This window comes from Pseudomonas sp. N-1-13, assembly GCF_057787095.1.
The window spans coordinates 819,324-933,192 of sequence record NZ_JBYNRI010000001.1 but is presented as its reverse complement, the minus strand read 5'-3'; the positions used below and the strand labels follow the sequence as shown (position 1 = coordinate 933,192).

The following is a 113,869-nucleotide window of genomic DNA, read 5'->3' as shown; positions in this document are numbered from 1 at the left end:
TGATCTGATCAAAGCCGCCGAAGCCTCCAACAAGGCTCAGTAATGGGTTGGCCGGTGCTGCCGCCCTGGCAGCGCCGGCCGGTCGTCCCCCCTGCAGGAGATGTCATCCATGAACGCCCTTCGGCGCATCTGGGAACACTTCGAGGAAGGCTTCATTGCCTTTCTTCTGGCCGCCATGACGCTGGTTACTTTCGTCTATGTGGTGCTCAACAACCTCTACACCGTTTTTTACAGCCTCGGTGACAACTGGCCAGCCGCCAGTGAGCCGGCGTTCGCCATTGGTGACAGCATCATGGGCATGGCCCAGGCCATGACCTGGAGCAGCTCGCTGACCAAGGCCCTGTTTGGCTGGCTGATCTTTTTCGGGTTGTCCTACGGCGTGCGCACGGCCGGGCATATCGGCGTGGATGCGCTGGTGAAACTGGCGAGCAAACCGGTACAACGCTTTATCGGCGTGATCGCTTGCCTGTGCTGCCTGACTTACGCCGGGCTGCTGGCCGTCGCCAGTTACGAGTGGATCAATACCCTGATGATCGCGCAGATCGGCGCAGAGGACCTGGGCCACTTCGGCATCATGCAATGGCACATCGGCCTGATCGTGCCGGTGGGTTTTGCGTTGGTGTTTATCCGTTTCGCGGAAATTCTCGTGCGCATCCTGATGAATCGTCAGACCGGCCTGGGCCTGGCCGATGAAGCGGCCGAAGCCATCAAATTGACTGAACACGAGGAAGACAAGCCATGACCATTGCCTTCCTGTTCGTGGCGCTGTTCGTGCTGATGTTTATCGGCGTGCCCATCGCCATTTCGTTGGGGCTGGCCGGTTCGCTGACCATCATTTTCTTCAGCCCGGACTCAGTGCGCTCCCTGGCGATCAAGCTGTTCGAAACCTCTGAGCACTACACACTGCTGGCGATTCCGTTCTTCCTGCTGGCCGGTGCGTTCATGACCACCGGTGGCGTGGCGCGACGTCTGATCGACTTTGCCAACGCCTGCGTCGGGCATATCCGTGGCGGTCTGGCGATTGCGGCGGTACTGGCGTGCATGCTGTTTGCCGCGTTGTCGGGTTCAAGCCCTGCGACGGTGGCGGCGGTCGGTTCCATCGCCATTGCCGGTATGGTGCGCTCGGGTTATCCACAGGCGTTCGGCGCCGGCATCGTCTGCAACGCCGGCACCTTGGGCATCCTGATTCCGCCGTCGATCGTGATGGTGGTGTACGCCGCCGCGACCGAAACCTCGGTGGGCAAGCTGTTCATGGCCGGGGTGATCCCGGGCCTGCTGCTGGGTTTATCGTTGATGGTGGCGATCTATATCGTCGCTGTGAAGAAAAACCTGCCGGCCCTGCCTCGGGCAACGTTGCGCGAATGGCTGTCCACGGCGCGCAAGGCCCTCTGGGGTCTGCTGCTGATGGTGATCATCCTCGGCGGGATTTATTCCGGGATGTTCACACCCACCGAAGCGGCTGCGGTGGCGGCGGTGTATTCGGCCTTCATCGCACTGTTCGTCTACAAGGACCTCACGTTCCGTGAGACGCCCAAAGTGCTGCTCGAATCGGCCAAGCTGAGCATCATGCTGATGTTCATCATTGCCAACGCCATGCTCTTCGCCCATGTGCTGACCACCGAGCAACTGCCGCAGCAAATCACCGCTTGGGTGATCGATGCCGGGCTGACGCCGGTGACCTTCCTGCTGGTGGTGAACATCGTGCTGTTGATTGCCGGTGCGTTCATGGAGCCTTCGGCGATCATCCTGATCCTGGCGCCGATCCTGTTCCCTATCGCCATGCAACTGGGCATCGACCCAATCCACCTGGGCATCATCATGGTGGTGAACCTGGAGATCGGCCTGATCACGCCTCCGGTGGGGCTGAACCTGTTCGTCACCTCGGCGGTGACCGGCATGTCGCTGCCCGCCACCATCCGCGCAGCTATGCCATGGCTGATGATCCTGCTGGCGTTCCTGATGCTGATTACCTATGTGCCATGGATCTCGCTGGCCTTGCCGAACTGGTTGGGGATGAGCTAGCCCCGACTCAAGACAGGCGCAGCGGCGAGGGCATTTGTTCCCTCGCCACTGCGCTGTCGGGCTAAGCCTGCGTGTCGCACCGTCGACCAATAAAAGGGAAGCCTCACCATGCTAAAACCTCTTTGCAAAGCGCTCGTCTGTACCTTGAGTTTCAGCCTGCTGGGCTCAGCCATGGCGGCTGAACCGATCGTGATCAAGTTTTCCCATGTCGTGGCCGAGCAAACGCCCAAGGGCCAGGGCGCGTTGATGTTCAAGAAACTGGCGGATGAACGATTGCCAGGCCGGGTGAAGGTCGAGGTGTATCCCAACTCCACGTTGTTTGGCGATGACAAGGAGATGGAAGCGCTGCTGCTGGGTGACGTGCAGATCATTGCGCGCTCGCTGGCCAAGTTCGATCAGTACACCCGATCCGTGCAGTTGTTCGACTTGCCGTTTCTGTTCAACGACATTGCCGCGGTGGACCGCTTCCAGCAGAGCCCGGAAGGCCAGAAACTGCTCAAGTCCATGGAAAGCAAGAACGTCACTGGCCTGGCCTATTGGCACAACGGCATGAAGCAGTTGTCGGCCAACAAACCACTGCGTGTACCCGAGGATGCCCGTGGCTTGAAGTTCCGGGTGCAGAGTTCGGCCGTGCTGGAAGAACAATTCAAGGCCGTGAGCGCCATCCCCCAACCGATGATTTTCTCTGTGGTGTACCAGGGCCTGCGCACCGGTTTGGTCAACGGCACGGAGAACACCTACTCAAACTTCTACAACCAGAAACAGCATCAAGTGCAGAAGTACATCACCGAATCCAACCACGGCATTCTCGACTACATGCTGATCGCCTCGTCCGACTTCTGGAACGGCCTGCCGCCGGATATCCGCACCGAACTGGACAAGATCGTGGTCGAGGCCACCGCCTATGCAAACAGTGAGGCGGACCGACTGAACCAGCAGGACAAGCAGTTCATCCTCGACGCCGGGACCACCGAGATCATCAGCCTCACCCCCCAGCAGCGCAACGCCTGGCGCGAGAAGATGAAACCGGTGTGGGCAAAGTTTGAAAAAGAGATTGGGCCGGATTTGATTAAAGCCGCTGAAGCTTCCAATCAGGCGCAGTGAGGCAGCAAAGCCCAGTGCAGCCTGTGGCGAGGGAGCTTGCTCCCTCGCCACAAGAGCTGGAGCACGTCGCCTTTTCACCGAGTCCCAGTTCTCCAGCGCATTGCGTTATGATCCCCGCCTCCATCGGAGCCAGAGCTTTACCCGCGAATGTTGCCGTCCTCATCTGACATCTCCCCTGCCCTGCCCCCTGTCCTGGTCGGCCCGCTGCTGCGGCGACTGGAGCCCACACGGCTGGTGATGTGGCTGGTGGGTACACGCCCCCTCACGTTGACGCTGCGTGTGGACGGTGTGGGCGATCTCACCCTGGATGCCCCGCGCTGCACCGTAGTGCCGGTGGGGCAGCAGGCTTTTGTGCACCTGATCGATGTACGACTCGACACCGCCCTGCCCCAGGACGTGGTGATTGACTACGACCTGCTGGTGGACGGCGCGCCCATTGCCGAATGGGCGCCCCATCTGTTGTATGGCCAGGCGCAGTGCCCGAACTTCGTCCTGCATTCGCGTATCGATCAACTGGTCCATGGTTCCTGCCGCAAACCCCACTATCCGACCCACGACGGCTTGCTCTGCGTCGACCGGCTGTTGGCGCAAGCCCCACAGCAGCGTCCGGCGTTGTTGATGATGAGCGGCGATCAGGTCTATGCCGATGACGTCGCCGGGCCCATGCTGCGGGCGATTCATGCGTTGATCGAGCGGCTGGGGCTGTTCGAGGAATGCCTGGACGGCGCGGTGGTTGAAGACAGCGCCAAGCTCTATGAACACCCGGCCAGCTACTACCACCGCGCCGATTTATTACCGGCGCTGGAAAGCAATGAAACCCTGCGCGAGCGTTTTTTCGGCGGGGCCCGCAAGCCGATATTCACCAGCAGCAGCGCCGACAATCATCTGGTGACCTTCGCTGAAGTGATGGCGATGTATTTGCTGGTGTGGTCACCCGTGCCGTGGACCCTGATCGACCCGCAACCGCCGGAACTGACCGCCGAGCGGCGCCAGCGCTATGCGCTGGAACAGCAGCGCATCGAGGGTTTCAAGACCGGTCTTGGGGGCGCGGCGCGGGTGTTTGCACACCTGTCGTGCCTGATGATTTTCGACGATCACGACATCACCGATGACTGGAATCTATCCGCGCAGTGGGAAGAAACGGCCTACGGCCACCCGTTCTCCAAGCGCATCATCGGCAACGCACTGATCGCCTACATGCTCTGCCAGGGCTGGGGCAACAACCCCGACGCGTTTGATGAGGTGATCCAGCAAACCCTGGCCCTGAGCGACACCGCCCGGGACCGCTACCTGGACAGCGGCCCACAGGACAAACTGATCGACACGCTGCTGGGTTTCCAGCAATGGCACTACGTGTTGCCGACCACCCCGGCCCTGGTGGTGCTCGACACCCGCACCCGCCGCTGGCGCAGCGAGCGCAACCTCAAGCAGCCTTCGGGACTGCTCGATTGGGAAGCCCTGAGCGAACTTCAGCAGGAACTGCTGGATCATCCCTCGGCGATTATCGTTTCACCGGCGCCGATCTTCGGTGTGAAGCTGATCGAAACCGTGCAACGGGTGTTCAGTTGGTGCGGTTATCCGCTGCTGGTGGACGCGGAAAACTGGATGGCCCATCGCGGCGCGGCGCAAGTGATCCTGAACATTTTCCGGCACTCGCGCACGCCCGGTAATTACGTGGTGCTGTCCGGGGATGTGCATTATTCCTTCGTCTATGAGGTGCTGATCCCACACCGTAAGGGCGGCCCGCGCATCTGGCAGATCACCAGCAGCGGCATCAAGAATGAGTTCCCGCCGGCGCTGCTGGAATGGTTCGATCGCCTGAACCGTTGGCTCTACTCTCCCCGCTCGCCCCTGAACTGGTTCACCAAGCGCCGCAGCATGCGCATCATTCCTCACACCCCCGAACACGCCGAGGCGGGAGAGCGGTTGTGGAACTCGGCGGGGATCGGGCAGGTGTTCTTCAATGAACAGGGGCAGCCGACGCAGATATTCCAGCACAACGCCAACGGCCAACCGCCGACGCGCATGCTGGCGCCGCAAGAGCCTTCGGCCTGAACCGAGTGAGTCCTATGTGGGAGCGAGCCTGCTCGCGATAGCGCAGGCCCATCCAACATCCTTGCAAGCTGACCTTCCGCTATCGCGAGCAGGCTCGCTCCCACAAGGGATTTGCAGTGTTATGGGCTTGCGGCCAAATGAAATAACTCAAAACACCAACTGCAGCGTCTGCTGACCTTCCAGGCTCAGCAGGAACTGTTTGGCCGCAAGGCCGCCCGCAAAGCCGGTAAGGCTGCCAGAGGTGCCGATGACGCGGTGGCAGGGGGCGATGATGGAGATGGGGTTGCGGCCGTTGGCGGCACCTACCGCCCGCACCGCCGTGGGCTGGCCGATCTGGATGGCGATGTCGCGGTAGCTGCGGGTTTCACCGAACGGAATGGTCAGCAGCGCCTGCCAGACCCGGACCTGAAAGTCGGTGCCGGCAAAGTCCAGCGCCAGGTCGAAACGGCGGCGCTGGCCGGCGAAATACTCCATGAGCTGGTGCTCGGTTTCCTTGAGGACCGGATGCTGGCTGTCCTCTTCCAAAGGCCCCAGGCGCACGCGGTTGAGACGCTCGTTTTCCCAGAGGATGGCCGCCAGTTTTGTATCCCGGGCGACGAGGATCAGTTGGCCCACGGGGGATGGGATGGTTTTGTACAGGGGTAACATCAAGCATTCCTTATCGCTGGCCAACTGCTTGGCACAAGTAACCAGTCCTAGCCCAACAACCCCAGCACCTTCGCCCGCGCCACGGCCTGGGTGCGGCGCTCCACGCCGAGTTTGCTGTTGATGTGGCTGGCGTGGGTCTTGACCGTGTGCAGTGAGATGAACAACTGCTCGCTGATTTCCTGGTTCGAACAGCCCTGGGCAATCAATTGCAGCACCGCCCGCTCGCGACTGCTGAGGGTTTCAACGGGGGCCGGTGAATCGGCAGCCACCGTCGACGGCAAGCGCTCAAGCAGGTTCTGGCGCAAGGGACTGAGGGGTGCGCGCAACAATTGCTCGCGCAGCCACTCCCGATGTTCGCCCAGCAACCATTCGAACGGCTGCAGCACACCGCCAGCGGCGGCTTCGAGGGCTTGGGCCAGGGTACTGCGGGCTTCGGGTTCGCGGCCGACGCTCAGCAGCAAGGCGACCTTCTGGTTGAGCGCCATCACACTGAGCATCTGCCGGCCGGTTTGCTGGCCGTGTTCAAGCAAGGCATTGAGCCGTCCTTCGGCCAACATGGGCTGGCCGCGGATGGACTCCAGCACCGCCTGTTGCAATTCGACGTGCAGCGGCAGTTGCGGGTGGAATTCCGGCGGCGCGGCGGCCCGCTCACCGGTGTAGGTCTGCCCCAGCCGCGCCAGCCAGGCTTCGGCCAGGTCCGTACGCCCCTGGGCCAGCCAGAGTTCGCATTTGACCAGGGTGATCATCGCCAGGTAATAAATCGGCGGAACGTCCCAGATATGCATCAGGCGCTCGGCTTCGGCCAGTTCGGCAAAGGCCCGGGCGAATTCACGAGCGTGGCCTTCAACCCGCGCGATCACGCAGTGGCCGATCAACACGCTGATGTCGCGGCACGCCCGCGCTTCGGTAAGACCGGCCTGCAACCGCGCCAAGCCGGCCTGGGGCTGCATGCGCAAGGTCAGCAGGAACCCTTCGTACAGAATCAATCGCGCCCGCACGGCATACAGCCGTTGCGGCGAGAGTGCGTGCAGGCGTTGCAGGCCCTGGCGCACTTCATCGAGCGCCCGCAGGATCTCCCCTCGCGCTTGCAACACCCGGGCGCGGTCGTAATGGGCCAGGGCCTCGAACAACGGGTTACCGACGCGCTGCGCCAGCTCCAGGGAGTCACGGTTCAAGGCCCGGGCGCGCCACAGGTCACCGTCGGCAATCGCCAGGTTCGACAGCGTGGACAGGCACATCAGACGTTGGCCATAGCGCTTTTGCGGCAGGCTCTCCAGGGCTTCGGTGCAGTAACGCACAGTGGCCTCGCGATCCCCACGGCCACGGGCAATGATTCCGCTCAGGGCCAGCCATTGGGCAAGCATGGATTTTTGCGCAGTGGCCGAAGGCGCCGGCAGGAACCGGCTCAGGTGGGCGGCCAGTTCTTCAGCGGCGTCCAACTGGCAGGCCAGCCCCAGCGCCCAGCTGTACAGCACGATCAAGCGCGGCGTGCTGATGAGCAGGCTGTCGGGCAAGTCCATTTTCCAGCGCAGCAACATGCCGACGTTCTGCTCGGCCAGCAATTGCTCCTCCGAGAGGTTCTGCACCAGGTTCGCCGCCACATCCAGGTGCCCGGCCCGCAGCGCCTGTTCCACGGCCTCGTCGATCAGGCCCTGGGCATTGAACCAGCGGCAGGCCCGCAGGTGCAGGGTCGCAGCCGGCACCATGGCCGGAGCACTGGGACGGCTGCGCAGCAAATCGGAAAACAGATGGTGGTAACGGTACCAGTGGCCATGCTCGTCCAGCGGCACCAGGAACACCTGGTGCGCCGCCAGATACTCCAGGATTTCGGCGCTGTCATGGGCTTCGCGCACGGCATCACACAGTTCGCTGCAGAAACGTTCCTGGGACGCGGTGTCGTAGAGAAACGCCTGCACTTCGGCGGGCAGACAGTCGATGACTTCCTCAAGCAGGTAATCGCGAATCAGCCCTTCGCCGCCATACAGAGCCTGGGGCATCCGGCCCTCAGTCCCGGCCTCGGAAGCGGCCAGCAACCAGAAACGCAGCCCGGCCACCCAGCCTTCGCTGCGCTGGATCAGGCTCTCCAGGGCTTCCCCGCGCAACGAACTGCTGTGGTGCTGCAGCAGGGTCAGGGCTTCTTCATGGGTCAGACGCAAGTCCTGCTCGTTCAGTTCGAGCAATTGGCGTGACAGACGCAGGCGCGCCAGATGCCAGTCCGGGCGCTGCCGACTGGTGACCAGCACCAGCAAACCTTCGGGCAGGTGATTAAGGAAAAATTGCAGGCAACGGTCCAGCACCGGGCTTTGGGCCAGGTGGTAGTCGTCGAGCACCAGCAGCAAGGGTGTATCCGGCGACAGATGCGCGGACAGTTCATCCAGCAGGCCGTCGAGCCATTCTTCGAAGGCGAAAGGTTGGTGGCGCTGGCGCATTTTCAGCAGCCCCAACGCCCGACCTCCCAACTGCGGGAAGAACGCCTGGAGCCCTTCGAGCAGCCGTTCCAGAAAGCGTCCCGGGTCGTTGTCCCGGGCACTGAGCCCCAGCCAGAGGCTTTGCCAATAGGCCGGCAGGCTCTGGCAGAACTCCACCGCCAGTGAGCTTTTGCCGAACCCCGCCGGTGCGCTCACCAACAGCAACCGCCCTCCAAGCCCCGCACTCAAGCGCTCGCACAACCGCGGCCGCACGACATGGCCGTCAGGCAAGGGCGGGCGGTAGAAGCGCCCGTCCTGGACCGCGACGGCGGTGCGGGCAGAACCCGGGAGTGAAGACAGATCAGTCATGGCCGGCTCTTGTTGAAATGCGGGTGGCGGCGTTGCAGATGTCCGCAGACTAGCGGTAAACGAGGAGGTATTGAAGGGAGTTGCTACAAATGGCTACAAAAAGGCTACAAGCCGACCGATTCGAAAAACTCAGGCAGCCACCGCTCTTGTCGCGGGGGAGTTTTGATCATTCCCACGCAGGAGCGAGGGAACGCTAGAGCTTTTTGGGGCTGCTTCGCAGCCCAGCGGGGATAAATCCCCTCGCCACAGGGGGTTTGTGTTGGGCAAAAAAACGCCCCGAACCAGTCGGGGCGTTTTTTCGAGGATGCGGCCTCGGGTGAAGCTGTTTAGCGGATACCCTCCTGGCGCAATGCGTTGGGAGTGAACTCGGCGGTGCTGGCGGTGAAGCCGAAGTCGTAGGCCGATTTCTCTTCGTTCTTCATGCCCAGCGCCAGATAGCGGCCGGACTGCAGGTCGTAGAGGGTTTCCAGGGCGTACCACGGCACTTGCTTGTCGTAGTAGTTCTCGGCATGGGCCTCGGCAACGCGCCACAGTTGGCCACGACCGTCGTAATGGTCGATCACCGCGGCTTGCCAGGTGTCTTCGTCGATGTAGAAGTCACGCTTGGCGTAGATGTGGCGTTGGCCTTCCTTCAGGGTCGCGGTCACATGCCAGACCCGACGCAGCTCGTAGCGAGCCAGGTCCTGGTTGATATGGCCGGCCTTGATGATGTCGGCGTACTTGAGCTGAGGCGAATCGATCTTGTAGCTGTTGGAGGCAATGTACAGTTCTTTCTTGCCCACCAGTTTCCAGTCGTAGCGATCCGGCGCACCGTTGTACATGTCCAGGTTGTCGGAGGTACGCAGGCCGTCGGCAGCGGTGCCCGGGCCGTCATAGGAGACCTGTGGCGCACGGCGCACACGGCGCTGGCCGGCGTTGTAGACCCACGCAGAACGCGGTTCCTTCACCTGGTCGAGGGTTTCGTGCACCAGCAGTACACCACCGGCCAGACGCGCCGGCGCGGTGACTTGCTGCTTGAAGTAGAACAGGATGTTGCCAGGGTTGGCCGGATCGAAATCCTTCATCTTGTCGCGGAACACGAACTGGTCCCTGAAGTACACCAGGCTGTAGGAGCCGTTGGGCTGCGGCGTGGCCTGGGTCACCAGGCGGGTCACGCTGCCGCCGCGATAGCGAGTGATGTGGTTCCAGATCACTTCCACACCGCTCTGGGGAATCGGGAACGGCACAGCCGTCTCGAAGTTCTCCAGACCGTTACCGCCGGACACCAGCTTGGTGTTCACCGCGTTTTTCTTGATGGAGGCATACACGTCATCCGGCACGGTGGCGCCGCGATGGGATGGGTAGACCGGCATCTTGAAGGATTCCGGGTAACGCTTGAACATCGCGTACTGGCCCGGCGCGAGCTTGTCTTTGTACTGGTCGACGTTCTGCGCAGTGATGGTGAACAGCGGCTTTTCACTGGCGTACGGGTCGGAAAGGAAACCCTTGCTGTCCACGCTGCCGGCGTTCTTGGCCATGGGTTTCCAGGCCGGGATCGAACCGTCGGCATTGCCGGCCATTTCGGCGCCCATCGGCGTCAGGCTTTTGCCCAGTTTGTCGGCCTCGGCGGCAGGCACAGCCGCCATGACGCTGGCGGCCAGCAGGGATAGCCCCAAAACACCGACCTGCAACAGACTCTTTGTTATTTTCATAGTGTGTCGTCCTGAAATACTGTGCTTAGAAGGTCACGCCGACGCTGAGCGCCAGGAAATCGCGATCGTCCACGGTGCTGAAGTCGCCACCAAAGAAGTTGGTGTAGGCCAGGCTCGCGTTGTAGGTGTTCTGGTACTCGGCATCCAGTCCGAGGCTGACAGCTTTGCGGCCTTCTTCAAAGTTGGCGCCCGGGCCTGGCGAGTAGCCTTTGACGTCATGGGACCAGGCCACGTTGGGCTTGAGGTTCACACCGGCGAACACGTCCGGGTATTCCCAGATGGCGCGGGCACGGTAGCCCCAGGAAGTGGAGGTGGTGAAGCCGTCGTTGTTGCAGTTGCTGTTCACATCGGCACTGGTCTGGCCACCACCGGCCGCAGTCGAGCCATTGAGCAGGTTACAGAAACCGTTGGGCAGTTCGCCCGGACCAAACACCGGGTCACGGCCGTAACGAGCGTCGGACCTGCTTTCCAGGCCGCCCACGTAGGTCACGCCGACTTCGCCCACCAGGGTCAGACGGCTGGCGCCCATGACCTGATCCAGGAAGTGGGTGAACGTGGTCTGGAACTGAGTGATTTCCTTACGGTTATAGCCATGCAGGTCCTGACCCGGCGAGCCAGGGAGGATCGAAGCATTGCCAAGACCGGGAAGCGGGGTCACACCGGCGAAAAGAATGTCCGTGGTGCTCAGTTGCACCGGGGCGTTCGGACGGTAGCTCAGTTCACCGCTCCACGCCGTACCGGTAGGCAAGGTGGTGGAGAAACTCAAACCGTAGAGACGGATATCTTCAGGGTACTCGATGAAATAGTTCGAGTTACCCGCCACCAGCAGAGGCGACAGCGCGGCGAACGCAGGCGGCAGTCCTGCTGCCAGGTCAAAGACGGACTGTGGAGCACCGGTGGCACTGAAAATCGGCGCACGGCTGTGGTAGTTCATGAAGTAGGCACCAAACTCGGTGTCCAGCGGCTCGAACATGTACTTGAACGACACGCCCCACTGGCCACTGTCACGAGCATCACGATCCGGACCGCGACGCACCAGCACGCCTTCTTCGTTGACGTTGACGCCAAGCGCCTCCGCTGGGCCCAGGGCGGCCGCCGGGAGCGTAGAGCGTTTGTTCAGCACTCGCAGGTTGTCGGTGCAACCATCGGCAACCACGTCCGGCTGCGAGAAGAACGTACCGCAGTTGTCCACCACGGTCTGGTCCCACTCCAACTGGTAGAACGCCTCGGCCGACAGGTTGTCGGTCAGGCTCTGGGACACATAGAACATGTTGACCGGAATCAGGCCTTCCTTGACCTCGGCACCAGGACGACGGAACGCCGACACGTCGACCGGGTTGATCGAGTTGATCCCGCCCTGGATGAAGGTACTTTCACCCCAGCTGACCACCTGTTTACCCAGACGAACCGAACCCGGCTGATCGCCAATGGCGTAGTTGTGGTAGATGAAGGCATCGAGGATCTGCCCGCCGGAAGACTGGGCGCCTTCCTTGCGGTTAGTGTCGCTGATGTCCTTGTACAGGCGATGTTCGTCCTTGAGTTCGAAGTCGTACCAGTACTTGCCGCGCACAAACACGCCGGTATCGCCGTACTTGAGTTCCAGATCGTGGATACCCTTGAAGATCTTCGAAAAGGTTTCCCCGCGCTTGAAGTTCAGGTGACCGTCGTCGGAGGTCTGGGACAGGCCCTTGCCGCCGTTGTTGACGCCGATCAGGTCCCTGTTGGCCTTGGCCGTGGACCAGCTTGCGCCGACCGACAGGGACGAGTCGAACTGGCCCTCGATTTCACCGATGTTGAAACTGACGCCGAATGCTGGCCCGGCGAGCGAAGAGGCGAGACTGACCGCCAGAGGCAGTTTTGCCCGGCGCCAGAACGTGTTTGCTGAGGTCATCGACGCTACTCCATGTGCTTTTATTTTTATGGCAGTCAGTATTTTCCAAGAACACTTTCAACGGCTGGGAATGGCAACGTTCCACCCCGTTCAAAGTCGCATCGCCCGTTTAGTGCGTGCGCCCCGTTCTTGAAAATCCTTAAACGGACTATAGCCAGCAGGTAGTACGGCTTGATCCCTCTAAAGTGTGATTTGCAGCCCGCGACCACTCTGGAACAGTCCTTTCGCCAGGCCGACAGATGTCGGCACGGCAAGGATGGCTGAAATTTTCGGTTTGACAAGGCAAGCGCTTGCTTGGTGGGGCTGCCGTGCCCTTTCGGGCACGGCAAAAACGTTTAAAGCGTCGACAGGAAGGTGCTGTTATTGCTCTGCCATTCGGTGACGTCGATGCGGATACGCTTCTTGTCGAGCTTGCCGACGCTGGTCTTGGGAATTTCCGTAACAAGGGCGATCTGGCTCGGGATCGCCCACTTGCTCAGGTGCCCCAATTCGACGAACGGCTTGAGATGTTCCTTGAGCTCGCGAGCCCCGATCTGATGCCCTTCGCGGATGACCAGCAAGGCAAATGGGCGCTCGCCCCACTGCGGATCGGGAATCCCCACCACTGCTACTTCGCGTACCGCCACGTGACGGCTGATGAGGTCTTCCAGGTCCAGGGACGAGATCCATTCACCGCCAGTCTTGATCACGTCCTTGATGCGGTCGCGAATATCGATCACGCCCATGCTGTCCAGCGTGGCGACATCGCCGGTGTGCAGCCAGCCGCCGGCCCAGAGCTCGGCGCCCTTCTGCGGCTCGTTGAAATAACCCTCGGTGAGCCACGGTGCGCGCAGCACCAGCTCGCCCTGGGTCTCGCCGTCAGCGGGCAGGAAATGCCCCTCGGCGTCGACAATCGCCGCTTCCACCAATGGCCCTGGTACGCCGGCCTTGATCCGGTAGGTGATGCGTTCGTCTTCGCTGCCGGCCATCAATTCGTCGTTGAGGTGGGCGCAGGACACCAGCGGGCCGGTTTCCGACATGCCATAGGCGGCGGTGAGCTGGATGCCCCTGGCCTTGGCCGCTTCATACAGGCTGCGGTTCAGGGCGCTGCCGCCGATGACGATTTTCCAGCCAGCGAAATCGGTGTCCTGGGCGCCCTTGGCATTGAGGACCATTTGCAGAATGGTCGGCACGCAGTGGGAAAAGGTGACTTTCTCCTTGCGCCACAACTGGACCAGGAATTCGGGGTCATAACGGCCGGGGTAGACCTGCTTGAGCCCGAGCATGGTCGCCACGTACGGCAGGCCCCAGGCATGGACATGGAACATCGGCGTAATCGGCATGTACACGTCGTTGGTGCCCAGCAACCGCACACTGTCGATGGCGCCCATGATGGTCGACACGCCCATGGTGTGCAGCACCAGTTGCCGATGGGTGAAATACACGCCCTTGGGGTTGCCGGTGGTGCCGGTAGTATAGAACGTGGTGGCGACCGAGTTTTCGTCGAAGTCCTGGAAATCGTAGGCGGGGCTGGCGGCGGCGAGCAGTTGTTCGTATTCGCCCACCAGGTTCGGCAGGTCGGCGGTTTTTTCAGGCAGGTCGGTCAGCAGGAGGGTTTTTTCTACGGTCGTCAGGTGTCCGGCAATCGCCTGGTACAAACCGACGAACTCGCTGTTGACCAGCACGAAGCGGTCTTCAGCGTGATTCATGGTGTAGAGGATCTGTTCCGGTGACAGGCGCACGTTGATGGTGTGGATCACCGCGCCGATCATCGGGATCGCAAACATGCATTCCAGGTAGCGATGGCTGTCCCAGTCCATCACCGCCACGGTATCACCGGCCTTGACCCCGGCCTCGGTCAGCACATTGGCCAGCCGCGCGACGCGTTCGATCAGGGTCGGATAGCTGTAGCGCAACTGGTCGCGGTAAATGATCTCGCGGGTTTTCTCGTAACGCGCACCGGACATCAGCAGCCGCTTGATCAGCAGCGGGTATTGATAAGCGCCTTCGGCTGGAGGAATAACGCGAGTCTGCAACATAAGAGTCCCTTTTCTGACTGCACGGTCTTGGCTGGAAGTGAGCACTGTAGAGCGCCGGTACGCGGATCAAATCAGCCAAAGGAATGATTTGATCCGCCCGCAAATACTAGCCTTGAGCCACTTAAGCGCACGTTTTGCACGCATTATGTTGGTTAAACCTTGTCAGAGCTGGATCCAGCAGCGAGCATAGGTGTCAACGTTGTTACAAAAGCCTGTAGGGAAGTACTCTCGCAGGCTCACCCGATACCACCCGCCTTTTGCAGAGAACAATGAGCACCGACCTGACTTCTTCCCCGGCCATCGCGCCACAGAGTGAGCCGCTCGTGTCGATCGTGGCCCCTTGCTACAACGCCGAGAAATACCTGGAAGAAGCGATCCACAGCATCTTTGCCCAGGATTATCCGAACGTTGAGGTCATCGTGGTCGATGACGGTTCCACCGACAATAGCCTCGCCATGCTCCGGCAGTTGCAACAGACCTACAACTTCCAGCTGTACTCCCAGGAAAATCAGGGTGTCAGCGCGGCGCTCAATCACGGGCTGAAATACGCCAAGGGCGTTTACATCTCGACCCCGGACCTTGACGACATCATGTTGCCCCACTCGGTCGGGCTCCGTGCCCGATACCTGGACGAGCATCCGCAGGTCGGTTGTGTCGGCGCGCTGATCATCTACATGGACAGCGAAGGCCACACCATCAAGGCGCAACAACGCGACCACATCCAGGTGCATACCTTCGACGACCTTCTACGCAGCGCTGCGGTAATCGGCGCGCCAACAGCGCTGTATCGCATGAGCGCACTTCGCGACGCCGGGTTTTATGATCCGCTGCTGCGGGTCCAGGATTTCCAGATCACTTTGCGGATCGCCCACAAGGGTTATGAAATTCATGAATTGCCGGTTTGTGTGACGCGCTATCGACGCCACCCCAATAACCTGTCGAGAAAGTACCGGTTGATGCTCAAGGCCGACCTGCAGGCTATCGAGCCCTATCGGGCCCACCCCGCCTACGGTGCGGCTCGTACGGTGCTGGTCCACAAAGCGCTGAAGTACGCGGTGGTCGAAGACCGCAAAGAAGCCTGGCGGCTGCTGCGCAGCATCCCGTGGCGCCACCTGAACGCAACCAGCCTGAAACGCTTCAAGCGACTGGTCTTGCGACGCCCGACAGCGAGGGCGCGACCTTGAATTTTTTGAAAAAGCTCAAAGAGCGCAAAGTACGCAAGCATCTCAAGCGCCTGGAGAAACTCGAGAGAGCGCCGGAAAAAATCCGTTTGCGCTATCCGAAATACCAGATTGGGGTGGGCACGTATGGCATTCCCGAAGTCATGGAGTTCGGCGACGACACGATCCTCAAAGTCGGGTCTTATACGTCGATCGCTCAAGGCGTGAAAATCCTGCTGGGTGGCGGGCATCGCACCGACTGGGTCAGCACCTTTCCGTTCCCGCTGATGATCGAACAGGCCCAGGGTATCGCCGGCTGCAACCCGACCAAGGGCGATGTGGTGATTGGCAGCGACTGCTGGATCTGCGCCGAAGCGATGATTCTGTCCGGTGTGACCATTGGTCATGGCGCCGTGGTCGCAGCCGGCGCCGTGGTGACGCGCGATGTCGAGCCATACGCCATCGTCGGCGGCAACCCATGCAGATTCATTCGCTGGCGCTTTGAGGAACCGGTGCGTCAAGCCTTGCTTGAGTCATCCTGGTGGGACTGGCCGATGGAAGAGGTCAAAGCGGTGTCGCCACTGCTGTGCAGTGACAACATCGACGCCTTTCTGGAGTACGTTCGTCAACGCCACTGACCGTCCCCTCCCTGGTGTGGGGACGATCAGAAGTAGGATCAAACGATCAACGCATCTCGGTAAACGCCAATTTGACGCCAATGGCAACGAGTACCGCGCCCATGGTCCGGTCGAACCAGTGGCCCATGCGGGCAAACCCGGCGCGCACGCGCTGCTGGCTGAACAGCATGGCCACCAAACAGAACCACACTGCCGTCGCCGCCGCCAGGTAAACGCCGTAACCGGCCTGGATTGCCAGGGGGGTATGAGGGTTGATGACCACGGTGAACAGCGACAGAAAAAACAGCGTCGCCTTGGGGTTCAGGCCGTTGGTGACGAAGCCCGAGGTGAACGCGCCACGGGCGGTACGTTCGCCGGCCTCTTTGTGCAGGTTGTCCGCCGTCGGCTTGACCGGTTGCGCCCGCAGCGCCTTGAAGCCGATGTATAGCAGGTAGGCGGCAGCGGCCCATTTCAGCGCGTTGAACAGCACGATCGATTGCGACACGATCAGGCCAATGCCCAGCAGCGAATACCCCACATGCAGGAAAATCGCCGTGCCCACGCCCAGCGCAGTCCAGGTTCCGGCGCGGCGACCATGGGTCACGCTCTCGCGCACCACCACGGCAAAATCCGGCCCGGGGCTGGCCACGGCCAACAGGTGGATCAGGGCGACGGTGAGGAATTCGGTGAGGTACATGGGGACTCCTTGGCTAGCTCAATCTCAAGACAAACATCAACTGTGAGTGAGGGGCTGTGTGGGAGCAAAGCTTGCTCCCACACACATCTGATAGGCTCGCCACATTACGCCTTCGATTCCTGCGATAAAAGGTACAGCTGATGACGAACAACGGCCGCGCAGTTTTCCTCGATCACCCGTCCCTGGACCTGGGCGATCTGGACCTGGGACCACTGCGCAACTGCTTCAGTGAACTGCAACTGTTCGCCCGCACGAGCCGGGATGAAGTGAGCGAGCGGCTCAAGGGCGCCACGGTGGCGATCACCAACAAGGTCGTGATCGATGCGACCGCCATGGCCGCCAACCCCGAGCTGAAGCTGATCCTGATCAGCGCCACCGGCACCAATAACGTCGACCTGGACGCCGCGCGCCAACACGGCATCACAGTGTGCAACTGTCAGGGCTACGGCACGCCGTCGGTGGCCCAGCACACGATCATGCTGCTCTTGAATCTGGCGACGCGCCTGGGTGATTACCAAAAAGCAGTCGGCGCAGGTCGGTGGCAGCAGGCTTCGCAGTTTTGCCTGCTGGACTATCCCATTGTCGAACTGGAAGGCAAAACCCTCGGGCTGTTGGGTCATGGTGAACTGGGCAGCGCCGTCGGACGACTGGCCGAGGCCTTTGGCATGCGCGTGCTGTTGGGGCAGATCCCCGGACGCCCTGCCCGCCCCGACCGCTTGCCTCTGGATCAACTGTTGCCGCAGATCGATGCCCTGACCTTGCACTGTCCTCTCAACGAACACACGCGCAACTTCATCGGTGCCCGGCAACTGGCGCAGCTCAAACCCGGCGCCTTTGTGCTCAACACCGCCCGCGGCGGCCTGATCGACGAACAGGCCCTGGCCGATGCCTTGCGCAGCGGCCATTTGGGCGGCGCGGCCACCGATGTGCTGAGCGTGGAGCCACCGACCCAGGGCAATCCGCTGCTGGCCGCCGACATTCCGCGGTTGATCGTCACGCCCCATAACGCCTGGGGCAGCCGCGAGGCGCGGCAACGGATCGTTGGCCAACTGACGGAAAACGCCCAAGGTTTTTTCAGCGGTACAGCGCGGCGAGTCGTCAGTTGATAAACTGCCGCACTTTTTTTCAAGGAGCAGACCATGGATCCGCGCAGTGAAGTACTGCTTCGTCAGGCCGAGTTATTTCAGGGTTCGGTCCTGCTGGCCGGCCTGCCCGCCGACGATCTGCTCGGTCGCTTGCCCCAAGCCCATGGCTGGTGCTGGCACGCCGGTGATCAGGCCGCGCTGGATGCCCGTTTCCCCGAGCGCAGCGACTTTGGCGTGAACGTGCCGGCCCGTGAGTTCGAGACCGCCGTGGTGTTCCTGCCCAAGGCCAAGGACCTGACCGACTACATCCTCAACGCCGTGGCCTCGCGCCTGGCCGGTCGCGAGGTGTATCTGGTGGGGGAAAAGCGCAGCGGCATCGAAGGCGCGTCCAAGCAGCTCAATGCCTTCGGCAAGCCGCGCAAGCTCGACAGCGCGCGCCATTGTCAGCTTTGGCAGGTCACCGTGGCCGACGTCCCCGAGGCCAAGCCTTTGGAAAGCCTGGCCCAGACCTACGAGCTGCCCCTGGCCGAAGGCGCGCTGAAGGTCATCAGCCTGCCGGGGGTGTTCAGCCACGGTCGCCTGGATCGCGGCAGTGCGCTGTTGCTGGAACACCTGGATAAACTGCCCAGCGGCCACCTGCTGGACTTCGGTTGTGGCGCCGGGGTGCTGGGGGCAGTGGTCAAGCGTCGCTATCCGCACAACACCGTCACGCTGCTGGACGTGGATGCGTTCGCCGCCGCCAGCAGCCGCCTGACCCTGGCCGCCAATGGTCTGGAGGCCGAGGTGCTGACCGGCGACGGTATCGACGCCGCGCCCATGGGATTAAGTGCGATTCTGAGCAACCCGCCGTTCCATGTCGGCGTGCACACCGACTATCACGCCACGGAAAATCTGCTGCGAAAAGCAGCGAAACATCTGAAAAACGGCGGCGAACTGCGCTTGGTGGCGAACAGTTTCCTCAAGTATCAGCCGCTGATCGAAGAGCATCTGGGCGTGTGCGCGATCAAGGCCGAAGGCCAGGGTTTTCGCATCTACCGGGCCAAGCGCGGCTGAAGCAAATTTAAGAAACAGCACTTGCCCAATCGGATTTGCCTAGGCAGAATCCGCTCCGTCCTAGGGGAGTAGTCTCCCGCGAGCGCCATGCTCGCCCGGCATACGTCAACATACTTGGTCAGCAGACCATGGCGTATGCGGCCCAAGCGTCCACGCAGATGGTCGCTGGGTTTGACAAGACCTATGACACGCACACCTTACCCGGGGCGGGAAGGCTGTACGTGTCATAGCCGTGTCGACCCGCCCCTCTAGGAATCACCTGATGCTGGACTCTTTCCTCGTACCTACCGCTATCGTTGCGCTGGCCGAAATCGGCGACAAGACGCAACTGCTCGCGCTTATTCTCGCGGCTCGCTTTCGCAAACCCTGGCCTATCATTGCCGGCATCGTTGCCGCGACCTTGGCCAACCATGCGGCAGCCGGCGCGGTGGGAGCCTGGGTCGGTAGTATTTTCTCGGACGCGGTCCTGCACTGGATCCTGGCGGTGAGCTTTGCCGCCACGGCGCTGTGGACGTTGGTGCCGGACAAACTGGACGATGACGAAGCCAGTACGGCCCGCAAGTTCGGGCCTTTCCTGACCACGCTGATCGCGTTCTTCCTGGCGGAAATCGGCGACAAGACCCAGATCGCCACCGTGATGCTCGCCGCGCAGTACCCGGAACTGTGGCTGGTGATCATCGGCACCACCGTGGGCATGCTGATTGCCAACGTGCCGGTGGTCCTGGCGGGCAATTTCGCCGCCGAGAAGCTGCCCCTGACACTGATCCGCCGCCTGGCCGCCTCGGCGTTCTTGGTCCTGGCGATCGTGGCGGTGTACAAGGCGATGCAGAGCAGTGGGTGGGTTTGATCGGGTAGGTGAGTAATACCGCGTTATCGTTCATCGCGAGCAGGCTCGCTCCCACACTGGCTGCGGGTGTTCACAAGAATATCGAACACGGCCAATCTCTTGTGGGAGCGAGCCTGCCCGCGATGAACGATGACGCGGTCTGATTGAAGTCTGCGTCGCCTCTGTCGCGAGCAAGCTTTGCTCCCACAACGATGGTTACTTTCTGGCCTGCTGATACAGCGGCATCACCTTCGGAATCGCCGCCTGCAACGAAGCGATCCGGCTGCTGGAGGACGGGTGGGTGCTCATGAATTCCGGCGGCGCGCCTTCCGAAGCCTTGGCCATCTTGTTCCACAACGTGATCGCGGCATTCGGGTCGTAGCCGGCGCGAGCGGCCAGTTCCAGGCCGATCAGGTCGGCTTCGTTCTCATTGCCGCGACTGTTGGGCAGGGTCATGCCGTAGTTGGCCACGGTATCGGCCAACGCCAGGCTGTCCTGGCCCAGACCGAACAATGCACCGGCGCCCTGCTTGGCCATTTCGATGCCGTAGGCCTTGGACATCGCTTCGCGGCCGTGCTCGCGCAAGGCGTGAGCGATTTCGTGGCCGATGATCGCGGCGATTTCATCGTCAGTGAGCTTGAGCTTGTTGATCAAGCCGGTATAGAAAATGATTTTGCCGCCGGGGCCGCAACTGGCGTTGAGCTCATCGCTCTTGATCAGGTTCACTTCCCAGTTCCATTGCGCCGAATCCGGGCGGAACACAGGTGCCTGAGCGATCAGCCGACTGGAGATGGCCTGGACGCGCTTGGCATCGCTACTCGTCTTGTCCAATACACCCTTGGCGCTCGCTTCGCCCATGGTCTTTTGGTAGGACTGGGCATACATCTGATTGACCTGGTCGGTGGACAGCATGCTGAACATGTATTGCTTGCGCTCCACGCCCACGGCTCCGCCGCTGGTAGTGTTGACCGACTGGCAACCGGCAAGCAGCAAGCCCACACTCAGTGCACTCACCATCAATATCTTGTTCATGTAAGAAGCTCCCTGGAAACGTGGGCGTATCCTAGGCGCTGATTTGTATCGGCGCCAGATACATAGCGTGGGATTACAGTTTTTTCAGACAGACCCTACTCCAGTCCATTTACGACACCCACAAAGCCAAAACAGTCATCCGACGAACAGCGCCTCATGCTGGGCCAAAGAATCGCCGATACAGGCTTCAGACGTCATTCCCGCGTCCGGAGCCTTTATGAAATTCAAATCGATCCAGTTTTCCGTGGCCGCTCTGGCCGGCGCCATCATCCTCAGTGTGGTCGGTGCCCTGGTGCTGTACGCGCTGTTTGCCGGCGCCCGCACCCAGGACATGGTGCAACAGCGGACCAAGGCGCAGTTCGAGCATCTGATCGAACAACGCCTCGACGCGCTCGCCCGCACCCAGGCCAGCCTGATCCAGCGAGAACTGGAGGCACCGCTGTTGCTTGCCCGGGGCCTGGCGACCACCAATGCCTTGATGGGCATGAACGGCCCGGACGGCAACGCACAACTGAAGGTGCCCCGCGAGCAGATGATCAGCCTGCTGCGCGAAACCGTGGTGCGCAACCCGAAGATTCTCGGCGCCTACATCGCCTGGGAACCGAACGCCATTGACCACGACGACGCCAATTACGTGAACAGCCCGGTGCTGGGCATGGAAACCGACGGGCGCTTCCTGCCGTGGTGGTTTCGCAACCAGGACGGCACCCTGGGCCTGGAAAAGCTCGCCGATGTGACGGACCAGAAACTGCTGTCCACCGGTATTCGCGCCAGTGAGTACTACCTGTGCTCCCGGGACAGCAAGAAAGCCTGCGTGATCGACCCGGCGCCTTATCGCGTTGGCAACACCATGACCATGCTCGCCTCGTTCATCGAGCCGATCATGGTCGATGGCAAGTTCCAGGGCATCGTCGGCGCCGACCTGTCGGTGAACTTCATCCAGGACATGCTCGTCGCTGCCGACCGTGACCTGTATGAGGGCGCCGGGGAAATGGCGTTGCTCTCCAGCAACAACCGCTTGGTGGCCTTCACGAAGGACCCGTCCAAACTGGGAGAAAAGGCCAGCGACCTGCTGGACGCCAATGAACTGGACAACCTGTCCAAGCTCAGCGTCGGCCAGGTACGTTACGACGTCGATGAAGCCCATGGGCACATCGAGGTGTACATGCCGTTCGGCATCGGTGAAACCCAAGCCCGTTGGACGCTGATGCTGCAACTGCCACTGGATGCGGTGATGGCCGAACTGCAAGCGTTGCAAAAAGACCTGGATGCGCAACGCCAGACCGACATCTTCGGCATGGCCATGGTGGGCCTGGTGATTGCCGGCATCGGCCTGCTGGTGATCTGGCTGGTGGCCCACGGCATCGCCCGTCCCCTCAAGCAAATGGTGGCGATGCTCGATGACATCGCCCAGGGCGAAGGCGACCTGACCCGTCGCCTGGTGAGCGACCGCGCGGATGAACTGGGTGCGATCGCCAAGGGCTTCAATACCTTCCTGAGCAAGTTGCAAGGGATGATCACCCAGGTCGTCACCTCGGTGCAGAGCGTCAGCGATTCCTCGGAGCACACTGCCGACATCGCCATCCGCACCAACCAGGGCGTGCACAAGCAAATGGTGGAGATCGATCAGGTCGCCACCGCCGTGCACGAGATGACCGCCACCGCCCAGGACGTGGCCCGCAACGCGACCCAGGCCGCCCAAGCCGCTGGTCACGCAGACCAGGCTGCCAGCCAGGGCATGCAGATCGTGCGGGACACTTCCACCTCCATCGGCGCCCTGGCCGTGGAAATCGGCAAGGCCGTGGGCGTGGTGCAGGCTCTGGCCAAGGACAGCGAGAACATCAACGCGATTCTCACCGCCATCCGCGGGATCGCCGAACAGACCAACCTGCTGGCTCTCAACGCGGCCATCGAAGCGGCTCGCGCCGGTGAACAAGGGCGTGGATTTGCGGTGGTGGCCGATGAGGTGCGCAACCTGGCGCAGAAAACGCAGCAGGCCACTGAAGAAATCCAGACGATGATCCAACAGTTGCAACAAGGCACCCGGGATGTGGTGCGGGTGATGGAAGACAGCCAGCACCGCACCGATGAAAGCGTGCAACACGCAGCGAAAGCGGCCCAGGCCCTGGAGACCATCACCCAGGCGGTGTCGGTGATCAACGACATGAACACCCAGATCGCCAGCGCCGCCGAGGAACAAAGCGCGGTGGCCGATGACATCAACCGTAACGTGATCAACATCGGGCAAGTGGCAAATGAAGTGGCGGGCGGCGCGGACGAATCCAGCGCGGCCAGTGCGGATCTGACCAAACTGGCGGAGCAGCAACGGCGGTTGATCAATCAGTTCAAGGTTTGATCCTCGGGCCCCATCGCGAGCAGGCTCGCTCCCACAAAGGGTTGGTGGCGAACACTATCTCTAATGTGGGAGCGAGCCTGCTCGCGATGGGGCCAGCACAGGCGCCTCAACACTCAAGCCGGAGTCAGGCACTCCGGCCCGTTGAGCTTCGGATCATTGACCATGTTGGCCAGTACCCGCTCGCGCAGTGCCGCCGGTTCACTGGCCAGCAAGCCTTGCAATACATGCAAGGGCGTCTCGGGATCGAGCCACAGACGCTGGCCCTCTTCATCCAGGATCAACGGCCGACGCTGCCCTGCCGCCGGCTGGGTGATGACTGCGGTGCTCAGCCACACCTGTTCCTGCACGGGATAGGCTTCCCAGATCGCGGCGAAAAACAACGAAGAGCCCTCACCCGGCGTCAACCAGTAAGGGCGTTTGCGCGTGCCACCGCGCCATTCATAGAAGCCGTTGGCCGGTAGCAGGCAACGGCGCAGGCGCAGAGCCTCACGAAACATCGGCTGCTCGGCCACGGTTTCGGCACGGGCGTGGGCCGGGGTACGGGACAGGTCGGTCAGCCAGGGCGGCGTGAGGCCCCAGCGGGCCCGGGCCAGTTCGCGCTGCCCCTCAGCGCCGGCGCGCAGCATCAGCACCGAATCGTTGGGCGAAATATTCCACTGGGCCTTCTGGTCGGCAGGGAAGCCGGGCAAGGCCGCAAAGGCGGGGTTCCAGCGAAACAGGGCATAACGTCCACACATGGGGCAACACGACTCTTGATCAAACGGTCGCCAGCCTAACAGACCAATGTGCCGGGGTAACTGTCCGGCTCATCGCCGGGCAATGGCAGCGCGGCATTGTAGGCGGCGATCAGCTCCCGGGCGTATTGCGCCTGGTCGTCCTCCACCGCCAGTCCCAGCAGGCCATACATCGGCAACTCGCCGGCGCCGCCCACCAGGTCACGGCCCACCAGGTGGGCGGTGATGCCTTCGCTGGCGAGCATGCCCTGGAGCAGTTCGCCTTCCATCAGGTTTTCCAGCTCGTAGATTCGCTGCATGGACGTCCCCCATCATTCGTTTTCACTGAAGACTTCCAGATGCCACTCTTCATCGTGGACCTGCAGGACAAATGTTATCGGTCGGCAACAGACCTGACAGTCCTCGATATAGGTCTGATCACCGCCGGACAGGTCCACCAGCGTTTCCACTTCCTCACCACAATACGGACATTCATACGGAGCGGTTTCCAGCATCGCGGTCTCCCAGGTGACTTGTGCGTATAATCGCCGGTCTATTTGCAGGGCTATTTTTGTCTGGCGGATCTTCCAGGCCGTGCCCTGTCGGTTTTTCGATCGAACCTTTACTTACCCTAGCCGTTTCCTACAAGAGAGCATGATGGGCGAATTCGATGCCATCCGACCTTACGACGACAGCGAAGTCCCAGCGGTGCTGGCACGGCTGCTCGGCGACAAGGCGTTTCTAGATATCCTCACCCACTTCCGCTTCCCACGCCTGGCCGGGGCTTTCGGCTGGATGCTCAAGCCTCTTATAGCGCAAAGGTTGCGTCGTGAGTTCGCCGGCGTGACATCGGTCGCCACTTTGCAGGACAAAGTGGAGTTCTATGTCGACCACACGATCGAGCGTGCCACCGATGGCGTGACCTACACCGGGGTGGAGCAATTCAAATCCGGTAGCGCGTACCTGTTCATCGCCAACCACCGCGACATCGTGATGGACCCGGCCTTCGTCAACTACGCCGTGTACCACGCCGGCTTGCCGACGCCACGCATCGCCATCGGCGACAACCTGCTGCAGAAGCCCTTTGTCAGCGATCTGATGCGTCTGAACAAAAGCTTCATCGTGCACCGCTCCATCACCGGACGGCGGGAAAAAATGGCCGCGTACCAGTTGCTCTCGGCCTATATCAATCACTCGATCCGCAACGACTGCGCCTCGATCTGGATTGCCCAGGCCGAGGGTCGGGCCAAGGACGGTGACGACCGCACCGAATCGGCGATCCTCAAGATGTTCCACATGAGCCGCAAGGACGAACCCTTCGGCGAGGTCATCCAGTCGCTGAACCTCACGCCGGTGTCCATCAGCTACGAATACGACCCGTGCGACCAGGCCAAGGCCCGCGAGCTGTACATCCGCGCCACCACCGGCACCTACACCAAGGCACCGGGCGAAGACGACGTGAGCATCGCCAAGGGCATTACCGGCTACAAGGGGCGGGTCCACGTGAACTTCGCCGCGCCGATCACCGAGCTGTTCGAGGACACCAAGCAACTGGCCCAGGAAATGGACCGGCAGATTCTCGGCGGCTACCGCCTGTTCCCGGTGCATTACCTGGCTTACGCCCAATGGGCCGACGCCGACCCGCAGTTGCAGGTTCCGACAGCGGCCGAGGTGTTTGGCGCCGATGAACTGGCCAAGGCCCAGGAAGAATGGCAGCGCCGGCTGGACGCTTGCCCGCCGGAGCACCGCCCATTCCTGGTGCTGCAATACGCGACACCGGTGCGTAATCAGTATCGGGTCAAGGCGGGATTGGCGCTTTAAGCGACGCCTGTCAAAAAGATCGCAGCCTTCGCCAGCGCCTACATGAATCGATTGTTCATCTTGTAGGCGCTGGCGAAGGCTGCGATCTTTTTTTATCCATCAGAACTGTGTGCTGACCCACGACACCAGCAGTGCCAGGCCCAGGCAGGCAAAGCCGAAACGGTAGAAAAACCGGTTCATGCGCTGGGTCGCCAGGTCCAGCAAGGCTTCGAATCGCTCGTCGCCGTCGCTCTTGCGCGCCTCAAGGCAGGCCCGCGCCCGTTGTTCGCGGCGGCGCGTGGCATGCAGCACCCAACCGCCCGGGCAGGCAAACAACAATGCGAGCAGGTTGATCAGTTTGGCGGGGTGAGCAGCGAACAACGAAAACAAATGCAGCGACATCACAAACCTCAAGCAATAAACGGACAGGACGCGCCCGGGACCTACGAACGGCGTGAATTCTACCGAAAGCGCCCTCGCCTACTGCACTTTTTCCGACCAATAACGATCAGTTGGGGCGATGGCGCGCAGACTTTGTGGCGAGGGGATTTATCCCCGCTCGAGTGCGCAGCGCTCGCAAACGCTTAAGCAAGGCAGACGTCCCAGGGGCCGCTTCGCGACCCAGCGGGGATAAATCCCCTCGCCACAGGTTCAATCCGGCTAATTCCAGGCGTCACGGTTTCGTCATCTGAATAGGCCACCCTGTCGCCCTTCAAACCTGCCCGGAACCCACCATGCTCCACGCCGAAAACCAGGATCGTCTCTATCTCATCAGCCCGAGCGACGAACAACAGAACCTCGTCGGCAGCCTGTCCTTCAACGTACAGGATCGGCATTGGCTGGTGTATTGCGCCCTTGGCGGCCATCAACACGCCGACCTTCCGGAGACCGATCTGCTGACTGGGATCAGCGTGCTGGAGCTGTATTCCCAGGCTGCATGAAGGTTTCTTGCTTGCAAAAAAACTGTGGGAGCGAGCCTGCTCGCGATAGCGGAGTGTCAGTCACCTCAATGTTGACTGATCCGCCATCGCGAGCAGGCTCGCTCCCACAGGGGTTACGGAACGTCCTACTTACTCAGCCAGCACCTGACCAATGGTCGGGTCCTTGAACAGGCGTGTCAGGGCGTCGCTCAACACGTCGCTGACCAGCTTGGTGTTGGTGTCCTGGTTAGGCGCCATGCCGAAGCGCTGGTCCAGCGAGGCACCGTAACGACCGCTGTAACGACGATTGGCGTTCTGCACCTCGGAGCGGAAGGTCGCACCGATGGTGGCTTCGGTCACATACATGCCTTCCTTGGGCGACTGGTACTTCAACTCGGCCAGGGTGACGGTCAGTTGCGGTGCATTCATCGCGTTGGCGGTAGGGGTGAAGCCCAGCAAACGTACCGCCGCTTCGGCCTGGGCCTGCAGCTTGGGCAAAATCTGCGCGCCCTGCACCGTGATCACACTGGTTTCCGGGTACAGCCCGCCGCGGGTGCCGAGGGTCGGCGACGGACGACCGTCCACCACCCGTACCACCACCGGCTGGCCGCGACCCACGGGCGCCAGCTGGGCATTGAGCTTGGGCTCCGGGTTAAGTTGTTGCGGGCTGTGGGCGCAGCCGACGAGGGCCAGACTGGTCACAGCGATCAAACCGAACAACAGGCGTTGCAACATGCTCTTCTCTCCAGATCGGGCACAAACAGGCCCGCAGTATAGCGGTGCGCCATGGCGGTGAACTAGCGCTGCACGATGAATACTCAAATGTCTGACACCCCATGGGAAAACCGGTTCGTGTCATGCCATTGTCATGATCCTTACACCGGCATGTCATGGCCTCCTGTCAGCCTTGGCACAAGCTCCCCGACACGGTGTCCGACCATGCGTTTTCTCATTTCCCTGTTCACCCCGCGCCCACAGCACCGCTGCTTCGCCCTGCTGGACCGCAACGGCCGTTGCCAGGCATTCAAGCAATGCAACCTGCAGCCCATGGGTGAAGGTTGGGTGGAAATCGAAGAGATTCGCTTGAACTGGCTGCACCAGCCATTGCCCGCCAGCGCCCGCGTGCAAACCCTTGGCGCTCGCCCACGCAACCGTCAACTGTTGGCCGTCTGACCGGATGGCTAATAAAAGTCATTAAACACGACCATTTCCCTGCGTTTCTTCGATACAATCTGCCCCCGATTATAAGGACGTCTCCTGATCGGGCCTCGCAACACCGCTAATGCGCTTGTATTGGCACCCCGCACCGCCCACAGAGAGCCGCCCACACAGATCGAGTGAAGCTGGCGCGCTTGCTGTTCTTCAAGCAAATCACCACTTTTCGCGAATCTGCAGAGCTGTCATTACGCTCGGTCACTGAGCTGTCTGCCCGTTTTGCCTGTCATGTATTACATGGGGGCAAACCAAACCGGGCGCGGTGCCAGGCTGGGACAGCCCTTTTTTGAGGTTCACGTCTTCAAAAGAGCGTGAAAAAACGGGTTTTCACAACTTCACGAGAGTGTGGCGAGCAAATGAATAGTTTTGCGTCTGAACAAGCACCATTAGCGTCTGAAACAGCCCAACGACACAGGACCGCCTATCGTTCAAGAACCGGCGCCTGAAGCCTGTCCGCTACGGATTTGGTTGCACGAACGGATGTCTCGGCCATAAGTCGAATTGCCTGCCCGGCGCTTAAATGAGTTCATGGGACTCTGAGGCCAGGCTGCATGCATCCGCAGTAGTTGCGAAAAATTGCGAAGATTCGGACATGGCGATCCTGGCCATGGATACCTGGGGCGCAACTGACCTGCCCCGCCACTCCTGGCCGCCATGCCGACAATTTGGTGCTGCAGATTTTGGAGACGCGTTAAATGGCGCATAACGAAGCAGTCGATGTAGTTCTGGTAGGAGCCGGCATCATGAGTGCCACCCTGGCCGTGCTGCTCAAGGAACTCGACCCCGCGATCTCGCTGGAAGTCGTCGAGTTGATGGATTCCGGTGCCGCGGAGAGTTCCAACCCGTGGAACAACGCCGGCACCGGCCACGCCGGGCTGTGTGAGCTGAACTACACGCCCCAGGCGGCCGATGGCAGTGTCGACATCAAGAAAGCCGTGCACATCAACACCCAGTTCGAGGTGTCGAAGCAGTTCTGGACGTACCTGACCAAAAAAGGCACGTTCGGCTCATCCAAATCCTTCATTGCCCCCGTCCCGCACCTGAGCTTCGTGCAGGGTGAAAAAGGCGTGTCGTTCCTGAAAAAGCGCTTTGAACTGATGCGCCAGCATCACGCCTTCGCTGACATGGAATATACCGAGGACAAGGCCGTGATGGCCGAGTGGATGCCGCTGATGATGCCGGGCCGGCCAGCTGACGAAGTCATCGCCGCCACCCGCGTCATGAACGGCACCGACGTCAACTTCGGCGCCCTGACCAACCAGTTGCTCAAGCACCTGACCAGCGCCCCGGACACCCAGGTCAAGTATTGCAAGCGCGTCACCGGCCTCAAGCGCAACGGCGCGGGCTGGACCGTCAGCATCAAGGACGTCAATTCCGGCAGCAGCCGTGACGTCGATGCCAAGTTTGTCTTCCTGGGCGCCGGTGGTGCGGCATTGCCGCTGCTGCAAGCGTCGGGCATCGAAGAAAGCAAAGGCTTCGGTGGCTTCCCGGTCAGCGGCCAGTGGCTGCGTTGCGACAACCCGGAAGTGGTCAAGCATCACCAGGCCAAGGTCTACAGCCAGGCCGCCGTGGGCTCGCCACCGATGTCCGTGCCGCACCTGGACACCCGCGTGGTCGATGGCAAGAAATCCCTGCTGTTCGGGCCATACGCCGGTTTCACCACCAAGTTCCTCAAGCATGGTTCGCTGATGGACCTGCCACTGTCGGTACGTGCCGGCAACATCGGCCCGATGCTGGCCGTGGCCCGGGACAACATGGACCTGACCAAGTACCTGATCAGCGAAGTGATGCAGTCCATGGAGCAGCGCCTGGAATCCCTGCGTCGCTTCTATCCCGAGGCGAAAGCCGAGGACTGGCGCCTGGAAGTGGCCGGCCAACGGGTTCAGATCATCAAGAAGGACCCGAAGAAAGGCGGTGTCCTGCAGTTCGGCACCGAACTGGTAGCGGCCAAGGACGGCACCCTCGCCGCCTTGCTCGGCGCCTCGCCCGGTGCTTCAGTGACCGTCTCGATCATGCTGGACCTGATCGAGCGCTGCTTCCCGGACAAAGCCAAGGGAGAATGGGCGAGCAAACTCGCTGAGATCTTCCCGGCGCGGGAAAAGGTGCTGGAAACCGACGCAGCGCTGTATCGCAAGGTCAATGCGCAGAACAACGTCGCCCTGGAACTGGTTGAAGAAAGCAGCGAGACACCCAGCTTCGCTTGATTCTGCCGGATAAAAAAACGCCCCGTTCTTTCTGAGAGCGGGGCGTTTTTTTATGGGAGAAGCTGTCATGGCGAGGGGGCTTGCTCCCGCCGGCCTGCGAAGCAGGCCGCCAAGTAATCAGCCACGAGCCTTGTTGATCAACTCGATGTATTCCTCGGCATTGCGCTGGTCCTGGATCAGCGCCACGAAATCGTTGCCATGCTCATCCTTGCCATTGAGGTCGTAGCCGGCCTCGACGAAAAACGTCAGAAAGCGCTCGAAGTCGTCGACCCGCAGGCCACGGTAGGCCTTGATCAGTTTGTGCAGCGACGGCGAAGTGGCATCGACCGGATCGAAATTGAGGAACAGCTTGATCTGCTCATCGCCAATCTCGTCACCAATCACTTGTTTCTTGTCTTTACGCATTGCCGGGCTCCAGCTCGCACAGTTCACGGGGGCGGGCAGTTTACCCCCGGCAGGCCTCGGGGCTCAACGCGGGCGTACAGCGCCGGTGTGCAGGTCGGCCCAGATATGGCCGTTGGCGTAGCTGAGGAACTGCACGTACACCGTGTCGTTGCGCAGCAGATCGATCACCACTTGATACTGGGCCTGTGGATAAGACAGGGTCAGGGTCTTGCTCGCCTCGTCGAAGGCAGGCTTTTTCAGGCTTTTGCTTTCGCCATCGAAGTTCAGGATCACCTGGTTGAGGGTGGCGCCTTTGTTCAGGGGTTTACCTTTGAGGCGCACCAGCAACGGCGATGTAACCGGTATCGGTTGCTGGTTGGACTGACGCTGATTGCCCAGCACCACCGAATACTCGGTGACCTGAAGCAATTGCTGGTGTTCGGGTTGTTCCTGACGTACCGCCAGATCGTCGGGGGGCAGAAATTGACTGTGCATCGGCGCGCCAACGGCCGCCCACGACAGGCTGGACATCAGCAGCAGAGCGGCGCAGCGACGGGTCAGTACACTCATGACAGGCTCCAGGATCTTGGCCCGGCACTCTAGCATGAGCCCAGGCGGTAAAAATAACGATCCAGGTCAATACATCCGCGCCACGAGCACGGCATACTCAAGGAGCCATCAGCCCTCGCATCACATGATGCCCCTCGCCACTGGTTAGGTGTTTGCCGGGTATTTGGTATTTGCCCCGCTCATTTCGTGGAGTGCCCATGTCCTTCTCCGCCCCACCGATATTCGCCGCTTGGCGCCAAACCTGGCGCGCCGGTTACACCCTTGAACGCCTGCGCGGCGATCTGGTGGCCGGGCTGACCGTCGGCATCATTGCCATCCCCTTGGCCATGGCCCTGGCAATCGCCGTGGGCGTGCCGCCGCAGCATGGCTTGTACACGGTGCTGGTAGCCGCCCCCCTGATCGCCCTCACCGGCGGCTCGCGCTTCAACGTGAGCGGGCCGACAGCGGCGTTCGTGGTGATCCTGCTGCCCATTACCCAGCAATACGGCCTGGGCGGCCTGCTGCTGTGCACGATGCTGGCGGGCATGATCTTGATAGCGCTGGGCCTGATGCGGGCCGGGCGGCTGATCCAGTACATTCCTTATCCGGTCGTTCTCGGTTTTACCGCTGGGATCGGCGTGGTCATTGCCACCCTGCAACTCAAAGACCTGTTGGGCCTGACCACTGTCGGCAACGCCGAGCATTACATCGAGCAATTGGGCGCCTTGATCACGGCGCTGCCCAGCGCCCGGCTCGGCGACGGCCTTATCGGCCTCATCTGCCTGGCGGTATTGATTGTCTGGCCGCGCTGGGTGCCGCGTGTTCCGGGACATCTGGTCGCCCTGTTGGTGGGTGCGCTGTTGGGGCTGGCGCTGGAAAGCGGCGGCTGGCAAATCGCGACATTGGGCGAACGTTTCAGCTACGTGGTCGACGGCATCAGTTACCCCGGCATCCCGCCATTTTTGCCGAGTTTCGACTGGCCTTGGAATCTCCCGGACAATCAGGGCCGCTCCTTGGAACTGTCCTACGATCTGATCCGCCAATTGCTCGGGCCTGCCTTTGCCATCGCCATGCTCGGTGCCATTGAGTCGCTGTTGTGCGCGGTGGTGGCCGACGGCATGACCGGCAGTAAACACGACCCCAACGCCGAACTGATCGGCCAGGGCCTGGGCAATCTGGTGGCGCCACTGTTCGGCGGCATCACTGCCACGGCGGCGATTGCCCGCAGCGCCACCAATGTGCGCAGCGGCGCGTTTTCGCCATTGGCCGCGATCATTCACAGCCTAGTGGTGCTGGGGGCGATTGTGCTGCTGGCGCCGTTGTTCAGCTATCTGCCCATGGCAGCGCTGGCGGCATTGCTGGTGATGGTGGCCTGGAACATGAGCGAAGCCGGACACGTGCTGCACACCTTGCGTATCGCCCCACGCAGTGATGTGCTGGTGCTACTGACCTGCCTGAGCCTGACCGTACTGTTCGACATGGTCCTGGCCGTCGCCGTCGGCCTGCTGCTGGCCGCCGGGCTGTTCATCAAACGCATGAGCGAGCTGACGGACACCGCCGAACTGCCGCGCCATTTTCATCAGGCCCTGCTGGAGATGCCCGAGCACGTCCGCTGCTACGCCATTCGCGGACCGCTGTTTTTCGGCGCGGCAGAAAAGGCCCTGGATGTGCTGCGCAAATTCGATCCGGGGATTCGGGTGATGGTGGTGGAAATGAGCGCCGTGCCGATGCTGGACATGACTGCGCTGGCGGCTTTTGAAAGTATCCTCAAGGACTACCGCAAGCAGGGCATCGGCCTGATTCTGGTGGCAACCGCGCCACGGGTACGCCTGAAGTTGCGCCGCGCCGGCATCCATCGCGAGCAGCGCCAACTGGCGTATGTGCAGACCCTGGAGCAGGCACGGGCCAAAAGCGAAAAATGGCTCGCCGGTAGCGCTGCACACTCGAGCCCGGCCTGATTGATCTGTTGCCACACAGCTTTTTGTGGCGAGGGAGCTTGCTCCCGCTTGGGTGCGTAGCATCCACCTGCAATTGGGGCTGCTGCGCAGCCCAGCGGGAGCAAGCTCCCTCGCCACAGAAGCACCGCTCAGTCGAACTGAGCGCGCATCCAGGCCTGGTACTGCGCCACCCCCGCCTCGCCTTCGCGGGGCGCCCAGGGGGCCAGTTCGCCATCGCCCACCGGGCGGTAGGGCCCGGCCTTGCACTCGAACATCAGGCTGTCGGCTTCCAGCACCACTAAACCGTGGTACACGCCCGCCGGCAGGTCGACACCGAGGCAATCGCCACCGGCCTGCAGGATACGCTTGTCCACCACCATCCCGGTTTCATCAAAGATCAACACACCGAGCCGGCCCTTGAGCACCAGCAGGGTTTCAGCCTTGTCGGCGCTCAGGTGGCGATGCGGCGGGACGTAAGTGGACGGCTGCAAGCCAACCGCCATGCGATGGCAAGGCTCGTCCATCTGATGAAAATTGTGGTGTTGGCGCCCGCGAGGACTGGCCGTGGCTTTCTCGGCCAGTTCGTTGAACAGCGCTTGATCCAGAAAGCCCGGCCGGTTCATCGATTACATTCCTTTGACGGCGAAAATACCGTTGGCATTGCGCCAGTAACCTTTGTAGTCCATGCCGTAGCCGAAGATGTAGCGGTCAATGCACGGCAGGCCGACGAAATCGGCTTTCAGGTCCGGACGGGCCTTGCGGTCATGGTCCTTGTCGATCAGCACGGCGGTGTGCACGGCGCGGGCACCGGCGTGTTTGCAGAAGTCGATGATGGCGCCCAGGGTGTGACCTTCGTCGAGGATGTCGTCGATGATCAGCACGTCACGGTCGATGAACGACACTTCCGGCTTGGCTTTCCAGAACAGGTCGCCACCGCTGGTTTCGTTGCGGTAACGGGTGGCGTGCAGATAGGACGCTTCCAGCGGGAAGTTCAGGTAGGTCAGCAGTTTGCCGGAGAAAATCAGCCCACCGTTCATGACGCAGAACACCACCGGGTTGGAATCGGCCAACTGGTCGTTGATTTGCGCGCCGACACGGGCGATGGCCGCTTCGACTTCGGCTTCGGTGTACAGGCAGTCAGCCTCTCGCATGATTTGACGGATATGCTCGAGATCAGCGGACATGGCGCTCTCCAGGGGAGGTTGGGGGAGGGACGGGTTCGGAAAAGCGGGCAAAGGTACGCATCCCGCCCGGCCAGATCAAGCGTTTGTGGACTAACGTTCTGTATTGTCTATAGGACAACACCCTCGGATAGATTAATCTAGGCCGGTTTTTTTGCCCGCCGCCGGAGCTTTCCCCATGCCCATCCTCGAGATCCGCCACCCGCTGATCAGACATAAACTCGGCCTGATGCGCCGCGCCGACATTAGCACGAAGAACTTCCGCGAACTTGCCCAGGAAGTCGGTGCACTGCTCACCTATGAAGCCACCAAGGACCTGCCGCTGGAGTCCTATGAAATCGACGGTTGGGCCGGTACGGTCCAGGTGGAAAAAATCGCCGGCAAGAAAATCACCGTGGTGCCGATCCTGCGTGCCGGCATCGGCATGCTCGAAGGCGTGCTGAGCCTGATCCCGGGCGCCAAAGTCAGCGCCGTGGGTGTGGCCCGCAACGAGCAGACCCTGCAGGCGCACACCTACCTGGAAAAACTGGTGCCGGAAATCGACGAGCGCCTGGCAATGATCATCGATCCGATGCTCGCCACCGGCAGCTCCATGGTCGCCACCATCGACCTGCTGAAAAAAGCCGGTTGCCGTGACATCCGCGCCATGGTGCTGGTGGCGGCCCCCGAAGGCATCAAGGCCGTGGAAGACGCTCACCCCGACGTCACCATCTACACCGCTTCCATCGACCAGAAACTCAACGAACATGGCTACATCATCCCGGGCCTGGGCGATGCCGGCGACAAGATCTTCGGCACCAAGCAGAAGGACGCTTGAGCATGCAGGATGAGTTCAACGATCCGCTCTGGCGCCAGGTATTGTCTGGCGCGCAGATGCTGTTCGTCGCCTTCGGCGCGCTGGTACTGATGCCGCTGATCACCGGGCTGGACCCGAACGTAGCGCTGTTCACCGCAGGCCTGGGAACAATCCTGTTCCAGATCGTCACCGGGCGTCAGGTGCCGGTGTTCCTGGCATCGAGCTTTGCCTTCATCACCCCGATCATTCTCGCCAAGGGCCAGTTCGGCCTGGCCGCGACCATGGGCGGGGTGATGGCGGCCGGTTTCGTCTACACCTTCCTGGGCCTGGCGGTGAAGGTCAAGGGCACCGGATTTATCGACCGCTTGCTGCCGCCGGTGGTGATTGGGCCGGTGATCATTTCCATCGGCCTGGCCATGGCACCGATTGCCGCCAACATGGCCATGGGCAAGGCCGGCGACGGTACCGAGCTGATTGCCTACCAGACGGCGATGCTGATCTCGATGCCGGCGCTGCTCACCACCCTGATCGTCGCGGTGTTCGGTAAAGGCATTTTCCGCCTGGTGCCGATCATTTCCGGCGTGCTGGTGGGCTTTGCCATGGCGTTTTATTTTGGGGTGGTGGACACCGCCAAAATCGCCGCCGCGCCGTGGTTCGCCCTGCCGAACTTCACCGCGCCGGAGTTCAACTGGCAAGCGATCCTGTTCATCGTGCCGGTGGCTTTGGCGCCAGCCATCGAGCACATCGGTGGGGTCATCGCCGTGGGCAGCGTGACCGGTCGCGACTACCTGAAAAAACCCGGCCTGCACCGCACCCTGCTCGGCGATGGCATCGCCACCACGGCAGCCGGCCTGTTCGGCGGCCCGCCCAACACCACCTACGCCGAAGTCACTGGCGCGGTGATGCTGACCAAAAACTACAATCCGAAAATCATGACCTGGGCGGCGATCTTCGCCATCAGCCTGGCGTTCATCGGCAAGTTCGGCGCGCTGCTGCAAAGCATCCCAGTGCCGGTAATGGGCGGAATCCTGTGCCTGTTGTTCGGCTCGATCGCGGCGGTGGGCATGAACACGCTGATCCGCCACAAGATCGACCTGAGCGAAGCGCGCAACCTGGTGATCGTTTCGGTGACGCTGGTGTTTGGTATCGGCGGTGTGCTGGTAGGCACCGGCACCGGCCCGGACGACTTCGGCCTCAAAGGCATCGCGCTGTGCGCGGTGGTGGCGATCGCCCTGAACCTGATCCTGCCGGGCAATGACGGCTGGAAGCAGAAGAAGGCGGATGAGCCGCTGATCTGACTCAAGCTTGAAGTTTTGCGCTGCCAGTCAGATAGCTATCGCGAGCAGGCTCGCTCCCACATCAGCGGATCTTTGAACACTCGAGATCCATTGTGGGAGCGAGCCTGCTCACGATTGGGCCCTTGAATTTTACAAAGCGATCGGTGCCCGCTCGCACAGGGTGCTCAACGCCTGCGCCCATTGCACATCATCATTGAGACACGGCACCAGCACCAACTCCTCCCCGCCCGCCTCACGAAATTGCTCGCGCCCGCGATCACCGATTTCTTCCAGGGTTTCGATGCAGTCGGCCACGAACGCCGGGCACATCACCAGCACCTTCTTCACGCCACTTTTAGCCAGTTCATCCAGGCGCGCCTCGGTGTAGGGTTCGATCCACTTGGCGCGCCCCAGCCGCGACTGGAACGACACCGACCATTGGCCATCCTTGAGCCCCATGCGCTGGGCGAACAGGTCGGCGGTGCGAATGCATTGCGCGCGGTAACACGTAGCCATGACCTCAGGCGGCGCATTTTTGCAGCAGTCGGCGTCCTTGAAGCAATGGAAACCCGTGGGGTCGAGCTTGGTCAGGTGCCGCTCGGGCAAACCATGGAAGCTCAACAGCAGGTGGTCGTAATCCTGCATCAGATACGGCTTGGCGCTGGCAACCAGGGCGTCGAGGTATTCCGGCTGATCGTAGAACGGCTGGAGAATCGAGAACTGCACATCGAGCTTCTTCTCGCGCACCACCCGCTTGGCTTCTTCGATCACCGTGGTGACTGTGCTGTCGGCAAATTGCGGATACAACGGCGCCAGCGTGATCTTCTTGTGGCCCTGGCTTGTCAGGCGCACCAGGGTCGACTCAATGGACGGCTCGCCATAACGCATCGCCAACTCAACCGGCCCCTGGGTCCATTGCGCAGTCATGGCTTGTTGCAAGCGACGGCTGAGCACCACCAGCGGCGAGCCCTCGTCCCACCAGATCGACGCATAGGCATGGGCCGATTGCTCGGGGCGCTTGATCAGGATCAGCGACACCAGCAAGCGCCGCACCGGCCACGGCAGGTCGATGACGTAGGGATCCATCAAAAACTGATTGAGGTAGCGGCGCACATCGGCCACCGAAGTAGAAGCAGGCGAACCCAGATTCACCAGAAGCAACGCGTGATCGGTCATGCAACGTCCTATTTCAAAGGCGGTCCGACAAATCGTCGAGAGCCGCATGCAAATCAGTGAACCGGAAAGTGAAACCCGCAGCCTGCAATCGGGCCGGCGTTGCGCGCTGGCCGCCCAGCAACAGCAATGACAATTCTCCCAATGCGACCTTCAGCGCCAGTTCCGGCATCGGCACCACGGCCGGCCGATGCAGCACGTGCCCCAGGGCCTTGGCAAAATCGCGGTTGCGCACCGGGTTCGGCGCGCAGGCATTATAAGGACCGCTGGCCTCATCGCGGTGCAGAAGAAAATCAATCAGAGCGATTTGATCGGCAATGTGAATCCACGGCATCCACTGCCGGCCATTGCCAATACGCCCGCCCAACCCCAGTTTGAACGGCAGCAGCAGCCGCGACAAAAAGCCGCCCTCGGCCGACAGGACCAGACCGGTGCGAACCAGTACCACCCGTATGCCCATGGCCTCGGCGCGCTGCGCGGTTTCCTCCCAGGCGATGCACAACTGGCTGGCGAAGTCCTCGCTCACCGGTCCCGAGTCCTCGGTCAGCTCACGCTCGCCGCCGTCGCCGTACCACCCCACCGCGGAACCGGAAATCAATACCCCGGGTTTGTGTTCGCTACGCTCCAGCCAAGCCAACAACGCTTCTGTCAGGGTGATGCGACTGCTCCACAACAACTTCTTGCGTTTATGGCTCCAGGGTCGATCCGCAATCGGTGCCCCCGCGAGGTTGACCACCGCATCCACGGGCTCGGCAATCTCCTCGAGCCGGGCGACACCCCGCACTTGCGCGCCGCAGATCTTCGCCACGTCTTCGGGGCGACGACTCCACACCGTCAAGCGATGGCCCTGCGCCAACCAGTGGCGGCAGAGCTGACGTCCGATCAAACCAGTACCGCCGGTCAGCAATATGTGCATGAAGTGTTCCTCGCATCGCGTTTTACCCAGCCCATTAGTCTATTTTTATAAGCAGGGATTTTTCGTATCAGGCAGGGTCTGTGTTTAACAATAGGTCACCCTGTCAAAACGCGAACGGTAAAACTTATACCAAAAACCCTAATTGTACAGGTTTAAACGACGGCGTAGTCTGTACAGAAAGGTAAACGAGGCCCTCATGACTGTACCTATCGCAATCATCGGCACCGGCATCGCCGGACTTTCAGCCGCCCAGGCCCTGACGGAGGCCGGGCATGTCGTTCAACTCTTCGATAAAAGCCATGGCAGTGGCGGACGCATGTCCAGCAAGCGCAGTGATGCCGGCGCACTGGACATGGGCGCGCAGTATTTCACTGCCCGCGATCGCCGCTTCGTGATGGAAGTCCAGCGTTGGCAAGCCCAGGGCTGGGCGGCGGAATGGACACCTCAGCTTTATCATTTCAAGGATGGGCAACTGAGCCCGTCGCCGGATGAGCAGACCCGCTGGGTCGGCACCCCGCGCATGAGCGCCATCACCCGTGCCCTGCTTGGCGAGTTGCAGGTGCAGTTCTCCTGCCGCATCACCGAGGTGTACCGCGGTCAGGAGCATTGGCACTTGCAGGACGCGGAAGGCTTCACCCACGGCCCCTTCGGCCAGGTGGTGATTGCTACGCCCGCGCCCCAGGCCACGGCATTGCTGGCGGCCGTGCCAAAGCTGGCCGCAGTGGCGGCGGGCGTGAAGATGGACCCCACCTGGGCCGTGGCCCTGGCCTTCGAAACACCGCTGGATACCTCCATGGAAGGCTGCTTCGTCCAGGACAGCCCCCTCGACTGGCTGGCTCGCAACCGCAGCAAACCGGGGCGCGACAGCACGCTCGACACCTGGGTGCTGCACGCCACCAGCGACTGGAGTCGCCAACATATCGACATGGCCAAGGAAGCGGTGATCGAACACCTGCACGGCGCGTTCGCCGAGCTGCTGCACAGTGCCATGCCTGCGCCCAGCTTCAGCGTGGCCCATCGCTGGCTTTACGCGCGCCCCGCCGGCAACCATGAATGGGGCGCCTTGGCCGATGCCGACCTGGGTATGTATGTCTGTGGCGACTGGTGCCTGTCCGGTCGTGTCGAAGGTGCTTGGCTAAGCGGTCAGGAAGCCGCACGCCGTCTGCACGCCAGCCTGCAATAGAACGCGCCAGCCTACGTCACCCGCTGCTGTCGAAACAGGCAGCAGCCTGTCTGCGCAAAAACCACATCGCCCCCACATGCAAAAGCGGTTGACTTGTGCGCATTCGGATCTATGATGAAAATATTGTACACAAATGTTATTTTGTACAAGATTTGAAATCAGAGGTCGCCCATGCCCCATGATGCCGTCGTCAAACCGAAAATCGCTATCAGCGCCTGCCTGATGGGCGCTGAAGTTCGCTTCAATGGCGGACACAAGCAATCGCAGCTATGCAGCCGCACCTTGGTTGATTACTTCGACTTCGTGCCGGTCTGCCCTGAAGTCGCCATTGGCCTGGGCATCCCCCGCGAGCCGATCCGGCTGGTGGGTAATCCCGAACGGCCTGACGCGGTTGGTACGGTCAGGCACGACCTCAATGTAACCCGGCCATTGGCCGCTTACGGAGAGCAGATGGCCGAGGAACTGGATGACATCTGCGGCTACATCTTCATGCAGAAGTCGCCGTCCTGCGGACTGGAGCGGGTCAAGGTCTACGATCACAACAGCGTGCCACAGGACGGCGGCGGACGCGGCATCTATGCCCAGGCGTTTTGCGAGCGCCACCCCGACTTGCCGGTGGAGGAAGACGGTCGCCTGAACGACCCGGTGCTGCGGGAAAATTTCCTGACCCGGGTATTTGCCTACGCGGCCTGGCAACCGCTGCGCCGCAAAGGCCTGACACGCCGCGACCTGATCCACTTTCACTCGCGCTACAAATATCTGTTGATGGCCCATAACCCTGTGCAATACAAGGCCTTGGGCAATCTGTTGGGCAACATGGGCAAGGCCGATCCTGACGAGCTGGGCGCACGCTACTTCAGCGCCTTGATGGCTGCTTTGAAGAAATGCGCCACCCGCCGCACTCACACCAATGTGCTGCAACACCTGAGCGGTTACCTCAAACGCGCCATCAACGCCGAAGACAAGCAGGAAGTACAACACCTCATCGGGCAATACCGCCTCGGCATCGTACCCCTGGTAGTTCCGCTGACCTTGCTCAAGCATCACTTGCGCCTGCATCCCGATCCCTATCTGGCGCAGCAGGTCTACCTGCAACCACACCCGGAAAACCTCAGTCTGCGAAATGCCATTTGATGAAAAGCGAACCTGATTCCAGCGCCAGCGAAGACCTGGGGGCCGACTTCGCCAAAGCCCTGGCGCAGGGCTGGCTGCCCATACGCGAAGTCGCCCGCCAAACCGGGGTCAATGCCGTCACCCTGAGAGCCTGGGAGCGCCGTTATGGCCTGATCGTGCCGCACCGCACCCCCAAGGGTCACCGACTGTTCAATGCCGATCATGTGCAACGTATCTTGAGCATCCTCACCTGGATCGATCGGGGGGTGGCGGTGAGCAAGATAAAACCGCTGCTCGACACACCGCAGCCGCCCAGTGAACCGTTGGAAAACGACTGGCAGCGTCAGCGCCACGCCCTGATGCTGGCGGTCACGCAACTGGCCGAGCGTCAGGTCGATGATCTGGTCAACCAGGCTATGGCGCTTTATCCGCCCTGGACGGTGTGCGAGCAGTTGTTGCTGCCTTTGCTGGCCGAACTGCAATTGCGCTGGCAAGGCCAGTTCGGTGCGCAGTTGGAGCGGGTGTTTCTGTACTCCTGGCTGCGCAGCAAATTCGGCAGTCGGATCTACCACAACAATCGTCAGTTGCGCGGTGCGCCATTGCTGCTGGTCAACCATTCGGACCTGCCCCTGGAACCCCAATTGTGGCTTAGCGCCTGGCTGGCCAGCAGCGCCGATTGCCCCGTGGAAGTGTTCGATGGGCCGATACCCGCAGGCGAACTGGCCTTGGCCGTCGAACGCCTCAAAGCCCGTGGAGTGCTGCTGTACTCCAGCAACGCGCTGAACCTGTCCCAACTGCCCAAGCTGATCAGTGGAGTGGATTGCCCGATCATCATCGCCGGCCCGGCCGCATCGATCCATCACGCCCGGTTATCCACAGGCATTTCGACCGACAACCTTACGTGGGCCGAAGATCCGTTATCGGCTTACCGCGAACTGAGTCGCAGAGCACTTATTTGAATGAAAAAACCCACGCAACTGATCTGGCTGCGCAGCGACCTGCGCCTGCACGACAACACCGCCCTCGCCACCGCAGCAGCCCGGGGACCTTGTGTGGCGGTGTACCTGCCGAGCCCGGAACAATGGCGCGCGCATGACGATGCACCGTGCAAGATCGACTTTTGGCTGCGTAACCTCGCCTCGTTGAGCACTGCCCTGGAGGCGTTGAACATCCCGCTGCTGATCCGCCACGCTGCACGCTGGGATCAGGCACCGCAGATTCTGCTCTCGCTGTGCCACGAACTGGCAATCGACGCCGTCCATGTCAATGAAGAATACGGCTTGAACGAAACCCACCGAGATGCCGAAGTTGCCCGAACGTTGCAGGTCCAGGGCATCGAATTTCACAGCCACCTCGACCAGTTGCTGTTCAAGCCCGGCAGTGTGCTGACCAAAACCGGCACCTATTTCCAGGTGTTCAGCCAGTTCCGCAAGGTCTGTTACAGCCGCCTGCACTTTTCGCTGCCGAGCCTGATCGCCAAACCGGCCCGGCAGGCACCCACCGGCATTGTCAGCGACCCGGTGCCCACGCAAGTCGAAGGCTTCTCGCCTGCGAGTGAAACGCTGCGCGCCCTCTGGCCAGCCGGTGAAAACGAAGCCCAGCGGCGTCTGGACACCTTCGCTGAGCAACACCTCGATTATTACCAGAGCGAACGGGACTTCCCCGCCAGGCCAGGCACCAGCCAGCTCTCGGCGTACCTGGTGGCGGGTGTGATCTCGCCGCGCCAATGCCTGCATGCGGCGCTGCAGGCCAACCAGGGTGAATTCGAAAGCGGAAATGTCGGTGTTGTGACATGGATCAATGAATTGCTCTGGCGTGAGTTCTATAAACACATTCTAGTGGGCTATCCACGTGTGTCTCGCCATCGCGCGTTCCGTCCGGAAACCGAAGCGCTGGCCTGGCGCAACGCCCCCGAAGAGCTGGAGGCTTGGAAACAGGCACGCACTGGCTTGCCGATCATCGACGCGGCCATGCGCCAGTTGCTGGAAACCGGGTGGATGCACAACCGTTTGCGGATGGTGGTGGCGATGTTTCTGACCAAGAACCTGCTGATCGACTGGCGTGAGGGTGAGCGCTTTTTCATGCAACACCTGATCGACGGCGACCTGGCCGCCAACAACGGCGGCTGGCAGTGGAGCGCCTCGACCGGGACGGATGCGGCGCCCTGGTTCCGGATCTTCAACCCCTTGAGTCAATCGGAGAAATTCGACCGTGAAGGATTGTTCATCAAACGCTGGTTACCTGAACTGAACGATCTCGATAAGCAACAGGTCCATAATCCAAACATGCAGGGCCGATTGTTTGGCGTGACGGATTATCCTCCGGCGATTGTCGACCTGAGTCAGTCCCGGGCTCGTGCATTGCAGGCGTTCAGAAACCTGCCAACTCGATAAGTGTAAAACCAAGAAATCGGGCGATCAGCGAACAGAAAAACACGGACCGTAAGATGCAATTTCAACCCTGCGGCCATACAGTCTTATACCAAACTCGTGCACTCTGCTCGGCGAAGGAAGTATGGAATGGGTCTAGAAACTCGTAAGCGATATTGGCTGACCGGCGCGGGCAACGGAATCGGCGTTTCGTTGGCCGAAGCGATACTCAAAACCGGCGCACACCTGGCCGTTAGCTCGCGCTCGTCGCGCTCGAGTGAAGACCTTTCGGCACGTTATCCGGGACAAGTACTGGCGGTGCCCGGCAACTTGACCGACAGCCAGACCGTACGCGAGATCGGCGAACAGATTGCCCGGCAGTGGGGCTCGCTGGACACCGTGATTCTCAATGCAGGAACCGCCGAATACATCGACGGCCAACCCGCCGACCCTTTGATCATCGAACACATTGTGCGCAGCAATCTGATAGCGGCCAGCTTCTGCATTCACACTGCCCTGCCATTGCTGCGTGCAGGCAACCGGTCCCATCTGGTGGGCATCGCCAGCCCGGCGACTTACCTGCCACCGTCATATAGCGAGGCCGACGGCAAAGGCATGCGTTTTCTGTTTGAGTCGGCTCGCGTCGAACTGGTGGCCGAGGGCATCGACGTGACGCTGGTTCATCCGGGCTTCGACAGCCCTTCGCTCAGCCTCGACGACTGTTTTCCGGCCCCAGTCCAGTGGACGGCCGAAACGGCGGCACATCACGTGCTGACACAACTGGCCGAGCGCCCCCATGAAGTGGCGCTCCCCGTTTCGTCCATGACCGTACTCTGGCCGCTACCTTCATCGACCGAATCGATGCTCACTGACGTCAACTCAGATAAAGCGGGGAATGGGTGCCCGATCAAGGGCCAACCCTGAGGGGCGCGGTTGCCTTACACTGCGCGCCATGAAAACCATCCCTGTCCATCAGATCCCCCAGCCTGCCGTCACTTGTTCGACGTGCGCGGCGTGCTGTTGCCAACTGGAAGTGATGCTGATCACTGACACTGGCGTGCCCGAACGCTTTATCGACACGGACGAATGGGGTGGAGAAGTGATGTTGCGGCTCGACGATGGTTGGTGCGCGGCGCTGGATCGCGACAGCATGAGGTGCACGATCTACGAAAAACGCCCGCTGATCTGCCGCGAGTTCGAGATGGGCGCGCCGGAATGTATTGAAGAACGCAAAGGGATTGCGACTGCGTATCGGTAGCCCGTGGGAGCGAGCCTGCTCGCGATAGCGGTAGACCAGTCAATATGAGGTTGTCTGATACTTCGCTATCGCGAGCAGGCTCGCTCCCACGGGTTTGGGTTACAGCGGCATCGTGTAGTGCAGCGCGTAACTTTCGACACCGTCGTTGGTCGACTTGATGCCGGCGTTGGAGTAATGAGTGGCGCGAATACCCACTTCATGTCCACCGTTGAAGCGCAGGCCGAAACCAATGCGGTCCTCGAACTGAAAAGCCGTACCGAGCTGGTTGTTTTCCACTTGGGTATTTTCAAACAACGCAACACCGATACCCGCCTCGATGTAGGGTTTTACGTTTTGACCGGCAAACTCATACACAAAGACAGGCGAGAACGACAGGCTGTGATTGCTGGAGGCCTCATCCCCTTCCCAATACGTGTAAGCGCCGCTCCAATAGCCGGTCAGGCGACCTACATCACTCTGCAACCAGCTCTTGTCCCAATCGAACTGCATACCCAAGCGGTAAGTCATGGTCGACTCGCCGGTCTGGCCCACCCCAAACTCCACACCTGCCGCTTGTGCGGAGTAAGTGTGCCCCAACAATGCAGCCGCAAGTGCGGCCAAGCAGAATAAACGCTTCATTAGAAACATCCTTTTCCGAACAGACTTAGTTAGTTTTGTTACAAACAGACAAAGCTATAGAAATCCGCGTTAAAACAGAAGTTCAGCCTGATTTAGGTATTTTTCAGGTTTTTTTTACAGACTGAAGCTTCGCACAACGCCGGACGAATTCCATAGCGTTGGTAGGATTTTTCTTAAATGTATCGGATCTGCGCTACTCCAGAATCGCGTTTCGCTGGCGGGACCGGCGGCCAGGAGGCCGCGTTCAGCGAGCAGGCGTTGAAGTTGCCGGGCAACGGCGGCCCCCGTGTCGATCAGGCTGATGTGCGCGGGGACCATGTGCTTGAGCAATGGCTTGAGGAAGGGATAGTGCGTGCAACCCAGGATCAGCGTGTCGCAGCCGGCGGCCAGCAACGGTTCGACATAGCCCTGCAGCAATTGACGCAAAGCCGGGCTCTGGAGATCGCCTGCTTCGATCAGCTCTACCAGCCCGGGGCATGGCTGGGTGATCACCTGCACATCGGTGGCGAACCGATCAAGTAACGCGGCGAATTTGGCGCTTTGTAATGTGCCAGTGGTTGCCAGCACACCGACAATGCCACTTCGAGTGGCAGCCGCCGCCGGTTTGACCGCCGGCTCCATGCCGACAATGGGCCAGTGGGGATAATCACGACGCAAATCGGCGACCCCGGCAACCGTCGCGGTATTGCAAGCCACCACCAGCGCCTTGGCGCCCTGGTGATGGAGAAAGTTGGCGATGATTGCACAGCGCTGCCGGATGAATTCCGGGGTTTTCTCGCCGTAGGGAATATGCCCGCAGTCTGCAACGTAGAGCAGTGACTCATTGGGCAACAGCCGACGGATCTCCCCCAGCACCGACAGCCCGCCGACACCCGAGTCGAACACACCGACCGGCGCTTCACTCATGCTGGCTGCCACCGCAGACGCTGCACCCCGGATCACGCTTGACCCTCAGCTCACGAAAACGACTGCCCAAGGCATCGATCAACAGCAGGCGTCCCACCAGTGGCTCGCCGAAGCCGGCCAACAGTTTCAAGGCTTCAAGGGCTTGCAGACTGCCTACCAACCCCACCAGCGGCCCGAGCACACCGGCTTCGCTGCAGGTCAACTCGGCTTCACTGCCGTGGCCGTAGAGGCAGTGATAGCAGGGGCTTTCCGGGCGGCGTGGATCAAACACCGACAACTGCCCTTCCAGACGAATCGCCGCACCGCTGACCAGCGGTTTGCCTGCTGCGACACACGCCGCATTCACCGCTTCGCGGGTGGAGAAATTGTCGGAACAGTCCAGCACCACATCCACCGCCGCGACGGCAGCAGACAGGCTGTCTTCGTCCATGGCCTGTGGGTGAGGCACCAGGCTGATTTCAGGGTTGAGCGCCGTCAGGCGACGCATCGCCGAATCGACCTTGCTCAGGCCCACACTGTCGGTGTCGTGGATGATCTGGCGTTGCAGGTTGGTCAGGTCGACCGTGTCAAAATCCGCCAGGTGCAACTCACCGACGCCAGCAGCGGCCAGGTACAACGCCACCGGAGCGCCGAGTCCGCCGAGGCCGACGATCAATACGCGGCTGTGCTTGAGTCGCAGTTGCCCGTCGATGTCGACGTGCTGCAACAGAATCTGCCGGCTATAGCGCAACAGCTCCTGATCGTTCAGCACGGCAGGCGCCCCAGGCTGATGCGCTCATGCCCGCCCAGGTCCTTGCGACTGTGGACTTCAGTAAACCCTTGGGTTTGCAGAAGATCACGCACCGCGTCAGCCTGATCGTAACCGTGCTCGAGCATCAACCAGCCACCCGCTCCAAGATGATCGGGGGCCTGGGCGATGATTGTGCGCAAATCATCAAGTCCGTCGTGCCCTGCCACCAGGGCACTGGCCGGCTCGAACCGCACGTCGCCCTCCGCCAAGTGAGGATCGGTGGCAGCTATATAAGGTGGGTTGCTGATGATCAGCTCAAAACGCTCACCGTCCAAAGCGCTGAACCAGTGGCTGCTCAGCACCGTGACGTTGCGCAGGTCCAGGCGCTGGCGATTGCGTTCGGCCAGGGCCACCGCCTCCAGCACACGGTCGACCGCGGTGACTGTCCAGGCCGGGCGCTCGCTGGCCAATGCCAGGGCAATCGCGCCGCTGCCGGTGCCCAGATCCAGAACCCTCGCCGGTGCGGCCGGCAGCAAGGCCAGCGCGGTTTCCACCAGCAGTTCGGTGTCGGGACGCGGAATCAAGGTGTGGGGCGCCACTTCCAGGTCCAGGTTCCAGAAGCCTTGCTGCCCGAGGATATAAGCCACTGGCTCGCCAGAACGACGGCGGCGCAGGTATTCAGAGAACAACAACGCCGCTTCGCTTGGCACGATTCGCTCGGGCCAGGTGTGCAGGAAGCTGCGGGGCTTGCCCAGTGCCGCGGCCAGCAGCAATTCGGCATCCAGTCGGGACGTGGGCGAATCCGGCAGCTCGGCGGCGCGTAACAAACTGGCGATGATGGTCATATGTTCACCTGTGCTTACTCGCCAATCGCGGCCAACTGGTCGGCCTGGTATTCGGCCAGCAACGGTTCGATTACTGCGTCGACGCCGCCGGCGAGAATTTCGTCGAGCGAATACAACGTCAGGTTGACTCGATGGTCGGTGACCCGCCCCTGGGCAAAGTTGTAGGTACGAATCCGCTCCGAGCGATCTCCAGAGCCCACCAACAGCTTGCGTTCGCTGGCGATGGCGTTGGCCGCAGCACTGGTCTGTTGATCGTTGAGCTTGGCCGACAACCACGACATGGCACGCGCACGGTTCTTGTGCTGGGAACGCTCCTCCTGGCACTCGACCACAATGCCCGAAGGCAGGTGAGTGATACGGATCGCCGAATCGGTCTTGTTGACGTGCTGACCGCCCGCCCCCGAGGAGCGGTAGGTGTCGACCCGCAGGTCCGCCGGGTTGATCTCGATGGCTTCCTGCTCGTCCGGCTCGGGCAAAACCGCCACGGTACAGGCCGAAGTGTGGATACGCCCCTGGGATTCGGTGGCCGGGACACGCTGCACGCGGTGGGCGCCGGATTCGAATTTCAGCTTGCCGTAGACGTTGTCACCTTCGACCCGGGCGATGACCTCTTTATAGCCACCGTGTTCGCCTTCGTTCTCCGAGAGGATCTCCACCCGCCAGCCGCGACGCTCGGCGTAACGCGAATACATGCGGAACAGGTCCCCGGAGAATATCGCCGCTTCGTCGCCGCCGGTGCCGGCACGGATCTCGAGAAACACATTGCGACCGTCATTCGGATCCTTGGGCAACAACATGCGTTGCAGGTTGCTTTCAAGCTCGAGCAACTGCTCCTTGGCTTCACGGACTTCCTCGACCGCCATTTCGCGCATGTCCGGATCGCTGTCCTTGAGCAACGCCTGGGCGCCTTCAAGGTCGCCCTGCACTTTGAGCAACTGTTTATAGGTGGCGACGATCGGCTCGACTTCGGCGTATTCCTTGGAATACGTGCGAAACTTGTTCTGGTCGGAAATGACTTCACCATCGCCCAGCAGGGCGGTCAGTTCCTCGAAACGGTCCTGGAGAATGTCCAGCTTATTGAGCAGTGACGCTTTCATTGCGATTTTTTATCCGAAAAACTATCCGGTGAACCCTCACCGAGGGCAAAGAGTTCCTGGGCCATGGCCAACGCATCGAGGCGGCCTTCGGCGGTCAGCTTCTTGAGCTGGACACTGGGCGCGTGAAGCAATTTATTGGTCAGGCCGCGAGCCAGTTGCACCAGCACCTCTTCGGCGCTGCCACCGTTGGCCAGCAGGCGCTGGGCCTTTTGCAGCTCTTCGTCGCGCAGGCGTTCGCTCTGCTGACGATAAGCCTTGAGCACATCCACCGCCGCCAGCTCGCGCAGGCGGACCATGAAGTCCTCGGCGCCAATGGTGATCATTTCTTCGGCCGCCTGGGCCGCCCCTTGCCGGCTCTTGAGGTTCTCGGCGACCACTTCGTGCAGGTCGTCGACGCTGTACAGATAAACGTCGTCGAGCTCGCCCACTTCCGGCTCGATGTCCCGGGGAACGGCAATATCCACCATGAAAATCGGCTTGTGCTTGCGCAGTTTCAGGGCGCTTTCCACCGCGCCTTTGCCCAGGATCGGCAACTGGCTGGCGGTGGAGCTGATGACGATGTCACTGTGCACCAGCTCGGCCGGGATGTCCGACAGCAGCACAGCATGGGCGCCGAACTGCTCGGCCAGGGTACTGGCGCGCTCCAGGGTACGGTTGGCAACCACGATACGCTTGACCCCCAGGTCGTGCAGATGGCGCGCGACCAGGGTGATGGTCTCCCCCGCGCCGATCAGCAGCGCCTGGCTGCGTTGCAGATCGCTGAAAATCTGTTTCGCCAGGCTGACCGCGGCAAATGCCACGGACACCGGGTTTTCGCCGATGGCCGTGTCGGTGCGCACCTGTTTGGCGGCATTGAACGTGGCCTGGAACAAGCGCCCCAGCAGAGGCCCGACCGTGCCGGCCTCACGGGCCACGGCATAGGCCGACTTCATCTGGCCGAGAATCTGCGGTTCGCCCAGCACCAGCGAATCGAGCCCGGAGGCAACTCGCATCATGTGACGAACGGCCGCATCGTCTTCATGCACATAGGCACTGGCGCGCAGCTCTTCAAGACTCAGATCGTGATATTCGGCCAGCCAGCGCAGCACGGTATCGGCCGAAATGTGATCCTGCTCTATATAAAGCTCGCTGCGATTGCAGGTGGAGAGGATGGCAGCCTCGCGGCTCTCGGTGAGTCGGCAAAGCTGCTGCAGGGCCTCAACCAGTTGCTCAGGCGTAAAGGCCACGCGCTCGCGGACGTCTACGGAAGCAGTCTTGTGGTTAATACCAAGTGCAAGGAAGGCCATTCAAGGTCGCTGATAGTGACGTGAAGCCGGCAATTGTCCTACTTCGCCAGATTCAGAACAACCACTCGATATCTATCGCCCTGCCCCGTGCCGTAAATCGACGGGCCGGTTATGTTTGACCGAAGGCTGTGTCATGATGATCCGACCGCAGGTTAGTCGTCCTTTTCCTATATGAATAGATCTTCCGCGTTGCTCCTCGCTTTTGCCTTGCTCGGCGGCTGTCAGTCCATGGCTCCCGTGTCGACAGACGGTACGCCGCCGGTCGAAGACAGCACCCAGGCCCCTGAAAAGCCCAAGGTCTATAGCTCATTCAGCGAAGAAACCATTTTCAGCCTGTTGAGCGCCGAACTGGCAGGCCAGCGCAATCGCTTCGACATTGCGCTGGACAACTACGTCACCCAGGCCATCAACACACAGGACCCGGGCATCTCCGAGCGGGCGTTTCGCATTGCCGAATACCTGGGTGCCGACCAGCCCGCCCTGGATACCGCACTGATCTGGGCCAAAAACGCCCCGCAAGACCTCGAAGCGCAACGCGCCGCCGCCGTGCAACTGGCCCGGGCCGGACGCTACGACGACTCCATGGTGTATATGGAGAAAGTCCTGCTGGGCAAGGGCGACACCCATTTCGACTTCCTTGCGCTATCAGCAGCCGATACCGACCAGGAAACCCGCGACGGCCTGACTAAAAGCTTCGACCGACTGCTGCAGCGCCATCCCGATAACGGTCAGCTGATTTTCGGCAAGGCCCTGCTGCTGCAACAGGATGGTGACATCCAGGGCGCCCTTTCCCTGCTGGAAGACAACCCGCCGCAAGCGGGCGAAGTGGCGCCGATTCTGCTGCGCGCTCGCTTGCTGCAAGGCGCGAACCGCGGCGACGAAGCCCTGCCGTTGCTGGAAAAAGGCATCAGGCAATACCCGGACGACAAGCGCCTGCGTCTCACCTACGCGCGCATGCTGGTGGAAAACGACCGCATGGACGACGCCAAGGTGGAGTTTTCCAGCCTGGTCCAGCAGTACCCTGAAGACGATGAATTGCGCTATTCCCTGGCGTTGGTCTGCCTGGAAGCCAAAGCGTGGGAAGAAGCCAAGGGTCACCTGGAAGACCTGATTGCGCGGGGAACGCATGTCGACTCCGCCCACTTGAACCTGGGCCGCATCGCGGAAGAGCGCAACGATCCCGAGAGTGCACTGCTCGAGTACGCCCAGGTCGGCCCAGGCAACGATTATCTGCCGGCCCAGTTGCGCCAGGCCGATATCCTGATGAGCAACGGCAAAACGGCCGAGGCCCAGAGTCGCCTCGCCGTGCAGCGGGACACCCAGCCGGACTACGGCATCCAGTTGTATCTGATCGAGGCTGAAACCCTGTCGGCCAATAATCAGGGCGAGAAAGCCTGGACTGTGCTCGATCGGGCGTTGAAGCAGTACCCGGACGACCTGAACCTGTTGTATACCCGCGCCATGCTGGCGGAGAAACGCAATGACCTGGCGCAGATGGAGAAAGACCTGCGCCTGATCATCCAGCGCGACCCCGACAATGCAATGGCCCTCAATGCCCTGGGCTACACCTTGTCCGATCGCACCACCCGATACGCCGAAGCCAAGGTGCTGATCGAACAGGCCCACCAGCTCAACCCGGAAGACCCGGCGGTGCTCGACAGTCTTGGCTGGGTGCATTTCCGCCTGGGCAACCTCGACGAGGCCGAACGCCTGCTGCGCCAGGCCCTGGAGCGCTTTCCCGACCAAGAAGTCGCCGCGCACCTGGGCGAAGTCCTGTGGGCCAACGGCAAACAGCGCGAAGCCCGGCAGATCTGGAGCAAGTTCCTCAAGGAACAGCCCGACAGCCCCATCCTGCGCAGCACCATCAAACGCCTGACCGGATCAGAGACCCTTTAAAATTATGCTTTTGCGCCACTTCATCGTTTTCAGCTTTATCGCCCTGCTCGCCGGTTGCGCCGGCTTCGGCGCCCGAGAATCCGTCCAGGGCCACGGCAACACGGCCCAATGGCGAGAGCACAAGGAACAACTGAGCGGTCTCGACGGCTGGCAGATCGATGGCAAGATCGGCATACGCGCACCGAAAGACTCGGGCAGCGGCACACTGTTCTGGCTGCAACGCCAGGACTACTACGACATTCGCCTGTCCGGTCCGCTGGGTCGTGGCGCGGCGCGCCTGACCGGCCGACCAGGCCAGGTTTCGCTGGAAGTGGCCAATCAGGGTCGCTACGAATCACCCTCGCCGGAAGCCTTGCTGGAAGAACAACTGGGCTGGAAGCTGCCCGTATCCCACCTGACCTGGTGGGTTCGCGGCCTGCCGGCACCGGACAGCAAAAGCCGCCTGACCCTCGATGCCGACAGTCGCCTGTCCAACCTGGAGCAGGACGACTGGCAGATCGAATACTTGAGCTACGCCGAGCAAAACGGTTACTGGTTGCCCGAGCGCATCAAACTGCACGGCAGCAACCTGGACGTCACGCTGGTGATCAAGCAATGGCAGCCGCGCAAGCTGGGGCAATGACATGACCGCTGCGCGCCTGACCCTGCCCTCCCCGGCCAAGCTCAACCTGATGTTGCACATCCTGGGCCGTCGCCCGGACGGCTATCACGAGTTGCAGACGATTTTTCAGTTTCTCGACTACGGCGATGAAATCACCTTTGCCGTGCGTGACGACGGCGTGATTCACCTGCACACCGAATTCGAAGGCGTTCCTCACGACAGCAACCTGATCGTCAAAGCCGCGAAAAAACTTCAGGAGCAATCCGGGTGTTCGCTGGGCATTGATATCTGGATCGAAAAAATCCTGCCCATGGGCGGCGGCATCGGCGGCGGCAGCTCAAACGCGGCAACGACTTTGCTGGGGCTCAACCACCTGTGGCAGCTGGGTTGGGACGCTGATCGCCTGGCCGCATTGGGCCTGACGCTGGGCGCCGACGTGCCGGTTTTCGTACGGGGCCACGCGGCTTTTGCCGAGGGCGTCGGGGAAAAACTCACACCGGTAGAGCCCGAGGAACCTTGGTACTTGGTACTGGTGCCGCAAGTATCTGTAAGTACAGCAGAAATTTTTTCAGATCCACTGTTGACACGTAACTCTCCTCCCATTAAAGTGCGCCCCGTTCCCAAGGGAAACAGTCGAAATGACTGCTTACCGGTGGTAGCAAGGCGTTATCCAGATGTTCGTAACGCTTTGAATTTGTTAGGTAAATTTACCGAAGCAAAACTCACCGGAACTGGAAGTTGTGTGTTTGGGGGCTTCCCAAGCAAAGCTGAAGCTGATAAAGTCTCGGCCCTTCTGACAGAGACCCTTACAGGGTTTGTAGCAAAAGGAAGCAACGTTTCGATGTTGCATCGCAAGCTGCAAAGTCTGCTCTAACGGAATCGAGTGCTGGGCACTCGAAGCAACAGATACAGGGGCGTCGCCAAGCGGTAAGGCAGCAGGTTTTGATCCTGCCATGCGTTGGTTCGAATCCAGCCGCCCCTGCCATTTTCCTATACTCATCCAGGTATACCCTCAGCCTTCAGGTACTGCGCGTGTCCAAGATGATGGTCTTTACGGGGAACGCTAACCCCGATCTGGCTCGGCGTGTTGTACGTCAGCTGCATATCCCTCTCGGTGACATTTCTGTCGGTAAGTTCTCCGACGGCGAAATCACTGCCGAGATCAATGAAAACGTTCGCGGTAAAGACGTCTTCATTATTCAGCCGACTTGCGCTCCGACCAACGATAACCTGATGGAACTCGTCGTGATGGCTGATGCCTTCCGCCGCTCCTCGGCTACTCGTATTACTGCTGTTATTCCTTACTTTGGTTATGCCCGTCAGGATCGCCGTCCGCGTTCCGCACGTGTGGCAATCAGCGCGAAAGTCGTGGCTGACATGCTTACCGTAGTCGGCATCGATCGTGTGCTCACGGTCGATCTGCATGCTGACCAGATTCAAGGCTTCTTCGATATTCCCGTGGATAACATCTACGGCTCCCCGGTTCTGGTGGATGACATTGAAGATCAGCGCTTCGAAAACCTGATGATCGTGTCCCCGGACATTGGCGGCGTCGTGCGTGCACGGGCCGTTGCCAAATCCCTGGGCGTTGATCTGGGTATCATCGACAAACGCCGTGAGAAAGCCAATCACTCCGAAGTGATGCATATCATCGGCGACGTCGAAGGGCGTACCTGTATTCTGGTCGACGACATGGTCGATACCGCCGGCACCCTGTGCCACGCGGCCAAGGCCCTGAAAGAGCATGGCGCTGCCAAGGTCTTTGCCTACTGCACACACCCTGTGCTGTCGGGTCGAGCGATCGAAAACATTGAAAATTCCGTGCTGGACGAGCTGGTGGTCACTAACACCATCCCGCTGTCCGCTGCAGCACAAGCCTGTGCGCGTATCCGCCAACTGGATATCGCACCGGTTGTTGCCGAGGCGGTTCGCCGCATCAGCAATGAAGAATCGATCAGTGCGATGTTCCGTTAAGGGCCCTGCCCTTTCCCTTACATCTCGTTGACGAAAAGCGCCCCGCCCCGACATTACCTGCCGGGGCGGGGCTTTTTTGCCCATATCGCCTTTAGCGCTGGTCGCAAGCGCTGGGGTGAATGTGGTTACTTTGGAGATACAACATGAACGAATTTACCCTGAATGCTGAAGTGCGTTCCGACCTGGGGAAAGGTGCGAGCCGCCGCCTGCGTCGTCTCGCAAGCCTGGTTCCAGCTGTAGTCTACGGTGGCGACAAAGCCCCTGAGTCCATCAGCATGCTGGCCAAAGAAGTTGCCAAACTGCTCGAAAACGAAGCGGCCTACAGCCACATCATCGAGCTGAACGTTGGCGGCACCAAGCAAAACGTCGTGATCAAAGCCCTGCAGCGTCACCCGGCCAAAGGCCACGTGATGCACGCTGACTTCGTACGCGTTGTTGCCGGTCAGAAGCTGACTGCTGTTGTTCCAGTGCACTTCATCAACGAAGCTGCTCCGGTCAAGAAAGGCGGCGAAATCTCGCACGTAACTTCCGAGCTGGAAGTTTCCTGCCTGCCGAAAGACCTGCCTGAATTCATCGAAGTCGACCTGGCTGACGCCGAAATCGGCACGATCATTCACCTGTCCGACCTCAAGGCCCCTAAAGGCGTTGAGTTTGTTGCCCTGGCGCACGGCGATGACAAGGCTGTTGCCAACGTCCACGCTCCACGTGTTGCTCCAGAAGCGACTGAAGAAGAAGCTGCAGAGTAATTTCACTCTGTCGCCGGAGTGACCGGAAACATCGCGGACTGGAACGTAGCGAGACAGCGGGCGAGAACGCGAAGTTTACTTAACGGTAGATCCGCCATTTTCGTCCCACTGTCGCAACACCGTTTGAGCGCGACGTTGTTATCCACACTCCAGGAAGGGCCCCTATCGTGACTGCCATTAAACTGATCGTTGGCCTGGGAAATCCAGGCGCTGAATACGAACAGACCCGGCATAACGCAGGGGCCCTTTTTGTTGAGCGCATCGCGCACGCACAAGGCGTCAGCCTGGCGGCCGATCGCAAATATTTCGGCCTGACCGGGCGTTTCTCACACCAGGGTCAGGATGTTCGTCTGTTGATTCCCACCACCTACATGAACCGCAGCGGCCAGGCCGTGGCGGCATTGGCCGGTTTCTTTCGCATCAAACCTGAAGAAATCCTGGTGGCCCACGACGAACTCGACCTGCCTCCGGGCGTCGCCAAGCTCAAGCAGGGCGGCGGCCATGGCGGTCACAACGGGTTGCGCGACATCATCGCGCAACTGGGTAATCAGAATACCTTTCACCGCCTGCGGCTCGGCATCGGCCACCCGGGCGTTGCCAGCATGGTTTCAAATTTTGTCCTGGGTCGTGCGCCTCGCGCCGAACAGGAAAAACTCGATGCCAGCATCGACTTTGCCCTCGGCGTGCTGCCGGATATCCTCGCCGGTGAATGGAACCGCGCGATGAAAAACCTGCACAGCCAGAAGGCCTGACTCTACTCCGAGGGGAAACACCATGGGATTCAATTGCGGCATCGTCGGCCTGCCTAACGTCGGCAAGTCCACCCTGTTCAACGCCCTGACCAAGTCCGGTATCGCGGCCGAAAACTTCCCCTTCTGCACCATCGAGCCTAACAGCGGCATCGTGCCGATGCCCGACCCACGCCTGGAAGCGCTGGCGGCCATCGTCAATCCCAAGCGCATCCTGCCGACCACCATGGAATTCGTCGACATCGCCGGTCTCGTCGCCGGTGCCTCGAAAGGTGAAGGCCTGGGTAACAAGTTCCTGGCCAACATTCGTGAAACCGATGCAATCGCCCACGTGGTGCGCTGCTTTGAAGATGAGAACGTCATTCACGTCTCCAACAGCGTCGACCCCAAGCGTGACATCGAGATCATTGACCTTGAGCTGATCTTCGCCGACCTCGACAGCTGCGAGAAGCAACTGCAGAAAGTCGCTCGCAACGCCAAGGGTGGCGACAAGGACGCAGTGGTCCAGAAGGGCCTGCTGGAGCAGTTGATCGCCCACTTCACCGAAGGCAAGCCCGCGCGCAGCCTGATGAAGAACATGAGCACCGATGAGAAGCTGGTGATCAAGGGCTTCCACCTGCTGACAACCAAGCCGGTCATGTACATCGCCAACGTCGCTGAAGACGGTTTCGAGAACAACCCGCACCTGGACGTGGTCCGGGCCATTGCCGAAGAAGAAGGCGCCATGGTCGTTCCGGTCTGCAACAAGATCGAAGCGGAAATCGCCGAGCTGGACGATGGTGAAGAGAAAGACATGTTCCTCGAGGCCCTGGGCCTGGAAGAGCCCGGCCTGAACCGCGTGATCCGCGCCGGTTACGAAATGCTCCACCTGCAGACTTACTTCACTGCCGGTGTCGAAGAGGTCCGCGCCTGGACCGTACGCGTCGGCGCCACTGCCCCGCAAGCCGCTGGCGTGATCCACACCGACTTCGAAAAAGGCTTCATCCGCGCCGAAGTCATCGCCTACGCAGACTTCATCCAGTACAAAGGTGAAGCCGGCGCCAAGGAAGCTGGTAAATGGCGCCTGGAAGGCAAGGAATACATCGTCAAGGATGGCGACGTGATGCACTTCCGCTTCAACGTTTAAGAGAGCCCGTGGAATCCCACGGACTTCCCTGGACGAAAAAATCCCCGTAATCATGACTGATACGGGGATTTTTTTCGTCTTGGGATTTCCACCGGTGACAGAGACTCGCCATACGCTTCAAACAAACGAGGCCGCGGATGCGGCCCCGATTATTCCACGTTAGCTTTTACGCAACAGCACCCTCGTCACCCGACGCTCTTCAACCTCGACAACGGTCATGCTCCACTCTTGCCAATCGAGTTTGTCTCCGATGATCGGCAAGCGGTCCAGCAAGCTCATGACCAACCCGGCGAGCGTCTGATAGTCATCCGTCGCTTTTGCCTGGAAGCCGATGTGTTCGCGCACCTGGCTGAGATTCAGCGCGCCGCTGACCAGAAATCCGTCATCCTGGGCCACGATGTTCGGACCCTCTATTTCACTGGCATCGGGCAGTTCACCGGCGATGGATTCGAGAATATCGGTCATGGTGAGAAGACCAATGAAATCACCGAACTCGTTCACCACGAAGGCGATGTGGGTCGACTCTTTGCGCATCTGTTCCAGCGCGTTGAGAATCGTGAAGTTGTCCAGCAGGTTGATGGCCTTGCGAGCCATGGCTTCCAGATTCGGCTCGTTGCCCGCCAACAGTTCCTTGAGCAACTCCTTCTTGTGGATGAACCCCAGAGGCTCATCCACACGGCCGTCGCGGATCAACGGCAACCTGGAATACGACGAGTGCATCAGCCTGGTGCGGATCTCGTCTGGGGAATCGGCCAGGTCGAGGTGGTCGATTTCCGCCCGATGAGTCATGACACTGCGTATTGGGCGCTCCGCCAACTGCAACACACCACTGATCATGACCCGCTCACGTCGGTGGAAGACCTGTTCGGCTTCGTCGCCTGACAGCATGTCAGCGATCTCTTCACCGACTTCATCAGCCCCCAACTTGTGTCCACCCAGCAAACGCATGACGGCATGGGCAGTGCGTTCGCGCATAGGGCGATGCCCTTGCATGCTCTTCTTGCGACGAGAGCGAGCCAACTGGTTGAACAGTTCGATCAGGATCGAAAAACCGATCGCGGCATAGAGGTAGCCTTTCGGAATGTGGAAGCCCAGGCCCTCAGCCGTGAGGCTGAAGCCGATCATCATCAGAAAGCCCAGACAGAGCATGATGACGGTTGGGTGGCTGTTGACGAACTGGGTCAGGGGCTTACTTGCGATGATCATCAGGCCGATGGAGAAAATCACCGCGATCATCATGACCGACAGATGTTCCACCATGCCCACGGCCGTGATCACGGCGTCCAGGGAGAAGACCGCGTCCAGCACCACAATCTGCGCAACGATAGGCCAGAACATCGCATAGGCGGCGTTACCTGTACGCTCGGTGACATGCCCCTCAAGTCGTTCATGCAACTCCATGGTGGCCTTGAACAACAGGAATACACCACCGAACAGCATGATCAGGTCCCGGCCCGAGAACGTCTTGTCGAAGACCTCGAACAACGGCTCGGTCAGGGTCACCATCCAGGAGATGCTGGCCAGCAGGCCAAGGCGCATCAACAATGCCAGCGACAGGCCAATGATCCGGGCACGATCGCGCTGCTCCGGCGGCAGCTTGTCAGCCAGGATGGCAATAAACACAAGGTTATCAATGCCGAGCACCAGCTCCAGCACGATCAGGGTCAGCAGGCCAAGCCATGCCGTCGGATCAGCAATCCATTCCATAAGGGTTATTCAACCTCTCGTAGAGTCGGGGCGAAAGGTGCCAGGGAAAGAAGCTTTATCGAGCGGATAGAGCAAGGCATGACTTGGGAGGCGACACCGTTGGTCTCACTGGGAGAAATCGATGAGAAGCCTACGGATGGGATTTGGATGTCCAGCGATCCAGAAAAACCGGATAAACGCTGGGTAACGCAGAGCGGACTTGTAGAGGGCGCGGATTGAAAAAAACGACTGGGAGGCTCCAGAAGGGTGTTCATATAGACCTGAAAATAATTGGGGAGGTGATCCTATAATGTTTCCGAACGCGTCATACGCATCGAATTATTACAGAATCTGACATCCCCGCACGCGGCGGCAGATGGGACGACTGCGCAGCTTCATGGATTTGCCAACGGCAACCTCACCACGAACTCGCTCCCCTTGCCATCCCCCTCACTCTTGCCGACCACTGTGCCACCGTGGCTTTCGACCAACTCGCGCACCACCGTCAAACCAATGCCCAGGCCAACGCCGTTGAAGCCGATGGCGTGAACATCCTGCACAAAGGGTTCAAAAATAAACGGCAGCGCCTTGGCCGAAATACCTATGCCGGTATCACGGATGCTGACCTTCAAGACACTCCCTTCGACGGTAACCGACAATTCGACGGTGCCGCCCACAGGGGTGTATTTGACCGCATTACCCAGCAGGTTGCCGAGAATCTGAGCAAGCCGTACCGGATCGCCGTACACCAGCAGGGCACACTCGGGCAGTGTGGTGCTGAACAGCAAATTGCCGCTGACCATGGCCGGTTTACAGATATCGATGGCCTCGCGAACGATCTGCACCATATCGACAATCTGGCAATCGAGGCGAAACTTGCCGGTGCTGACGCGGGAGACATCGAGCAAGTCCTCCACTAATCGAGACATGTGCCGGACCTGACCTTCGATCAGCTTCTGCATGCGCGGCAACTCCTCACTCGGCACCCGCACCAGTCGGCCGGCAATCATGCTGATGGGCGTCAGCGGATGACGCAGTTCGTGGGCAACCAAAGCGAGAACGCTACGCTGGCGCTCCAGCGCCCGTTCGGCCGCGTCTTGCAGATGCTGCGCGCTGAGGGCGGCAATGACCAATTGCTCATTGGCCTCGCGCATCTGCCGATACAGTTGTTGTTCTGCCTGCGTGGAAGGTGGCTTTTCAGCCTCGGACTGGGCCGACAGGATCGCCAGGACCAGTTGCTGATTGGCCTCGATCAGTTGCTCGACATGTTGCTTGTCGGCAAGTTGGGTGTTGGCGTCGTTCAGCTCCTTGCGCAGCGCGGCCAGCACCGCACGCGCCTCGACAGTTTTCTGGCCGAGCAGGAACAGCTCGCGAGCGGCCATCGCCTTCGCCTGCTCATTCCCGCCATTGGCCTCATTCATGATGATGCCTCATCCAGTACCTTTGCCAGACATCTGCCGGGTAGGCCGGCCTCCGAGCAAACCTTCCTGATCCGGCAACATGTCACCGATCTGCAAACCGCTATCGTCAATGCTGTAAAGGCGTAACTCATCGGAGTGAGCGCTGGCCCGCACCTTGACCACGGCCATGATGCGCAATAAACGGCTTTGCACTTCAATGTAGCGCTGAACGATGATTGCATCGGTGAGAAAAGCCGTGCCGTAAGGACTGAATCGCAGATCCGTGTAGCGATCCTCCAACTCCGAGGTCAGCAATACACTGACACCGGCGCTGGTCAACGCGGTGACCATGCGCGACAGCGACTCGCGAAAGTCTTCGCGAAAGGTCGGCGCCAGGGCCAGTTCGAACCCCGACAGCGAGTCAATCACCACCCGCGTGGCGTTCAGGCGAGCAATCTCGCTCAACAGCAACTGCACGATCTCGTCGATGGACAGATCTGGAGCACGGCTATCCACCAGCCCGACTTTGCCGCTTTTAATCAAGTTTGAGAGGGTGGCGTTCTGGGAGTGATTCGGGCGCTGCTCGAACACGGCGATCACGCCGTTTTCACCGTTTCGCGCGCCTTCAGCGAGAAACGATGCCGCGAGAATGCTTTTTCCAGAACCCGACGGGCCAGCAACCAACAGGGAGTAACCGCGCGGCAGGCCACCACCGAGCATTTCGTCGAGCTGTGGCACACCCATTCCCAAGCGTTTGATGGGGAACTCCAGCGGAGCTTCGATCGGATTGTAGGGCGCAGGGGCAAATACCTTGATTCCCGATGGGGCGATACGGAAAGTGTGCAGACCCGGCAGCGTTGGCTGGCCACGCATCTTCATGATTTCCATCTTGCGCACCATGGAATTGCGCTGAACGCTCTGGCGCAGCCAGATCAGTCCGTCGGCCACGGTGAAAATCGGGTTGGTATCGGTTTCGGTAAAGTACTCACCAATCAGGAAAGTCGTGGCCTGCCAAGTGGTCATCAACATGCCCAGTTGCTGGACGAACTGCGGCAAGTTGTTATTCGGGTTGTCCTGGGTCTGGCTGGCCAGCACCACCGAGCGGAACGAGTCAACGAACACCAGTGCCGGGGAGTGCGCCTCCACCTCGCTGACAATGCGCCGCAGCACTTCGTCCAGATCCCCAGCCAGGGTGTCGTCAGCCAGGTTGACGTAGCGGATCGAATGATTGATCGCGTCGCTGTCGAAGAAATCGAACTGCTGCTGATAGCGCAGCATCTTCAGTGGTGGCTCACCCAGCACGGTAAAAAACAGCGCCGGACGTGCGGGGGTCGCCAGGGCAAACATCATCTGGTGCGCGAGGGTGGTCTTACCGCAACCGGGTGGGCCGGCGATCAGATTGAACGAAAACTCCGGCAATCCTCCGCCCAAGACCTCGTCCAGTCCTGGCACGCCGGTGGCCAAGCGGTTGATAGTCACTTTGCTGCTCATGGCGAATTTTCCTGCGAAGGGGTGTCGCTCAAAGAAGAATCCCACACGTCACGAAGCAAACGTGCGGTAAGCGAGGGTCCGATCAGCGTGGTCAGCAACTCATAGAAAGTGGTCAGCAACATTTCACCGAAAAACCGCGCATCGGCTTCGCTTTGCTCAACAAGCACTGAATTCAGGGCGGTCAGAACCATGCCGGACGGCACCTTGTTGCAGGTGCTGGTCAGGCGCGGATGAGCGGAGCCACACAGATGCAGGCTACGGCGATACAACGCGATAACCCCTTGCTGACCAATGACGGGCGTCAGGGTCGCCTCTATATCCTGCAAGATGGAAACGATCGCGTGGGCGGTCTTTGCAATGTCAGCGTTGGGGCCAACGCGGTGCGCCAGAGAAGCTACGATCTGACGGCTCTCTTCGCTTAGCGTGGACATGGCTAACTGGTATCCGATGGGCGAGTATCGATAGTACACCCTCAAGGGCGTTACCGAGACCCTATTGGATAACGCAATGCAATTGCGCTCATTCAAGAACTGGATTGAACTGTGGCGAGGGAGCTTGGTCCCTCGCACAATAAATCTTGAGTCACGCGTGGCCAGAAAACCCACTACCCCCTTTTGACTTTGAAGCGCCCCAGCACGCGCTGCATCAAAGATGCTCGCTCCGAAAGATCCTTGGCCGCCACCGCGCACTCTTGTGAGTTGGACTGGTTTTTCTGCGTCACTTCATCGATCTGCTCCAACCCGATGCTGGCCTGTTGCAGGCCTGAGGCTTGCTCGCTGGAAGCTTGATAGATCAATGAAACCAGGTTGGAAACAGCACTGGTTCCGCTGACGATGTTTTTCAGCGATTCGGCGGTCCGGCCCGCGATGATCATGCCGCGTTGCGTTTTGCTCGAGGAGTCGGCAATCAATGCAGCCGTCTGCTGGGCGGCCTCGGCGCTGCGGGCGGCCAGGCTACGCACCTCATCCGCCACCACAGCAAAACCACGCCCCAGCTCACCTGCCCTGGCGGCTTCGATAGCCGCGTTCAACGCCAACAGGTTGGTTTGCGCGGCGATGTTGTCGATGGTGGTGATGATCGCGGTAATGTCTTTGCCCGAATTGTCGATTTCGGCCATGGCGGCAATCAGCTCACTCATCAATTTGTCGCTTTCCCCGGCATCGGCCCGTGATGCCTGGGACTGCTCATCGGCCTTTTTGGCATTGGCGGCGTTGTCCCGGGTCTGTGCGGCCATTTGTGTCATCACCGCGCTGATTTCAGTGATGGACGACGCGGAATTGGACGCCCCATCGGACAATGACTGGCTCAGGTCGGTAACCTGCGCCGAGCTGCCGGTGATCTGGGTGGCGCTGGCCTGAACTTCGCCAATCAGTTGGTTCAGATTACCCACCATCTTCTCCAGTGACCTGCCAAGGGTATCGTGGGGCGAAGACAACCGGACCTCCAGGTCCAGATCACCTTCGCTAATGCGCTCGGCCACCCTGACCTGCCGTTGCAGGCTTTCAGACATATCGTTGAGCGCGACAGACAACTGGCCCACTTCGTCCTCGGTTTTTTGCACCAGGCGACGCGAGAAATCCCCCAGGCTGATGTTGGCTGCCAAGGCGGCGGCTTCGCGAATCGGCCCAACGATTTTTGCGGCGGCAAACCACAGGGCGACCAGCGCCAACAGCGAAACGCCCAGGCCAACCGACACCTGCCAGATGCTGTTGCTGATACTGCGCGCCTGTAGCTCCTGCTCCAGGGCAATGGCCTGAGTCATGACCACTGCCTTTGGCAGGCGAATCAGCACCGCCCAGGGTTTACCTGTGCGCCCCAGCTCAATGGGCATCAGCACTTCGATATGCTGGGTGTGCGGATTGAGCAGACCGTCACCACGACCACTCTGGATATCGCGCAGCACTTTCTCCCAAGAGTCAGGCAACAAGGCCTTGATGGGCTGGCCAATCAGGTCGGTACGCTGACTGTCCGCGACTACCAGCCCCTGGTTACTCAGAATCGACACCGTGCCCTTGCCACCGTAGAGATCGGCCGACATCTGCTCGCTGAGTTTCTGGATAAAGTCGATATCGAAGTCAGCGCCGACCACGCCGTAGAACTTGCCATCGGATACGATCGGCACCGACAAAGTGGTCAGCCATACGTTTTTGCCCTGAACCACATAAGGAATGGGGTCCAGCACGCTTTCCTTCAGAGTGTCGCGTGGGCCGCTGTACCAACCCCCTTTGGGTACACCGTTCGGGTGGCGATCCGGGGAGTCATACTCGACCAATGGCTGTACTGCCACATGTCCGCCAGCGCTGCGCGTCCAGTAAGGCGTGAAGCGCCCGGTCAACGGATTACTGCCGTCCTGTGCGTTGCGCAACACAAGATCCTGACCATCCAACGCGTCCGGTTCCCAGCAGGAGTAAGTGCCATTGAAGTCCGGGTTATCTTTTAGAACACTGAGCAATACCGTGTTGATCTGCTCACGTCCCAACGCCAAAGGGCTCTGCGAAGCCTTGCTGGAGGCAAAGGTATTGGCCATGGTGCGGGCCGCATCCAGAGCATTTTGCAACTTGGCCTGAATGGCATTGGCACGGGACTCGGCCAGGTTCTGAATTTCCCGGATCGTTGATTTTTCAACCAGCGCCGAGACTTCGGTCGCCACGTATTGTTCATTAGCCCTGGCGGTAAAGAGCCCGTAAATAACCAGGCTAATTGATGAAACAAACAGACATACGCCTGCCGTGACACAAATGCGTGCCTGCAACGACTTGAACTTCATATCATCCCCTGCCTGATTATTTTTATTGCCAACGTTTAAGACGACAGCCTCAAACTTGTGCACAACACGGCAAATAACAATCGCTCACGGCTGTTTACGCTGTCCACGAGGCAATCGCCTTGAACGGACGCGGCGATACAGCTGCTTTATAAGTATTTGTGGCAGGTAGGGGCGTGAGTCACCTCACCCGAGAGGTGAAGGTATTCAGATCAAGAGCCGAAGGCCTTATGTCCGAAGACAATAAGAGCGGCGGGTGGAAAGAATGTGGAAAGCTGCTTTCCGGTCACCCCAGCGGACTCCCTTGAAGATTGCCGCTGCGTCCATTCAATCCATCAACCACAGCAGCAAATTAACATGGCCGACCTTTATACAAAATCAAACTTAAGACTTATACAAAACGGTACTTTAGTAGCGACTCCAAGCAACTAATCAAATCGCTCTGGTTGGCGGGTATTTTTTCAACGCTTTGCAATTCAGTTGTTTGCAAGGCCCGGCGGGGCCCACTCGCCTCCGCCGGTTGAGTACACGTCAGTTTTTTCTGCTTCTGGGCAGAAAAATCGCCAGGGCTCCAAACAACGGCAAAAACGAGCACAACCAATACACATACTCGATGCCGCGGATGTCGGCCAGATGCCCCAGCAGCGCGGCGCCAATCCCGCCGAAGCCAAACATCAAGCCAAAGAACACGCCGGCAATCATGCCGACGTTACCCGGCACCAGTTCCTGGGCATACACCACGATGGCCGAGAATGCCGAAGCCAGGATGAAGCCGATGACCACGCTGAGAATGCTGGTCCACAGCAGATCAACGTAAGGCAGGATCAGCGTGAACGGTGCCACGCCAAGGATCGAGAACCAGATCACCGCCTTACGTCCGATCCTGTCGCCTATCGGACCGCCAAAGAAGGTCCCCGCCGCCACAGCGCCGAGGAACAGGAACAGATACAACTGCGACGACGCCACCGACAGGTCGAACTTCTCGATCAGGTAGAAGGTGAAGTAGCTGGTGAAACTGGCCATGTAGAAATACTTGGAGAACACCAGCAAACCCAGCACCGCCAATGCACTCAAGACCCGGCCCCTGGACAGACCATGAGTAGCCGCCTGGCCTTGCTTGAGCTTGAACAGGTTGAGGTGATTGGCGTACCAGCGGCTGATGCGGTACAGCACGAACAGCGCAAACAGTGCGAACAGGCCGAACCAGGCCACATTACCTTGCCCGTAAGGAACGATGATCGCCGCCGCCAGCAACGGGCCGAAAGCAGAGCCGGCGTTACCGCCGACCTGGAACGTCGACTGCGCCAACCCATAACGCCCGCCCGACGCCAGGCGTGCGACTCGCGAGGCTTCAGGGTGAAAGGTCGAGGAGCCAATACCGATCAGACCGGCGGCCAGCAGGATCATGGCAAAACTGCCAACCATGGACATCATCACGATCCCGATCAGCGTGCAGACCGTACCGGCCGGCAGCAGCCAGGGCTTGGGGTGCCGGTCCGTGTGATAACCCACCCAGGGCTGCAGCAGCGATGCCGTCAACTGGAAGGTCAGCGTAATCAAGCCAACCTGGGTGAAGGTCAGCCCATAACTGGCCTTGAGCATCGGGTAAATAGACGGCAGTACCGCCTGGATCAGGTCGTTGATCAAATGCGCCAACGCCACGGCACCGATGATGCGCATGACCAAAGGGCTGCTTTGAGGTGTGGCAGGGATAGACGCGGTATCGACCTGGGTATCGCTGATAGCCATGGGAGTTTCCATACGGGGTTTGCACAGGAAGCGGATTCATCAATGTGCCATTTTTCGGTGCAGCAAGGCTATCCCCTTAGCTTGCTATCGACTTGAAATATTGTCAGCGAGCTCGGTAATAGCGCAAAGCCATGGTCTGAATCTTGCCTTGTTAACGGTCTACAACGCGGCCCCTTACAAAGGGGACCGAGAATGGGAAGTTTCGCTACAGAGCCAGCCTACAGAGCGGGCCTGGACAAACTTTCGAGGCCTTTTAAAAGGGCACCTGTTTCGGCACTGTGTCGAAACGCACAAAAATAGTGCAAAGGTGTTCAGGGGAGTATGGGCATGCAGGCTTTTCTATCACCGGGAATCAGGTTGCTGGGGCGTTTCGGCTTTGCCCGCAAATTTCAGTTGCTGTTCCTGCTTTTCATCCTGCCACTCATGGGCAGCCTGTGGATCATCGGCCAGGACTATCGCGACAAACTCAGCCTGATTTCCGAAGAACGCGCCGGGGTTCGCCAGTTGCTGGCCCTGGATAACCTGGACAACCTGCTCGCCGCCCAGCGCAGCCGCGCGGCCCGTTGGCGAGCCACGGAAACCAATCGCCAGGCAACACCCGCAACGCTTGCCGCGATGGCGGCTTTCGATGCCGTGCAACCGGCCCTCAACCAGGCCGCCAATGATCTGGGCAGCACCTTGCAAACCGAAGGTGCCGAAGCCGACACCCTGGCTCGCTTCCAAACGCTGCAAACCAGTCTCAATGGTCTTGATTCGAAAAGCCTGGGCACCGTCGGTTGGTGGCCGGACGGCTATGACCGCTTCACTGCGGCCTTGAGTGCCCTGCAAGCCTTGCGCGAGCAGATCGTCATGGACAATCGCCTGACCCTCGCCTCCTGGCTGGAAACCTACCTGCTGATCCAGATCTCGACCCAGCAGACACCGGACCTGATCGAGCGGGTCGGTCGCCTGGCCAGCGTTGGCCAGGCCTCCGTTGTGTCGGGTCAGTTCACCCTGCAAAGCCGCCTGCAATTGCGCGACCTGCGCAGCCGGATCGGCGATGCCCGGGATCAACTGGTCAAAACCGGTGGAGTACTGCAAGCGCGCCTGCCGAACGAACTGCAAGCCTGGGCCGGACAATTCCAAGACAGCCTCAAGCATCTGGATTCCGGCCTGAAAGTCCTGGATGAAGGGGTCTTCGCCGGCTCCATCAGCCTCAAGCCGGAAGAATTCGAGAAACACATGGATGCGCTCCTGGCGGACTTGGCGACCTTGCGCCAGCAGTCTCTGATGGCTCTGGATGCGCGACTGGACCACTACCACTCCTCGGCCATCCGCCAATTCACCCTGGTGGCCACGGTGCTGGGTTGTCTGCTGTTGGCCGCGCTTTACCTCTTCGTCTGCCTGCAAGCGTCCATCCGCCGCAGCGCCAGTGGCATCACATTACTGGCCGAAGCCCTGCGTGACGGCAACCTCAGTCTGCAAGTGCCGGTGCAAGGACGCGACGAACTGGCGGCCATCAGTACCGCTCTCAACGTTGCAGTGGTGCAGTTGCGCAACAGCCTGTTGGGCGTGGACCACGAAACATTGCAGTTGAGTAATGCCGTTCGCACCCTCAACACGCACTCCAGCGGCGCCCTGGGCGAAGTCGAAGCCCAACAGATGCAGATCAGCCAGATCGCCGCGGCCGCCACGCAACTGGCCGCCACCTCTCAAGGGGTCGCCAGAAGCTGTGAGCAGGCCTCCGACAGCGCCCAGCAGACCCGGCGTATCGCCGCCGACAGCAGCCGCGACAGTCAACGCACTACGGCGAGCATCCAGCAACTCAACCAGCGCCTCAACGAAACCGCCGCCGCATTGGGCCGGGTCAGCGAACAGGGGCAACAGATCCAGATGGTGGTCGACACCATCCGCGGCGTGGCCGAGCAGACCAACCTGCTGGCCCTCAATGCCGCCATCGAAGCCGCTCGCGCTGGGGAACAGGGCCGTGGTTTCGCGGTGGTGGCCGATGAGGTACGCAGCCTGTCGCAACGCACCCAGTCCTCCACCCAACAGATTGCTGGCACCGTCGACAGCCTGCGCGCTACGGTCAACGAAGCGGTCAGCCTGATGGAAGCCGCATGCGGCCAGGCCCAGACCGACGCGCAAGCCGTTACCGGCCTTGGCGAGCGGCTGGGAGAAATTGCCAGCGCCGTGCAGAGCGTCACCGATACCCTGGCGCAAATCGCCACCGCGGTGGACGAACAAGCCAGCACCGCCGACGAGGTCAGCGGCAATATCCAGCAGGTCGACCAGGCGGCCATGCGATTGCTTGAAGGGGCACGCGCCGTGAACCTCGCGGCGGATACTTTGAGCCAGGGCAGCCAGGCCCTGAGCGCCAACACAGGGAGATTTCAACTCGGTTGACGGGTATTTGCGGCGAGGATTGATAAGCGGTTGAAAGCGCTGAGAAATATTTCAGATTTACGCTTGACACATCTTCGTTACCGGCGAATAATGCGCGCCACTTGGCTACATAGCTCAGTTGGTTAGAGCATAGCATTCATAATGCTGGGGTCCGGGGTTCAAGTCCCTGTGTAGCCACCAAGTACTAAAAACGGCTTATCGAAAGATAAGCCGTTTTTTTATGCCTCGATAAAAGCCGTCCCCCAAGTCCGCGCTGATTTGCGCCCGACGCCTCGCATCGCTACAGTCGATCCCTATCCCCTGGCCCACGGATGGAGCGACACATGCTTGCAGATCTGAAACCGAATCTTCATCGCCTGTCAGCCGTTTCGCTGCTGGCTGTAGCCCTGGCACTCGTTGCCTGTAAGGCCCCGTCCTCCTCCACAACCCCAGCATTGCCCGTCGCACCGGAGATCGCCTCCGGCTATCGCACCGACCTGCAGACCCGCCACGCCGACAAGCACATGGCCGCGGCGGCCAACCCGCTGGCGGCCGAAGCCGGGCGGCAGATGTTGCGGCGCGGCGGCTCGGCCATCGACGCGGCGATTGCCATGCAGGCGGTGCTGACCCTCGTGGAGCCGCAGTCCTCCGGGATCGGTGGCGGTGCATTCATCGTGTTGTGGGACGGCAAGGCAGTACGTACTTACGACGGTCGCGAAACGGCACCGGCCGGCGCCACCGAGAGACTTTTCCTGCAAGCAGATGGCAAACCCATGCCGTTTACCGCCGCACAGATAGGCGGCCGTTCCGTGGGCACACCGGGCGTGTTGCGGGCACTGGAACTGGCCCATCGCAAACATGGCCGACTTGAATGGGCCACGCTGTTCGAGCCGGCCATCGCATTGGCCGAACAGGGTTTTGCGATCTCGCCCAGGTTGCACTCGATGATTGCGGCCGATGCGTCCCTGCCGGGGTCGCCGGACATGGCCGCCTATTTCCTGAACGCCGACGGCAGCCCGAAGGCGGTCGGCACCCTGCTGAAAAACCCCGCTTTGGCCGACGTGCTCAAGCGCATTGCCCGCGAAGGTCCCGACGCCTTGTACAAAGGGCCGATTGCCGAAGAAATCGTCGCCAAGGTGCAGAAGCATGCCAACCCCGGCAGCCTGTCATTGAATGACCTCCAGGGCTACGCCGCCCGGGAACGTGCGCCGCTTTGCACTGACTACAAGCGCTGGCAAGTCTGTGGCATGGCGCCCCCGTCTTCGGGCGGGATCGCCGTGGCACAGATTCTCGGAACCTTGCAGGCATTGGAACAGCGCGACCGCCGCACGGCCCTGGCCCCCATGAAACCCGTCAAGACCGATAAACCCGCCGGCATTGAGCCGACGCCCGAAGCAGTGCACCTGATCGCCGAAGCCGAACGCCTGACCTACGCCGACCGCGCCCTGTATGTCGCTGACTCGGACTTCGTCCCCGTGCCGGTCAAAGGCCTGGTCGATCCCGGTTATCTGGCCAGCCGCGCGAGCCTGATCGGTCCACGCAGCATGGGCATCGCCAAACCCGGCACACCACCGGGCGTCCAGGTGGCCTACGCCCCGGACCGTTCGCCCCTGCGCATCTCCACCTCGCAAGTGGTGGCAGTGGATGATCAGGGTGGCGCCGTGTCGATGACCACCACGGTGGAGTCGGCGTTCGGCTCACACCTGATGGTCCGGGGTTTCATGCTCAACAACCAGATGACCGACTTCTCGTTCATACCCGAAGAAAATGGGCAAAAGGTCGCCAACCGCGTCGAACCCGGCAAACGCCCCCGCTCGTCCATGGCGCCGACCCTGATCTTCGATCGCCAGAGCGGTGAACTGCTGGCCGCTGTTGGCTCACCGGGAGGCTCCCAAATCATCGAATACGTCGCCAAGTCAGTGATCGGCCTGCTGGACTGGGACCTCGACGCGCAAGCCGCCATCAATCTTCCCAACTTCGGCAGCCGCAACGGCCCCACCGAACTGGAACAAGGTCAGTTCAGCCCGACGCTGATCCAGGCGTTGAAAAACAAAGGCCATGCCGTGAGTGAAATCGACATGACCAGCGGGACCCAGGCAATCGTCCGAGTCCGTGATGCCCAAGGCAAAACCTCACTGGCCGGTGGAGCGGACCCGCGGCGTGAGGGGCAGGCGCTGGGGGATTGAGCGTCGCGGCCATCCGACCGGTCTGCGAAGTCGCGTCGCCGCCCATCGCAGGCAGGCTCGCTCCCCCAAGGGGTCAAGCCTTGGGGGGATCGCTCTGCGGTTGGTAAATCAGCAGATCGGCGGGCTGACATTGCAGATGGCTGCAAATGGCTTCGAGGGTAGCCAGGCGAATACCCTTGACCTTTCCTTGCTTCAACAAGGAAAGGTTGGCTTCCGTAATGCCTATCGCGGCGGCAAGGTCCTTGGATTTAACCTTGCGCGTCGCCAGCATCACATCAAGTTGAATAACGATAGGCATAGGGCTCTCAAACAAAAGTCCGGTTTTCTGAATCGACTTCACTGGCCCGGGACAATATCCGGGCAATGATTGCAATGCAGGCTGCAAGAAACAACGCGACAAACGACGGGGCGGTAACGCTGAGGGTAAGCAGACGCTGACCGACCGGTGCATTGATCGTCACCAGCAGGCTGAGAAACGGCTCACACAGGAAATCCAGCAGCACCCACAGCGCCACAGCGCGACCTACCTTCCCCAGGCAAACGGCTGCTTCGCTGGAAAAATACTCGCCTTGGGCATATCGCTGGAACAACTGCCGTAAATGGCCCAGCCCGAACGCCAGGGCCAGCAGCGGTATGCTCGACAACAGCATTGCGCCAAGGCATTGCCAACCAGTCAAGCGCATAGCCTCTGCTGACAAGCTCGACAGCTGTCGCTCGGTCAGGGCAAAGCCCAGACCGTATTCTGAAGCAACGTCAGGAAACAGCCAGACCCCGGCGTTGAGGACCATCATCGTGATAATGAAGACAAGTGTGATGACAGCCATGCGCTGGCTGTACAGGGCGAGACGATTCGAGGGCATGGAAGGCTCCACAGAACAAAGGAAGCGCAAACCATAGCGGCGAAATTATCGCATAACAATAATTAATATGTAAAAAACGATAACATCAAACTCAAGTCGACAACTGATTGGCAAACTGGCTCACGGCATCGACCACCTTCTTCGCGCCATCCTGAATCTCGACGATCACCGTCCCCGCCTCCGCTGCCAGGGCCAGGCCCTGTTCGGCCTGGTGCTGGCCGTCGGTCATCAGTGCCACGGCGTTGCGGGCCATGTCCTGGTTCTGGCGAACCACGCCGACGATCTCATCAGTGGCCTGACTGGTACGCGACGCCAGTTGCCGCACTTCATCGGCCACCACCGCAAAGCCCCGGCCCTGCTCACCCGCCCGGGCGGCTTCGATGGCCGCGTTGAGCGCCAGCAGGTTGGTCTGTTCGGCAATGCCGCTGATGGTCTTGACGATGGTGCCGATCACCAGAGATTGCTCATTCAGGGCCTCGATGCCTTCGCCGGCGGTTTGCATGTGCCGGGCCAGGTCACGCATCACGCCCACGGCCTGGGTCACCACGGTGGTGCCGCGCTGGGCGCTGCTGTCGGTTTGCAACGAGGTGCTGTAGGCAATGCCGGCCGCCTCGGAGACAGCTTTTTCCTGGTTGACCTGATCAGTGATGTTCGTGGCGAACTTGACCACTTTGTACAGTCGCTCGTTGGCATCAAGCACCGGGTTGTAAGAGGCTTCCAGCCAGACTTCACGGCCGTTGCTGTCCAAGCGTTTGAAACGACCGGCCACGAACTCGCCGCTATTGAGACGCTGCCAGAACTGCTGGTAGGTGGCGCTGTTGTACTCCTCCGGTTCGCAAAACATGCGGTGATGCTTGCCCTTGATCTGCGCCAGGCTGTAACCCATGGCATTGAGGAAGCGATCATTGGCTGTCAGTACGTGACCGCCCAGGTCGAATTCGATCACCGCCGTTGAACGCACCAGCGCACCAATGAGGTTTTCATGTTCACGCGACGCCTCGATGGTACGGGTCAGGTCGCTGGAATACATCGAGAAATAGCGGATTCGGCCATCAGCCGCCCGAACCGGTTGGAGAATCGAACGCAACCAGGCTTCCTTACCGTTGCCCCGGAGCAGCCGTACGGCGCCGGAGAAATGCTCGCCTCTAGTCAGCGCCGTCTTGAAACGCAACTGGAACTCATTGGATTTCAGGTAAGCCGGCACCAGCTCTTCGACAGACCGGCCGATGAGGTCCTGGGTCTTGTAGTGCATTTCGTCGAGAAAATTCTGATTGACCGTCTGCACCCGCCCTTCGGCATCCAGAGTGAGGGCCAGCATCTCGCGGTCCAAACTCTCCTTCACCTGCACAAGGCTGGACAGTTCCTGGCGAAGAGCCGAAAGCTCCTGCTTCAAGCGTTTATTGAACATGGCATGCTCCGAGAGCAGGAGAGTTAGGTGGCCTGTTCTCTTGCCATCGGCTCGCCGATTTTTTTCTAAAGAGCGCCCCGGGCCGCTTCTGAAAATAATCCTGCGCGCTCGCGAACCCCGATTAGCCTCCCATGGTCACTGGAATGTTCCAGTGTTGGCGCCTGACGCCAAGACCCTGCCGCACCCAATACCCATAACCATAAAAATCGAGGTAATTGCCGTGACCACCGACATACAAGACAGCCGTTCCGCCCGCTTCGCCTTGCGCTGTTCCAGTTTTGCCGAGCGCTGGTTCCCTGACTCCTGGGTATTTGCCGCCCTGGCAGTATTGGTAGTCGCGGTGGCGACACTGTTCATCGGCGCCAAACCCACGGCCGCTGCCATGGCGTTCGGCGATGGCTTCTGGAGCCTGATACCGTTCACCATGCAGATGGCCTTCGTGGTGATCGGCGGTTACGTGGTCGCCAGCTCGCCGCCCGCCGTCAAACTGATCGATCGCCTGGCACGCATCCCGAAAAACGGTCGCTCCGCGGTGGCCTGGGTCGCATTGATCTCCATGGTCGCGTCGCTGCTCAACTGGGGGCTTTCCCTGGTATTTGGCGGTTTATTGGTACGTGCCCTGGCCCGTCGCACCGATCTGAAAATGGACTACCGCGCCGCGGGCGCCGCCGCTTACTTGGGCCTGGGCGCGGTTTGGGCACTGGGTTTGTCTTCCTCGGCGGCGCAATTGCAGGCCAACCCGGCCAGCCTGCCACCGTCGATCCTGTCGATCACCGGGGTCATTCCGTTCACCCAGACCATTTTTCTCTGGCAATCGGGAGTGATGTTGCTGGCGTTGATCGTGATCTCGCTGATCGTGGCCTATGCCACCGCTCCCGGCCCGAACAGTGCCCGTGACGCCGCCGCCTGCGGGATTGATCCCAGCTTCAGCATGCCGGCATTGCAGCCTCGCACCCGCCCGGGAGAATGGCTGGAACATAGCCCGCTGCTGACCATTGCCCTGGCGCTACTGGCCGCCGGCTGGCTGTTCCACGAGTTCTCGACCAAACCTGCGATAAGCGCCATCTCCGGGCTCAACACCTATAACTTCCTGTTCCTGATGCTTGGCGCGTTGCTGCACTGGCGGCCGCGCAGCTTTCTCGATGCCGTGGCGCGCGCGGTGCCGACCACCACCGGCGTGCTGATCCAGTTTCCGCTGTACGGCTCGATTGCCGCGCTGCTGACCACGGTCAAGGGTAGCGACGCCCAGACGCTCGCCCATCACATATCCACCTTTTTCGTACAGATCGCATCCCACGATACCTACGCCGTGTTGATGGGCGCCTACTCGGCGGTGCTGGGCTTTTTCATTCCTTCGGGAGGCGGCAAATGGATCATCGAAGCCCCCTATGTCATGCAGGTGGCCAATGATCTGAACTATCACCTGGGGTGGGCGGTGCAGATCTATAACGCCGCCGAAGCGCTGCCAAACCTGATCAATCCGTTCTACATGCTGCCGCTGCTGGGAGTGTTGGGGCTCAAGGCCCGGGACCTGATCGGTTTCTCCTTCGTGCAATTACTGGTTCACACGCCATTGGTGCTGGTGCTGCTGTGGGCGCTGGGGACGACATTGTCTTATCTGCCGCCCGTGATGCCATAAAGCCATAAAAAAGGGCCGATATTTTCGTCGGCCCACTTTTTCTTCGCTCCGGTCTGTTTCAGTATGGCTACACCCTGTTCGAGGGGTCCACACGCTGAAAAGGATCTGAGCATGTCCAAACTCGCCGTACTTTCTCTTGCCACCCTGGCCTTCAGTGCCGCCGCCCATGCCGACATCGATGTTCAGTTGGGCAGTACCGAACGCGTCACCCGTCTCTTCGCCTATCCCAACAACTGCAACGTCATTTGTTTTCGCAACTGGACGCTGGAGCAGACCGTTGAGCATTACCTGACCCAAAGCGTGCAGCGTGACGGCTACAGCGCGGCCAAGGTCAGCGTCAAAAGCGACAACGATAAGGTCTACGCCAGTATTAGCGGCGTGCCGCAAGACTACGGCAAACCGTTGACTGCGCTGCTGGATGCCGGTGACCTGGCATACAAGGGCGCCACCAAACTCAACAGCGATAACAAATGGGCCTACGACTGGTACCTGTTCCTGCCGCTGGGCATGGCCCTGGAGAACCGCAAGAGCATTGAGTTGCTGCACTTCCCGCCGGATTACTCCCTGACCCAGGCGCAGGACTACCTGGAATCGGCCACCACCGATCGCTGGGCCACGCTGCTGACCGCCAACGGCATCGCCGCCGAACAGACCCCGGCCTTCCAGACCATTGTCGACATCGCACCGATTGCGGCGCCATCCAATGCCGGCCAGGCGCTGGGCGGGGTCTACGACTATTTCAATGACTACCAGACCACCATGGTCAAGCAAGTCAGCCAGAACGCCAGCGGCGACGCCCTGCCGATGGTGGCCTTCGGTGCTCCCGTGCGGAACTGGATCAAGACACAGTACGGCCAGACCGTGGACGTGCTGGGTCTGGCGACCATTACGCCGACTGCGGGTGTCAAGGTTCCGGTCCTGGGCTCCAACCACCCGAGCTACATCTGGTATGCCGCCGACCCTGACAGCTACAACGGTGATCAGGCCAAGGCGGATGCGGCAGGTTTGAAAGTCATGGGGCAGGACCTCAGCGCTGCATGCTGGCAAGCCGGCATGGGCAGCAAACCGGGCACCGATCCGAGTGCGCAATTGAATCAATGCACACAGACCTGGCAGGTCACGCAAAAGGAAGAAACCTGTGAGCTGTTCTATACCTCGATCCGCAAGCTGTCTGCGGACGAAGCGGCGAAAAAATGCGCGGAGCCGGCAATCAAATCACAACTTCCACAATTGAAAGTCCCCATGCCAGCGCTTCCTGACGCGGTTTAAACCCCAAGAACTTTCCTGCGTAAGCCTGGGCTCACGCAGGAAAGCGCCTTTGGCTCCTGTCAGAGTCGACAGTAGATGGCGTTTCAAGGTTGCGCGAAGCTAGGCAGGTTTCAATGATCGCTGGCAGGATCGCCAGCGCCAGAAGGCCGAGCGTCCTACGCGACAGGGACCGTCATGACCACCTTCCTTGCAGACAGCGCATCCTCACCGAACGGGGACGGCATCTACCCCGAGAAACAACTCAGCACGCGCATGGGTTATCCATCCAGGCGCGATTTCGAAGTGCGCCAGACGACTAACGGCCGCGGCAATGGCATCGTCGCCCGCAAGCGGTTTGCGCCGTTGGAAAGGATGTGCAGGGTATCGGGGCTGATCGTCAGCCGACGACGCCTGCATACACTGCAGATCCTGCCGGACATCCACATGTATGACCCGCGCTTCGCCGGATTGCTGCAGCACTCCTGCAGCCCGAACGTTTTCCTGGACATGAGCGAACTGTGGTTATGGGCGTTGACCATCATCGAGGAAGGTGACTGCCTGACGATGGATTACGCCAGTACCGAACAGAAATTGTATCGACAGTTCGCCTGCCGGTGCGGTTCGTCCAACTGTCATGGCTGGATCCCAGGCTATGACGAACCGCCCAACGAGCGAGGGATGAAATTTCTGCGGCACTGGCGTCGCCGCTGTCATCGCGACTGAATGAGCCGAATCAGGGCGCGCCGACCGGACGCAGCCGATACTGCGGCGGCAACTGCTCGAAACCGCTGATCGTCGTGTCCAGGCTTTTCCAGCGGCCGTCCTTGATCCCGTAGATACAGCCGTGAATCGACAGTTTCTGCCCGCGATGCCAAGCGTTCTGCACAATGCTGGTGTGGCCGACATTGGCCACCTGCTGGATCACATTGAGCTCGCACAAGCGATCCACGCGCTCTTCTTCGGTCGGCAATTGGGCCAACGTTTCGCGATGCTCGTAGTACAGGTCGCGAATCGAACGCAGCCAGCCGTCGATCAGACCCAGTTGACGATCCTGCATCGAGGCACGCACGCCGCCACAGCCGTAATGCCCGGTGACCAGGATATGTTTGACCTTGAGCACGTCCACCGCGTACTGGATCACCGACAGGCAGTTGAGGTCGGTGTGCAGCACCACGTTGGCCACGTTACGGTGCACAAACAGATCGCCGGGCAGCATGCCGACGATCTCGTTGGCCGGCACCCGCGCATCGGAACAGCCGATCCACAGATACTCAGGGGTTTGCTGACGGGCCAGCTTGGAAAAGAAATCAGGATCTTCCTGCTTGATCGCATCGGCCCAGCGCGCGTTGTTATCAATCAGATCTTGTAATTCGTTCATGCTATCTAGCCCTCGAGAATAGTGCGCAACTTTGACAGACGACCGCCCGTCGAGGTCACGTCCAGAATGCCGTTGGAATTCTCGCCACGGCTGTGGGTCCACCCAGTAAGCCCCACAGTATGAGGAATTGCCATGAATGATTCACGACGTCCTTTCGACGCGGTCCAGCCGGAACCCATCGACGATAACGAAGACCGCATGGGCTCGATGCATGAACTGGAATTCGACGAACAAGAGCCCAGTGCGAAAATCGGCGACGAACTGCCGGAAAATGAACGCGAACAGTTGATGCCGCGTGAACGCGTGCGTGAAGCCGGGCTGACAGGGGCTTCAACGGATGATCACGAACCCACCGACGACGACATGAGCCCGGAAACACTGATCCGCGAAGACGGTGCCCGGGACGCCCATGAAGCCGGTGATGACAAACGGGCGGACTGGGACCTGAGCGTAGTGGATGAAAATGACATTGGCGGGGGTGACGGGCTCGACGAAGCGGAAATGGCCGATATCGATCCGTTGGATGGCAAGCGGTAAGTGTCGATCGAGCTGACGCCATCGCGAGCAGGCTCGCTCCCACAGGTTCTGCGTCATAACCCAATGTCTTGAGCGATGCAGATCCAATGTGGGAGCGAGCCTGCTCGCGATAGCGGTGGATCAGTTTGCACTGGGGTTGAATGTGCCGCAGTCATCGCGAGCAAGCTCGCTCCCACAGGGAGCTTGGCGGTGTGCATCAAATTTGCGCTCGAACACAAAACCCTGTGGGAGCGAGCTTGCTCGCGATGACGGCGTTGCGGTTAACCTCGATGTGGCAAGTTCAGTCCACCAAGGTGCACGCCATGACCACCGCATCTTCGCGTCCGCCCACCGCAGGGTAGTAATCGCGGCGACGGCCGACTTCATTGAAGCCATAGCGCTCATACAGCCGGAACGCTGTGCGGTTGCTGTCACGCACTTCCAGGAAGCACTCCCGAGCCTCGGCCTTGTAGGCAATGGACATAAGATGCTCCAGCAGCCGCAAACCCAAGCCGCGCCCCTGGTTTTCCGGTTTGACGGTGATGTTGAGCAAGTGCGCTTCATCCAGAATGATCTGCACCACGCCGTGGCCCACTTGCTGCTGGCCTTCGAACATCAGCCAGATCTGGTACTTGCCCAGCCCGTCGAGAAAGATCCCTCGGGTCCAGGGGTGGCTGTAGGCCGCATATTCTATTTTCAGCACAGCGTCGAGGTCCGCCTCGGTCATCGGGCGGAACGATACAGCGTCACTCATTCGATTCTTTCCAACGCGCCATCAGCCGGCGCATGGCTTGCCAGACATCAGCCTTGCGCTGTGGCGTTTCCATTAACAATTCCAGGCCGGGCAACGCCCAGGCCGAGCCCAGGCCTTCGACCTGCAGTTCGCGATTGAATGCTTGAGCATCCACCTCACCCGCAAATTTCACCGCCGGCAGGCCGATCAGCCACAGGCACACGCAGGGCTCATCCTCAAGCCGCGCCGAGACAAAACCCTGGACAAAATCCCGCGCCGCTTCTGGTCCCTGGTCCATGGTCCCGCGAGACAACAACGGCCAGCGCACCGGCTCGCCAATGATCTGTGGGCTGTCCGGCAGACCGGCGGCGCGCAGCATGTCCTTGAGCAGCAGATACGCCGGATCGCGGCTTTGAAACGGTTCGCCCGTGGGCAGTTCCACCAGTAGCAGGCAACGTCCTGCCCGTAGCAGTTGCAGCGCGAAACGCGGCGGTGCGACGTAAGGGGCCTTGACCGGGGCCGGGGCCTCATCGGCGGCCTCTACCGGTTTGGCGTTGGTGCGGGTCGATGCCAGGCTCGGGCGCGGAACCTCGATCTTCGGCCGTTCGACCACGGGCGCCACCGGCTCGGCAACCGTCCTGGCCACGGGCGCGCTCACGACCGGCTCGATATCCAGCGGCTCGGGCGTTTCCAGCAGCTCGGGCCGCGACGGGGCGGCAAACGGCAATTCGGTACGCGGCAGCCAGTTGACCACCTGCATGGCGGTCAGATAGGCGCGGCGGCGGGACTCGATAAGCAAGGGTCGGCCACTTGTGGATAACTGAAAGTGGAAGGGATTCTACCGCCCTTCGAGACAGATCGCTTCCCTGTTGAATCAATAGTTGAGCGATTCAACCGACAGTCCGTCTCAGGGGTGAATCGCAACCGGCCTGATGCAGTACAATCGCCCCTTTTAATTGCCAACCCGACGGCCATTGCGATGATCGAACCCAAGCGCGTCTTGCGCGCCCTCGCTGAACACTGGGCATTGCTGGAACCTTTGTGCGAGCACTTCGACCAGGGCACCCTGAGCCTCAACGAATTGCGTTCACAATTGGCCGCCCAACAACTGGACAGCACGCCCCAGGACATCACCAACCTGCTGGACGTGTGGATCCGCCTGGACATCCTCGTACCGGTGGCAAAAAGCCCGAACCGTTTCGAGCTCAACGCCCAGATCCATGACTTCCTCGCCTACCTGCGCCGCGAACACCGCCTCGGCCTGTGCCTGGAAATCGAAGCCTACCTGCGCCACCTCGAGCGCCTGGCCGGCTACATCCAGGACGCGTTCGACATTCGCGACGGCAACGACCTGGCCCGCCAGTTGCGCCTGCTGGACATGCGCGTGCGCGACGTACTCAAGAAACTCGCCAACGACGAACAGGCCCTGGTAGCGGTGGCCGAACGGGCCAAGACCAGCGACCGGCAGATTCCGTTGCGCCAGCGCTACGCCGAAGTACTGGCGACCTGGGATGAATACGTCGAACCGATGATCCAGTTGGTGAACGCCGACGGTGCGTTCGAGCAAGGCGTGCGCAAGGTCGAGAATGTGCTGTTGCGCATGCTCACCGAACAGCAGCGCCTCGGCCACCTGGTGGACGATGACATGCTGCTGCGCACCCACGCGCGCATCCTCGAGATGCAGACCAGCGCCCAGTTGACCCTGCGCCATGCCCGCGAATTGCTCCTGCCGCTACGCGAAGAGGCCCGCCGTCACAACGCGGTGACCCGTGGCGCCGCCCTGGCCCTGGCCGCCATTCGGCGCAAAGGCCTCGATGCCGTGCCCCAAGCCGCCATGCCGCTGTTCACCCGCCCGCAAAGCACCTTCCTGGGCAGCGCCAGTCAGGTCGAAGCCTACGTGTACGCCCTGGCCCGTTTCGAACCGAAACCGGCGCGCTTCCCCAAGTCCCACAAGACCCACAAGGGCGGCGAGGCTCCTCGCGCGCCGCGCACCGTACGCGAGATGGTCGAGCGTTGCGAAGACGCGCTGCCAATGCCGGACCTGATGACCTGGTTGCTGGAGCAGGAGCCGGACGGCGCCACCGACGAATTGCTGTACTGGTTCTCGCGCCTGTCGCGGGAAAAACGTTTCAAGCGCGAGCGTCTGGAACGCCGCGACTACCACACTCACGAGCATCAGGTCAGCCTGCGCTCCTTCGCCCTGCTCTCGGCCCGCGACACCGCCGCCGAGGATTCTGCGAGCATCCCCCATGCATCTTGATCTATCCGAACTGTCCCAACTGGCGCCGATTTTTCGCGAGCTGTTCAAGGGTTACCACGTCAGCCGCCGCGACCCGGAGCTGTACGCGCAACTGTCGAACTTCCAGGACCAGTACCGCACGCTGTTCAAGGCCCTGGGTTTCGAACTGGTGTGCGACACCCGTGGTTTCTACTACTTCGTGCCGGACCTCGCCGCCGCTGCGGTGAACAAGACCGCCCAACGCCTGGCGCTGTTCACCTTCATCCTCGTCGAGCACCTGGCCGACCAGGGCCGCGACCCGATTGCCGTGCTCGACGGTGGGAGCCTGGGCCGCGATGAGCTGCCCTCGCTTCTGGAAAAGTACCGCGACCTGTTCCTTCAGGCCGAAGTGCAGACCCAGGAAGAGCTGGAAGAAAAAATCATGCGCCGCATGACCCAACTGGGTTTTGCCGGCGAAGAGAACGGTGTCTACCGCTTCCTGCCACCGATGCACCGTTTCCTCGACGTCTGCCTGTCGGTCCAGCAGGACCGCGACCTGGCCGCCAGCCTGCACAGCGTGCTGCCGTTGCCGGCGCCGGTACTGATCGACGAAGACAGCGACGAAAAGTTGCTGCAAACCGATGATCCGCTGGATCTGAGCGAATTCGAAGGTGAAAGCGAAGAAGACGCACTGGCCCGTGCCATTGCCGAAGAACAGGAGACCGACGCATGAGCAAGGAACGCTACGGCATCCGCCGCTTTGCCCTTTTGAACACCGCCGGCTACAGCCTGGGCCTGTTCCCGCTGGAAGAACCGCTGTCGGTGTACGGCGCGAACAACCTCGGTAAATCCGCGTCGATCAACGCCTTGCAGTTCCCGATCCTGGCGCGCATGTCGGACATGAGCTTCGGCAAGTACAGCCTGGAGCAATCCCGGCGGTTCTACTTTGCCTCGGACACCAGCTACATCCTGGTGGAAGTCGCCCTGCCCCACGGCCCGCACGTGATCGGTGTGGTCGGGCGCGGCCCCGGCGGCGGTTTCGGCCACCAGTTCTTTGCCTACGCCGGCAAGCTGGACCTGGCCCATTATCAGAAAGACGACACCTGCCTGCGTCAGAAAGAGCTGTTCACCAACCTGGAGCGCGAAGGCCTCAAAGCCTACGAACTCAAGCCTGATGAACTGCGACGCCTGCTGGTGGGCGGTCATACCTCGATTCCGCTGGACCTGACGCTGATCCCGCTGCGCTCCACCAGCGAGCAAAGCCTCAAGACCTTCCGCGCGCTGTTCATCAACCTGTTGCACATGCGCGAAATTACTGCGGCCAAGCTCAAGCAACTGTTCCTCGACGCGTTCGAGCACAGCCTGCGTTCCGGTAGCGTGGATTACATCGCCGCGTGTGAAGAGGCCTTCCGTGATGTACGACGCATGGAACAGGACTACAACTCCCTGGTGGCTGCCGGTCCGCTGGTGGAGGCCCTGGCCAATGGCGTGAAGCAGCGCGATGTACTGCGCGGCAAACTGCATCGCCTGTCACCGTTGCTCGACTCGCTGCTGGGCACCTGGTCGGACTACGCCAGTGCGCGCAAGGAAGAGCTGACCATCCAGGCCGAACACTACCGCAACGAGCAGGATTCGCTGCAGAACGACCAGCGCGGCGGCACTCAGGAGTTGATGCGCCTGGAACGGGAAATCAGCGGCATCCAGCGCTGGATTGGCGAACTGTCGGTGCTCAAGAACCGCTTTGCCCTGGTGGACGACGTCAAGGTCCTGGAGCAACAACTGCTCGCGGCCAAGGATGCCCACGACGAACTGGCCGGTGCCCTGGCCCAGTCCCGGCAGTTCAGCGCCGAAGACCTGGATGAGCGCCTGCGGGATCTGGAAAAACGCCTGAAGTCGGTCAAGCAGCAACTCGATCACGCCGATAACAACAGCTACGCCCGCCTGCGGGAAGAATTCTCGCAACAGGACGTTGAACGCCTGATGCGCCTGTTCAACAGTGCGCTGTTCAGCCTGCCGCTGGGCGAGCACGGTATCGCGCTGGACGAGAACGGCGAGTGGGTCAAATCCATGGAGCTGATCCTCGACGGCTTCAAAGGTGAGCGTTTCGAAGTACCGGGCCTGTCCATCGACCTGTCCCACATCGAACCGCCGGCCCTGCAAGCCCTGGCCGACCGCGCCGCACTGCGAGACCAGAAAGAACGCCTGGAAAAAGAACTCAAGCAGCTCAAGACCCAGCAAGCGGTGGCCGCCGACCGCGCCGCGAGCAAGACCCAGACCGAGGCGCTGTACCAGCAGGTTCTGGATGCGCAGAAAGCCCTGGAAGACTTCCGCCGCACCCAGACCCTGAGTGCCGAGGAAGGCGAAAAGCTTGAGCAACTGGCGCAGATGGAAGCCGCCCAGGACGAACTCAAGCGCTCCAGCGATGCCTTCACCGAACGTGTCCAGCAGTTGTCCGCCAAGTTGCAACTGGTGGGCCGGCAGATCGCCGACATGGAAGCCAAGCAACGTACCCTCGACGACGCCCTGCGCCGTCGTCAATTGTTGCCAGCGGACCTGCCGTTCGGCACACCGTTCATGGACCCGGTCGACGACTCCATGGACAACCTGCTGCCACTGCTCAATGACTACCAGGACAGCTGGCAGGGTCTGTTGCGGGTCGATGGCCAGATCGAAGCACTGTACGCCCAGGTGCGCCTCAAGGGCGTGGCCAAGTTCGACAGCGAAGACGACATGGAGCGCCGCCTGCAACTGTTGATCAATGCCTATGCCCACCGTACCGACGAAGCCCTGACCCTGGGCAAGGCACGGCGTGCGGCGGTGACTGACATTGCCCGGACCCTGCGCAACATCCGCAGCGACTACGACAGCCTCGAGCATCAACTGGCGCTGTTCAACCGCGAGATCAACAAGCGTCAGGTGTCCAACCTGCAGAGCTTCCGGATCGTCCTGGCGCCGAACAAGGAAGCGCTCAAGCACATCGACCAGATCATCCACAGCGCCGGCCAGTACGAGGAAGGCGAGACCCTGTCGGTGTTCGACCTCAGCCAGAGCGCCGAGCAGGACAACAAGAACGAAGAGGCCAAGGAATACCTGGCCCGCCTGGTGGCGGCCAACCACAACCAGCTCGGCCTCAAGGACCTGTTCGAACTCGCCTTCGAGATCACCAAGGTCAACGGCCAGCCCGTGATCCACACCGATATCGATGGCGCGGCGTCCAACGGCACCACGATGACCATCAAGGCGCTGACCAACATGTATTTGTTGCTGCACCTGATGGACCGCGAACAGGCCGGTCGCGTGCGTCTGCCGTACTACCTTGACGAAGCGGCAGACATCGACGAGAAAAACCAGGCCGCGCTGCTGGAAACCAGCTTGCAGCTGGGTTTTGTGCCGATCCTGGCCAGTGTGAAACCGCAAGTCTGCGCCAGCGTCGCCATCGACCTGGAAGGCGGCAGCGGCCCCAACGGCATCTACATCGACGAGGCGGACTGGAAGTACATCCGCCGTCACGATGCGGTGAAAGCCACGGTGAACGTGCAGGCCGACGAGCCGGAGCTGGATCCGGTTTGAGGTAAATAGCCGGACACAAAAAAGGCCGCGATCCAATGGATCGCGGCCTTTTTCATTGGGCTTTTTAGGATTGTCGCGAGCAGGCTCGCTCCCACAGGTTTAGCGTCGCAATCAGATGACACTTCGTGGGAGCGAGCCTGCTCGCGATGGCGTCAGAACAGACTGATTGCCCCCTGATCACTTACCCAGCTTGATCTTCGGCGCCCAGGTCAGCCACTCCTCTTCAAACTGATCGAACAAGGGGAAGGTCTGCTCCGGTCGCGCCGGGTTGCCCATCCGCTCGCCATCCGGGGTGGCAAAAGCGATGCCGCCCTGAATCAGCGTCTCCAGCGACTCAGTCCGCACTGTCGCGCCTTTGAACAACCCGAAGTCCATGCCGAAGCCACTGGTATTCCAGAATCGCGTGCCGCTGCGCACCAATGGCGCGTACTTGGGCTCGATCAGGATATGAACCAGCACACGGTCCGCCGTCTGGCCCAATTCATAGCCAGTAACCTTGCCCACGGTAATCTCGCGATACGTCACCGGCACGCCGGTCTTCAACGAACCACGGCGAGCGGCGCTCAACACCAGGCTCAGACCGGCTTCAGGGACAGCGTTTTGCGGTGGGCTGGCGAGGGCCACGAAGCTTTTCTGCGGCCCCAGGTTTTTCACCGGTGGCTGTACTTCGATGTACTGCCCGGTCACCAGCGTCTCCAGGTTCGAGGTCTTCATCAGCCCCAGTTCGGGCTTGACCACCCAGAACTGGGAGCCGACCCGAGCAATACGCTCCGGCACTTCGGTGATACGTGCGGTGAGCAGGATCGATTGCATGTCGGCGCTGAGGTCCACGTCCTCGATCTTGCCCACATCCAGCCCTTTGAAACGAATCGGCGTGCCGCTGCGCAAACCGTCGGCGCGATCAACCTTGATCGTCACCATTGTGCCTTTCTGTTGCGCGGCTTCGCGGTCTGCATGCAGGCGGAACCGTGGGATGCGCCTTTTCAACGGCACATTGGGTTCCGGCGTCTCGAAAGAAATGCCGCCGGCCATCAGGCTTTGCAAGGATTCGCTCTTGACCTGGATCCCCCCCGTCAAACCACCCGTGAGCGTAATCCCGCTGGCATTCCAGAACCGGGTCGATCCGTTGACCAGACCTTCGTATTCTTTCTCGATGTGCACACCAATGATCAACTGCTTTTTCTTGCGGGAGAACTGGTAGCTCTGCACCGATCCAACCTTGACCTGTTTGTAGAGAATCGGACTGCCGACCTCCAGCGAACCCAGGTTTTCAGTGAGCAGGACCAGGTGCAGCCCGGGCGAACGCAAGTCCAGAGGTGGCGCCTTCGGCCTGGCTTCAAACTCGCGCTGCGGCGCGCCTCCCTTGTCGCCGGGACGTATGGCGATGTAGTTACCTTTGACTAATGCCTCAAGGCCCGTAATCCCCGCCAGCGAGATCGACGGCTTGACCACCCAGAACTGGGTGCCGGTCACCAGGTAATCTTCGGCCAGTGGGTCTAGGGTCAATTCAGCGGTAGCGCTGGACAGATCCGGATCGACCTTGAGGTTCTTCAGGCTGCCGACCTGAATGCCTTTGTACATCACCGGAGTACGACCGGACTGTAACCCTTCGAAGTCGCTGAGCTTGACCTTCACGCGGATGCCGGCAGCGGCAGCGTCGAAGTCTTCATAAAGACGAAACGGCAGGCTCGGGTCTGTGGGCGGACTGTCTTTGCGACTCTCCGGCGTGGCGAACGCGATACCACCGGCCACGATGCTCGCCAGGGATTCGCTGCGCACTTTGACGCCCGACAGATTGGCATCGATGCTGATACCGCTGGCATTCCAGAAACGCGTATGTTTACGCACCAGGCCGGCATAAGTCGGTTCGATATAGATTTTGATTTCGACCGTGCTCTGATCCTCCGATAGCAGGTAGCTTTTCACCTGTCCGACCTGAATCTGTTTATAGAACACCGGGCTGCCACGGTTCAGCGAGCCCAGGCGCTCGGCCTTGAGGGTCAGGTGCAAACCGGGCTTGGCGTCCGAGAGTGGCGGCTCTTCGGCCAGGGCCTTGAATTTACGGATCGGCTCCCCTTCCCCCGGGCTGATAGCCACGTAGTTACCGGAAACCAGGGTTTCCAGGCCGGTGATGCCGGCCAGGGTCACGCTCGGCTTGACCAACCAGAAGCGTGTCCCGGTCTTGAGGTATTGCTCGACGTCCTTGTTCATCTCAATGGTCGCGACCACGCCTTTCGAGCTGCCTTCGTCATCGAGCTTGAGGGACTTCACTTTGCCGACCGGCATACCCTTGTAGACGACTTCAGTCTTGTTGACCTGAATACCCTCGCCGCTTTCAAAGCGCACGTTGATCTCGATGCCGGTTTCGTTATAGGCCCGCCAGCCGAGCCAGCCGCCGATAATCAAGGCAATCAGCGGCAAGACCCAAATCGCGGACCAGTTCGAAGCCGGTCGGGTTTTAGCGGTAGGCAAATCAGTCATGGTCGTCATCCGACTCCGTGTTATCCCAAATCAGTCGGGGATCGAAGGTTACTGCGGCAATCATTGTCAAAATCACTACGCTGGCAAAAGCAATTGCACCAAGACCGGCTTCGACACTGGCGAGTCGACCGAAATTCACTACCGCCACCAATATGGCGATCACAAAAATATCCAGCATCGACCAGCGCCCAATGAACTCGATAAAACGGTACATAAGGATGCGTTGCCGCGCAGACATGGGCTGGTGCCGTTGCACGGAAAACAGCAGCAAGGCGATGCCCACCAACTTGAAAGTCGGAACGACGATACTGGCGATGAACACCACGGCGGCAATCGGAATCATCCCGTGCTGAACCAGCTCGATGACCCCGGCCATGATGGTGCTCGGAGCCCCTTGCCCCAACGAGTTGATGGTCATGATCGGTAGCATGTTGGCCGGAATGTAGAGAATCGCGGCAGTGACCAATAACGCCCAGGTCCGCATCAAGCTGTTTGGGCGACGAGGATGAACCAGGGCGCCGCAGCGGGTACAGGTTTGTGTATCGACGTCAGCTTCCTGCCGGTTTAGCTCGTGGCATTCTGTGCAGATCAAAATACCCGCATCAATCGCCCGCATGAGCGTCCTCTCCTGATAACGCTTGCCAGATCTGATGCGGCGACATCACCACCTCCAGCCAGACCTGGACGAGCAACAAACTGATAAAACACGCCAGACCAAGCCCCACGGTAATGGCCGCCATGTCTGCCAACTTGACGATGGCCACCAGCACACCCATGAGGTAAACCTCCAGCATGCCCCAGTCGCGTAAATGGTGATAAATGCGATAGAGCAATAAGCCGTAGCTACGGCCGATATTCCAGCGAATGGTCAGTAACACGGCCAATTGGCAAAGCAGTTTAAGCAGCGGAATACCCATGCTGCACAGAAAAACCACCACCGATACACCTTGCATGCCGGTATTGAACAGGCCGACCACACCACTCCAAACGGTGTCCTGGGAGGATTGGCCGAGCAAATTGAGCTGCATGATGGGTAAAAAGTTCGCCGGCACATACAACAGCAGAGCGGCAATGACCAATGCAAGGCTGCGTTCGACCACATTGTGTCGGTGAGCGTAGAGCTCATACCCACAGCGAGGGCATTCGGCTTTTTCGCCATGGGCCAGTTGGGGCTTGCGCATCAACAGGTCGCACTCATGGCACGCCACCAAGTCATCCAACGGCAGATCTGACAACCGAGGGGCGTCAAACGGATCGGGCATAAAGAGCTCTGGCTCAACTAAGGTGGAGGCTATTCTAGTGCGCTGGCTTGAAAATAACTGTGCAAATTTATTCCGAGCCTCGGCGCAATTTTATTGCGGGCAAAACAAAACCCCTACCTGCGTCAGCAGATAGGGGTTTCGGAATTTAATCTTGACGATGACCTACTCTCACATGGGGAAACCCCACACTACCATCGGCGATGCATCGTTTCACTGCTGAGTTCGGGATGGGATCAGGTGGTTCCAATGCTCTATGGTCGTCAAGAAATTCGGTAGCCAGCGCGTGCCTTGCGGTCACGTTCCAGCGAATGGGTATGCGATAGGTTTGTGTGTTGTGCGAACTTTCGGTTCATAGCGTCTTCACACACCGCAATCTGGTGCCCTGTATCGGGTCAGCAAATTGCTTGGGTGTTATATGGTCAAGCCTCACGGGCAATTAGTATGGGTTAGCTCAACGCCTCACAGCGCTTACACACCCCACCTATCAACGTCGTAGTCTTCGACGGCCCTTCAGGGGACTCAAGGTCCCAGTGAGATCTCATCTTGAGGCAAGTTTCCCGCTTAGATGCTTTCAGCGGTTATCTTTTCCGAACATAGCTACCCGGCAATGCCACTGGCGTGACAACCGGAACACCAGAGGTTCGTCCACTCCGGTCCTCTCGTACTAGGAGCAGCCCCTCTCAAATCTCAAACGTCCACGGCAGATAGGGACCGAACTGTCTCACGACGTTCTAAACCCAGCTCGCGTACCACTTTAAATGGCGAACAGCCATACCCTTGGGACCGGCTTCAGCCCCAGGATGTGATGAGCCGACATCGAGGTGCCAAACACCGCCGTCGATATGAACTCTTGGGCGGTATCAGCCTGTTATCCCCGGAGTACCTTTTATCCGTTGAGCGATGGCCCTTCCATACAGAACCACCGGATCACTAAGACCTACTTTCGTACCTGCTCGACGTGTCTGTCTCGCAGTCAAGCGCGCTTTTGCCTTTATACTCTACGACCGATTTCCGACCGGTCTGAGCGCACCTTCGTACTCCTCCGTTACTCTTTAGGAGGAGACCGCCCCAGTCAAACTACCCACCATACACTGTCCTCGATCCGGATAACGGACCTGAGTTAGAACCTCAAAGTTGCCAGGGTGGTATTTCAAGGATGGCTCCACGCGAACTGGCGTCCACGCTTCAAAGCCTCCCACCTATCCTACACAAGCAAATTCAAAGTCCAGTGCAAAGCTATAGTAAAGGTTCACGGGGTCTTTCCGTCTAGCCGCGGATACACTGCATCTTCACAGCGATTTCAATTTCACTGAGTCTCGGGTGGAGACAGCGCCGCCATCGTTACGCCATTCGTGCAGGTCGGAACTTACCCGACAAGGAATTTCGCTACCTTAGGACCGTTATAGTTACGGCCGCCGTTTACCGGGGCTTCGATCAAGAGCTTCGCGTTAGCTAACCCCATCAATTAACCTTCCGGCACCGGGCAGGCGTCACACCCTATACGTCCACTTTCGTGTTTGCAGAGTGCTGTGTTTTTAATAAACAGTCGCAGCGGCCTGGTATCTTCGACCGGCGTGGGCTTACGCAGCAAGTGCTTCACCCTCACCGGCGCACCTTCTCCCGAAGTTACGGTGCCATTTTGCCTAGTTCCTTCACCCGAGTTCTCTCAAGCGCCTTGGTATTCTCTACCCAACCACCTGTGTCGGTTTGGGGTACGGTTCCTGGTTACCTGAAGCTTAGAAGCTTTTCTTGGAAGCATGGCATCAACCACTTCGTCACCCAAAGGGTAACTCGTCATCAGCTCTCGGCCTTAAGATCCCGGATTTACCTAAGATCTCAGCCTACCACCTTAAACTTGGACAACCAACGCCAAGCTGGCCTAGCCTTCTCCGTCCCTCCATCGCAATAACCAGAAGTACAGGAATATTAACCTGTTTTCCATCGACTACGCTTTTCAGCCTCGCCTTAGGGACCGACTAACCCTGCGTCGATTAACGTTGCGCAGGAAACCTTGGTCTTTCGGCGTGGGTGTTTTTCACACCCATTGTCGTTACTCATGTCAGCATTCGCACTTCTGATACCTCCAGCAAGCTTCTCAACTCACCTTCACAGGCTTACAGAACGCTCCTCTACCGCATCACCTAAGTGATACCCGTAGCTTCGGTGTATGGTTTGAGCCCCGTTACATCTTCCGCGCAGGCCGACTCGACTAGTGAGCTATTACGCTTTCTTTAAAGGGTGGCTGCTTCTAAGCCAACCTCCTAGCTGTCTAAGCCTTCCCACATCGTTTCCCACTTAACCATAACTTTGGGACCTTAGCTGACGGTCTGGGTTGTTTCCCTTTTCACGACGGACGTTAGCACCCGCCGTGTGTCTCCCATGCTCGGCACTTGTAGGTATTCGGAGTTTGCATCGGTTTGGTAAGTCGGGATGACCCCCTAGCCGAAACAGTGCTCTACCCCCTACAGTGATACATGAGGCGCTACCTAAATAGCTTTCGAGGAGAACCAGCTATCTCCGAGCTTGATTAGCCTTTCACTCCGATCCACAGGTCATCCGCTAACTTTTCAACGGTAGTCGGTTCGGTCCTCCAGTTAGTGTTACCCAACCTTCAACCTGCCCATGGATAGATCGCCCGGTTTCGGGTCTATTCCCAGCGACTAGACGCCCTATTAAGACTCGCTTTCGCTACGCCTCCCCTATTCGGTTAAGCTCGCCACTGAAAATAAGTCGCTGACCCATTATACAAAAGGTACGCAGTCACCCAACAAAGTGGGCTCCCACTGCTTGTACGCATACGGTTTCAGGATCTATTTCACTCCCCTCTCCGGGGTTCTTTTCGCCTTTCCCTCACGGTACTAGTTCACTATCGGTCAGTCAGTAGTATTTAGCCTTGGAGGATGGTCCCCCCATATTCAGACAAAGTTTCTCGTGCTCCGTCCTACTCGATTTCATGACTAAGAGACTTTCGCGTACAGGGCTATCACCCACTATGGCCGCACTTTCCAGAGCGTTCCGCTAATCTCAAAGCCACTTAAGGGCTAGTCCCCGTTCGCTCGCCACTACTAAGGGAATCTCGGTTGATTTCTTTTCCTCAGGGTACTTAGATGTTTCAGTTCCCCTGGTTCGCCTCTTGCACCTATGTATTCAGTACAAGATAACCATCTTATGATGGCTGGGTTCCCCCATTCAGACATCTCCGGATCAAAGTCTGTTTGCCGACTCCCCGAAGCTTTTCGCAGGCTACCACGTCTTTCATCGCCTCTGACTGCCAAGGCATCCACCGTATGCGCTTCTTCACTTGACCATATAACCCCAAGCAATCTGGTTATACTGTGAAGACGACATTCGCCGAAAATTCGCATGCTCTAAGAGCACTCACAAATTTTACCTTAGCCTGATCCGTTACCAGTGAAAGTAACGTTCAGTCTATCTTTCTATCACATACCCAAATTTTTAAAGAACGATCTAATCAAAAGACTAGAAATCAACATTCAGCACCGTCTTGGTGGAATGCTCATTTCTAAGCTTTAAACGTTGGTGCCAATCTGTAATGGTGGAGCCAAGCGGGATCGAACCGCTGACCTCCTGCGTGCAAGGCAGGCGCTCTCCCAGCTGAGCTATGGCCCCGTATTTCTACAGGGAACACCATGAAATTGGTGGGTCTGGGCAGATTCGAACTGCCGACCTCACCCTTATCAGGGGTGCGCTCTAACCAACTGAGCTACAGACCCAATCGTCTTCTTCAATGAATCAAGCAATTCGTGTGGGAGCTCATGAAGCAGCTGCGGTCGTCGATTAAGGAGGTGATCCAGCCGCAGGTTCCCCTACGGCTACCTTGTTACGACTTCACCCCAGTCATGAATCACACCGTGGTAACCGTCCCCCCGAAGGTTAGACTAGCTACTTCTGGTGCAACCCACTCCCATGGTGTGACGGGCGGTGTGTACAAGGCCCGGGAACGTATTCACCGCGACATTCTGATTCGCGATTACTAGCGATTCCGACTTCACGCAGTCGAGTTGCAGACTGCGATCCGGACTACGATCGGTTTTGTGGGATTAGCTCCACCTCGCGGCTTGGCAACCCTCTGTACCGACCATTGTAGCACGTGTGTAGCCCAGGCCGTAAGGGCCATGATGACTTGACGTCATCCCCACCTTCCTCCGGTTTGTCACCGGCAGTCTCCTTAGAGTGCCCACCATTACGTGCTGGTAACTAAGGACAAGGGTTGCGCTCGTTACGGGACTTAACCCAACATCTCACGACACGAGCTGACGACAGCCATGCAGCACCTGTCTCAATGCTCCCGAAGGCACCAATCCATCTCTGGAAAGTTCATTGGATGTCAAGGCCTGGTAAGGTTCTTCGCGTTGCTTCGAATTAAACCACATGCTCCACCGCTTGTGCGGGCCCCCGTCAATTCATTTGAGTTTTAACCTTGCGGCCGTACTCCCCAGGCGGTCAACTTAATGCGTTAGCTGCGCCACTAAGAGCTCAAGGCTCCCAACGGCTAGTTGACATCGTTTACGGCGTGGACTACCAGGGTATCTAATCCTGTTTGCTCCCCACGCTTTCGCACCTCAGTGTCAGTATCAGTCCAGGTGGTCGCCTTCGCCACTGGTGTTCCTTCCTATATCTACGCATTTCACCGCTACACAGGAAATTCCACCACCCTCTACCATACTCTAGCTCGACAGTTTTGAATGCAGTTCCCAGGTTGAGCCCGGGGATTTCACATCCAACTTAACGAACCACCTACGCGCGCTTTACGCCCAGTAATTCCGATTAACGCTTGCACCCTCTGTATTACCGCGGCTGCTGGCACAGAGTTAGCCGGTGCTTATTCTGTCGGTAACGTCAAAACACTAACGTATTAGGTTAATGCCCTTCCTCCCAACTTAAAGTGCTTTACAATCCGAAGACCTTCTTCACACACGCGGCATGGCTGGATCAGGCTTTCGCCCATTGTCCAATATTCCCCACTGCTGCCTCCCGTAGGAGTCTGGACCGTGTCTCAGTTCCAGTGTGACTGATCATCCTCTCAGACCAGTTACGGATCGTCGCCTTGGTGAGCCATTACCTCACCAACTAGCTAATCCGACCTAGGCTCATCTGATAGCGCAAGGCCCGAAGGTCCCCTGCTTTCTCCCGTAGGACGTATGCGGTATTAGCGTCCGTTTCCGAGCGTTATCCCCCACTACCAGGCAGATTCCTAGGCTTTACTCACCCGTCCGCCGCTCTCAAGAGGTGCAAGCACCTCTCTACCGCTCGACTTGCATGTGTTAGGCCTGCCGCCAGCGTTCAATCTGAGCCATGATCAAACTCTTCAGTTCAAACATCTTTGGGTTTTGAGAAAACCCTAAACTTGGCTCAGCAATCGTTGGTTACATCTTTGATTTCTCGCGGAGTAACTTGTGATGCTGATAATCTGTTGACTAGCAGTCTGACTCCACAAGCACCCACACGAATTGCTTGATTCAGTTGTTAAAGAGCGGTGGGTTGAGCCTTTCGTCTCAACCGAGGCGCGCATTCTACAGCGCCCGGTGTATCTGTCAAGCGGTTATTTTAAGAAGCTTTCAAAGTTTCCTCTGCAACTTCAACCACTTGCGCTTCCGATCTCTCGTTAGCGGGAGGCGAATTCTACAGCGTTACTCGCTGCTGTCAACACCTCTTTTTGACGCTTTCGATCGAGAAGATCGAATCGTTAACGGAGCCAGAAAAACCGCCCCACTAACTGCTTCCCAAGCTTCGATGACCTGAAGCCCTGCGCCGCCGAAAATCGTTTAACTCATTGAAACTCAAGGAGTTTTCCGTTTCGACTGCGCCGGAAGTGGGGCGAATTATAGACTTCCAGGATTTGCCGTCAAGCGTTAATTACGCTTTTGTTGCAGAAGGTGCTTTGCGTCCAATTAAACGCGGTATCCGGCGCGTAACCACAGGAATTCGAAGCATCAAAAGCACAGCACCTATAAAGGCGTAAATCGACCACTCCTTAAGATCCGCCCGCACAATCCACAACATATGCAGCAATCCAAGGCCCAAGATCGGATAAACCAGGCGATGCAGTTTTTTCCAGCGCGCGCCCAGTCGCCGCTGACTGTAGCGATTGGAAGTAATCGCCAGCGCCAAGAGCCCAAGAAACCCGAGCGCTCCGACGATAATATAAGGTCGCTTGCTCAGCTCGACGCCCAGTTGCGACCAATCGAACCCCAGGATGAACGCCGTATACCCACTCAAATGCAGCACCACATAAGCAAAGCACCACAATCCCAGCTGACGCCTGACCGCGATCCACCCTGCCCACCCCGTGAGTTTCTGCAACGGCGTCATGCTCAAGGTGATCAACAACAAAATAAGCGTGCCCAACCCGAGCCGATCCACCAGCACCTTGCCTGGGTCAGGCCCCAACTTATTCATCAACGCTTCGTAGAGCCAGAGCAACGGCCAAACCGCCGCCGCGACAAAGACGCCGATTCGCCAGACTGGAAAACGCATCAGTAGTCCTTCCTCAAGTCCATCCCTGCATATAAAGAAGCGACTTCATCCTGATAGCCGTTGAACATCAACGTATCGCGCACGTTAGGACTGAACAGCCCGCTCGGCAGACGGCGCTCCCGTGCCTGGGTCCAACGCGGGTGATCGACCGTCGGATTGACGTTGGCGTAAAAGCCGTACTCGTCGGACGCAATGCTCTGCCAGGTGGTCTTGGGCTGCTCGCTGACCAGACTGATGCGCACAATGGACTTCACACTTTTGAACCCGTACTTCCACGGCACCACCAAGCGCAACGGTGCACCGTTCTGATTCGGCAACTCTCGCCCATACATCCCAACCGCCATGATTGCCAGCGGATTCATCGCTTCATCCAGTCGCAAGCCCTCGACATAAGGCCAGTCGATCAAAGCAAACCCTGAGCGCTGCCCTGGCATAGTCTTGGGATCCTGCAGGGTTTCGAAACGAATGTACTTGGCCTTGGAGGTCGGCTCGACCTGCTTGAGCAACGCCGAAATGGGAAAGCCAATCCATGGGATAACCATGGACCAGGCCTCCACGCACCGCAGGCGATAGATTCGCTCCTCCAACTGGTAAGGCTTCATGAAGTCTTCCAAGGCATAGCGCCCCGGCCTGCCCACCTCTCCATCCACCACCACGCTCCAGGGCTCGGTTTTCAAGGATCCGGCATTGGCCGCCGGATCACCTTTGCCGGTTCCGAACTCATAGAAATTGTTGTAATGGGTGGCGTCTTTAAAAGGGGTGATGGACTCATCCTTGACCGTAACCGCGCCCCATTGGGTGGACGGCAGCTTCTCGGCAAACCAGGACGGCGCCTTGCCGGGCTCGACATCCGCATAACGCGCAACATCGGCAGCACTGGCCCAACGCGGAAGACCGCTGACGGCAAGCCCCGCCATGGCGGCCCCAAGCATTTGGCGACGGGATAGATAGAGGGATTCTGGCGTGACGTCCGACTCAAGGCAGTCGGACGACTTGGGGATCTTGATCAGCATGACAACTCCGCAGCATTGGAGGGCAGATGCACCAATAGACTGCGGAGTATGAGGGAAATTACATCACTCGGCTTTTTTGTGTCGGCGCAGGCGCAACAGGTATTGAACCGGGCCGGAAGCGGCATAGGCGAGGAATACCAGCAACAAGATACGTGGCGGATCACTGAAGACCACCGCGAACACCAGCACCACCGCCAGAATCGCCACGAACGGCACCCGCCCTTTGAGATCCAGCTCCTTGAAGCTGTTGTACTTGATGTTGCTGACCATCAGCATACCGGCCGCCGCTACCAGCAGCGCCACAAGGAACGACATCTTCGATCCCTGGATACCGTAGTCGCTGAAAGCCCAAACAACACCGGCTACGACACCCGCAGCGGCAGGACTCGCCAAGCCGATGAAGTAGCGCTTGTCAGCCGTACCGACCTGGGTATTGAAACGTGCCAGACGCAACGCGGCACCGGCGACATAGATGAAAGCGACCATCCAGCCAACCTTGCCCATGTCCCCCAGCGCCCAACCGAACGCCAGCAAGGCCGGGGCCACGCCGAAAGCGACCATGTCCGACAGCGAATCGTACTCGGCACCGAACGCGCTCTGGGTATTGGTCATGCGGGCCACACGCCCGTCCAGGCCATCGAGCACCATGGCGACAAAGATCGCGATGGCAGCGAAGGCAAAGTAACGACTCGCCCCGGCGCTATCGCCGGCGCTCAAGGCCGCTTGGGCGCTCATGGAGCTGATGATGGAATAGAAACCGGCGAACAGGTTCGCGGTGGTGAACAGATTCGGCAGCAGATAGATGCCACGGTGCCGGACCTTACGGCCTTCAGCGTCATGTCCTTCTTCGACGTGCTCATCGATGGGCAGCAGGCTTTCGGCGTCAGGAGCCTGGTTGGGCTCGTCGGGGCGTTCGCTCATGGACAGTACCTTGCAACGGTGTGAAAAATTCGACAGGTGTCTGGGACGAGGGTTCGGCCGCAAACGATGCAGCTTTATACCAGAAGCCACCGCCCAAACGAAAAAACGCGGCCAGGGCCGCGTTTTCCGATCAAGCTCGCGACTTAGTTCTTGGCTTTGTCGACGATCTTGTTGGCACCGATCCACGGCATCATCGAGCGCAACTGCTCGCCAATGATTTCGATACCGTGAGCGGCGTTGTTGCGACGCTTGGCGGTCATCGAAGGATAGCCGGTAGCGCCTTCGCTGATGAACATCTTGGCGTATTCGCCGTCCTGAATACGTTTCAGGGCGTTACGCATGGCCTGGCGGGATTCGGCGTTGATCACTTCCGGACCCGTCACGTACTCGCCGTATTCAGCGTTGTTGGAGATCGAGTAGTTCATGTTGGCGATACCGCCTTCGTACATGAGGTCAACGATCAGCTTCAGTTCGTGCAGGCATTCGAAGTAGGCCATTTCCGGCGCGTAGCCAGCTTCAACCAGGGTTTCGAAACCGGCCTTGACCAGCTCGACAGTACCGCCGCACAGAACGGCTTGTTCGCCGAACAGGTCGGTTTCGGTTTCGTCCTTGAAGGTGGTTTCGATGATGCCGGTACGGCCGCCGCCAACACCGGCAGCATAGGACAGAGCGACGTTCTTGGCGTTGCCGGAAGCGTCCTGATAGATCGCGATCAGGTCAGGGATACCGCCGCCCTTCACGAATTCGGAACGAACGGTGTGGCCCGGGGCCTTCGGCGCGATCATGATCACGTCGAGGTCGGCGCGTGGCACTACCTGGTTGTAGTGAATCGCGAAACCGTGGGAGAAGGCCAGGGTGGCGCCTTTCTTGATGTTCGGTTCGATTTCGTTCTTGTACAGCGAAGACTGGAACTCGTCCGGGGTCAGGATCATGACCAGGTCGGCGGCGGCAACGGCAGAAGCTACGTCGGTGACTTTCAGGCCATGGGCCTCGGCCTTGGCAACTGTGGCCGAGCCTTTACGCAGGCCAACGGTCACGTCAACACCGGAGTCCTTGAGGTTGCACGCCTGGGCGTGGCCTTGGGAACCGTAACCGATGATGGCGACTTTCTTGCCCTGGATGATCGACAGGTCGCAGTCTTTATCGTAGAAAACTTTCATGAATTACCCCTATTTCCGGCCATTCAGGCCATTCGCTAATTTGGTTTAGATGCTCAGTACTTTGTCGCCACGGGCAATCCCGGTGACGCCACTGCGTACGGTTTCCAGAATCGAGGCAGTGCCGATCGATTGAATGAAGCTGTCGAGCTTGTCGCTGGTACCGGTCAACTGAACGGTATAGACGCTGGCGCTGACATCGACGATCTGCCCACGATAAATATCGGTAGTGCGTTTGATCTCGGCGCGCTGGGCACCGGTGGCCTTGACCTTGACCAGCATCAGCTCGCGCTCGATGTGCGCGCTTTCCGACAGGTCCACCAGCTTGACCACCTCGATCAGCTTGTTCAGGTTCTTGGTGATCTGCTCGATGATTTCATCGTGCCCCACAGTGGTCAGCGTCAGACGCGACAGGGTCGGGTCTTCGGTTGGCGCCACGGTCAGGCTTTCGATGTTGTAGTTGCGCTGCGAAAACAGGCCCACTACGCGAGACAGAGCACCCGGTTCGTTTTCCAGAAGCAGGGAAATAATATGTCGCATGATTAGGTACGCTCCGTCTTGCTCAGCCACATATCGCGCATGGAGCCGTCTTTGATCTGCATCGGGTAGACGTGCTCGCTGGTATCGACCTTGATATCGAGGAACACCAGGCGATCCTTCATGGCGAAAGCTTCTTCGAGCCCGGACTTCAAGTCCTTCAGGTCAGTGATGCGGATGCCCACGTGACCATAGGCTTCGACCAGCTTGACGAAGTCCGGCAACGACTCCATGTAGGAGTGCGAGTGACGGCTGCCGTAGCTCATGTCCTGCCACTGGCGAACCATGCCCAGTACGCCGTTGTTCAGGTTGACGATTTTCACCGGCAAACCGTACTGCAGGCAGGTCGACAGCTCCTGGATGTTCATCTGGATACTGCCCTCGCCCGTGACACAGGCGACGTCGCTATCCGGAAAGCTCAACTTGACGCCCATGGCCGCCGGGAAACCGAAGCCCATGGTGCCCAGGCCACCGGAGTTGATCCAGCGGTTGGGCTTGTTGAACTTGTAGTACTGCGCGGCGAACATCTGGTGCTGGCCCACGTCGGAGGTCACAAAGGCATCGCCCTTGGTCACTTCGCACAGGGTTTCGATCACGGTCTGCGGCTTGATCACGCTGCCGTCGCCCTTGTCGTAAGGGAACAGGCCACGATCACCGCGCCACTCATCAACCTGCTTCCACCAACTGGCCACGGACTCCTTGTTCGGAGCCTCGCCGATTTCCTTGAGGATGGCGACCATTTCGCTCAGCACGCTCTCCACAGGACCGACAATCGGCACGTCTGCCTTGATGGTCTTGGAGATGGACGCTGGGTCGATGTCGATATGGATGATCTTGGCGTTCGGGCAAAATTTCGCCGGGCCGTTGATGACACGGTCGTCGAAACGCGCGCCGACCGCCAGAATCACATCGGCATGGTGCATCGCCAGGTTGGCGGTATAGCTGCCGTGCATGCCGAGCATGCCGATGAACTGACGGTCAGTGCCCGGGTAGGCGCCCAACCCCATCAGCGTATTGGTGACCGGCAGGTTGAGCATTTTCGCCAATTCGGTCAGCGGCGCGGAGCCACCACCGAGGATGACGCCGCCACCCGAGTACAGCACCGGACGCTTGGCCGCCAGCAGCATTTCGGCTGCCTTGCGGATTTGCCCGGAGTGACCGCGCACAGCCGGGCTGTAGGAACGCAGCTTGGCTTTCTTGGGGAAAATGTATTCGAACTTCTCGGCCGGGTTGGTCATGTCTTTCGGGACATCGACCACAACCGGGCCCGGACGACCGGATTCAGCCAGGTAGAACGCCTTCTTCATGACCTCCGGGATCTCCGAAGCGTGCTTGATCATGAAGCTGTGCTTCACGATCGGCCGGGAAATACCGATCATGTCGGTTTCCTGGAACGCGTCGGTGCCGACCATGGTGCTGGGCACCTGACCGGAGATGATCACCATCGGGATAGAGTCCATGTACGCCGTGGCGATACCGGTGATGGCGTTCGTGGCGCCAGGGCCGGAAGTCACCAGGACCACGCCGGCTTTACCGGTGGCACGGGCATAACCGTCAGCCATGTGGGTCGCCGCTTGCTCATGACGAACCAGGATGTGGGTCACTTCCGGTTCTTTGAACAGGGCATCATAGACATGAAGAAGAGCACCACCGGGGTACCCGTAGATATATTTGACGCCTTCGTCACGCAAAAAGCGGACGAGCATCTCACCGCCAGATAAAAGCTCCACGTTGTTCACCTCTAAAACGCCAGAATACCGGCCCACAAAAAGGGACGGGTCTTAATAGGTTTACTTCTCGGCAGAGCATGAGCGACGGTGGTCGCCGACTACGTCAGCACTGACTGAGCAAGTATTGGGATCGTCCCAAGTGTTGCGGGCCTTTCCCACCCAGCGCGAGGTAACGCGTTGCGGGTGTAACAGGTCGGCGCGGATGTGCGCCTCATGATCTGCCGAGTGGGCCTGCTTCTGGCAGTCCCTCTACAGCGGACTTTGGATTCTTCTGTTTCGCCCTCTGCAAGTCAAGCCGTCAATGTGCTTTATTCGAAGTAAGCGCATGAGAACGCAAGAAAAAACCTTTAAACAGCAACTGTGTTAGCTTCAATTGCGCAACCCATGACAAGGAAACAGCATGCGAATGTTCTTCTTGACGGCCAGCCTGCTGGTTGGCCTGAGCCCGATGTGCATGGCCGGTCAGGTCTATAAATGGGTGGACGCCCAAGGGGTTACCCACTTTGGCTCCCAGCCACCGCCTGAAGGACAGGCCACGACGGTGATCAAGTCCTCCCCTTCCGCCGCCAAGCCAGCAGCCCCCCCGCCTGCCGGGGTCATTGGTGACCAGAAGGCGATTGACCAACAGGTCAAGCAACAGATTGCCGAGCAGCAAGCCCAGCTCAAGGCCTTCTGCGAACAGACTCGGACCAATCTGGCGCAACTGCAGAACAACCCGCGGGTACGCGAGGATGTGGAAGGGGAAATGCGCCGCCTCACAGAAGAGGAGCGGCGCCAGCGCATCGACGAAACCCGCAAGCAGATCGAGGAGCACTGCCAATAAATGGCGGTCAGTTAACGTCGCTGATCAATTGGTCGAACTGCGCCAACAGTCGCTGCAACTCCACGCCTTGCCCCGGCCGCTGGGCATAGACCATTTGAGCCATCTCCAGGATGCCCGAAGCGTTGGGCAGCGGCAGGTCATTTTCCAGGATGGCTTTCATGCGCGGCAGGAAAATCCATTGCAGCCATTGCTCGAAGTCCAGCGTGTCGACCGCGAACGGCTCGACACTGGCCAACGCCTCGGCCGACGGCGAAACGCTGCTCCACCAGCCCTGGACCCGCAACTCGCGCTCAATCAGCAGCAACTGATCGGCGATCTTGGGAAAACGCGTATCCATCAGAGCGAAACCTTGGCCTTCTGACGGGCCAATGCCGCGCCGGCGGAGTCGCCTTGTTTCTCACGGGCCTGAGCGATCAATTCCCACAGGCTGGCCTGAAGCGCCGGACGACCGTTGGCGAATGTCAGGCCACGGCGGGCCAGTTGCTCGGCTTGCGGCGCATCGCCCTGGGCCATGCGCACCTGGGCCAGGCGATAGAGAACCTGGGGTTCACGCGGCGCAACACGCTGGGCTCGCTCAAGGCTGGAGGACGCACCATTGAGGTCACCACCGGCCTGTTGCTGTTGGGCTGTGGTGAGCAATGCCAGTACTGGACCGTCCAATTGTTCATCAGCGGACAGACCTCCCGAACTGGTCGAGGGAATGCTGCTCGGTGCAGAAGGCATGTTGAAGCTGCCCTGGTCGATTGGTGAGGTATCGATAGGGCCCGGCGTGATCGGCCCTGGCGTGATCGGTGTGCTGCTGATCGGTGCCGACGTCGTGGCGCCGCCACCGGGCACCATCACGACGACACCGGTATCGCCCTGGGGAATCGCCTGGACCTGTCCCTGCACCGGCCGCTGCACCGTCGTTTGACGGAAGCCGCCATTGGCCGAGACCCGCTCGCTATTGGAAACGGCAGTGCCGGAATCGACAACCGGAATCGAACCGCGTTGTACGGTAGAGCAACCGCTGAGCAATGCCACGGCCGTAACCGCTGGAATCAACCACTTGTTCACTTGAAACCCTCTTTGCTTAATTCATCCAGTCCTTGACCCAATCCATGACCGATTCGGCGGGGTTTGGAATGCCACAGGCTGCACCGGGTGGTGGTTCGCTGCCGCGAATATACGGCATCTGCACCGCGCCCGGGCAACTGGCGTCGGAGCCTTGACCGGTGCGCGAATCCACCCAGGCCTGAACGATATTGTCTGGTTGCGGCATGTCCAGCGGCAACGGATCGGCCTTGCGCATGAAACTGGTCCAGACCTGCAATGCCCCGGTGGCGCCAGTGAACGGGGTCTTGCCATTGTCGTCACGGCCGAGCCAGACCACTGCCAGCAGGTCCTGGCTGAAACCGGCAAACCAGCTGTCGCGCGAGTCGTTGCTGGTACCGGTCTTGCCCGCCAGGGTCAGGTTACGCGGTAGTACGTTATAAACCGAACTGCCGGTGCCTTCACGCATGACCCGTTGCATGGCGCTCTGGATCAGATAAATGGACGCGGGATCAAAACGCTGTTGGATCTGGAACGGATAGCGCTTGAGCGGCTCGCCGTCGGCGGTAAGCACGCTGCGAATGCCGCGCATCGGCGTGTTGAAGCCACCGTTGGCCAGTGTCTGGTACATGGCTGCCACTTCAATCGGCGTGAGGCCACCGGCTCCCAGCAGCATCGATGGGAATGCCGGGAATTCGCGACTGACACCCAGGCGGGCCAAGGTCTTGAGGACATTCGGCACGCCGATTTCAAGCCCGAGGCGAGCCGTCGACAGGTTGTAGGAATGCGCAAGCCCCTGGTACAGGAACACCGTACCGTGGGAGCGGCGATCATAATTTTGCGGCTTCCACACCTGGCCGTCCGCGCCCTTGACCGAGAACGCCTCGTCGGACAGCCAACTGGTCAGGGTGTACTGGCTCGGTTTTTCCAGGGCGGTGAGGTAGACCGCCGGCTTGATCAGGGAGCCGATCGGGCGGACCGCATCGAGCGCCCGGTTGAAACCGGCAAAACTGGCCTGCCGACTGCCGATCATGGCCTGGACTTCGCCGGTTTCCGGGTTGGTCACCACCATCGCGGCTTCCACTTCATCAGAGCCCTTGCGCCCGGCCAGTCGCTTGAAGGTGTCATTGACCGATGCTTCGGCCTTCATCTGCAGGATCGGGTCGAAACTGGTGAAGATCCGCAGGCCTTCTTCGGTCAAGTCTTCATCGCGGTAGTCCTCACGCAGTTGACGCTTGACCAGGTCCATGAAACCAGGAAACGAGCTGTCGGCCAGACTGCCGCGCTTGGTTACGCCCAAAGGCATCTTCTTCGCCGCTTCGACTTGCTCGGCCGTCGCCACGCCTTGCTGTTGCAGCAAGTCGAGTACCAGATTGCGCCGCTCGAGGGCGCGCTCCGGATTACGCCGCGGGTTATAGGAGGACGGCCCTTTCACCATCCCCACCAGCAATGCCACCTGATGCAGCTTGAGCTCGGACAGCGGCTGGCTGAAGAAGAACTGGCTGGCCAGGCCGAAACCGTGAACCGCTCGCTGGCCGTCCTGGCCGACGAAGACTTCGTTGAGATACGCCTCGAGAATCTCCCGCTTGTCGTAGTGCAGCTCCAGCAACAGCGCCATCATGGCTTCGGTAAGCTTGCGGCTGAGGCTGCGCTCGTTGGTCAAATAGAAGTTCTTGACCAATTGCTGGGTCAGGGTACTGCCGCCCTGGCGCATACGGCCCGAGGAGGTGTTGACCCAGATGGCCCGGGCAATCGACTTGGGCGAGACGCCGAAGTGATGGTAGAAATCGCGGTCCTCGACAGCGATCAGCGTATCGAGCAGGAACGGCGGCACCTGGTCGATCTTGATCAGGATCCGGTCTTCAAGGTTCTTGGGGTACAGGCCACCGATCAGCAGCGGTTCAAGGCGTACCACTGACAGCTTCGCATTGTTGGCACCGGTCAGCGCAGCCACGTAGTCGCCGGAGAAACGCACTCGCACCGCCTGCGCCTGCTCCATGCCTTCATAAAATTGGAAACCGCGGGTATTGAGGTCGACGGTATTGCCGTTGACGGACGCAGCACCCGGGCCATTGGCAACGCTTTCACGGCGATAGCCGAGGGCATCGAGCTCGGTCAGGAAATCGTCCCGACTCAGCTTTTGTCCGACGAACAGCTCCAGGGGCCTGGCGTAGACCTTGGCCGGGATGGTCCAACGCTTGCCGGAGAACTTCTCCTGGACCACAGCATCGAGGTAGACCGCAAAGCCGGCGAGCACGACGAGGCCCACCAGGCTGAGTTTAAGGGCCCAGCCCAGCCAGGGCCGCAGGCGACTGGCGGGTGGTTTCTTGGGGGTACGGGGGGATCGGGTACGAGTCATGGCGGCGGATTATACGCACTTTGCCGCGGTTCAACATGACCACACAACGGCCCCCTCCTGTTTGCGTTAACGCGGCTTGCCGCCATAATGACGGCCTTGAATTTTCCCAGTCTCTGAAGGATCGCCCGTGAGCCAGTCCCTGATCGCTGCCCTGCAAAACCCGGCCCTCTATCCGCATCCCGTCGAAGGGTTCCAGGTCATCGAGACCCACATTTCCTGGGTATTGCTCACCGGGCCGTATGCCTACAAATTCAAAAAACCGGTCAATTTCGGCTTCCTTGATTTCACCAGCCTCGAGGCACGCAAGCATTTCTGCGGGGAAGAACTGCGCTTGAACCAGCGCCTGACCCAGGATCTGTACCTGGAAGTCATGCCGATTACCGGCACCCCGCAAGTGCCGCAACTGGGTGGCGAAGGTCCGGCCATCGAATACGCCCTGAAGATGCGTCAGTTTCCCCAGAGCCAACTGCTCAGCACGCTCCAGGCCAACGGCGAACTGACCACCGCGCACATTGACGAAATGGCCGCGCAGATCGCCCGCTTCCATCTCTCTACGCCCACCGTGCCTGCCGAAAACGCCGCCGGCACCCCCGACAGCGTTATGGCACCGGTGCGGCAGAACTTCGAACAGATTCGTCCGTTCCTCAGTGACAAGGCTGACCTGTTGCAGCTCGAAGCCCTGCAAGCCTGGGCCGAAAGCAGCTTCGAACGCCTCAAACCGCTGTTCACTCAACGCAAGACTGAAGGTTTCATCCGCGAATGCCACGGTGACATCCACTTGGGCAACGCCACGGTGATCGATGGCAAGGTAGTGATTTTCGACTGCATCGAGTTCAACGAGCCGTTCCGCTTCACCGATGTCTATGCCGACACTGCATTCCTGGCGATGGACCTGGAAGACCGCGGCCTCAAGTCGCTGGCGCGACGTTTCGTCAGCCAATATCTGGAGCTGACCGGCGACTATCAAGGCCTGGAGCTGCTGAACTTCTACAAAGCCTACCGCGCCCTGGTCCGCGCCAAGGTCGCGCTGTTCAGCATGCCGGCCGAAGCCGACCCGGTGCAGCGCGCCACAACCCTGCGCCAATACCGCAACTACGCGAACCTGGCCGAAAGCTACAGCACCATTCCCTCGCGCTTTCTGGCCATCACCCACGGCGTTTCGGCCGTTGGCAAAAGCCATGTCGCGATGCGCCTGGTGGAAGCCCTGGGCGCCATTCGCTTGCGCTCGGACGTTGAGCGCAAGCGTCTGTTTGGTGAGCAGCAAGTGCCCAATGATCCACAAGCCGGCATCTATAGCAGCGGCGCCAGCGACGCCACTTATGCCCGCTTGCATGAAATCGCCAGTGTCATCCTGCATGCCGGCTTCCCAGCAGTGATCGACGCCACGTACCTCAAACACGATCAGCGCAATGCTGCGGCGAAAGTTGCCGAGGCCACGGGCGCTCCGTTCCTGATCCTCGATTGCAATGCGCCACAAGCGGTTATCGAGAGCAGGCTGGCGCAGCGTCAGGCCGATCAGACAGATCCGTCCGACGCAAATCTGGCCGTTATCGCCGCCCAACAGGCCAGCCGCGAAGCACTCACCCCTGCGGAAATCCTTTGCAGCAAACGGGTCCAGACCAATGAAAGCGGCACGCTCGACATCGTGGTCGCGCAGATTCGTCAACGCTTGCCAGGCCTGTAAAAAACTATTTCGGCCGTGGAGTCTGCCCACCCTTCACGGCCGCCAAACAGTGGCACTATACTGGCGTCATAAAACCAACAGGTGATATGAAATGAGCCTACCCAAGCTTCTCAGTACCCCGCTTTATGCTTTGCTGCGCGAAGACGACATTGCCGGTTTCAACAACGAACGGCCACAAGGCCCGGTTGATATGCGTGGCGGCGATTTTCGCGGTCTGGATCTGCGAGAGCTCAATGCCGACGACGTGGATTTCACCGACGCTTACTTCCGCTCCGCGGATTTGCGCGGCATCGATTTTCGCAAGTCGTCCCTGGAAGGTGCCAGCCTGGCCCATGCGCAAATATCGGGCGCCTATTTCCCGGCAGAACTGTCTGCCGACGAAATTCTGATGTCGATGAACTTTGGCACCCGGCTGCGCTACCGCACCCGCTGAATCGGGCCGAATCTGCCGTCAACCCAATTGATCTCCAGCGCCCCCGCCTGCGCTGGACGCTGCATCTTGCCGCGCGCCCCCACCTATCGTGCGTAATGCATTAGAAGCTTTTGCTTCAAATCCCACCAAAGAATCACGTTTTTCCTACTGACCGCTACACTCCTGAGAAGCTTGCCCACTGCACCAGTCGGCCGTCGCAAGGAGGTTCGATGAATGATGAACTGCAACACCTGAAGAACCTGGGCAAGACATCAGCCCAGTGGCTGCATGCCGTGGGCATCCACAGCGCCTCGGATCTGCGTCGCCTCGGAGCGGTTGATGCCTATCGCGCAGTACGCACTCGCGGGTTCCGGGCTTCGAAGGTGTTGCTCTATGCCATTGAGGGCGCATTGATGGATGTGCACTGGAATGACATCCCCGCCGAACGCAAGGAAGCCTTGAACAAACAATTGGACGCCGTTTCGACGCGTCACAAAGCCTGACCATTCTCCTTGTTTGTCGCCACACGGCCTCCGGTTGAAAGTTATTTGGGCCAATTCAAAAAACAACGTTTGACATGGTAATGAGAATCGCTATGATTAGCGCATCCGGTCGCGAGACTGGTCGATATTTGAATAGCCCTTGGTTCGGACTCTCAGATATCTCCTCATCAGGCTAATCACGGTTATTTGACCCGACTTTTGTCGGGTCTTTTTTTGTCTGGAGGAAATACGCTGTGTTCACGCATCTGCGCGCAGTAATCCTGAGGGGGAGTGGCCTTGGTGTACCACACGTAATCTGCCATGACCGATGTCATCTCGCTGCCCTCCTCGGCCAGCATCAGGACGGTGGGCGCCTCACTGGCCCCCAAGTCCAGCACATGCAGCGGCACCCCGACGTCTTTTCGTCCATGCCAGGCACCAGCGAACAACAACGCAGGCAATGGCGCAGCCAGCAGACGTTCGGCCATGCGTCGGTCACGTTGTTGCTGGACAGCCAGCATCGCCGGCATCTGAGATTCGGGCAGCAGGCCGCAATGGGATTGGCGAATCTGCTCCAGCAACTGATCCTTCACACTTGCCGCATTCGCACGGGCGCCTCGCAAGTCCGGCGCCTGCCGGTAGACGCGCTGGATCTCGGCGGCGTCCAGATTGGCGGCCAACAACGGATAGCGTTGCGTCAGGGCAAACTCCACGACCGGACCATACAGGCTCCAGTCCCATCCCGGCGACCAATCCAGGGCACCGGGAAGATCAGTTGGCAAGGCAGGTAACTGGCGGACCGCGTCAACGCGAGGCTGCTGGTGGGGTGTCAGCATTTCCAGCAGGAGGCTGCCCTGGGCCCGTTGCGCGGTCAGGGCCTGAAGCAGCCATAGCTGCAGCGCGTGGTGATCCGGATTGTCGTGCTGCTCGCCGACCACCACTCGCGGCGCCCGTGCCAGACGCTCGATCAACGCTTGAGGCGTGATGGCCCGGCCACTGTGCAAATCAAGGATCTGCCCGTCGACCGGGGGCGGCGCGGTGCTCTGACAGGCCGTCAGCACACTCAATGCCAGAATCAGGATCAGGCGCACGTCTACATCCTCAGGCAACCCTCAGCGGGCGATGATCAATGGATGTCCGCGCTCCGGATGGGGTTGCACCAGCACTTCCAGGCCAAACACCGCTTTGAGCGGTTCCGGGCGCAGCACTTGTTGCGGCGTGTCCAGGGCCACCGGCCGGCCGGACGCGAGCAACAACAGGCGATCACAATAACGCGCTGCTAGGTTCAGGTCATGCAGGATCACCAATACGGCCGCGCCGCGATCGGCAAACTCACGCACCGCTTGCAGGATGGTGTGCTGGTGGAGTGGATCGAGCATCGAGGTCGGTTCGTCGAGCAGCAGGGTCTGCCCCGCTTCCCCTGGCCACAACTGTGCCAAGACCCGCGCCAGGTGCACCCGCTGACGCTCGCCTCCCGACAGCGCCAGGTAACTGCGACCGTGCAGATGCGCCGCGTCTGCAGCGTGCAACGCCAAGGCAACGATTTGCTCGTCACGCACTCGACCACACTGATGAGGCAGGCGCCCCATGCCGACCACTTCTTCGACGCGGAAGGCAAAATCCAGGGTCGATGACTGCGGCAATACCGCCAGGCGGCGGGCTCGCTCGGCGCCGTCCCACTGGGACAAAGGCCGATCATCGAGCCAGACCTGTCCCTGCGCAGGAGGCAATTGACCGCACAGCCCCGCCAGCAAAGTACTTTTACCTGCTCCGTTGGGCCCGAGCACACCCAGCACCTGGCCGGGGTGCAGCTCAAGATTGACATCAGCCAACACGGTCTTGCGACCCCGCTGGATGTGCAGGTTCTGCGCTCGTAACATCAAGCGCGTCCTCGCAGCAATAAATAGAGGAAGAACGGCGCCCCGATGAATGCCGTGACGATGCCGATCGGCAGTTCCGCCGGAGCCAGCGCCAGACGCGCCACCAGATCGGCGAACAGCAGCAGGCTCGCCCCCGCCAGCACCGAAGCCGGCAACAGAACGCGATGATCGGGGCCGGCCATCAACCGTACCAGATGCGGCACTACCAGCCCGACAAAGCCGATCATGCCCGCCGCCGCCACTGCCGCGCCAACCCCCAGGGCCGTGCAAAACACCAGTTCACGCTTGAGCCCTTCGACATCAACGCCCAAATGGGCGGCTTCGGACTCACCCAGCAACAGAGCATTGAGTGCCCGGGCCCGTCGTGGCAGCCAGAGTGCTACGCCAACGCTGACCAGCAACAGCGGCCACAACCGCGCATAGCTGGCACCATTCAGGCTCCCCAGGTTCCAGAACGTCAAGGTGCGCAGGGTCGCGTCGTCCGCCAGGTAAGTGAACAAGCCCACCGCCGAGCCGGACAGCGCGGTCAGGGCGATACCGGCCAGGAGCATGGTCGCGACATGGGTCTGGCCGTTGCGCCGGCCGAGGCGATAAACCAATGCCGTAACCCCAAGCCCGCCGAGGAACGCACACAACGACAACACATAGGGGCCGAACGCTTCGGGCAAGCCGCCCAGCGCCGAGCCGCCAACAATGGCGAACGCCGCGCCCAGTGCCGCACCGCTGGACACCCCGACCAGCCCCGGGTCGGCCAACGGGTTGCGGAACAGCCCCTGCATCGCCACCCCGGATAATGCCAATACCCCGCCCACCGCCAGCCCCAGCAGGGTGCGTGGCAGACGGATCTGGCCGAGGATCAGTTCGGCCTGCTCCAGACCTTCGGCGGCCACTGGCAAACCCATCAAGCGCAACGCGGCGCGCAAGGTATCGAACAGCGGCAAACTCACCGGCCCCAGGGCCAGGGACAGCCAGATCGCCAGCAGACACAACAGGGCCAGGCCAATGAACAAGGTGCGCGGTTTGACCAGAGGGGTCATGGTGCCTTGGCCGGTTCTGTCGGGTAAAAACCGGCCGTCAGCTTCACCAGACTTTGCGGTAACCGGGGGCCTAGCCCGCCGACCAACAGTGTCGGGTCAAGCTCGATAACGCGCCCGGCCCTGGCGGCACGGGTGGAGGAAAGAATCGGATTTTCCCTGAACAACGCCGCACGCGCTTCTTCGCCACTCAACGCGCGATCGGCGAACACCAGTACTTCGGGATTCAGGCTGGCCAGGCTCTCCACCGAAAATGCCTTGTAACCATGGTGTGTCGCCAAGTTGTGACCGCCGGCCTGCTGCACCAGCCAATCGGCGGAGGTGCCCAGGCCTGCGACCATCGGCTTGCCGCCGGAGCTTGCGACCAACAGCAACACGCCGGGGGCCTGTTGCTCAAGCTGGATTTTACTCACTCGGGCTTTCTGTTGGCTGAGCTGCTGTTGATAACTGTCGAACAACTGCGCGGCTTTGGCCTCGGCGCCCAGCAGTTGACCCAGGTGCCGCAGATTGCCCTGAAGGGTCGACAGGTCGGGCGTGGCCGAGAACAGTTCAACCTGTACCCCGGCGCTGCGGATCTGCGACAGCACCGGTGGCGGCCCCATTTCTTCGGTGCCTACGAGGATCTGCGGACGCAGGCTCAATACCCCCTCGGCCGAGAGTTGTCGCTGATAACCGATGCTGGGTAAATCCCGCAAGGCTTCGGGATGCTGGCTGGTGGTGTCCACGCCCACCAGTTTCGACTCACCGCCCAGCGCGCTGACCCATTCGGACACTGCCCCGCCGGCACTGACCCAGCGCTGCGGCAGTTCAGCCGCCACCAAGCCCTGGCTGGCCAACATGACAACACAGAGCGTGACAACACGGATATTCAGGCGCATCGGGCAGCTTCCTCGAAGAAATGTTCACAGGGCCGGGCATGAACCCCGCAGGCAAAGTATCCTCAGCCCCCTGCGAAGGAGGCGCCATTTGATAATTGTTTTCATTTGGACGTCAAGCATGAACCTTTGGGGGGGTTGCCTCTGTGGGAGCGAGCCTGCTCGCGATTAGCGGTGTGTCGACCCATTGCTGCTGGCTGATCGACCGCTATCGCGAGCAGGCTCGCTCCCACACAAACTCGCCCACTCATAACCATAGAGACCCACATGAAGTTTCTTTGTACCGGCGCCGAATTGCCCGACAACAGCAGTCGCGGTTTCGACCTCGATGGGCGCAAGTTGTTGGCGGTGCGTCGCGCCGGCCAGGTGTATGTCTATCTCAACCGCTGCCCGCACCGCGGCGTACCGCTGGAATGGCGGCCCGATGAGTTTCTCGACCCCAGCGCCAGCCTGATCCAGTGCGCCACCCACGGCGCACTGTTTCTGATTGAAAGCGGTGAATGCGTCGCCGGCCCCTGTGCCGGGCAGTCCCTGGCTGCGTTAGAGAGCCGGGAGGACGAGCAAGGCATCTGGGTCGAGCAGCACCGGTAACGGCCGATCCACCCACATTTGCTCGGGCGTCAGCGTCACCCCGTAGGCCAGCACTTCCACGCCCGCGGCCACAGCGTCGCGCAACGCCGCCGCGTACAGCGGGTCGATTTCCTGTGCCGGGCGCACGGCGTCGATCCCGCTCAGGTTGACACAATACAACTGCACCGCCCGCACGCCGTCCCGGGCCAGGTGAGCGAGTTCGCGCAGATGCCTGGCTCCCCGCTGGGTCACCGCATCAGGAAACGCCGCCACGGTCGTACCGTCAAAACCCAACGTGACACTTTTGACTTCGACCCAGGCGGAGCCTTCGTCGTAGTCCAGTCGAAAATCGATACGACTGTTTTCCTGACCGTAAGCCACTTCACGCTTGAGCCCGGTAAAACCGTTCAGCTCGCTGATGACCCCGGCACGCAGGGCCTCTTCGATTAGCGGGTTGGCTCGCGCGGTATTGATGCAGGCCAACCGCCCCTGGGGGGTTTCGCCTATTTCCCAGGTGCCGGGCAATTTGCGCTTGGGGTCGCTGGAACGACTGAACCAGACTCGCGCACCTTCGGCCATGCAATTGAGCATCGAACCGGTGTTGGGGCAATGAATCGTCAGCAGTTCGCCATGAACGGTCTCGATATCGGCAAGAAAACGCTTATAACGTCGAATCAGCCGGCCTTCTTCCAGCGCAGGTGAAAAAAGCATCAGCCTTGCCAACTCCGCAGTCCGCGCTCGATTCGCTCCACCGCTTCCTGGAGCCGCGGCAAGCTCTGGGTGTAGGCGAAACGCACATGGTGCCCAGCCTGATGGCGACCGAAATCCAGCCCCGGCGTGAACGCCACATGCTCGGTCTCCAGAAAGTGCTGGCAGAACGCAAAAGCATCGCCGCCGAATGCACTAATGTCGGCATACAGGTAAAACGCCCCTTCCGGCTCCACTGCGATGCCGAACCCCAGATCACGCAAGGCCGGTAGCAGAAAGTCGCGCCGCAGCGCGAACTCGGCCCGGCGCTGCTCGAATATCTCGATTGTCGCCGGTTCGAAACAGGCCAACGCCGCGTACTGGGCCATGCTCGGCGCACTGATGTAAAGGTTCTGCGCCAGCTTCTCCAGCTCACCAACAGCCGCCGAAGGGGCCACCAGCCAGCCCAGCCGCCAGCCGGTCATGCCGAAATACTTGGAAAAGCTATTAAGGACGAAAGCTTCGTCGTCGACTTCCAGCACGCTCGCGGCATCGGTGCCATAAGTCAGGCCGTGATAGATCTCATCCACCACCAAGTGACCGTTGTGGCCCTTGATTGCCTTGGACAGGCCGGCCAGTTCGTCCCGGCTGAGAATCGTCCCGGTCGGGTTGGCCGGAGACGCGACCAGCGCACCCACGCTGTTCGAGTCCCAATAGCGGTTCACCAGGTCCGGGGTCAGCTGGTAGCGCACGTCCGGGCCTACCGGCACCAATTGAGCCGTACCTTCCACCAGCCGCAGAAAGTGGCGATTGCAGGGGTAACCGGGGTCCGCCAACAGCCAGTGCTTGCCCGGGTCCACCAGCAACGCGCTGGTCAGCAGCAACGCGCCGGATCCGCCCGGCGTGACCAGGATGCGCCGTGGGTCTATGTCCACACCGTAGCGCTGCCCATAGAAACCGGCGATGGCTTCGCGCAGCTCGGGGATGCCGCGGGCCGCCGTGTAACGGGTCTTTCCCGCCGCCAGCGCGGCCTGGCCGGCCTGGATGATCGGCTCAGCCGTGGTGAAGTCCGGCTCGCCGATCTCCAGGTGGATGACATCGTGCCCGGCGGCCTGCAGCTCATTGGCACGGGCCAGGAGCGCCATCACATGGAAAGGTTCGATGGCGCGGCTACGCGCACTGTAGGGCTGAGCCATTAGCCTTCCTTCTGATAAAAAAAACCGATTCTACCTAACTCTCCGGCCAACCCAGAAACAACTGCGCAAGCGAGCACGAACTCAGGGTCCGGCCGCTTGCAGCAAATGTCTCCAGCGATCGGCTCAGGCTTGACTAGAATCAAGCATTGAGCAGGTTTGTCACTCCACCGGACTGAACTTGACCACGCTTTGCAAGCCCCGGCCACCGCAGGCTCGACAACCGGGAGTAGCGCGGCCCGATTTGATCTGGTAAGTTCGCCCGCTTGCAGCCGCAGGGCCGGCAGGTGTCGGTGATGGAGCAATCCTGCGTAGTGGATTACAAGAGTAGAGGCGGTCCATTCATGCCCACCCAAGCAAAGCAGAATCAAAATCAGTCGCTCAGCGGGTTTGAGCCGTACGTGCCGCAAGCTGGCGAAGAGTACATGGGCGCCCCCATGCGCGCGCACTTCACCAAGATCCTGAACAAGTGGAAACAGGACTTGATGCAGGAAGTCGACCGCACTGTGGATCACATGAAAGACGAAGCGGCGAACTTCCCTGACCCGGCCGACCGTGCCAGCCAGGAAGAAGAATTCAGCCTCGAACTGCGCGCCCGCGACCGTGAGCGCAAGCTCATCAAGAAAATCGACAAGACGTTGCAACTGATCGAAGACGAAGAATACGGTTGGTGCGAGTCCTGCGGCGTCGAGATCGGCGTCAAGCGGCTGGAAGCACGTCCGACCGCCGACATGTGTGTCGACTGCAAGACCCTGGCGGAAATCAAGGAAAAACAGGTCGGCAAGTAAATTGCCTGGGCTGTCATCGAAAAACGGAGCGTTCACACGCTCCGTTTTTTGTTTCTGATACTTCCCGCACACCCGGTTCCCTTGTGGGAGCGAGCCTGCTCGCGATAGCGGTGGGTCAGCCACATCAATGCCCACTGATAAGACGCTATCGCGAGCAGGCTCGCTCCCACAGAGGGGTGGCTTCGTCAGCAGGATATGTATTCCAACAGCCCGGACCCAGTAACATTCGCTTTATGACCGCCACTGCCCCCTACATCGGCCGCTTCGCCCCCACACCCAGCGGCCACCTGCACTTTGGCTCTCTGGTCGCCGCGCTGGCGTCCTATCTGGATGCCCGGGCAGCGGGCGGGCGCTGGTTGCTGCGCATGGAGGACCTTGACCCACCACGGGAAGAGCCTGGCGCGCAAGCGGCAATCTTGAAGGCACTGCAAAGCTACGGGTTTGAATGGGACGGCGAGATGGTCCGTCAGAGTGAGCGCCATGAGGCCTACGACCAGGTCATCAATCGCCTGCTCAGCCAGGGTCTGGCCTATGCCTGCACCTGCTCGCGCAAACAACTGGAGCCGTATCAGGGCATTTATCCGGGCCTGTGCCGCAACGCCGGTCACGACACCAAAGACGCGGCCATCCGCCTGCGCGTTCCCGAG

At 60.0% G+C, this 113,869-nt stretch carries 100 protein-coding genes, 4 tRNA genes, 3 rRNA genes, 3 pseudogenes and 1 riboswitch (2 of these 111 only partly in view); of the genes and pseudogenes, 50 read left to right on the top strand and 60 right to left on the bottom strand.

Annotation, left to right across the window (positions count from 1 at the left end):
- The 5 genes from AC3I65_RS04205 to AC3I65_RS04185 form a co-directional block, all read left to right on the top strand.
- Positions 1-43: the end of a TRAP transporter substrate-binding protein gene (locus AC3I65_RS04205; RefSeq protein WP_047229440.1), read on the top strand. The gene continues 953 nt to the left of window position 1, outside the view; the window shows 43 of its 996 coding nt (coding positions 954-996); the start codon falls outside the window, past its left edge; the stop codon is at positions 41-43.
- Between the two features lie 66 nt (positions 44-109).
- Positions 110-742 (top strand): TRAP transporter small permease, encoded by a 633-nt coding sequence (locus AC3I65_RS04200; protein WP_047229439.1) that lies wholly within the window; start codon positions 110-112, stop codon positions 740-742.
- Positions 739-2,022 (top strand): C4-dicarboxylate TRAP transporter large permease protein DctM, encoded by a 1,284-nt coding sequence (dctM, locus tag AC3I65_RS04195; RefSeq protein WP_047229438.1) that lies wholly within the window; start codon positions 739-741, stop codon positions 2,020-2,022. Before AC3I65_RS04200 ends, dctM begins: the two co-directional genes overlap by 4 nt.
- Before the next feature lie 108 nt (positions 2,023-2,130).
- Complete coding sequence (locus tag AC3I65_RS04190) at positions 2,131-3,126, top strand: TRAP transporter substrate-binding protein (RefSeq protein ID WP_160893504.1); 996 nt, start codon at positions 2,131-2,133, stop codon at positions 3,124-3,126.
- A gap of 147 nt (positions 3,127-3,273) precedes the next feature.
- Positions 3,274-5,181 carry an alkaline phosphatase D family protein gene (locus tag AC3I65_RS04185; RefSeq protein ID WP_322834601.1) on the top strand — a complete coding sequence of 636 codons (1,908 nt, stop codon included), beginning with the start codon at positions 3,274-3,276 and terminating at the stop codon, positions 5,179-5,181.
- 147 nt (positions 5,182-5,328) lie between these two features.
- Here AC3I65_RS04185 and AC3I65_RS04180 read toward each other — a convergent pair whose 3' ends face one another.
- From AC3I65_RS04180 to AC3I65_RS04160, 5 genes are all read right to left on the bottom strand, one after another.
- On the bottom strand, positions 5,329-5,829 hold the full coding sequence (locus AC3I65_RS04180) for a methylated-DNA--[protein]-cysteine S-methyltransferase (protein ID WP_047229435.1): 501 nt from the start codon (positions 5,827-5,829) through the stop codon (positions 5,329-5,331).
- Between the two features lie 47 nt (positions 5,830-5,876).
- Positions 5,877-8,606 (bottom strand): winged helix-turn-helix domain-containing protein, encoded by a 2,730-nt coding sequence (locus AC3I65_RS04175; RefSeq protein ID WP_488523470.1) that lies wholly within the window; start codon positions 8,604-8,606, stop codon positions 5,877-5,879.
- 326 nt (positions 8,607-8,932) lie between these two features.
- Positions 8,933-10,297, bottom strand: coding sequence for a DUF1329 domain-containing protein (locus AC3I65_RS04170; RefSeq protein WP_047229433.1), 1,365 nt, complete (start codon positions 10,295-10,297; stop codon positions 8,933-8,935).
- Between the two features lie 25 nt (positions 10,298-10,322).
- Complete coding sequence (locus AC3I65_RS04165; RefSeq protein WP_047229432.1) at positions 10,323-12,188, bottom strand: DUF1302 domain-containing protein; 1,866 nt, start codon at positions 12,186-12,188, stop codon at positions 10,323-10,325.
- 335 nt (positions 12,189-12,523) lie between these two features.
- A complete protein-coding gene (locus AC3I65_RS04160) occupies positions 12,524-14,206 on the bottom strand; it encodes a fatty acid--CoA ligase (RefSeq protein ID WP_076386273.1) in 1,683 nt (560 codons plus the stop codon).
- A 269-nt stretch (positions 14,207-14,475) separates the two neighbouring features.
- Here AC3I65_RS04160 and AC3I65_RS04155 point away from each other — a divergent pair, with 269 nt between their 5' ends.
- Together AC3I65_RS04155 and AC3I65_RS04150 are read left to right on the top strand one after the other, a co-directional pair.
- The gene (locus AC3I65_RS04155) at positions 14,476-15,390 is read left to right on the top strand and encodes a glycosyltransferase family 2 protein (RefSeq protein WP_076386275.1); all 915 of its coding nucleotides are present in this window, start codon (positions 14,476-14,478) and stop codon (positions 15,388-15,390) included.
- Positions 15,387-16,004, top strand: coding sequence for a CatB-related O-acetyltransferase (locus tag AC3I65_RS04150; protein WP_076386277.1), 618 nt, complete (start codon positions 15,387-15,389; stop codon positions 16,002-16,004). The genes AC3I65_RS04155 and AC3I65_RS04150 overlap by 4 nt, the downstream gene beginning before the upstream one ends.
- Before the next feature lie 46 nt (positions 16,005-16,050).
- Here the strand turns inward: AC3I65_RS04150 and AC3I65_RS04145 are convergent, their stop codons facing one another.
- On the bottom strand, positions 16,051-16,680 hold the full coding sequence (locus tag AC3I65_RS04145; RefSeq protein WP_047229430.1) for a LysE family translocator: 630 nt from the start codon (positions 16,678-16,680) through the stop codon (positions 16,051-16,053).
- Positions 16,681-16,820: 140 nt separating this feature from the next.
- On the opposite strand from AC3I65_RS04145, the gene AC3I65_RS04140 reads away from it, so the two are divergent.
- The 3 genes from AC3I65_RS04140 to AC3I65_RS04130 all read left to right on the top strand — a co-directional run bounded on the left by AC3I65_RS04140 (position 16,821) and on the right by AC3I65_RS04130 (position 19,665).
- Positions 16,821-17,786 carry a 2-hydroxyacid dehydrogenase gene (locus AC3I65_RS04140; RefSeq protein WP_076386281.1) on the top strand — a complete coding sequence of 322 codons (966 nt, stop codon included), beginning with the start codon at positions 16,821-16,823 and terminating at the stop codon, positions 17,784-17,786.
- Between the two features lie 33 nt (positions 17,787-17,819).
- Complete coding sequence (locus AC3I65_RS04135) at positions 17,820-18,818, top strand: methyltransferase (protein WP_047229428.1); 999 nt, start codon at positions 17,820-17,822, stop codon at positions 18,816-18,818.
- Positions 18,819-18,868: 50 nt separating this feature from the next.
- Positions 18,869-18,991, top strand: a riboswitch (yybP-ykoY riboswitch).
- 89 nt (positions 18,992-19,080) lie between these two features.
- Complete coding sequence (locus AC3I65_RS04130) at positions 19,081-19,665, top strand: TMEM165/GDT1 family protein (protein WP_047229427.1); 585 nt, start codon at positions 19,081-19,083, stop codon at positions 19,663-19,665.
- Between the two features lie 195 nt (positions 19,666-19,860).
- On the opposite strand, the gene AC3I65_RS04125 is transcribed toward AC3I65_RS04130, so the two are convergent.
- Positions 19,861-20,676, bottom strand: coding sequence for a M48 family metallopeptidase (locus tag AC3I65_RS04125; protein ID WP_047229426.1), 816 nt, complete (start codon positions 20,674-20,676; stop codon positions 19,861-19,863).
- A 217-nt stretch (positions 20,677-20,893) separates the two neighbouring features.
- Between AC3I65_RS04125 and AC3I65_RS04120 the strand changes: the two are divergent.
- Together AC3I65_RS04120 and AC3I65_RS04115 are read left to right on the top strand one after the other, a co-directional pair.
- Positions 20,894-22,174 (top strand): annotated as a pseudogene (locus tag AC3I65_RS04120) (methyl-accepting chemotaxis protein); the annotation flags it as partial.
- A 15-nt stretch (positions 22,175-22,189) separates the two neighbouring features.
- Positions 22,190-23,032 carry a methyl-accepting chemotaxis protein gene (locus AC3I65_RS04115; RefSeq protein WP_371517060.1) on the top strand — a complete coding sequence of 281 codons (843 nt, stop codon included), beginning with the start codon at positions 22,190-22,192 and terminating at the stop codon, positions 23,030-23,032.
- 113 nt (positions 23,033-23,145) lie between these two features.
- Here the strand turns inward: AC3I65_RS04115 and AC3I65_RS04110 are convergent, their stop codons facing one another.
- The 3 genes from AC3I65_RS04110 to AC3I65_RS04100 are packed head-to-tail and all read right to left on the bottom strand — an operon-like array spanning position 23,146 to position 24,260.
- On the bottom strand, positions 23,146-23,769 hold the full coding sequence (locus AC3I65_RS04110) for an SOS response-associated peptidase (protein ID WP_047229424.1): 624 nt from the start codon (positions 23,767-23,769) through the stop codon (positions 23,146-23,148).
- 35 nt (positions 23,770-23,804) lie between these two features.
- Complete coding sequence (locus AC3I65_RS04105; RefSeq protein WP_014340166.1) at positions 23,805-24,065, bottom strand: putative signal transducing protein; 261 nt, start codon at positions 24,063-24,065, stop codon at positions 23,805-23,807.
- Positions 24,066-24,077: 12 nt separating this feature from the next.
- Positions 24,078-24,260, bottom strand: a complete 183-nt coding sequence (locus AC3I65_RS04100; protein ID WP_047229423.1) for a CPXCG motif-containing cysteine-rich protein — start codon at positions 24,258-24,260, stop codon at positions 24,078-24,080.
- Positions 24,261-24,399: 139 nt separating this feature from the next.
- Between AC3I65_RS04100 and AC3I65_RS04095 the strand changes: the two genes are divergently transcribed.
- Complete coding sequence (locus tag AC3I65_RS04095) at positions 24,400-25,566, top strand: 1-acyl-sn-glycerol-3-phosphate acyltransferase (RefSeq protein WP_047229422.1); 1,167 nt, start codon at positions 24,400-24,402, stop codon at positions 25,564-25,566.
- Between the two features lie 99 nt (positions 25,567-25,665).
- On the opposite strand, the gene AC3I65_RS04090 is transcribed toward AC3I65_RS04095, so the two are convergent.
- On the bottom strand, positions 25,666-25,947 hold the full coding sequence (locus tag AC3I65_RS04090) for a hypothetical protein (RefSeq protein ID WP_047229421.1): 282 nt from the start codon (positions 25,945-25,947) through the stop codon (positions 25,666-25,668).
- A gap of 332 nt (positions 25,948-26,279) precedes the next feature.
- Between AC3I65_RS04090 and AC3I65_RS04085 the strand changes: the two genes are divergently transcribed.
- Entirely contained in the window at positions 26,280-26,486 is a 207-nt protein-coding gene (locus AC3I65_RS04085) for a hypothetical protein (protein ID WP_047229420.1), read from the top strand.
- Positions 26,487-26,615: 129 nt separating this feature from the next.
- On the opposite strand, the gene AC3I65_RS04080 is transcribed toward AC3I65_RS04085, so the two are convergent.
- Positions 26,616-27,200: a YajG family lipoprotein gene (locus AC3I65_RS04080; protein WP_047229419.1), complete on the bottom strand. Its 585-nt coding sequence runs from the start codon at positions 27,198-27,200 to the stop codon at positions 26,616-26,618.
- Positions 27,201-27,404: 204 nt separating this feature from the next.
- Between AC3I65_RS04080 and AC3I65_RS04075 the strand changes: the two genes are divergently transcribed.
- Both AC3I65_RS04075 and mqo read left to right on the top strand, forming a co-directional pair.
- Positions 27,405-27,638: a hypothetical protein gene (locus tag AC3I65_RS04075; protein WP_047229418.1), complete on the top strand. Its 234-nt coding sequence runs from the start codon at positions 27,405-27,407 to the stop codon at positions 27,636-27,638.
- Positions 27,639-28,375: 737 nt separating this feature from the next.
- The gene (gene mqo, locus AC3I65_RS04070) at positions 28,376-29,884 is read left to right on the top strand and encodes a malate dehydrogenase (quinone) (RefSeq protein WP_047229417.1); all 1,509 of its coding nucleotides are present in this window, start codon (positions 28,376-28,378) and stop codon (positions 29,882-29,884) included.
- A 117-nt stretch (positions 29,885-30,001) separates the two neighbouring features.
- Here the strand turns inward: mqo and AC3I65_RS04065 are convergent, their stop codons facing one another.
- Both AC3I65_RS04065 and AC3I65_RS04060 read right to left on the bottom strand, forming a co-directional pair.
- A complete protein-coding gene (locus tag AC3I65_RS04065) occupies positions 30,002-30,289 on the bottom strand; it encodes a PA4642 family protein (RefSeq protein ID WP_047229416.1) in 288 nt (95 codons plus the stop codon).
- A 63-nt stretch (positions 30,290-30,352) separates the two neighbouring features.
- Positions 30,353-30,838, bottom strand: a complete 486-nt coding sequence (locus AC3I65_RS04060) for a hypothetical protein (RefSeq protein ID WP_092402479.1) — start codon at positions 30,836-30,838, stop codon at positions 30,353-30,355.
- Between the two features lie 197 nt (positions 30,839-31,035).
- On the opposite strand from AC3I65_RS04060, the gene dauA reads away from it, so the two are divergent.
- Positions 31,036-32,775: a C4-dicarboxylic acid transporter DauA gene (gene dauA / locus AC3I65_RS04055; protein WP_047229414.1), complete on the top strand. Its 1,740-nt coding sequence runs from the start codon at positions 31,036-31,038 to the stop codon at positions 32,773-32,775.
- A gap of 128 nt (positions 32,776-32,903) precedes the next feature.
- On the opposite strand, the gene AC3I65_RS04050 is transcribed toward dauA, so the two are convergent.
- A complete protein-coding gene (locus tag AC3I65_RS04050; protein ID WP_488523469.1) occupies positions 32,904-33,377 on the bottom strand; it encodes a WbuC family cupin fold metalloprotein in 474 nt (157 codons plus the stop codon).
- A gap of 3 nt (positions 33,378-33,380) precedes the next feature.
- The gene (locus AC3I65_RS04045) at positions 33,381-33,938 is read right to left on the bottom strand and encodes a hypoxanthine-guanine phosphoribosyltransferase (protein ID WP_047229412.1); all 558 of its coding nucleotides are present in this window, start codon (positions 33,936-33,938) and stop codon (positions 33,381-33,383) included.
- 175 nt (positions 33,939-34,113) lie between these two features.
- Between AC3I65_RS04045 and upp the strand changes: the two genes are divergently transcribed.
- Complete coding sequence (gene upp, locus AC3I65_RS04040; RefSeq protein WP_030138594.1) at positions 34,114-34,752, top strand: uracil phosphoribosyltransferase; 639 nt, start codon at positions 34,114-34,116, stop codon at positions 34,750-34,752.
- Between the two features lie 2 nt (positions 34,753-34,754).
- Positions 34,755-36,029: a uracil-xanthine permease family protein gene (locus tag AC3I65_RS04035; protein WP_076386292.1), complete on the top strand. Its 1,275-nt coding sequence runs from the start codon at positions 34,755-34,757 to the stop codon at positions 36,027-36,029.
- Between the two features lie 129 nt (positions 36,030-36,158).
- Here AC3I65_RS04035 and hemH read toward each other — a convergent pair whose 3' ends face one another.
- On the bottom strand, positions 36,159-37,184 hold the full coding sequence (hemH, locus tag AC3I65_RS04030) for a ferrochelatase (protein ID WP_107322925.1): 1,026 nt from the start codon (positions 37,182-37,184) through the stop codon (positions 36,159-36,161).
- A 13-nt stretch (positions 37,185-37,197) separates the two neighbouring features.
- Positions 37,198-38,097: a TIGR01777 family oxidoreductase gene (locus tag AC3I65_RS04025; protein ID WP_047229409.1), complete on the bottom strand. Its 900-nt coding sequence runs from the start codon at positions 38,095-38,097 to the stop codon at positions 37,198-37,200.
- A gap of 196 nt (positions 38,098-38,293) precedes the next feature.
- Between AC3I65_RS04025 and AC3I65_RS04020 the strand changes: the two genes are divergently transcribed.
- From AC3I65_RS04020 to AC3I65_RS03995, 6 genes are all read left to right on the top strand, one after another.
- The gene (locus tag AC3I65_RS04020) at positions 38,294-39,280 is read left to right on the top strand and encodes an NAD(P)/FAD-dependent oxidoreductase (protein ID WP_047229408.1); all 987 of its coding nucleotides are present in this window, start codon (positions 38,294-38,296) and stop codon (positions 39,278-39,280) included.
- A gap of 171 nt (positions 39,281-39,451) precedes the next feature.
- Positions 39,452-40,414, top strand: coding sequence for a YbgA family protein (locus AC3I65_RS04015; RefSeq protein ID WP_047229407.1), 963 nt, complete (start codon positions 39,452-39,454; stop codon positions 40,412-40,414).
- A complete protein-coding gene (locus tag AC3I65_RS04010; protein ID WP_047229406.1) occupies positions 40,414-41,352 on the top strand; it encodes a MerR family transcriptional regulator in 939 nt (312 codons plus the stop codon). The genes AC3I65_RS04015 and AC3I65_RS04010 overlap by 1 nt, the downstream gene beginning before the upstream one ends.
- Positions 41,353-42,786, top strand: a complete 1,434-nt coding sequence (phrB, locus tag AC3I65_RS04005; RefSeq protein ID WP_488523468.1) for a deoxyribodipyrimidine photo-lyase — start codon at positions 41,353-41,355, stop codon at positions 42,784-42,786.
- 126 nt (positions 42,787-42,912) lie between these two features.
- Positions 42,913-43,686, top strand: coding sequence for an SDR family NAD(P)-dependent oxidoreductase (locus tag AC3I65_RS04000; RefSeq protein WP_139051143.1), 774 nt, complete (start codon positions 42,913-42,915; stop codon positions 43,684-43,686).
- A gap of 28 nt (positions 43,687-43,714) precedes the next feature.
- Positions 43,715-44,020, top strand: coding sequence for a YkgJ family cysteine cluster protein (locus tag AC3I65_RS03995; RefSeq protein WP_076386300.1), 306 nt, complete (start codon positions 43,715-43,717; stop codon positions 44,018-44,020).
- 99 nt (positions 44,021-44,119) lie between these two features.
- On the opposite strand, the gene AC3I65_RS03990 is transcribed toward AC3I65_RS03995, so the two are convergent.
- The 6 genes from AC3I65_RS03990 to hemA form a co-directional block, all read right to left on the bottom strand.
- Complete coding sequence (locus tag AC3I65_RS03990; RefSeq protein ID WP_047229402.1) at positions 44,120-44,638, bottom strand: acyloxyacyl hydrolase; 519 nt, start codon at positions 44,636-44,638, stop codon at positions 44,120-44,122.
- 114 nt (positions 44,639-44,752) lie between these two features.
- Complete coding sequence (gene murI, locus AC3I65_RS03985; RefSeq protein ID WP_047229401.1) at positions 44,753-45,544, bottom strand: glutamate racemase; 792 nt, start codon at positions 45,542-45,544, stop codon at positions 44,753-44,755.
- Positions 45,537-46,295 carry a molybdopterin-synthase adenylyltransferase MoeB gene (locus AC3I65_RS03980; RefSeq protein ID WP_047229400.1) on the bottom strand — a complete coding sequence of 253 codons (759 nt, stop codon included), beginning with the start codon at positions 46,293-46,295 and terminating at the stop codon, positions 45,537-45,539. The genes murI and AC3I65_RS03980 overlap by 8 nt, the downstream gene beginning before the upstream one ends.
- Complete coding sequence (gene prmC, locus AC3I65_RS03975; protein ID WP_488523467.1) at positions 46,289-47,119, bottom strand: peptide chain release factor N(5)-glutamine methyltransferase; 831 nt, start codon at positions 47,117-47,119, stop codon at positions 46,289-46,291. Before prmC ends, AC3I65_RS03980 begins: the two co-directional genes overlap by 7 nt.
- 14 nt (positions 47,120-47,133) lie before the next feature.
- Complete coding sequence (prfA, locus tag AC3I65_RS03970; protein ID WP_047229398.1) at positions 47,134-48,216, bottom strand: peptide chain release factor 1; 1,083 nt, start codon at positions 48,214-48,216, stop codon at positions 47,134-47,136.
- Positions 48,213-49,502 carry a glutamyl-tRNA reductase gene (gene hemA / locus AC3I65_RS03965; protein ID WP_047229397.1) on the bottom strand — a complete coding sequence of 430 codons (1,290 nt, stop codon included), beginning with the start codon at positions 49,500-49,502 and terminating at the stop codon, positions 48,213-48,215. Before hemA ends, prfA begins: the two co-directional genes overlap by 4 nt.
- A gap of 171 nt (positions 49,503-49,673) precedes the next feature.
- Here hemA and AC3I65_RS03960 point away from each other — a divergent pair, with 171 nt between their 5' ends.
- From AC3I65_RS03960 to ychF, 8 genes are all read left to right on the top strand, one after another.
- Complete coding sequence (locus AC3I65_RS03960; protein ID WP_488523466.1) at positions 49,674-51,398, top strand: tetratricopeptide repeat protein; 1,725 nt, start codon at positions 49,674-49,676, stop codon at positions 51,396-51,398.
- Between the two features lie 4 nt (positions 51,399-51,402).
- Entirely contained in the window at positions 51,403-52,020 is a 618-nt protein-coding gene (lolB, locus tag AC3I65_RS03955) for a lipoprotein insertase outer membrane protein LolB (RefSeq protein ID WP_047229395.1), read from the top strand.
- A gap of 1 nt (position 52,021) precedes the next feature.
- Positions 52,022-52,873, top strand: coding sequence for a 4-(cytidine 5'-diphospho)-2-C-methyl-D-erythritol kinase (gene ispE / locus AC3I65_RS03950; RefSeq protein WP_047229394.1), 852 nt, complete (start codon positions 52,022-52,024; stop codon positions 52,871-52,873).
- Positions 52,874-52,909: 36 nt separating this feature from the next.
- Positions 52,910-52,984, top strand: a tRNA-Gln gene (locus AC3I65_RS03945).
- A 47-nt stretch (positions 52,985-53,031) separates the two neighbouring features.
- Positions 53,032-53,973, top strand: coding sequence for a ribose-phosphate pyrophosphokinase (locus AC3I65_RS03940; protein ID WP_003171603.1), 942 nt, complete (start codon positions 53,032-53,034; stop codon positions 53,971-53,973).
- Between the two features lie 143 nt (positions 53,974-54,116).
- On the top strand, positions 54,117-54,719 hold the full coding sequence (locus AC3I65_RS03935; RefSeq protein WP_076386312.1) for a 50S ribosomal protein L25/general stress protein Ctc: 603 nt from the start codon (positions 54,117-54,119) through the stop codon (positions 54,717-54,719).
- Positions 54,720-54,886: 167 nt separating this feature from the next.
- Positions 54,887-55,471: an aminoacyl-tRNA hydrolase gene (pth, locus tag AC3I65_RS03930; RefSeq protein WP_003185374.1), complete on the top strand. Its 585-nt coding sequence runs from the start codon at positions 54,887-54,889 to the stop codon at positions 55,469-55,471.
- A 22-nt stretch (positions 55,472-55,493) separates the two neighbouring features.
- A complete protein-coding gene (gene ychF, locus AC3I65_RS03925) occupies positions 55,494-56,594 on the top strand; it encodes a redox-regulated ATPase YchF (protein WP_047229391.1) in 1,101 nt (366 codons plus the stop codon).
- Positions 56,595-56,753: 159 nt separating this feature from the next.
- Here the strand turns inward: ychF and AC3I65_RS03920 are convergent, their stop codons facing one another.
- The 6 genes from AC3I65_RS03920 to AC3I65_RS03895 all read right to left on the bottom strand — a co-directional run bounded on the left by AC3I65_RS03920 (position 56,754) and on the right by AC3I65_RS03895 (position 65,684).
- Entirely contained in the window at positions 56,754-58,301 is a 1,548-nt protein-coding gene (locus tag AC3I65_RS03920) for a TerC family protein (protein WP_076386314.1), read from the bottom strand.
- 374 nt (positions 58,302-58,675) lie between these two features.
- Entirely contained in the window at positions 58,676-59,701 is a 1,026-nt protein-coding gene (locus AC3I65_RS03915; RefSeq protein ID WP_076386316.1) for a sensor histidine kinase, read from the bottom strand.
- A gap of 9 nt (positions 59,702-59,710) precedes the next feature.
- Entirely contained in the window at positions 59,711-61,171 is a 1,461-nt protein-coding gene (locus AC3I65_RS03910; RefSeq protein ID WP_173407384.1) for an ATPase domain-containing protein, read from the bottom strand.
- On the bottom strand, positions 61,168-61,602 hold the full coding sequence (locus tag AC3I65_RS03905; RefSeq protein ID WP_260990053.1) for a hypothetical protein: 435 nt from the start codon (positions 61,600-61,602) through the stop codon (positions 61,168-61,170). The genes AC3I65_RS03910 and AC3I65_RS03905 overlap by 4 nt, the downstream gene beginning before the upstream one ends.
- Before the next feature lie 173 nt (positions 61,603-61,775).
- Positions 61,776-63,938: a methyl-accepting chemotaxis protein gene (locus tag AC3I65_RS03900; protein ID WP_047229386.1), complete on the bottom strand. Its 2,163-nt coding sequence runs from the start codon at positions 63,936-63,938 to the stop codon at positions 61,776-61,778.
- 528 nt (positions 63,939-64,466) lie between these two features.
- Positions 64,467-65,684 (bottom strand): MFS transporter, encoded by a 1,218-nt coding sequence (locus AC3I65_RS03895; RefSeq protein ID WP_107322930.1) that lies wholly within the window; start codon positions 65,682-65,684, stop codon positions 64,467-64,469.
- 327 nt (positions 65,685-66,011) lie between these two features.
- On the opposite strand from AC3I65_RS03895, the gene AC3I65_RS03890 reads away from it, so the two are divergent.
- From AC3I65_RS03890 to ggt, 3 genes are all read left to right on the top strand, one after another.
- On the top strand, positions 66,012-68,069 hold the full coding sequence (locus AC3I65_RS03890; RefSeq protein ID WP_188252278.1) for a methyl-accepting chemotaxis protein: 2,058 nt from the start codon (positions 66,012-66,014) through the stop codon (positions 68,067-68,069).
- A 103-nt stretch (positions 68,070-68,172) separates the two neighbouring features.
- A tRNA-Met gene (locus AC3I65_RS03885) sits at positions 68,173-68,249 on the top strand.
- A 143-nt stretch (positions 68,250-68,392) separates the two neighbouring features.
- A complete protein-coding gene (ggt, locus tag AC3I65_RS03880; protein ID WP_188252279.1) occupies positions 68,393-70,234 on the top strand; it encodes a gamma-glutamyltransferase in 1,842 nt (613 codons plus the stop codon).
- Positions 70,235-70,307: 73 nt separating this feature from the next.
- Here ggt and AC3I65_RS03875 read toward each other — a convergent pair whose 3' ends face one another.
- The 4 genes and pseudogenes from AC3I65_RS03875 to AC3I65_RS03860 form a co-directional block, all read right to left on the bottom strand.
- Entirely contained in the window at positions 70,308-70,532 is a 225-nt protein-coding gene (locus AC3I65_RS03875; protein ID WP_047229383.1) for a helix-turn-helix domain-containing protein, read from the bottom strand.
- Positions 70,533-70,539: 7 nt separating this feature from the next.
- Complete coding sequence (locus tag AC3I65_RS03870) at positions 70,540-71,094, bottom strand: DUF2975 domain-containing protein (protein ID WP_488523465.1); 555 nt, start codon at positions 71,092-71,094, stop codon at positions 70,540-70,542.
- A gap of 91 nt (positions 71,095-71,185) precedes the next feature.
- Positions 71,186-71,617, bottom strand: a pseudogene (locus AC3I65_RS03865) (methyl-accepting chemotaxis protein); the annotation flags it as partial.
- 108 nt (positions 71,618-71,725) lie between these two features.
- Positions 71,726-72,412 (bottom strand): annotated as a pseudogene (locus AC3I65_RS03860) (PAS domain-containing protein); the annotation flags it as partial.
- A 310-nt stretch (positions 72,413-72,722) separates the two neighbouring features.
- Between AC3I65_RS03860 and AC3I65_RS03855 the strand changes: the two are divergent.
- The 3 genes from AC3I65_RS03855 to AC3I65_RS03845 all read left to right on the top strand — a co-directional run bounded on the left by AC3I65_RS03855 (position 72,723) and on the right by AC3I65_RS03845 (position 76,112).
- Positions 72,723-74,141, top strand: coding sequence for a short-chain fatty acid transporter (locus tag AC3I65_RS03855; RefSeq protein ID WP_076386741.1), 1,419 nt, complete (start codon positions 72,723-72,725; stop codon positions 74,139-74,141).
- Positions 74,142-74,252: 111 nt separating this feature from the next.
- On the top strand, positions 74,253-75,410 hold the full coding sequence (locus AC3I65_RS03850) for a hypothetical protein (RefSeq protein WP_047229380.1): 1,158 nt from the start codon (positions 74,253-74,255) through the stop codon (positions 75,408-75,410).
- Positions 75,411-75,584: 174 nt separating this feature from the next.
- A complete protein-coding gene (locus AC3I65_RS03845; protein ID WP_488523464.1) occupies positions 75,585-76,112 on the top strand; it encodes an SET domain-containing protein in 528 nt (175 codons plus the stop codon).
- 10 nt (positions 76,113-76,122) lie between these two features.
- On the opposite strand, the gene can is transcribed toward AC3I65_RS03845, so the two are convergent.
- Entirely contained in the window at positions 76,123-76,767 is a 645-nt protein-coding gene (gene can / locus AC3I65_RS03840) for a carbonate dehydratase (RefSeq protein ID WP_047229378.1), read from the bottom strand.
- Between the two features lie 132 nt (positions 76,768-76,899).
- Here can and AC3I65_RS03835 point away from each other — a divergent pair, with 132 nt between their 5' ends.
- A complete protein-coding gene (locus AC3I65_RS03835; RefSeq protein ID WP_076386330.1) occupies positions 76,900-77,304 on the top strand; it encodes a serine kinase/phosphatase in 405 nt (134 codons plus the stop codon).
- Positions 77,305-77,584: 280 nt separating this feature from the next.
- Here the strand turns inward: AC3I65_RS03835 and rimI are convergent, their stop codons facing one another.
- A complete protein-coding gene (rimI, locus tag AC3I65_RS03830; protein ID WP_047229376.1) occupies positions 77,585-78,037 on the bottom strand; it encodes a ribosomal protein S18-alanine N-acetyltransferase in 453 nt (150 codons plus the stop codon).
- A complete protein-coding gene (locus tag AC3I65_RS03825; protein ID WP_322834612.1) occupies positions 78,030-78,815 on the bottom strand; it encodes an energy transducer TonB in 786 nt (261 codons plus the stop codon). Before AC3I65_RS03825 ends, rimI begins: the two co-directional genes overlap by 8 nt.
- Positions 78,816-78,995: 180 nt before the next feature.
- Between AC3I65_RS03825 and mksB the strand changes: the two genes are divergently transcribed.
- Genes mksB through mksF form a run of 3 tightly spaced genes read left to right on the top strand, consistent with a single transcriptional unit; the run spans position 78,996 to position 83,804 of the window.
- Entirely contained in the window at positions 78,996-80,276 is a 1,281-nt protein-coding gene (mksB, locus tag AC3I65_RS03820; protein WP_047229374.1) for an Mks condensin complex protein MksB, read from the top strand.
- A complete protein-coding gene (gene mksE, locus AC3I65_RS03815) occupies positions 80,266-80,967 on the top strand; it encodes an Mks condensin complex protein MksE (protein ID WP_047229373.1) in 702 nt (233 codons plus the stop codon). The genes mksB and mksE overlap by 11 nt, the downstream gene beginning before the upstream one ends.
- Complete coding sequence (gene mksF, locus AC3I65_RS03810) at positions 80,964-83,804, top strand: Mks condensin complex protein MksF (protein WP_047229372.1); 2,841 nt, start codon at positions 80,964-80,966, stop codon at positions 83,802-83,804. The genes mksE and mksF overlap by 4 nt, the downstream gene beginning before the upstream one ends.
- A gap of 177 nt (positions 83,805-83,981) precedes the next feature.
- Here mksF and AC3I65_RS03805 read toward each other — a convergent pair whose 3' ends face one another.
- From AC3I65_RS03805 to AC3I65_RS03740, 14 genes are all read right to left on the bottom strand, one after another.
- On the bottom strand, positions 83,982-86,285 hold the full coding sequence (locus tag AC3I65_RS03805) for a PqiB family protein (RefSeq protein WP_488523463.1): 2,304 nt from the start codon (positions 86,283-86,285) through the stop codon (positions 83,982-83,984).
- Positions 86,278-86,901, bottom strand: coding sequence for a paraquat-inducible protein A (locus AC3I65_RS03800; RefSeq protein ID WP_047229371.1), 624 nt, complete (start codon positions 86,899-86,901; stop codon positions 86,278-86,280). Before AC3I65_RS03800 ends, AC3I65_RS03805 begins: the two co-directional genes overlap by 8 nt.
- Entirely contained in the window at positions 86,888-87,547 is a 660-nt protein-coding gene (locus AC3I65_RS03795) for a paraquat-inducible protein A (RefSeq protein ID WP_047229370.1), read from the bottom strand. The genes AC3I65_RS03800 and AC3I65_RS03795 overlap by 14 nt, the downstream gene beginning before the upstream one ends.
- A gap of 149 nt (positions 87,548-87,696) precedes the next feature.
- Positions 87,697-87,812 (bottom strand): 5S ribosomal RNA (gene rrf, locus AC3I65_RS03790).
- Positions 87,813-87,962: 150 nt separating this feature from the next.
- Positions 87,963-90,854: ribosomal RNA gene (locus AC3I65_RS03785) — 23S ribosomal RNA — on the bottom strand.
- A 247-nt stretch (positions 90,855-91,101) separates the two neighbouring features.
- Positions 91,102-91,177 (bottom strand) — tRNA-Ala (locus AC3I65_RS03780).
- A gap of 27 nt (positions 91,178-91,204) precedes the next feature.
- Positions 91,205-91,281: transfer RNA gene (locus AC3I65_RS03775), tRNA-Ile, on the bottom strand.
- A 65-nt stretch (positions 91,282-91,346) separates the two neighbouring features.
- Positions 91,347-92,883 (bottom strand): 16S ribosomal RNA (locus AC3I65_RS03770).
- The 16S, 23S and 5S rRNA genes sit together here with 2 tRNA genes alongside, the layout of an rRNA operon.
- Positions 92,884-93,424: 541 nt before the next feature.
- Positions 93,425-94,045 (bottom strand): protein-methionine-sulfoxide reductase heme-binding subunit MsrQ, encoded by a 621-nt coding sequence (gene msrQ, locus AC3I65_RS03765; RefSeq protein WP_047229828.1) that lies wholly within the window; start codon positions 94,043-94,045, stop codon positions 93,425-93,427.
- Positions 94,045-95,058, bottom strand: a complete 1,014-nt coding sequence (gene msrP / locus AC3I65_RS03760; RefSeq protein WP_107322936.1) for a protein-methionine-sulfoxide reductase catalytic subunit MsrP — start codon at positions 95,056-95,058, stop codon at positions 94,045-94,047. Before msrP ends, msrQ begins: the two co-directional genes overlap by 1 nt.
- 63 nt (positions 95,059-95,121) lie before the next feature.
- The gene (pssA, locus tag AC3I65_RS03755; protein ID WP_076386334.1) at positions 95,122-95,979 is read right to left on the bottom strand and encodes a CDP-diacylglycerol--serine O-phosphatidyltransferase; all 858 of its coding nucleotides are present in this window, start codon (positions 95,977-95,979) and stop codon (positions 95,122-95,124) included.
- A gap of 143 nt (positions 95,980-96,122) precedes the next feature.
- Entirely contained in the window at positions 96,123-97,139 is a 1,017-nt protein-coding gene (gene ilvC, locus AC3I65_RS03750) for a ketol-acid reductoisomerase (protein WP_003228216.1), read from the bottom strand.
- 45 nt (positions 97,140-97,184) lie between these two features.
- Positions 97,185-97,676, bottom strand: coding sequence for an acetolactate synthase small subunit (ilvN, locus tag AC3I65_RS03745; RefSeq protein ID WP_003205610.1), 492 nt, complete (start codon positions 97,674-97,676; stop codon positions 97,185-97,187).
- 2 nt (positions 97,677-97,678) lie between these two features.
- A complete protein-coding gene (locus tag AC3I65_RS03740; protein ID WP_047229879.1) occupies positions 97,679-99,403 on the bottom strand; it encodes an acetolactate synthase 3 large subunit in 1,725 nt (574 codons plus the stop codon).
- A 400-nt stretch (positions 99,404-99,803) separates the two neighbouring features.
- Between AC3I65_RS03740 and AC3I65_RS03735 the strand changes: the two genes are divergently transcribed.
- Entirely contained in the window at positions 99,804-100,226 is a 423-nt protein-coding gene (locus tag AC3I65_RS03735) for a DUF4124 domain-containing protein (protein ID WP_409078025.1), read from the top strand.
- Between the two features lie 7 nt (positions 100,227-100,233).
- Here the strand turns inward: AC3I65_RS03735 and AC3I65_RS03730 are convergent, their stop codons facing one another.
- The 3 genes from AC3I65_RS03730 to mrcB are packed head-to-tail and all read right to left on the bottom strand — an operon-like array spanning position 100,234 to position 103,617.
- Positions 100,234-100,563 carry a YqcC family protein gene (locus AC3I65_RS03730; RefSeq protein WP_047229832.1) on the bottom strand — a complete coding sequence of 110 codons (330 nt, stop codon included), beginning with the start codon at positions 100,561-100,563 and terminating at the stop codon, positions 100,234-100,236.
- Positions 100,563-101,282 carry a tetratricopeptide repeat protein gene (locus AC3I65_RS03725; RefSeq protein WP_047229833.1) on the bottom strand — a complete coding sequence of 240 codons (720 nt, stop codon included), beginning with the start codon at positions 101,280-101,282 and terminating at the stop codon, positions 100,563-100,565. The genes AC3I65_RS03730 and AC3I65_RS03725 overlap by 1 nt, the downstream gene beginning before the upstream one ends.
- Positions 101,283-101,298: 16 nt before the next feature.
- Positions 101,299-103,617, bottom strand: a complete 2,319-nt coding sequence (gene mrcB, locus AC3I65_RS03720; RefSeq protein ID WP_047229834.1) for a penicillin-binding protein 1B — start codon at positions 103,615-103,617, stop codon at positions 101,299-101,301.
- 127 nt (positions 103,618-103,744) lie between these two features.
- Between mrcB and AC3I65_RS03715 the strand changes: the two genes are divergently transcribed.
- From AC3I65_RS03715 to AC3I65_RS03705, 3 genes are all read left to right on the top strand, one after another.
- A complete protein-coding gene (locus AC3I65_RS03715; protein ID WP_488523462.1) occupies positions 103,745-105,301 on the top strand; it encodes a bifunctional aminoglycoside phosphotransferase/ATP-binding protein in 1,557 nt (518 codons plus the stop codon).
- Positions 105,302-105,392: 91 nt separating this feature from the next.
- A complete protein-coding gene (locus AC3I65_RS03710; RefSeq protein WP_047229836.1) occupies positions 105,393-105,734 on the top strand; it encodes a pentapeptide repeat-containing protein in 342 nt (113 codons plus the stop codon).
- Positions 105,735-105,943: 209 nt separating this feature from the next.
- The gene (locus AC3I65_RS03705) at positions 105,944-106,216 is read left to right on the top strand and encodes a TfoX/Sxy family protein (protein WP_047229837.1); all 273 of its coding nucleotides are present in this window, start codon (positions 105,944-105,946) and stop codon (positions 106,214-106,216) included.
- 182 nt (positions 106,217-106,398) lie between these two features.
- On the opposite strand, the gene AC3I65_RS03700 is transcribed toward AC3I65_RS03705, so the two are convergent.
- From AC3I65_RS03700 to AC3I65_RS03685, 4 genes are read right to left on the bottom strand one after another with little or no spacing between them, the layout of a single operon-like run.
- Positions 106,399-107,286 (bottom strand): ChaN family lipoprotein, encoded by an 888-nt coding sequence (locus tag AC3I65_RS03700; protein ID WP_488523461.1) that lies wholly within the window; start codon positions 107,284-107,286, stop codon positions 106,399-106,401.
- Between the two features lie 21 nt (positions 107,287-107,307).
- Positions 107,308-108,075, bottom strand: a complete 768-nt coding sequence (locus tag AC3I65_RS03695) for a heme ABC transporter ATP-binding protein (protein WP_173407388.1) — start codon at positions 108,073-108,075, stop codon at positions 107,308-107,310.
- Entirely contained in the window at positions 108,075-109,058 is a 984-nt protein-coding gene (locus AC3I65_RS03690) for a FecCD family ABC transporter permease (protein WP_171061425.1), read from the bottom strand. The genes AC3I65_RS03695 and AC3I65_RS03690 overlap by 1 nt, the downstream gene beginning before the upstream one ends.
- A 50-nt stretch (positions 109,059-109,108) precedes the next feature.
- The gene (locus tag AC3I65_RS03685) at positions 109,109-109,987 is read right to left on the bottom strand and encodes a heme/hemin ABC transporter substrate-binding protein (protein WP_107322943.1); all 879 of its coding nucleotides are present in this window, start codon (positions 109,985-109,987) and stop codon (positions 109,109-109,111) included.
- Between the two features lie 264 nt (positions 109,988-110,251).
- On the opposite strand from AC3I65_RS03685, the gene AC3I65_RS03680 reads away from it, so the two are divergent.
- A complete protein-coding gene (locus tag AC3I65_RS03680; RefSeq protein ID WP_047229841.1) occupies positions 110,252-110,575 on the top strand; it encodes a Rieske (2Fe-2S) protein in 324 nt (107 codons plus the stop codon).
- On the opposite strand, the gene sfsA is transcribed toward AC3I65_RS03680, so the two are convergent.
- Together sfsA and AC3I65_RS03670 are read right to left on the bottom strand one after the other, a co-directional pair.
- Positions 110,525-111,265, bottom strand: coding sequence for a DNA/RNA nuclease SfsA (gene sfsA, locus AC3I65_RS03675; protein ID WP_107322945.1), 741 nt, complete (start codon positions 111,263-111,265; stop codon positions 110,525-110,527). The two genes, AC3I65_RS03680 and sfsA, sit on opposite strands and share 51 nt — an antisense overlap.
- Positions 111,265-112,437 (bottom strand): pyridoxal phosphate-dependent aminotransferase, encoded by a 1,173-nt coding sequence (locus AC3I65_RS03670; RefSeq protein ID WP_139051179.1) that lies wholly within the window; start codon positions 112,435-112,437, stop codon positions 111,265-111,267. Before AC3I65_RS03670 ends, sfsA begins: the two co-directional genes overlap by 1 nt.
- Before the next feature lie 341 nt (positions 112,438-112,778).
- On the opposite strand from AC3I65_RS03670, the gene dksA reads away from it, so the two are divergent.
- Positions 112,779-113,222 (top strand): RNA polymerase-binding protein DksA, encoded by a 444-nt coding sequence (gene dksA / locus AC3I65_RS03665; RefSeq protein ID WP_047229844.1) that lies wholly within the window; start codon positions 112,779-112,781, stop codon positions 113,220-113,222.
- A gap of 233 nt (positions 113,223-113,455) precedes the next feature.
- Positions 113,456-113,869, top strand: the 5' portion of a protein-coding gene (gene gluQRS / locus AC3I65_RS03660) for a tRNA glutamyl-Q(34) synthetase GluQRS (RefSeq protein WP_047229881.1). 477 nt of this gene lie beyond the right edge of the window; the window shows 414 of its 891 coding nt (coding positions 1-414); its start codon is at positions 113,456-113,458; its stop codon lies off the right edge, out of view.

Excerpts from the sequence above, each read along its gene's own strand:
- AC3I65_RS04200 (WP_047229439.1), top strand. The coding sequence starts at position 110 with ATGAACGCCCTTCGGCGCATCTGGGAACACTTCGAGGAAGGCTTCATT.
- dctM (WP_047229438.1), top strand. The coding sequence starts at position 739 with ATGACCATTGCCTTCCTGTTCGTGGCGCTGTTCGTGCTGATGTTTATC.
- AC3I65_RS04190 (WP_160893504.1), top strand. The coding sequence starts at position 2,131 with ATGCTAAAACCTCTTTGCAAAGCGCTCGTCTGTACCTTGAGTTTCAGC.
- AC3I65_RS04185 (WP_322834601.1), top strand. The coding sequence starts at position 3,274 with ATGTTGCCGTCCTCATCTGACATCTCCCCTGCCCTGCCCCCTGTCCTG.
- AC3I65_RS04180 (WP_047229435.1), bottom strand. The coding sequence starts at position 5,829 with ATGTTACCCCTGTACAAAACCATCCCATCCCCCGTGGGCCAACTGATC.
- AC3I65_RS04175 (WP_488523470.1), bottom strand. The coding sequence starts at position 8,606 with ATGACTGATCTGTCTTCACTCCCGGGTTCTGCCCGCACCGCCGTCGCG.
- AC3I65_RS04170 (WP_047229433.1), bottom strand. The coding sequence starts at position 10,297 with ATGAAAATAACAAAGAGTCTGTTGCAGGTCGGTGTTTTGGGGCTATCC.
- AC3I65_RS04165 (WP_047229432.1), bottom strand. The coding sequence starts at position 12,188 with ATGACCTCAGCAAACACGTTCTGGCGCCGGGCAAAACTGCCTCTGGCG.
- AC3I65_RS04160 (WP_076386273.1), bottom strand. The coding sequence starts at position 14,206 with ATGTTGCAGACTCGCGTTATTCCTCCAGCCGAAGGCGCTTATCAATAC.
- AC3I65_RS04155 (WP_076386275.1), top strand. The coding sequence starts at position 14,476 with ATGAGCACCGACCTGACTTCTTCCCCGGCCATCGCGCCACAGAGTGAG.
- AC3I65_RS04145 (WP_047229430.1), bottom strand. The coding sequence starts at position 16,680 with ATGTACCTCACCGAATTCCTCACCGTCGCCCTGATCCACCTGTTGGCC.
- AC3I65_RS04140 (WP_076386281.1), top strand. The coding sequence starts at position 16,821 with ATGACGAACAACGGCCGCGCAGTTTTCCTCGATCACCCGTCCCTGGAC.
- AC3I65_RS04135 (WP_047229428.1), top strand. The coding sequence starts at position 17,820 with ATGGATCCGCGCAGTGAAGTACTGCTTCGTCAGGCCGAGTTATTTCAG.
- AC3I65_RS04130 (WP_047229427.1), top strand. The coding sequence starts at position 19,081 with ATGCTGGACTCTTTCCTCGTACCTACCGCTATCGTTGCGCTGGCCGAA.
- AC3I65_RS04125 (WP_047229426.1), bottom strand. The coding sequence starts at position 20,676 with ATGAACAAGATATTGATGGTGAGTGCACTGAGTGTGGGCTTGCTGCTT.
- AC3I65_RS04115 (WP_371517060.1), top strand. The coding sequence starts at position 22,190 with ATGATCACCCAGGTCGTCACCTCGGTGCAGAGCGTCAGCGATTCCTCG.
- AC3I65_RS04110 (WP_047229424.1), bottom strand. The coding sequence starts at position 23,769 with ATGTGTGGACGTTATGCCCTGTTTCGCTGGAACCCCGCCTTTGCGGCC.
- AC3I65_RS04105 (WP_014340166.1), bottom strand. The coding sequence starts at position 24,065 with ATGCAGCGAATCTACGAGCTGGAAAACCTGATGGAAGGCGAACTGCTC.
- AC3I65_RS04100 (WP_047229423.1), bottom strand. The coding sequence starts at position 24,260 with ATGCTGGAAACCGCTCCGTATGAATGTCCGTATTGTGGTGAGGAAGTG.
- AC3I65_RS04095 (WP_047229422.1), top strand. The coding sequence starts at position 24,400 with ATGATGGGCGAATTCGATGCCATCCGACCTTACGACGACAGCGAAGTC.
- AC3I65_RS04090 (WP_047229421.1), bottom strand. The coding sequence starts at position 25,947 with ATGTCGCTGCATTTGTTTTCGTTGTTCGCTGCTCACCCCGCCAAACTG.
- AC3I65_RS04085 (WP_047229420.1), top strand. The coding sequence starts at position 26,280 with ATGCTCCACGCCGAAAACCAGGATCGTCTCTATCTCATCAGCCCGAGC.
- AC3I65_RS04080 (WP_047229419.1), bottom strand. The coding sequence starts at position 27,200 with ATGTTGCAACGCCTGTTGTTCGGTTTGATCGCTGTGACCAGTCTGGCC.
- AC3I65_RS04075 (WP_047229418.1), top strand. The coding sequence starts at position 27,405 with ATGCGTTTTCTCATTTCCCTGTTCACCCCGCGCCCACAGCACCGCTGC.
- mqo (WP_047229417.1), top strand. The coding sequence starts at position 28,376 with ATGGCGCATAACGAAGCAGTCGATGTAGTTCTGGTAGGAGCCGGCATC.
- AC3I65_RS04065 (WP_047229416.1), bottom strand. The coding sequence starts at position 30,289 with ATGCGTAAAGACAAGAAACAAGTGATTGGTGACGAGATTGGCGATGAG.
- AC3I65_RS04060 (WP_092402479.1), bottom strand. The coding sequence starts at position 30,838 with ATGAGTGTACTGACCCGTCGCTGCGCCGCTCTGCTGCTGATGTCCAGC.
- dauA (WP_047229414.1), top strand. The coding sequence starts at position 31,036 with ATGTCCTTCTCCGCCCCACCGATATTCGCCGCTTGGCGCCAAACCTGG.
- AC3I65_RS04050 (WP_488523469.1), bottom strand. The coding sequence starts at position 33,377 with ATGAACCGGCCGGGCTTTCTGGATCAAGCGCTGTTCAACGAACTGGCC.
- AC3I65_RS04045 (WP_047229412.1), bottom strand. The coding sequence starts at position 33,938 with ATGTCCGCTGATCTCGAGCATATCCGTCAAATCATGCGAGAGGCTGAC.
- upp (WP_030138594.1), top strand. The coding sequence starts at position 34,114 with ATGCCCATCCTCGAGATCCGCCACCCGCTGATCAGACATAAACTCGGC.
- AC3I65_RS04035 (WP_076386292.1), top strand. The coding sequence starts at position 34,755 with ATGCAGGATGAGTTCAACGATCCGCTCTGGCGCCAGGTATTGTCTGGC.
- hemH (WP_107322925.1), bottom strand. The coding sequence starts at position 37,184 with ATGACCGATCACGCGTTGCTTCTGGTGAATCTGGGTTCGCCTGCTTCT.
- AC3I65_RS04025 (WP_047229409.1), bottom strand. The coding sequence starts at position 38,097 with ATGCACATATTGCTGACCGGCGGTACTGGTTTGATCGGACGTCAGCTC.
- AC3I65_RS04020 (WP_047229408.1), top strand. The coding sequence starts at position 38,294 with ATGACTGTACCTATCGCAATCATCGGCACCGGCATCGCCGGACTTTCA.
- AC3I65_RS04015 (WP_047229407.1), top strand. The coding sequence starts at position 39,452 with ATGCCCCATGATGCCGTCGTCAAACCGAAAATCGCTATCAGCGCCTGC.
- AC3I65_RS04010 (WP_047229406.1), top strand. The coding sequence starts at position 40,414 with ATGAAAAGCGAACCTGATTCCAGCGCCAGCGAAGACCTGGGGGCCGAC.
- phrB (WP_488523468.1), top strand. The coding sequence starts at position 41,353 with ATGAAAAAACCCACGCAACTGATCTGGCTGCGCAGCGACCTGCGCCTG.
- AC3I65_RS04000 (WP_139051143.1), top strand. The coding sequence starts at position 42,913 with ATGGGTCTAGAAACTCGTAAGCGATATTGGCTGACCGGCGCGGGCAAC.
- AC3I65_RS03995 (WP_076386300.1), top strand. The coding sequence starts at position 43,715 with ATGAAAACCATCCCTGTCCATCAGATCCCCCAGCCTGCCGTCACTTGT.
- AC3I65_RS03990 (WP_047229402.1), bottom strand. The coding sequence starts at position 44,638 with ATGAAGCGTTTATTCTGCTTGGCCGCACTTGCGGCTGCATTGTTGGGG.
- murI (WP_047229401.1), bottom strand. The coding sequence starts at position 45,544 with ATGAGTGAAGCGCCGGTCGGTGTGTTCGACTCGGGTGTCGGCGGGCTG.
- prmC (WP_488523467.1), bottom strand. The coding sequence starts at position 47,119 with ATGACCATCATCGCCAGTTTGTTACGCGCCGCCGAGCTGCCGGATTCG.
- prfA (WP_047229398.1), bottom strand. The coding sequence starts at position 48,216 with ATGAAAGCGTCACTGCTCAATAAGCTGGACATTCTCCAGGACCGTTTC.
- hemA (WP_047229397.1), bottom strand. The coding sequence starts at position 49,502 with ATGGCCTTCCTTGCACTTGGTATTAACCACAAGACTGCTTCCGTAGAC.
- AC3I65_RS03960 (WP_488523466.1), top strand. The coding sequence starts at position 49,674 with ATGAATAGATCTTCCGCGTTGCTCCTCGCTTTTGCCTTGCTCGGCGGC.
- lolB (WP_047229395.1), top strand. The coding sequence starts at position 51,403 with ATGCTTTTGCGCCACTTCATCGTTTTCAGCTTTATCGCCCTGCTCGCC.
- ispE (WP_047229394.1), top strand. The coding sequence starts at position 52,022 with ATGACCGCTGCGCGCCTGACCCTGCCCTCCCCGGCCAAGCTCAACCTG.
- AC3I65_RS03935 (WP_076386312.1), top strand. The coding sequence starts at position 54,117 with ATGAACGAATTTACCCTGAATGCTGAAGTGCGTTCCGACCTGGGGAAA.
- ychF (WP_047229391.1), top strand. The coding sequence starts at position 55,494 with ATGGGATTCAATTGCGGCATCGTCGGCCTGCCTAACGTCGGCAAGTCC.
- AC3I65_RS03920 (WP_076386314.1), bottom strand. The coding sequence starts at position 58,301 with ATGGAATGGATTGCTGATCCGACGGCATGGCTTGGCCTGCTGACCCTG.
- AC3I65_RS03915 (WP_076386316.1), bottom strand. The coding sequence starts at position 59,701 with ATGAATGAGGCCAATGGCGGGAATGAGCAGGCGAAGGCGATGGCCGCT.
- AC3I65_RS03910 (WP_173407384.1), bottom strand. The coding sequence starts at position 61,171 with ATGAGCAGCAAAGTGACTATCAACCGCTTGGCCACCGGCGTGCCAGGA.
- AC3I65_RS03905 (WP_260990053.1), bottom strand. The coding sequence starts at position 61,602 with ATGTCCACGCTAAGCGAAGAGAGCCGTCAGATCGTAGCTTCTCTGGCG.
- AC3I65_RS03900 (WP_047229386.1), bottom strand. The coding sequence starts at position 63,938 with ATGAAGTTCAAGTCGTTGCAGGCACGCATTTGTGTCACGGCAGGCGTA.
- AC3I65_RS03895 (WP_107322930.1), bottom strand. The coding sequence starts at position 65,684 with ATGGCTATCAGCGATACCCAGGTCGATACCGCGTCTATCCCTGCCACA.
- AC3I65_RS03890 (WP_188252278.1), top strand. The coding sequence starts at position 66,012 with ATGCAGGCTTTTCTATCACCGGGAATCAGGTTGCTGGGGCGTTTCGGC.
- ggt (WP_188252279.1), top strand. The coding sequence starts at position 68,393 with ATGCTTGCAGATCTGAAACCGAATCTTCATCGCCTGTCAGCCGTTTCG.
- AC3I65_RS03875 (WP_047229383.1), bottom strand. The coding sequence starts at position 70,532 with ATGCCTATCGTTATTCAACTTGATGTGATGCTGGCGACGCGCAAGGTT.
- AC3I65_RS03870 (WP_488523465.1), bottom strand. The coding sequence starts at position 71,094 with ATGCCCTCGAATCGTCTCGCCCTGTACAGCCAGCGCATGGCTGTCATC.
- AC3I65_RS03850 (WP_047229380.1), top strand. The coding sequence starts at position 74,253 with ATGTCCAAACTCGCCGTACTTTCTCTTGCCACCCTGGCCTTCAGTGCC.
- AC3I65_RS03845 (WP_488523464.1), top strand. The coding sequence starts at position 75,585 with ATGACCACCTTCCTTGCAGACAGCGCATCCTCACCGAACGGGGACGGC.
- can (WP_047229378.1), bottom strand. The coding sequence starts at position 76,767 with ATGAACGAATTACAAGATCTGATTGATAACAACGCGCGCTGGGCCGAT.
- AC3I65_RS03835 (WP_076386330.1), top strand. The coding sequence starts at position 76,900 with ATGAATGATTCACGACGTCCTTTCGACGCGGTCCAGCCGGAACCCATC.
- rimI (WP_047229376.1), bottom strand. The coding sequence starts at position 78,037 with ATGAGTGACGCTGTATCGTTCCGCCCGATGACCGAGGCGGACCTCGAC.
- mksB (WP_047229374.1), top strand. The coding sequence starts at position 78,996 with ATGATCGAACCCAAGCGCGTCTTGCGCGCCCTCGCTGAACACTGGGCA.
- mksE (WP_047229373.1), top strand. The coding sequence starts at position 80,266 with ATGCATCTTGATCTATCCGAACTGTCCCAACTGGCGCCGATTTTTCGC.
- mksF (WP_047229372.1), top strand. The coding sequence starts at position 80,964 with ATGAGCAAGGAACGCTACGGCATCCGCCGCTTTGCCCTTTTGAACACC.
- AC3I65_RS03805 (WP_488523463.1), bottom strand. The coding sequence starts at position 86,285 with ATGACTGATTTGCCTACCGCTAAAACCCGACCGGCTTCGAACTGGTCC.
- AC3I65_RS03800 (WP_047229371.1), bottom strand. The coding sequence starts at position 86,901 with ATGCGGGCGATTGATGCGGGTATTTTGATCTGCACAGAATGCCACGAG.
- AC3I65_RS03795 (WP_047229370.1), bottom strand. The coding sequence starts at position 87,547 with ATGCCCGATCCGTTTGACGCCCCTCGGTTGTCAGATCTGCCGTTGGAT.
- msrQ (WP_047229828.1), bottom strand. The coding sequence starts at position 94,045 with ATGCGTTTTCCAGTCTGGCGAATCGGCGTCTTTGTCGCGGCGGCGGTT.
- msrP (WP_107322936.1), bottom strand. The coding sequence starts at position 95,058 with ATGCTGATCAAGATCCCCAAGTCGTCCGACTGCCTTGAGTCGGACGTC.
- pssA (WP_076386334.1), bottom strand. The coding sequence starts at position 95,979 with ATGAGCGAACGCCCCGACGAGCCCAACCAGGCTCCTGACGCCGAAAGC.
- ilvC (WP_003228216.1), bottom strand. The coding sequence starts at position 97,139 with ATGAAAGTTTTCTACGATAAAGACTGCGACCTGTCGATCATCCAGGGC.
- ilvN (WP_003205610.1), bottom strand. The coding sequence starts at position 97,676 with ATGCGACATATTATTTCCCTGCTTCTGGAAAACGAACCGGGTGCTCTG.
- AC3I65_RS03735 (WP_409078025.1), top strand. The coding sequence starts at position 99,804 with ATGCGAATGTTCTTCTTGACGGCCAGCCTGCTGGTTGGCCTGAGCCCG.
- AC3I65_RS03730 (WP_047229832.1), bottom strand. The coding sequence starts at position 100,563 with ATGGATACGCGTTTTCCCAAGATCGCCGATCAGTTGCTGCTGATTGAG.
- mrcB (WP_047229834.1), bottom strand. The coding sequence starts at position 103,617 with ATGACTCGTACCCGATCCCCCCGTACCCCCAAGAAACCACCCGCCAGT.
- AC3I65_RS03710 (WP_047229836.1), top strand. The coding sequence starts at position 105,393 with ATGAGCCTACCCAAGCTTCTCAGTACCCCGCTTTATGCTTTGCTGCGC.
- AC3I65_RS03705 (WP_047229837.1), top strand. The coding sequence starts at position 105,944 with ATGAATGATGAACTGCAACACCTGAAGAACCTGGGCAAGACATCAGCC.
- AC3I65_RS03695 (WP_173407388.1), bottom strand. The coding sequence starts at position 108,075 with ATGTTACGAGCGCAGAACCTGCACATCCAGCGGGGTCGCAAGACCGTG.
- AC3I65_RS03685 (WP_107322943.1), bottom strand. The coding sequence starts at position 109,987 with ATGCGCCTGAATATCCGTGTTGTCACGCTCTGTGTTGTCATGTTGGCC.
- AC3I65_RS03680 (WP_047229841.1), top strand. The coding sequence starts at position 110,252 with ATGAAGTTTCTTTGTACCGGCGCCGAATTGCCCGACAACAGCAGTCGC.
- sfsA (WP_107322945.1), bottom strand. The coding sequence starts at position 111,265 with ATGCTTTTTTCACCTGCGCTGGAAGAAGGCCGGCTGATTCGACGTTAT.
- AC3I65_RS03670 (WP_139051179.1), bottom strand. The coding sequence starts at position 112,437 with ATGGCTCAGCCCTACAGTGCGCGTAGCCGCGCCATCGAACCTTTCCAT.
- dksA (WP_047229844.1), top strand. The coding sequence starts at position 112,779 with ATGCCCACCCAAGCAAAGCAGAATCAAAATCAGTCGCTCAGCGGGTTT.